At 70.7% G+C, this 114,026-nt stretch carries 106 protein-coding genes, 2 tRNA genes and 1 pseudogene (1 of these 109 running past the window's edge); 39 read left to right on the top strand and 70 right to left on the bottom strand.

Annotated features, from left to right (window positions below):
- Positions 1–927: the 3' portion of an acetyl-CoA C-acetyltransferase gene (locus BLR04_RS04150; protein ID WP_090759766.1), read on the top strand. It extends 291 nt beyond the left edge of the window; 927 of the gene's 1,218 nt are visible here — the last part of the coding sequence; its start codon lies off the left edge, out of view; it ends in the stop codon at positions 925–927.
- Between the two features lie 37 nt (positions 928–964).
- Here the strand turns inward: BLR04_RS04150 and BLR04_RS04145 are convergent, their stop codons facing one another.
- The 19 genes from BLR04_RS04145 to BLR04_RS04055 form a co-directional block, all read right to left on the bottom strand.
- Positions 965–1,372, bottom strand: a complete 408-nt coding sequence (locus BLR04_RS04145; RefSeq protein WP_090759764.1) for a PPOX class F420-dependent oxidoreductase — start codon at positions 1,370–1,372, stop codon at positions 965–967.
- Between the two features lie 58 nt (positions 1,373–1,430).
- Complete coding sequence (locus BLR04_RS04140; protein WP_090759762.1) at positions 1,431–1,664, bottom strand: DUF4287 domain-containing protein; 234 nt, start codon at positions 1,662–1,664, stop codon at positions 1,431–1,433.
- Between the two features lie 163 nt (positions 1,665–1,827).
- Positions 1,828–2,622, bottom strand: coding sequence for a Bax inhibitor-1/YccA family protein (locus BLR04_RS04135; RefSeq protein WP_090759760.1), 795 nt, complete (start codon positions 2,620–2,622; stop codon positions 1,828–1,830).
- Positions 2,623–3,165: 543 nt separating this feature from the next.
- Positions 3,166–3,238 (bottom strand) — tRNA-Leu (locus BLR04_RS04130).
- Positions 3,239–3,287: 49 nt separating this feature from the next.
- Positions 3,288–3,803 carry a peptide deformylase gene (locus BLR04_RS04125; RefSeq protein ID WP_090759758.1) on the bottom strand — a complete coding sequence of 172 codons (516 nt, stop codon included), beginning with the start codon at positions 3,801–3,803 and terminating at the stop codon, positions 3,288–3,290.
- On the bottom strand, positions 3,800–4,318 hold the full coding sequence (locus BLR04_RS04120) for a glycine cleavage system transcriptional repressor (RefSeq protein WP_090759756.1): 519 nt from the start codon (positions 4,316–4,318) through the stop codon (positions 3,800–3,802). Before BLR04_RS04120 ends, BLR04_RS04125 begins: the two co-directional genes overlap by 4 nt.
- A gap of 71 nt (positions 4,319–4,389) precedes the next feature.
- Positions 4,390–5,706: an NAD(P)/FAD-dependent oxidoreductase gene (locus BLR04_RS04115; protein WP_090759754.1), complete on the bottom strand. Its 1,317-nt coding sequence runs from the start codon at positions 5,704–5,706 to the stop codon at positions 4,390–4,392.
- 95 nt (positions 5,707–5,801) lie between these two features.
- Positions 5,802–6,596, bottom strand: coding sequence for a uracil-DNA glycosylase (locus BLR04_RS04110; protein ID WP_090760705.1), 795 nt, complete (start codon positions 6,594–6,596; stop codon positions 5,802–5,804).
- Positions 6,597–6,622: 26 nt separating this feature from the next.
- Positions 6,623–7,546 (bottom strand): HAAS signaling domain-containing protein, encoded by a 924-nt coding sequence (locus BLR04_RS04105; RefSeq protein ID WP_090759752.1) that lies wholly within the window; start codon positions 7,544–7,546, stop codon positions 6,623–6,625.
- Positions 7,543–7,866, bottom strand: coding sequence for a PadR family transcriptional regulator (locus BLR04_RS04100; protein WP_090759750.1), 324 nt, complete (start codon positions 7,864–7,866; stop codon positions 7,543–7,545). Before BLR04_RS04100 ends, BLR04_RS04105 begins: the two co-directional genes overlap by 4 nt.
- Before the next feature lie 119 nt (positions 7,867–7,985).
- Entirely contained in the window at positions 7,986–9,053 is a 1,068-nt protein-coding gene (locus BLR04_RS04095) for a hypothetical protein (RefSeq protein ID WP_090759748.1), read from the bottom strand.
- Between the two features lie 227 nt (positions 9,054–9,280).
- Positions 9,281–10,228, bottom strand: a complete 948-nt coding sequence (locus tag BLR04_RS04090) for a Ppx/GppA phosphatase family protein (protein ID WP_090759746.1) — start codon at positions 10,226–10,228, stop codon at positions 9,281–9,283.
- Complete coding sequence (locus tag BLR04_RS04085; RefSeq protein WP_090759744.1) at positions 10,219–10,707, bottom strand: DUF501 domain-containing protein; 489 nt, start codon at positions 10,705–10,707, stop codon at positions 10,219–10,221. The genes BLR04_RS04090 and BLR04_RS04085 overlap by 10 nt, the downstream gene beginning before the upstream one ends.
- Positions 10,697–11,116, bottom strand: a complete 420-nt coding sequence (locus BLR04_RS04080; RefSeq protein ID WP_090759742.1) for an FtsB family cell division protein — start codon at positions 11,114–11,116, stop codon at positions 10,697–10,699. Before BLR04_RS04080 ends, BLR04_RS04085 begins: the two co-directional genes overlap by 11 nt.
- A 187-nt stretch (positions 11,117–11,303) precedes the next feature.
- Positions 11,304–12,581: a phosphopyruvate hydratase gene (gene eno, locus BLR04_RS04075; protein WP_090759740.1), complete on the bottom strand. Its 1,278-nt coding sequence runs from the start codon at positions 12,579–12,581 to the stop codon at positions 11,304–11,306.
- A 110-nt stretch (positions 12,582–12,691) separates the two neighbouring features.
- Complete coding sequence (locus BLR04_RS04070; protein ID WP_090759737.1) at positions 12,692–13,639, bottom strand: nucleoside triphosphate pyrophosphohydrolase; 948 nt, start codon at positions 13,637–13,639, stop codon at positions 12,692–12,694.
- A 3-nt stretch (positions 13,640–13,642) separates the two neighbouring features.
- The gene (locus tag BLR04_RS04065) at positions 13,643–14,236 is read right to left on the bottom strand and encodes a SurA N-terminal domain-containing protein (protein ID WP_176902926.1); all 594 of its coding nucleotides are present in this window, start codon (positions 14,234–14,236) and stop codon (positions 13,643–13,645) included.
- 29 nt (positions 14,237–14,265) lie between these two features.
- Entirely contained in the window at positions 14,266–17,754 is a 3,489-nt protein-coding gene (gene mfd, locus BLR04_RS04060; protein WP_090760700.1) for a transcription-repair coupling factor, read from the bottom strand.
- A gap of 123 nt (positions 17,755–17,877) precedes the next feature.
- A complete protein-coding gene (locus BLR04_RS04055) occupies positions 17,878–18,258 on the bottom strand; it encodes a cupin domain-containing protein (protein WP_090759735.1) in 381 nt (126 codons plus the stop codon).
- Between the two features lie 200 nt (positions 18,259–18,458).
- Here BLR04_RS04055 and BLR04_RS04050 point away from each other — a divergent pair, with 200 nt between their 5' ends.
- From BLR04_RS04050 to BLR04_RS04040, 3 genes are all read left to right on the top strand, one after another.
- On the top strand, positions 18,459–19,175 hold the full coding sequence (locus BLR04_RS04050; protein ID WP_090759733.1) for a methyltransferase domain-containing protein: 717 nt from the start codon (positions 18,459–18,461) through the stop codon (positions 19,173–19,175).
- A gap of 70 nt (positions 19,176–19,245) precedes the next feature.
- Positions 19,246–20,466 carry an adenylyl-sulfate kinase gene (gene cysC, locus BLR04_RS04045; RefSeq protein WP_090759731.1) on the top strand — a complete coding sequence of 407 codons (1,221 nt, stop codon included), beginning with the start codon at positions 19,246–19,248 and terminating at the stop codon, positions 20,464–20,466.
- On the top strand, positions 20,454–21,356 hold the full coding sequence (locus BLR04_RS04040; protein ID WP_090759729.1) for a sulfite exporter TauE/SafE family protein: 903 nt from the start codon (positions 20,454–20,456) through the stop codon (positions 21,354–21,356). The genes cysC and BLR04_RS04040 overlap by 13 nt, the downstream gene beginning before the upstream one ends.
- A 6-nt stretch (positions 21,357–21,362) precedes the next feature.
- On the opposite strand, the gene BLR04_RS04035 is transcribed toward BLR04_RS04040, so the two are convergent.
- On the bottom strand, positions 21,363–22,400 hold the full coding sequence (locus BLR04_RS04035) for a glycoside hydrolase family 26 protein (RefSeq protein WP_090759728.1): 1,038 nt from the start codon (positions 22,398–22,400) through the stop codon (positions 21,363–21,365).
- 358 nt (positions 22,401–22,758) lie between these two features.
- On the opposite strand from BLR04_RS04035, the gene BLR04_RS04030 reads away from it, so the two are divergent.
- The 6 genes from BLR04_RS04030 to BLR04_RS04005 are packed head-to-tail and all read left to right on the top strand — an operon-like array spanning position 22,759 to position 29,427.
- On the top strand, positions 22,759–24,057 hold the full coding sequence (locus tag BLR04_RS04030; protein ID WP_090759726.1) for a Wzz/FepE/Etk N-terminal domain-containing protein: 1,299 nt from the start codon (positions 22,759–22,761) through the stop codon (positions 24,055–24,057).
- Positions 24,054–25,319, top strand: coding sequence for a hypothetical protein (locus tag BLR04_RS04025; protein ID WP_090759724.1), 1,266 nt, complete (start codon positions 24,054–24,056; stop codon positions 25,317–25,319). The genes BLR04_RS04030 and BLR04_RS04025 overlap by 4 nt, the downstream gene beginning before the upstream one ends.
- Complete coding sequence (locus BLR04_RS04020) at positions 25,316–26,212, top strand: signal recognition particle subunit SRP19/SEC65 family protein (RefSeq protein WP_090759722.1); 897 nt, start codon at positions 25,316–25,318, stop codon at positions 26,210–26,212. Before BLR04_RS04025 ends, BLR04_RS04020 begins: the two co-directional genes overlap by 4 nt.
- Positions 26,209–27,075: a sulfotransferase family protein gene (locus BLR04_RS04015; protein ID WP_245740015.1), complete on the top strand. Its 867-nt coding sequence runs from the start codon at positions 26,209–26,211 to the stop codon at positions 27,073–27,075. Before BLR04_RS04020 ends, BLR04_RS04015 begins: the two co-directional genes overlap by 4 nt.
- The gene (locus tag BLR04_RS04010; RefSeq protein WP_090760696.1) at positions 27,072–28,439 is read left to right on the top strand and encodes a lipopolysaccharide biosynthesis protein; all 1,368 of its coding nucleotides are present in this window, start codon (positions 27,072–27,074) and stop codon (positions 28,437–28,439) included. Before BLR04_RS04015 ends, BLR04_RS04010 begins: the two co-directional genes overlap by 4 nt.
- A 37-nt stretch (positions 28,440–28,476) precedes the next feature.
- The gene (locus tag BLR04_RS04005; RefSeq protein ID WP_245740014.1) at positions 28,477–29,427 is read left to right on the top strand and encodes a sulfotransferase; all 951 of its coding nucleotides are present in this window, start codon (positions 28,477–28,479) and stop codon (positions 29,425–29,427) included.
- 549 nt (positions 29,428–29,976) lie between these two features.
- On the opposite strand, the gene BLR04_RS04000 is transcribed toward BLR04_RS04005, so the two are convergent.
- The 12 genes from BLR04_RS04000 to BLR04_RS03945 all read right to left on the bottom strand — a co-directional run bounded on the left by BLR04_RS04000 (position 29,977) and on the right by BLR04_RS03945 (position 41,647).
- Positions 29,977–30,648: a WecB/TagA/CpsF family glycosyltransferase gene (locus tag BLR04_RS04000; RefSeq protein WP_245740013.1), complete on the bottom strand. Its 672-nt coding sequence runs from the start codon at positions 30,646–30,648 to the stop codon at positions 29,977–29,979.
- A gap of 356 nt (positions 30,649–31,004) precedes the next feature.
- Positions 31,005–32,087 carry a glycosyltransferase family 2 protein gene (locus BLR04_RS03995; RefSeq protein WP_245740012.1) on the bottom strand — a complete coding sequence of 361 codons (1,083 nt, stop codon included), beginning with the start codon at positions 32,085–32,087 and terminating at the stop codon, positions 31,005–31,007.
- Positions 32,084–32,953, bottom strand: coding sequence for a sulfotransferase (locus tag BLR04_RS03990; RefSeq protein WP_090760690.1), 870 nt, complete (start codon positions 32,951–32,953; stop codon positions 32,084–32,086). The genes BLR04_RS03995 and BLR04_RS03990 overlap by 4 nt, the downstream gene beginning before the upstream one ends.
- 118 nt (positions 32,954–33,071) lie before the next feature.
- Positions 33,072–34,334 (bottom strand): sulfate adenylyltransferase subunit CysN, encoded by a 1,263-nt coding sequence (gene cysN, locus BLR04_RS03985; RefSeq protein ID WP_090759717.1) that lies wholly within the window; start codon positions 34,332–34,334, stop codon positions 33,072–33,074.
- Positions 34,334–35,248, bottom strand: coding sequence for a sulfate adenylyltransferase subunit CysD (gene cysD / locus BLR04_RS03980; protein ID WP_090759715.1), 915 nt, complete (start codon positions 35,246–35,248; stop codon positions 34,334–34,336). Before cysD ends, cysN begins: the two co-directional genes overlap by 1 nt.
- A 20-nt stretch (positions 35,249–35,268) precedes the next feature.
- Positions 35,269–36,033 carry a 3'(2'),5'-bisphosphate nucleotidase CysQ gene (locus BLR04_RS03975; RefSeq protein ID WP_176902925.1) on the bottom strand — a complete coding sequence of 255 codons (765 nt, stop codon included), beginning with the start codon at positions 36,031–36,033 and terminating at the stop codon, positions 35,269–35,271.
- On the bottom strand, positions 36,033–37,472 hold the full coding sequence (locus BLR04_RS03970) for a sugar transferase (RefSeq protein ID WP_090759711.1): 1,440 nt from the start codon (positions 37,470–37,472) through the stop codon (positions 36,033–36,035). The genes BLR04_RS03975 and BLR04_RS03970 overlap by 1 nt, the downstream gene beginning before the upstream one ends.
- A 121-nt stretch (positions 37,473–37,593) precedes the next feature.
- Positions 37,594–38,178 (bottom strand): aminoacyl-tRNA hydrolase, encoded by a 585-nt coding sequence (gene pth / locus BLR04_RS03965; RefSeq protein WP_090759708.1) that lies wholly within the window; start codon positions 38,176–38,178, stop codon positions 37,594–37,596.
- Between the two features lie 66 nt (positions 38,179–38,244).
- The gene (locus BLR04_RS03960; protein WP_090759706.1) at positions 38,245–38,856 is read right to left on the bottom strand and encodes a 50S ribosomal protein L25/general stress protein Ctc; all 612 of its coding nucleotides are present in this window, start codon (positions 38,854–38,856) and stop codon (positions 38,245–38,247) included.
- 131 nt (positions 38,857–38,987) lie between these two features.
- Entirely contained in the window at positions 38,988–39,965 is a 978-nt protein-coding gene (locus tag BLR04_RS03955; RefSeq protein ID WP_090759704.1) for a ribose-phosphate diphosphokinase, read from the bottom strand.
- Positions 39,962–41,410: a bifunctional UDP-N-acetylglucosamine diphosphorylase/glucosamine-1-phosphate N-acetyltransferase GlmU gene (glmU, locus tag BLR04_RS03950; RefSeq protein WP_090759701.1), complete on the bottom strand. Its 1,449-nt coding sequence runs from the start codon at positions 41,408–41,410 to the stop codon at positions 39,962–39,964. Before glmU ends, BLR04_RS03955 begins: the two co-directional genes overlap by 4 nt.
- Positions 41,411–41,575: 165 nt before the next feature.
- Positions 41,576–41,647: transfer RNA gene (locus BLR04_RS03945), tRNA-Gln, on the bottom strand.
- Between the two features lie 288 nt (positions 41,648–41,935).
- Here BLR04_RS03945 and BLR04_RS03940 point away from each other — a divergent pair.
- The 4 genes from BLR04_RS03940 (at position 41,936) to BLR04_RS03925 (ending at position 46,842) form a co-directional block, all read left to right on the top strand.
- Positions 41,936–42,874: an acyl-CoA desaturase gene (locus BLR04_RS03940; protein WP_090759699.1), complete on the top strand. Its 939-nt coding sequence runs from the start codon at positions 41,936–41,938 to the stop codon at positions 42,872–42,874.
- Positions 42,875–42,923: 49 nt separating this feature from the next.
- The gene (locus tag BLR04_RS03935; protein WP_090760688.1) at positions 42,924–43,826 is read left to right on the top strand and encodes a TetR/AcrR family transcriptional regulator; all 903 of its coding nucleotides are present in this window, start codon (positions 42,924–42,926) and stop codon (positions 43,824–43,826) included.
- A gap of 120 nt (positions 43,827–43,946) precedes the next feature.
- Positions 43,947–46,007: an RNA degradosome polyphosphate kinase gene (locus BLR04_RS03930; protein ID WP_090759697.1), complete on the top strand. Its 2,061-nt coding sequence runs from the start codon at positions 43,947–43,949 to the stop codon at positions 46,005–46,007.
- Positions 45,997–46,842 carry an NUDIX hydrolase gene (locus BLR04_RS03925; RefSeq protein WP_090759695.1) on the top strand — a complete coding sequence of 282 codons (846 nt, stop codon included), beginning with the start codon at positions 45,997–45,999 and terminating at the stop codon, positions 46,840–46,842. The genes BLR04_RS03930 and BLR04_RS03925 overlap by 11 nt, the downstream gene beginning before the upstream one ends.
- Position 46,843: 1 nt before the next feature.
- Here BLR04_RS03925 and BLR04_RS03920 read toward each other — a convergent pair whose 3' ends face one another.
- From BLR04_RS03920 to BLR04_RS03910, 3 genes are read right to left on the bottom strand one after another with little or no spacing between them, the layout of a single operon-like run.
- Complete coding sequence (locus BLR04_RS03920; protein ID WP_090759693.1) at positions 46,844–48,322, bottom strand: CYTH and CHAD domain-containing protein; 1,479 nt, start codon at positions 48,320–48,322, stop codon at positions 46,844–46,846.
- A gap of 53 nt (positions 48,323–48,375) precedes the next feature.
- Entirely contained in the window at positions 48,376–48,726 is a 351-nt protein-coding gene (locus BLR04_RS03915) for a VOC family protein (RefSeq protein WP_090759690.1), read from the bottom strand.
- Positions 48,723–49,493, bottom strand: coding sequence for a trans-aconitate 2-methyltransferase (locus BLR04_RS03910; RefSeq protein WP_176902924.1), 771 nt, complete (start codon positions 49,491–49,493; stop codon positions 48,723–48,725). Before BLR04_RS03910 ends, BLR04_RS03915 begins: the two co-directional genes overlap by 4 nt.
- Positions 49,494–49,550: 57 nt before the next feature.
- Between BLR04_RS03910 and BLR04_RS03905 the strand changes: the two genes are divergently transcribed.
- Complete coding sequence (locus BLR04_RS03905) at positions 49,551–50,057, top strand: MarR family winged helix-turn-helix transcriptional regulator (protein WP_090760684.1); 507 nt, start codon at positions 49,551–49,553, stop codon at positions 50,055–50,057.
- Between the two features lie 90 nt (positions 50,058–50,147).
- Here BLR04_RS03905 and BLR04_RS03900 read toward each other — a convergent pair whose 3' ends face one another.
- The 4 genes from BLR04_RS03900 to rsmA form a co-directional block, all read right to left on the bottom strand.
- Positions 50,148–51,959 carry an ABC-F family ATP-binding cassette domain-containing protein gene (locus BLR04_RS03900; protein WP_090760682.1) on the bottom strand — a complete coding sequence of 604 codons (1,812 nt, stop codon included), beginning with the start codon at positions 51,957–51,959 and terminating at the stop codon, positions 50,148–50,150.
- A 121-nt stretch (positions 51,960–52,080) separates the two neighbouring features.
- Positions 52,081–52,983 (bottom strand): 4-(cytidine 5'-diphospho)-2-C-methyl-D-erythritol kinase, encoded by a 903-nt coding sequence (locus BLR04_RS03895; RefSeq protein WP_090759688.1) that lies wholly within the window; start codon positions 52,981–52,983, stop codon positions 52,081–52,083.
- A 373-nt stretch (positions 52,984–53,356) separates the two neighbouring features.
- The gene (locus BLR04_RS03890) at positions 53,357–54,343 is read right to left on the bottom strand and encodes a C40 family peptidase (RefSeq protein ID WP_176902922.1); all 987 of its coding nucleotides are present in this window, start codon (positions 54,341–54,343) and stop codon (positions 53,357–53,359) included.
- An 897-nt stretch (positions 54,344–55,240) separates the two neighbouring features.
- On the bottom strand, positions 55,241–56,101 hold the full coding sequence (rsmA, locus tag BLR04_RS03885) for a 16S rRNA (adenine(1518)-N(6)/adenine(1519)-N(6))-dimethyltransferase RsmA (RefSeq protein WP_090759685.1): 861 nt from the start codon (positions 56,099–56,101) through the stop codon (positions 55,241–55,243).
- Between the two features lie 46 nt (positions 56,102–56,147).
- On the opposite strand from rsmA, the gene BLR04_RS41215 reads away from it, so the two are divergent.
- Both BLR04_RS41215 and BLR04_RS03875 read left to right on the top strand, forming a co-directional pair.
- Entirely contained in the window at positions 56,148–58,364 is a 2,217-nt protein-coding gene (locus tag BLR04_RS41215) for a serine/threonine-protein kinase (RefSeq protein ID WP_425413424.1), read from the top strand.
- Complete coding sequence (locus tag BLR04_RS03875) at positions 58,361–59,557, top strand: FG-GAP repeat protein (RefSeq protein WP_143021953.1); 1,197 nt, start codon at positions 58,361–58,363, stop codon at positions 59,555–59,557. The genes BLR04_RS41215 and BLR04_RS03875 overlap by 4 nt, the downstream gene beginning before the upstream one ends.
- Before the next feature lie 50 nt (positions 59,558–59,607).
- Here BLR04_RS03875 and BLR04_RS03870 read toward each other — a convergent pair whose 3' ends face one another.
- Positions 59,608–60,564: a resuscitation-promoting factor gene (locus tag BLR04_RS03870; protein ID WP_143021952.1), complete on the bottom strand. Its 957-nt coding sequence runs from the start codon at positions 60,562–60,564 to the stop codon at positions 59,608–59,610.
- A gap of 85 nt (positions 60,565–60,649) precedes the next feature.
- A complete protein-coding gene (locus BLR04_RS03865; protein ID WP_245740011.1) occupies positions 60,650–61,504 on the bottom strand; it encodes a TatD family hydrolase in 855 nt (284 codons plus the stop codon).
- Between the two features lie 124 nt (positions 61,505–61,628).
- Between BLR04_RS03865 and BLR04_RS03860 the strand changes: the two genes are divergently transcribed.
- Positions 61,629–62,999, top strand: a complete 1,371-nt coding sequence (locus BLR04_RS03860; protein ID WP_090759675.1) for an alpha/beta fold hydrolase — start codon at positions 61,629–61,631, stop codon at positions 62,997–62,999.
- Between the two features lie 12 nt (positions 63,000–63,011).
- Here the strand turns inward: BLR04_RS03860 and metG are convergent, their stop codons facing one another.
- A complete protein-coding gene (gene metG, locus BLR04_RS03855; RefSeq protein WP_090759673.1) occupies positions 63,012–64,793 on the bottom strand; it encodes a methionine--tRNA ligase in 1,782 nt (593 codons plus the stop codon).
- A 172-nt stretch (positions 64,794–64,965) separates the two neighbouring features.
- Positions 64,966–66,186 (bottom strand): glycosyltransferase family 2 protein, encoded by a 1,221-nt coding sequence (locus BLR04_RS03850; RefSeq protein WP_176902921.1) that lies wholly within the window; start codon positions 66,184–66,186, stop codon positions 64,966–64,968.
- A gap of 159 nt (positions 66,187–66,345) precedes the next feature.
- On the opposite strand from BLR04_RS03850, the gene BLR04_RS03845 reads away from it, so the two are divergent.
- The gene (locus tag BLR04_RS03845; RefSeq protein ID WP_245740010.1) at positions 66,346–67,833 is read left to right on the top strand and encodes a hypothetical protein; all 1,488 of its coding nucleotides are present in this window, start codon (positions 66,346–66,348) and stop codon (positions 67,831–67,833) included.
- Here the strand turns inward: BLR04_RS03845 and BLR04_RS03840 are convergent.
- Together BLR04_RS03840 and rsmI are read right to left on the bottom strand one after the other, a co-directional pair.
- Entirely contained in the window at positions 67,769–69,313 is a 1,545-nt protein-coding gene (locus BLR04_RS03840) for a dolichyl-phosphate-mannose--protein mannosyltransferase (protein WP_090759671.1), read from the bottom strand. The two genes, BLR04_RS03845 and BLR04_RS03840, sit on opposite strands and share 65 nt — an antisense overlap.
- A gap of 52 nt (positions 69,314–69,365) precedes the next feature.
- A complete protein-coding gene (rsmI, locus tag BLR04_RS03835; RefSeq protein ID WP_245740009.1) occupies positions 69,366–70,214 on the bottom strand; it encodes a 16S rRNA (cytidine(1402)-2'-O)-methyltransferase in 849 nt (282 codons plus the stop codon).
- Positions 70,215–70,292: 78 nt separating this feature from the next.
- On the opposite strand from rsmI, the gene BLR04_RS03830 reads away from it, so the two are divergent.
- Both BLR04_RS03830 and BLR04_RS03825 read left to right on the top strand, forming a co-directional pair.
- Positions 70,293–71,927, top strand: coding sequence for a dolichyl-phosphate-mannose--protein mannosyltransferase (locus tag BLR04_RS03830; RefSeq protein ID WP_090759667.1), 1,635 nt, complete (start codon positions 70,293–70,295; stop codon positions 71,925–71,927).
- A gap of 113 nt (positions 71,928–72,040) precedes the next feature.
- Positions 72,041–73,240 carry a hypothetical protein gene (locus tag BLR04_RS03825; RefSeq protein ID WP_176902919.1) on the top strand — a complete coding sequence of 400 codons (1,200 nt, stop codon included), beginning with the start codon at positions 72,041–72,043 and terminating at the stop codon, positions 73,238–73,240.
- A 6-nt stretch (positions 73,241–73,246) separates the two neighbouring features.
- Here the strand turns inward: BLR04_RS03825 and BLR04_RS03820 are convergent, their stop codons facing one another.
- Positions 73,247–73,645 carry a MerR family transcriptional regulator gene (locus tag BLR04_RS03820; RefSeq protein WP_090759665.1) on the bottom strand — a complete coding sequence of 133 codons (399 nt, stop codon included), beginning with the start codon at positions 73,643–73,645 and terminating at the stop codon, positions 73,247–73,249.
- A gap of 142 nt (positions 73,646–73,787) precedes the next feature.
- Here BLR04_RS03820 and BLR04_RS03815 point away from each other — a divergent pair, with 142 nt between their 5' ends.
- The gene (locus BLR04_RS03815; RefSeq protein WP_090759663.1) at positions 73,788–74,720 is read left to right on the top strand and encodes a DUF5996 family protein; all 933 of its coding nucleotides are present in this window, start codon (positions 73,788–73,790) and stop codon (positions 74,718–74,720) included.
- Positions 74,721–74,965: 245 nt separating this feature from the next.
- Complete coding sequence (locus BLR04_RS03810; RefSeq protein ID WP_090759661.1) at positions 74,966–75,748, top strand: alpha/beta fold hydrolase; 783 nt, start codon at positions 74,966–74,968, stop codon at positions 75,746–75,748.
- A gap of 86 nt (positions 75,749–75,834) precedes the next feature.
- Here BLR04_RS03810 and BLR04_RS03805 read toward each other — a convergent pair whose 3' ends face one another.
- Both BLR04_RS03805 and BLR04_RS03800 read right to left on the bottom strand, forming a co-directional pair.
- Positions 75,835–76,485 (bottom strand): haloacid dehalogenase type II, encoded by a 651-nt coding sequence (locus tag BLR04_RS03805; protein ID WP_090759660.1) that lies wholly within the window; start codon positions 76,483–76,485, stop codon positions 75,835–75,837.
- A gap of 11 nt (positions 76,486–76,496) precedes the next feature.
- On the bottom strand, positions 76,497–77,072 hold the full coding sequence (locus tag BLR04_RS03800; protein ID WP_218128713.1) for a TetR/AcrR family transcriptional regulator: 576 nt from the start codon (positions 77,070–77,072) through the stop codon (positions 76,497–76,499).
- Between the two features lie 358 nt (positions 77,073–77,430).
- Here BLR04_RS03800 and BLR04_RS03795 point away from each other — a divergent pair, with 358 nt between their 5' ends.
- Together BLR04_RS03795 and BLR04_RS03790 are read left to right on the top strand one after the other, a co-directional pair.
- Positions 77,431–78,576, top strand: a complete 1,146-nt coding sequence (locus BLR04_RS03795) for a Cmx/CmrA family chloramphenicol efflux MFS transporter (RefSeq protein ID WP_090759656.1) — start codon at positions 77,431–77,433, stop codon at positions 78,574–78,576.
- A gap of 43 nt (positions 78,577–78,619) precedes the next feature.
- Entirely contained in the window at positions 78,620–79,246 is a 627-nt protein-coding gene (locus BLR04_RS03790; RefSeq protein ID WP_090759654.1) for a LysE family transporter, read from the top strand.
- A gap of 9 nt (positions 79,247–79,255) precedes the next feature.
- Here BLR04_RS03790 and pip read toward each other — a convergent pair whose 3' ends face one another.
- Together pip and BLR04_RS03780 are read right to left on the bottom strand one after the other, a co-directional pair.
- Positions 79,256–80,203, bottom strand: coding sequence for a prolyl aminopeptidase (pip, locus tag BLR04_RS03785; RefSeq protein WP_090759652.1), 948 nt, complete (start codon positions 80,201–80,203; stop codon positions 79,256–79,258).
- A 61-nt stretch (positions 80,204–80,264) separates the two neighbouring features.
- Complete coding sequence (locus BLR04_RS03780) at positions 80,265–80,750, bottom strand: neutral zinc metallopeptidase (RefSeq protein WP_090759650.1); 486 nt, start codon at positions 80,748–80,750, stop codon at positions 80,265–80,267.
- A 370-nt stretch (positions 80,751–81,120) separates the two neighbouring features.
- Here BLR04_RS03780 and BLR04_RS03775 point away from each other — a divergent pair, with 370 nt between their 5' ends.
- Positions 81,121–81,579 (top strand): hypothetical protein, encoded by a 459-nt coding sequence (locus BLR04_RS03775; RefSeq protein WP_143021951.1) that lies wholly within the window; start codon positions 81,121–81,123, stop codon positions 81,577–81,579.
- Here BLR04_RS03775 and BLR04_RS03770 read toward each other — a convergent pair.
- Positions 81,564–82,811, bottom strand: coding sequence for an MFS transporter (locus BLR04_RS03770; protein ID WP_245740008.1), 1,248 nt, complete (start codon positions 82,809–82,811; stop codon positions 81,564–81,566). The genes BLR04_RS03775 and BLR04_RS03770 overlap by 16 nt on opposite strands.
- Positions 82,812–82,902: 91 nt before the next feature.
- Here BLR04_RS03770 and BLR04_RS03765 point away from each other — a divergent pair, with 91 nt between their 5' ends.
- Entirely contained in the window at positions 82,903–83,382 is a 480-nt protein-coding gene (locus BLR04_RS03765) for a GNAT family N-acetyltransferase (protein ID WP_245740007.1), read from the top strand.
- Here the strand turns inward: BLR04_RS03765 and BLR04_RS39515 are convergent.
- The gene (locus tag BLR04_RS39515) at positions 83,369–83,770 is read right to left on the bottom strand and encodes a hypothetical protein (RefSeq protein ID WP_143021950.1); all 402 of its coding nucleotides are present in this window, start codon (positions 83,768–83,770) and stop codon (positions 83,369–83,371) included. The two genes, BLR04_RS03765 and BLR04_RS39515, sit on opposite strands and share 14 nt — an antisense overlap.
- Before the next feature lie 262 nt (positions 83,771–84,032).
- Between BLR04_RS39515 and BLR04_RS03755 the strand changes: the two genes are divergently transcribed.
- Positions 84,033–84,461 (top strand): Fur family transcriptional regulator, encoded by a 429-nt coding sequence (locus BLR04_RS03755; protein ID WP_090759642.1) that lies wholly within the window; start codon positions 84,033–84,035, stop codon positions 84,459–84,461.
- 51 nt (positions 84,462–84,512) lie between these two features.
- On the opposite strand, the gene katG is transcribed toward BLR04_RS03755, so the two are convergent.
- The 3 genes from katG to BLR04_RS03740 form a co-directional block, all read right to left on the bottom strand.
- Positions 84,513–86,744: a catalase/peroxidase HPI gene (gene katG, locus BLR04_RS03750; RefSeq protein WP_090759640.1), complete on the bottom strand. Its 2,232-nt coding sequence runs from the start codon at positions 86,742–86,744 to the stop codon at positions 84,513–84,515.
- 37 nt (positions 86,745–86,781) lie between these two features.
- Positions 86,782–87,186, bottom strand: coding sequence for a Fur family transcriptional regulator (locus tag BLR04_RS03745; protein WP_281191314.1), 405 nt, complete (start codon positions 87,184–87,186; stop codon positions 86,782–86,784).
- 159 nt (positions 87,187–87,345) lie between these two features.
- Positions 87,346–87,996 carry a hydrolase gene (locus BLR04_RS03740; protein ID WP_090759636.1) on the bottom strand — a complete coding sequence of 217 codons (651 nt, stop codon included), beginning with the start codon at positions 87,994–87,996 and terminating at the stop codon, positions 87,346–87,348.
- Between the two features lie 110 nt (positions 87,997–88,106).
- On the opposite strand from BLR04_RS03740, the gene BLR04_RS03735 reads away from it, so the two are divergent.
- Positions 88,107–88,454 carry a winged helix-turn-helix transcriptional regulator gene (locus tag BLR04_RS03735; protein ID WP_218128712.1) on the top strand — a complete coding sequence of 116 codons (348 nt, stop codon included), beginning with the start codon at positions 88,107–88,109 and terminating at the stop codon, positions 88,452–88,454.
- A gap of 7 nt (positions 88,455–88,461) precedes the next feature.
- Here the strand turns inward: BLR04_RS03735 and BLR04_RS03730 are convergent, their stop codons facing one another.
- Together BLR04_RS03730 and BLR04_RS03725 are read right to left on the bottom strand one after the other, a co-directional pair.
- Complete coding sequence (locus BLR04_RS03730) at positions 88,462–88,980, bottom strand: DinB family protein (RefSeq protein WP_090759634.1); 519 nt, start codon at positions 88,978–88,980, stop codon at positions 88,462–88,464.
- Complete coding sequence (locus BLR04_RS03725; protein WP_090759632.1) at positions 88,977–89,729, bottom strand: TioE family transcriptional regulator; 753 nt, start codon at positions 89,727–89,729, stop codon at positions 88,977–88,979. The genes BLR04_RS03730 and BLR04_RS03725 overlap by 4 nt, the downstream gene beginning before the upstream one ends.
- Before the next feature lie 58 nt (positions 89,730–89,787).
- On the opposite strand from BLR04_RS03725, the gene BLR04_RS03720 reads away from it, so the two are divergent.
- Together BLR04_RS03720 and BLR04_RS03715 are read left to right on the top strand one after the other, a co-directional pair.
- Positions 89,788–90,948 (top strand): erythromycin esterase family protein, encoded by a 1,161-nt coding sequence (locus BLR04_RS03720; protein WP_090759630.1) that lies wholly within the window; start codon positions 89,788–89,790, stop codon positions 90,946–90,948.
- Positions 90,949–91,045: 97 nt separating this feature from the next.
- Entirely contained in the window at positions 91,046–93,142 is a 2,097-nt protein-coding gene (locus BLR04_RS03715; RefSeq protein ID WP_090759628.1) for a hypothetical protein, read from the top strand.
- Between the two features lie 8 nt (positions 93,143–93,150).
- Here BLR04_RS03715 and BLR04_RS03710 read toward each other — a convergent pair whose 3' ends face one another.
- Complete coding sequence (locus BLR04_RS03710; protein WP_090759626.1) at positions 93,151–93,648, bottom strand: hypothetical protein; 498 nt, start codon at positions 93,646–93,648, stop codon at positions 93,151–93,153.
- Between the two features lie 47 nt (positions 93,649–93,695).
- Here BLR04_RS03710 and BLR04_RS03705 point away from each other — a divergent pair, with 47 nt between their 5' ends.
- Positions 93,696–93,980 (top strand): hypothetical protein, encoded by a 285-nt coding sequence (locus tag BLR04_RS03705; RefSeq protein WP_143021949.1) that lies wholly within the window; start codon positions 93,696–93,698, stop codon positions 93,978–93,980.
- 148 nt (positions 93,981–94,128) lie between these two features.
- A complete protein-coding gene (locus BLR04_RS03700; protein WP_090759622.1) occupies positions 94,129–94,695 on the top strand; it encodes a hypothetical protein in 567 nt (188 codons plus the stop codon).
- Positions 94,696–94,713: 18 nt separating this feature from the next.
- Here BLR04_RS03700 and BLR04_RS03695 read toward each other — a convergent pair whose 3' ends face one another.
- On the bottom strand, positions 94,714–95,838 hold the full coding sequence (locus tag BLR04_RS03695) for a serine/threonine-protein kinase (protein ID WP_090759620.1): 1,125 nt from the start codon (positions 95,836–95,838) through the stop codon (positions 94,714–94,716).
- Positions 95,839–96,087: 249 nt separating this feature from the next.
- Between BLR04_RS03695 and BLR04_RS03690 the strand changes: the two are divergent.
- Together BLR04_RS03690 and tnpB are read left to right on the top strand one after the other, a co-directional pair.
- Positions 96,088–96,682 (top strand): annotated as a pseudogene (locus BLR04_RS03690) (IS607 family transposase).
- A complete protein-coding gene (gene tnpB / locus BLR04_RS41210; protein WP_218128711.1) occupies positions 96,679–98,724 on the top strand; it encodes an IS607 family element RNA-guided endonuclease TnpB in 2,046 nt (681 codons plus the stop codon). The pseudogene BLR04_RS03690 and the gene tnpB overlap by 4 nt, the downstream one beginning before the upstream one ends.
- A gap of 1 nt (position 98,725) precedes the next feature.
- Here tnpB and BLR04_RS03675 read toward each other — a convergent pair whose 3' ends face one another.
- The 5 genes from BLR04_RS03675 to BLR04_RS03655 form a co-directional block, all read right to left on the bottom strand.
- On the bottom strand, positions 98,726–100,750 hold the full coding sequence (locus tag BLR04_RS03675; RefSeq protein WP_090759617.1) for a SpoIIE family protein phosphatase: 2,025 nt from the start codon (positions 100,748–100,750) through the stop codon (positions 98,726–98,728).
- A gap of 139 nt (positions 100,751–100,889) precedes the next feature.
- Positions 100,890–101,516: a response regulator gene (locus BLR04_RS03670; protein WP_090759613.1), complete on the bottom strand. Its 627-nt coding sequence runs from the start codon at positions 101,514–101,516 to the stop codon at positions 100,890–100,892.
- Entirely contained in the window at positions 101,513–102,784 is a 1,272-nt protein-coding gene (locus BLR04_RS03665; protein WP_143021948.1) for an NYN domain-containing protein, read from the bottom strand. The genes BLR04_RS03670 and BLR04_RS03665 overlap by 4 nt, the downstream gene beginning before the upstream one ends.
- A gap of 58 nt (positions 102,785–102,842) precedes the next feature.
- Positions 102,843–104,378, bottom strand: a complete 1,536-nt coding sequence (locus tag BLR04_RS03660) for a hypothetical protein (protein ID WP_090759608.1) — start codon at positions 104,376–104,378, stop codon at positions 102,843–102,845.
- Positions 104,375–104,725: a hypothetical protein gene (locus tag BLR04_RS03655; RefSeq protein WP_090759606.1), complete on the bottom strand. Its 351-nt coding sequence runs from the start codon at positions 104,723–104,725 to the stop codon at positions 104,375–104,377. The genes BLR04_RS03660 and BLR04_RS03655 overlap by 4 nt, the downstream gene beginning before the upstream one ends.
- Positions 104,726–104,851: 126 nt before the next feature.
- On the opposite strand from BLR04_RS03655, the gene BLR04_RS03650 reads away from it, so the two are divergent.
- Positions 104,852–105,574 (top strand): TetR/AcrR family transcriptional regulator, encoded by a 723-nt coding sequence (locus BLR04_RS03650; RefSeq protein WP_090759604.1) that lies wholly within the window; start codon positions 104,852–104,854, stop codon positions 105,572–105,574.
- On the opposite strand, the gene BLR04_RS03645 is transcribed toward BLR04_RS03650, so the two are convergent.
- Complete coding sequence (locus tag BLR04_RS03645; RefSeq protein ID WP_090759601.1) at positions 105,534–107,069, bottom strand: FAD-dependent monooxygenase; 1,536 nt, start codon at positions 107,067–107,069, stop codon at positions 105,534–105,536. The two genes, BLR04_RS03650 and BLR04_RS03645, sit on opposite strands and share 41 nt — an antisense overlap.
- Positions 107,070–107,132: 63 nt before the next feature.
- Positions 107,133–107,729 carry an acyl-CoA-like ligand-binding transcription factor gene (locus BLR04_RS03640; RefSeq protein ID WP_176902916.1) on the bottom strand — a complete coding sequence of 199 codons (597 nt, stop codon included), beginning with the start codon at positions 107,727–107,729 and terminating at the stop codon, positions 107,133–107,135.
- Between the two features lie 205 nt (positions 107,730–107,934).
- Between BLR04_RS03640 and BLR04_RS03635 the strand changes: the two genes are divergently transcribed.
- Positions 107,935–109,407: a multicopper oxidase family protein gene (locus BLR04_RS03635; protein WP_090759599.1), complete on the top strand. Its 1,473-nt coding sequence runs from the start codon at positions 107,935–107,937 to the stop codon at positions 109,405–109,407.
- Between the two features lie 4 nt (positions 109,408–109,411).
- Here BLR04_RS03635 and BLR04_RS03630 read toward each other — a convergent pair whose 3' ends face one another.
- Positions 109,412–109,819, bottom strand: a complete 408-nt coding sequence (locus BLR04_RS03630) for a VOC family protein (protein WP_090759596.1) — start codon at positions 109,817–109,819, stop codon at positions 109,412–109,414.
- A 25-nt stretch (positions 109,820–109,844) separates the two neighbouring features.
- Positions 109,845–110,246, bottom strand: coding sequence for a hypothetical protein (locus BLR04_RS03625; protein WP_143021947.1), 402 nt, complete (start codon positions 110,244–110,246; stop codon positions 109,845–109,847).
- Between the two features lie 59 nt (positions 110,247–110,305).
- Between BLR04_RS03625 and BLR04_RS03620 the strand changes: the two genes are divergently transcribed.
- A complete protein-coding gene (locus BLR04_RS03620) occupies positions 110,306–110,878 on the top strand; it encodes an SUKH-4 family immunity protein (RefSeq protein ID WP_090759592.1) in 573 nt (190 codons plus the stop codon).
- 24 nt (positions 110,879–110,902) lie between these two features.
- Here BLR04_RS03620 and BLR04_RS03615 read toward each other — a convergent pair whose 3' ends face one another.
- Both BLR04_RS03615 and BLR04_RS03610 read right to left on the bottom strand, forming a co-directional pair.
- Positions 110,903–111,688, bottom strand: a complete 786-nt coding sequence (locus tag BLR04_RS03615) for an alpha/beta fold hydrolase (protein ID WP_281191313.1) — start codon at positions 111,686–111,688, stop codon at positions 110,903–110,905.
- Between the two features lie 263 nt (positions 111,689–111,951).
- The gene (locus BLR04_RS03610) at positions 111,952–112,581 is read right to left on the bottom strand and encodes a TetR/AcrR family transcriptional regulator (RefSeq protein ID WP_245740006.1); all 630 of its coding nucleotides are present in this window, start codon (positions 112,579–112,581) and stop codon (positions 111,952–111,954) included.
- 94 nt (positions 112,582–112,675) lie between these two features.
- On the opposite strand from BLR04_RS03610, the gene BLR04_RS03605 reads away from it, so the two are divergent.
- Positions 112,676–113,695 (top strand): glycoside hydrolase family 113 protein, encoded by a 1,020-nt coding sequence (locus BLR04_RS03605; protein WP_090759586.1) that lies wholly within the window; start codon positions 112,676–112,678, stop codon positions 113,693–113,695.
- The last annotated feature ends 331 nt before the right edge of the window (positions 113,696–114,026 follow it).

The raw sequence follows: 114,026 nt of genomic DNA, 5'->3' as shown, positions 1-114,026 counted from the left end.
CGGATGGCCTTCCACGCCATCAAGGCGGGAGAGGGCGACGTGTTCGTCTCAGCGGGCGTCGAGACCGTCTCCCGGTTCACCAAGGGCAACTCCGACTCGCTGCCCGACACGCACAACCCGGCCTTCCTCGGCGCGCTCGCCCGTACGAAGGAGTTCGCCCAGGGCGGCAAGACCTGGCAGGACCCGCGTGAGGGCGACGAGATCCCCGACGTCTACATCGCCATGGGCCAGACCGCCGAGAACGTCGCCCAGATCAGGGGCATCTCCCGCCAGGAGCAGGACGAGTTCGGCGTACGCTCGCAGAACCTCGCCGAGAAGGCACTGGCCAACGGGTTCTGGGAGAAGGACATCACGCCGGTGACCCTGCCCGACGGCACCGTGGCCGGCAAGGACGACGGCCCGCGGCCCGGCACGACGTACGAGAAGGTCGCCGGCCTGCAGCCGGTCTTCCGTCCCGACGGCACGGTCACGGCAGGCAACTGCTGCCCGCTGAACGACGGCGCCGCCGCGGTCGTCGTGATGAGCGACGTCAAGGCCGCCGAGCTCGGCATCACGCCGCTCGCCCGGATCGTCTCCACCGGGGTCTCCGGCCTGTCGCCAGAGATCATGGGGCTCGGGCCGATCGAGGCGTCGAAGCAGGCGCTCTCCAGGGCCGGCATGGCAATCGACGACGTCGACCTGGTCGAGATCAACGAGGCGTTCGCGGCGCAGGTCATCCCGTCGTACCGGGAGCTCGGGATCGAGCTCGACCGGCTCAACGTCAACGGCGGGGCCATCGCGATCGGGCACCCGTTCGGCATGACCGGCGCCCGGATCACCTCGACGCTGATCAACAGCCTGCAGCACCACGACAAGACCATCGGCCTGGAGACGATGTGCGTCGGCGGCGGCCAGGGCATGGCCATGCTGCTGGAGCGCCTCAGCTGAGCCGTCGGGGCCCGGGCACGGCCCGGGCCCCGCGCGGTCAGCCGCTCTGGTCGGGGCCGGCGTGGGTCGGCGTGATGTACATGATCACGCGGCGCTCCCTGACCATGGCGGCGCGGTAGTCGTCCCAGTCGGGGTGCTCACCCGCCATGTTCCGGTAGTACGTGACCAGCGGCTCCATCGCGTCCGGCAGGGAGACGATCTCCGCGGTGCCGTCGACCTGGATCCAATCGCCGTAGAAGCCGTCGGTGAAGACGCACAGCGAGACGTTCGGGTCGCGGCGGGCGTTGCGCACCTTCATCGCCGTCTCGCGGGAGCTGATGACCAGCCGGTCGCCCTCGACCCCGGCGCCGACGGGTGACATCTGCGGACGGCCGTCGCGACGCCTGGTGAGCAGGACCGCGCGGTGGTTGGCGCGGAGGAAGTCAAGTGCCTTGTCGAGATCCATGCCCACATGATGACGCGCCCGCGCTGGAGACGCGGGCGCGGCTTGCGGGTGGACGGGCTTAGATGAAGCCCATCCGGTTGCGACGACGCCGTTCGTGCTCGTGGACGATCGCGGCGGCGTAGCCGTGGGACAGCCCATGTTCGTCGGCGAGCCAGTTGGCCCGCTCGTCGCAGCGTAGGAAGGACGGGCCGTTGTCGATGGCTTGGAACCACTCTGGGAGTTCGCGTCCCGTTATGGTGGGGACCCTTGCGATGAGCTTCGTCTGCGTCTCCGGTGAGTGGTTCAAGGACATGGGCACCTCCGCGGTTAACGCTTCTTTGCTTGACACTGCAACACGGATGTGCGGATGACAACCCCTCGAGCGACATCATTTTGTGACCGTCGGTAGATCTTCGATCGCACAGCGAAAAGGGCCCCGCCGGATCGGCGAGGCCCTTCCCGTGTCTCGGACGCGGTCAGTCGCTGCTGAAGTAGCTGATGAAGCGCAGCACCTCGAGGTAGATCCAGACGAGGCTGAGCGTCAGGCCGAACGCGCACTGCCAGGCGAACTTCTCAGGAGCGCCCTGCCGGATGCCCTGCTCGATCGAGTCGAAGTCGAGCAGCAGGAAGAAGCAGCCGAGCAGGATCATCGCGATGCTGAAGATCCAGCCGAGCGGCGAGTCGGTGCGCAGGCCGAGGCCCTCGCCGCCGTTGAAGAAGCCGACGAGCAGGTTGACGAGCACCAGGCCCAGGGCCGCGATGCTGGCGGCGACGACGTACTTCACCATCTTGGACGTGACGCGGACGATGCGTAGCGCGTAGACGGTGAGCATCGCGCCGAAGGCGAAGGCCGTGCCGAGCACCGCCTGCATCACGATGCCGCTGATCAGGCCCTCGAACAGCGAGCTGATGGTGCCGAGGAACACGCCCTGGAACAGGGCGTAGCCGAGGATGAGCACCGGGTTCGTGCTGCCGCTGAACGAGACGATCAGGCCCAGGATCAGCGACACGATCATCGCGCCGATGGCGGCCCCCGGGGGGACCTTGAAGATCCAGGACGCCGCGGCGGCCGCGACGAGCGTCCCGAGGGTGAGGAACCCTCGGACCACGACGTCGTCGAGCGTCATGGTCCGGTACGCCGGCCGGGACGGTGCTGCGTACGACGGCGCGTCGTACATGTTCTGCAACTGGTCGGGGGACGGGGTGGGGCCGGCCCAGCCTGTCGCGGCTTGCTTCCGCGACCTGCTGAATACGGGGTTCTTGCTCTCCATCGCTGCCTCCTGCGCCGCCAGGCCACCTGGGCCGCCGGCACCTTGGTCAACTGTGACGCTCTAGCTGTTGATCGGACTTCGGCTGGGGACACAACGAACATGCCCGCCGCGGAGTTCCCATGGTCATCACGGAACGGAGAAATCTTCGTCACGGCAGCCTCTCGGGGCGCGCGGACCGGACGGGGGTCGCGGCGGGGGCCGGACCTGTCGCGTGCCGAGATGTCGCCACGAGTTTCGCCGGCGATAATCCGCCGTCGGATGTAGTCAACCATTCACGGAAAGAAAAACTTCCGGACCCTCCGAGAGATGGCAGAAAACCCGCGTCGTGTCAATATCGAAAGGAACACGATAAACCTTCAGCCGGGCAACTCTTCAGGCCCGCGGGCAGCCCCGCGCCGGCCCGCTCAGCCCCTTGCAGCACGGGGCTCGGAGCCGGCTGAGGCCGTGCCGCTTCATGACGACCCGGCACCGGCCACGTGGGCCGGATGCGCGGTCGCGGTAAACCTCGAGGTCAGAGACCTCTAAGGCGAAACTGCACAGCAGTGCCCCCGGCGGGACTCGAACCCGCACGTCAACCCTTTTAAGGGGTTTGCCTCTGCCATTGGGCTACGGGGGCGCCGCAATCATACGAAACAGACCATGCTTCCGAGGAGCACAACTTTGCATCAAGCGTCACAACTGTGGAGAGACCGGTGAAGTGAGAGCACTCCGGGCACCCTGTCCAAGAACAGGAGCCCGTCGAGGTGGTCCAGTTGGTGCTGAATGCAGCGCGCTTCGAAGGCATCGGCTTCGATGGTGACGGCCTCGCCGGTTCCTGGCAAATGCCCACGTACGGTGATGCGCGCCGCGCGGGGGACGTCCGCGGTGAGCCCCGGGATCGAGGCGCACCCCTCGCGCCACTCGCCCCACCGCGCCGTCCCTGAGAGCCGTGGATTGGCCAGGACGAGCTCTCCGGCCCTCGAACGGGCCTCGGGGTGGCGTCCGGCGTCGACGGCGATGAGGCGCCAGCTCAGGCCGATCTGAGGGGCGGCCAGCCCCGCCGTGGCCGGCTCGCCGCGCAGGGTCGCCAGGAGGTCGGCCGCGGCGGCCACGACCTCTGGCGCGGTCGGATCGACGGGTTCGGCCACCGCGGACAGCAGGGGGTGCGGCGCGCCGATCACGTCGCGCGGTGTGCCCCTCACAGCAGCTCCGGCTCGACGGGGCGGAAGGTGATCTGCGAGTCGAGGCTCTCGCCGACCGCCGCGAGCCTGCGCGTGAGCGTCGCGACGTCCACTTCCTTGGGCAGCTCCACGTCGGCGATCAGCACGTAGAGGCGGCCGGTGAGCCGGGTGCTCATGCCGGTGATGTTGCCGCCGTCGGCGGCGAGCACGGCGCTGACGGCGGAGACGATGCCGGGCCGGTCGGGCCCGTGCACGGTGAGGACGTAGCCGAGGCCGGTGCCCGCGCCGGCGGCGCAGAAGTGGCGGCGGGCCTCGATGGCGGAGGCGGTGATCACGAGATCGGGCGCGCCCAGACGTTTCCCCAGCTCGTCGGGATCGAGGTCGCCCGACACGAGCAGCATCATCGCGATGTGCCCGCCGAGCAGGGTCATGGTCGAGTCCTGGATGTTCGCCCCGCATTCGGCCAGCGACCCGGTGACCGCGGCGATCACGCCCGGCCGGTCGACCCCGAGCACGGTCACCGCTGACAGCCCCACCCCGGTTCCCCTTCCCTCACGACCAAGGGGGGCCGAGACCCCCGGCGGGCGACCGCCGGGCCAGCAGCGGGCTAGCGGCGGTTCGTCGCCACGGCGGCCCTGAAGCCCTCGCGCGGGTGCTCCATCTCACCCAGCGAGATGGTCTCGCGCTTGAAGAAGAGGGCCAGAGTCCAGTCGACGACGACGCGTACCTTGCGGTTCAGCGTCGGCACCCGCGACAGATGGTAGGTGCGGTGCATCAGCCACGCAGGCAATCCGCGAAGCTTGACGCCGTAGACGTTGGCGACGCCCTGGTGCAGCCCGAGACCGGCGACCGATCCGACGTACTTGTGGCGGTATTGCACCAGTTCCTGCCCGCGCAGGTACCGGATGATGTTGTCGGCCAGCGCCTTGGCCTGACGTACGGCGTGCTGGGCGTTCGGGGCGCAGTACTGGCCCGGGTTGGTCACGTCGGGCACGCCTGCGGCGTCGCCGGCGGTGAACGCGTCGCGCGTGCCCGCCACGGTGAGCAGGGCCGTCGCCTTGATCCGGCCGCGCTCGTCGAGCGGCAGGTCGCTGTCGTTGACGACGGGGCTCGGCTTGACGCCCGCCGTCCACACGAGGGTGTCGGCGTGGAACTCCGTGCCGTCCGACAGCTTCACGTGGCCGCCCGAGCAGGAGTCGAGGCGGGTCTCCAGCCGGACGTCGATGCCGCGCTCGCGCAGCTGCTCCAGGGTCCACCTGCCCATCTCGGGCCCGACCTCGGGGAGCACCCGGTTGCTGGCCTCCACCAGCACCCAGCGGATGTCGGCGGGCCTGATGTTGCGGTAGTAGCGGGTCGAGTGCTTGGCCATGTCCTCCAGCTCGGCCAGCGCCTCGACGCCCGCGAACCCGGCGCCGACCACGACGAAGGTCAGCGCCCTGCGCCTGACCTCGGGGTCGTCGGTCGACTCGGCCACGTCGAGCAGGTGCAGCACGCGGTTGCGCAGGGCGATGGCCTCGCCCACGGTCTTGAAGCCGATGCCGATGTCGGTGAGACCCGGGATGGGCAGCGTACGGGAGATCGAGCCGGCCGCCATCACGATGAGGTCGTAGGAGATCTTCCTGGCGCCGCCCTCCGACGGCTGGAACGTGACCTCGCGGGCGGCGTGGTCGACCTTGGTCACCGTCCCGTTGAGGATGTTCACCTTCGGCAGGATGCGCCGCAGCGGCGCCACCATGTGCCGGGGTGAGAGGTTACCCGCGGCCGCCTCCGGCAAGAAGGGCTGGTAGGTCATGTAGGACTGGGGGTCGATGATGGTGATGTGGACGTCCCCGTCGCGCAGCTCGCGGCGCAGTCTGCGCTGCAGCCGCATCGCCGTGTACAGGCCGACGTATCCTCCGCCGACGATCAAGAGGTGCTTGTTCATCCTGAGGCCCCATCCCTCGTGGAGTGCTTGTGAAAGCATTCACAAGCTTACGTCAAGGCCGTTCGACGAATCCAACGACGGGATGGTGGGACGCGTCACACAGCCAGTGACCTGGCCTTGGTGAAGACGTCGTCCAGCATCTGGGCGGTGACCCGGCCGGTGAAGGTGTTCTGCTGGCTCGGGTGGTAGCAGCCGAGGAGCGTCACCGGCGCGCCCGCGCGGCGCAGCTCGACCTCGGCCCCGTGGCCGAACGGCGGGCGGCCCGGCGGCAGCTCGTAGCCGGCCTCCTTCAGCACGGGCCACACCGCCTGCCAGGCATAGCCGCCGAGCGCCACGATCACCCGTACGCCGTCGCCCACGAGGTCGAGCTCTCGCGCCAGCCACGGCCGGCACGCGGCCTTCTCGGCCGGCGTCGGCTTGTTCGCGGGCGGCGCGCAGCGCACGGGCGCCATCACGCGCACGCCGAGGAGCTTCAGCCCGTCGCCCGCGTGGGTGCTGGTCGGCTGGGAGGCGAGGCCGCAGCGGTGGAGGGAGGCGAACAGCCAGTCGCCGCTGCGGTCGCCGGTGAAGATGCGCCCGGTCCTGTTGCCCCCGTGAGCGGCCGGGGCCAGCCCGACCACCAGGATCCGCGGCTGCTCGTCGCCCCAGCCGGGAACGGGACGGCCCCAGTACGTCTCGTTCGCGAACGCGCGCCGCTTCACCCGGGCGACCTCCTCGCGCCACTCGACCAGGCGAGGGCAGGCACGGCAGACGGACTGCCTGGCCGTGAGCTCCCCGAGCGCGTCGCTGCCGGAGGCGAGCCTGCGCACGTCCTCGGGGTCGTGAGCGACCGGGGTGTCAGGGGTCGCCGGGTCGTCGGGCCAGCCGGTGCCCGGGGGTACGAAGCTCATGACATCGATGGTGCCGCATCCGCCCGCTACCGGGTGGACGAGGGCGCCGGGGTGGCCGTCGCGGTGGGCGTCGCGGACGTCGTCGGCTCGGCCGTCGGTGTCGGGCACGTCGGCGGAGTGGGCGTGCTCGTCCGCGCCTCGTAGGAGGAGCGCCGATCGACCAGCGGCAACGGGTAGCGGTTGAGCACCGGCTCCCCGCACGAGCGGTCGACCGTGAAGCCGTACTGCTCCGGGCGGGTGATGAGCGGGTTGCCGTCCTGGTCGTACAGGTAGACGCCGGTCAGCGGGGTGCCGTCCTTGGCGTAAGGCCTGATGTTGTAGACGCCGTCGCCCGAGGTGTTGCGCATCCAGACCTCGGGACGGGCGGTGGCGACCTGCGTGCGGCCGGACACCGAATCGGCCGCCTCGACCTGCGCCAGGAGGGTCACCACCGCCAGCCCGTTGGCGACGAGGGCGGCCGTCGCCGTCACCCGGCCCCTGCTCCGCCCGCCCACCCGCCCGCCCGCGGTGCGCCTGCCGAACCACACCGAGACGAGGACGAGGGCCGCGACCACCACCCAGCCGGCGACGTCGCCTGGGACGAGCCCGCCGTCGCCGGCCACCACCAGCAGCAGCGTCGCCAGCAGGTAGCCGCGCAGCACCCACCACCCGGGCCGGAGCTCCGGCAGGAAGCCCGCAAGGGCACGGTAGGGCGCCTGAGCCATCAAGCGGGCGTGCGCCCCCGCGAGCCGCCCCCTCAGGCTCGTGCGTCCCCGTCGCGGGCGCTCCCCGTACGCGGCGGCCAGCTCCTCCGCGTACGCCTGCGGCGGCCCGAGCCGCTCCTCGATCGGCTGGTCCGACTCCGCGGCGATCTCGGCGAGGTGGTCGTCGAGGTCCTCCAGCAGCTCCTCCCGGTCGGGATGGTCCGCCAGGGCGTCGCGTACGGCACGTGCGTACTGGTCGGGGGTCATTCTGTCTCCTTGAGCAGGGATGCCATGGTGGCCGAGAAGGCGGCCCAGGTCGTGGCCGAGGAGGCGTACATGCTGCGGCCGACATCGTTGAGCCCGTAGTACTTGCGATGCGGCCCCTCGTCGGAGGCCACCACGTAGGAGGTCAGCGCACCCGCCTTGTACAGGCGGCGGAGCGTGCCGTAGACGGAGGCGTCGCCGACCTCCTCGAGACCGGCCTCCCTCAACCTGCGCACCACGTCGTAGCCGTAGCCGTCGCGCTCCTTGAGCACGGCCAGCACGGCGAGATCCAGCACACCCTTGAGCAGCTGACTACCGTCCACGCGAAGCACACTACTGCGCTAAGCGCAGTAGTGCAATCAAAAGAGAACCGGGTGCGGCCAGAAGGCCACACCCGGTCCTGCCCGAGCTCACATGCTCAAGCGATCAACTGTCGCGATGGTCAGCCGATGACGTGCGAGCCGATCGTCTTCGACGTGTCGGGCACCTCGCTCTGGGTCGTCACACCGCAGGGGGCGTAACGCTCGCTCGCGGTGTCACTGCCGTGCGCGGTCGTCACCGACAGCGTCACGACACCGCCCTTGACGGCGTTGCCCGTCACCTTGGTGGAGAACCCCGGGATGCTGACCGTGCTACGACCACGGGGAGCGTACGTCTGGCCGCTGGACACCTGGGTGCCGTTCACGTACCAGGTGTAGCCGACGCGGCCGGGGCCGCTCGTCCGGGCCGAGCCGGTGGAGCGAACGGTGCAGTCACTGCCGCTCGTCACCGAGATCGAGGCGTCCACGTCGGTGGAGGGAGCCTCGTAGCTCTTGCACGAGACCTTGTAGCCGGCCCGGTTGGAGTACGTGCCGTTCGAGCCCAGGACCTGCAGCTGCGCCCAGCCACGCTCGCTGTGACGCGGCGTGAAGGCGAAGCCCACCTTGCGGGAGTCGCGGACCTTCACCGTGCCGTAGTCGGCCACGTGGCCGTTGAGCAGCCAGCGGTACCGCACCAGCGCCGGACGGTTCGTCTGGATGAGGCCGACGAAGCCGATCTTGGTGCTGGGGGTGCAGTAGCCGGTGTACGAGCTCGGGGTCGCCCAGGCGCGGGCCTTGACGTTCACGTCGAGGTGCGTACGGGGCTTCACGGGCGTCTTGCAGTCGACCGAGAAGCTGCCCTTCTTCGAGGTGAACTTCACCGGGGCGAGGACCTGGATGGCCTCCCAGCCCTTGACGTCGTCCTTGAAGGTGATGGCCTGCTTGACCTTCACCGACTTGACGCCCTTGCCCGTGAGCTTGACCGTCTGGACCTTGCTCTTGGACCCGTCACCGTGCAGCCAGCGGTAGGCCAGCACGGTCTTGCCCTTGACCGGCACCTTGATGGTCGACGAGAAGTTGACCGTGGCCGGGCAGCTGCCTTCGAAGTCCGCGGGCGCGGCCGCCGGCGTGGAGGCCGTGACCTTGGGCGCCTTGCCGGTCGCCGCGCTGGCGGGACCGGCTACGAGGCCTGCGGACAGGGTTGCGAGCACTGCGGCCGACGCGCTGAAAGCGGCGGCCCTACGTACTAACGCAGCGGAAACCATGTGAGAGTGCTCCATTCCGTGGGGGAAGAGACGCGCTCGGGAACGGTCGCCACGCCGGCGCCTTCTGCGCACAGCGATATGACAAAGCCCCCGTAATGCATCTTCACCTAATCACATTAATGGTTACCCGCTCAACACGGATCCTCAGAGGAGGTTTGTCCGGATATTTCCTATTATCGAGTTATAGACCACGCGATTCCGTCAAGAATGTCGTGTTCACTCACGACGACCTGCGAAAATCCGAACCGGCGGACGATGCGGTCGAGGATCAGCGAGCCGACGCCGATCACGTCCACTCTCCCCGGGTGCATCACCGGCACCTCGGCCCGCTCACCGTGCGTCATCGCCAGCAGCCGCCGGGTCACCTCGTGCACCTGCTCCGCCGAGACGCGCGAGTGGTGGATCCGCGCCGAGTCGTACTCCGGCAGGTCGAGCGCGATGCCCGCGACCGTCGTGACCGAACCCGCGAGGCCCACCAGCGTGTGCGCCTTCCGTACCGGAACCGCCGCCTCGACGCGGTCGAGCGCGGCCTCGATGTCGGCCACCACCGCCTCCAGGGCGACCGCCGACGGCGGGTCGCCCGCGTCGCGCAGATGCCGCTCGGTCAGACGGACGCAGCCGATGTCGACCGACAGCGCCGCCTCGGCGTGCTCGGCGCCGACCACGAACTCCGTCGACCCGCCGCCGATGTCCACCACCAGGAACGGCGGCAGCGGACCCTCCGGCCGCTCGGTCTCCGGCGACAGCCGCAGCAGGCCCTTCGTCGCCCCCGTGAACGACAGCTCGGCCTCTTCCGACCCGGACACCACCTCCGGCTCGACCCCGAAGATGCCGCGCACCCCCGCGACGAACTCGTCGCGGTTGGCCGCGTCACGGGTCGCGCTCGTGGCCACCACCCGCGTCGCCACCGCGCCGTGCCGCTCGATGAGCTCCTGGTAGGAGCGCATCGCCGCGAACGTACGCTCCAGCGCGTCGGAAGCCAGCCTGCCGGTGCGGTCGACGCCCTCACCCAGCCGGACGATCTCCATCCGCCGCTCGACGTCGACGATCTCGTTGTCGCGTACGTCGGCGACCAGCAACCGTACGGAATTGGTGCCGCAGTCGATGGCGGCTACGCGCATGGTCCGTCACTCCACCACTCGGGGAGGGCGTCGAGCGCCTCCCTGCCGATCGGGTTGGCGCCGGGCACCGCCAGCTCGTGCGCGACGAGCGCGTGCAGGCACTTGACCCGCTCCGGCATGCCCCCCGTGCTCTGCATGTCGCGCGGCAGCGGCGCCACGCCCGACTCCTCGGCGGCCTTGTCGCGCCGGGCGACGTAGTCGTCATGAGCCGCGCGGTACGCGGCCGCGAGGTCGGGGTCGGTGGCCAGCCGCGCCTGCATCTCGCGCATCAGCCCCGAACCCTCCAGCGTGCCGATGGCCGAGGCCGCCTTCGGGCACGTCAGGTAGAACAGCGTCGGGAAGGGCGAGCCGTCAGGCAGCCGCGGCGCGGTCTCCACCACGTCGGGGTTGCCGCACGGGCAGCGGTGGGCCACGCCGCGCAACCCCCTCGGCGGGCGGCCGAGCTGCCGCTGCACGATCTCGGCGTCTTTACTGTCCAACGGTTTCCTTCCCGGTGACCGCCCTGCGCCCGGTGCCCCTGTCGGCGGCCTCCACCGAGTCCCAGAGCGTCTGATACCACGGCGGCGCCGCCGCCTGCTGCTTCTCGGCCGCGTGCTGCTGCGTGCGGTCGGACTCCATCACCACGTAACACTTCTCGCCAGGACCGCAGAAGTGCAGCCGTTCCTTGGCCGTCTTCTTGATCCAGTTGGGGTCGTCGCTCTGCCGGTCGCGGGCCAGCAGCGCCTGCCGCTCGGCCTCCACCCTGGCTTTCTCCGCCCGCAACTCCGCGATGCTCCGGCGCAGGCTGATGTATTCACGCACCGGATAGGCGAGGCTCATCGCGATCGCGCAGACCACGACGGCCAGAATGGCGGCCCGGCCGGTGAGCTGCGGCTTCTTGGTCGTCATCGGCCCTCACCGCTCCCCTCGCACCGCGAGACAGCGTTCACCCGGCCTCGCTCCGCGAGGCCGGCTCGGTCGCTCCTGAATGCCGTCACCTTCCCCCGCTCCGGTCGCTTCGCTCCCTACGCTCCTCCAGGTGACGGCAGCTCCCTCGCACGGGGCGCCGTCACCATGGAGTGGGACGTAGTCGAAACTAGCGCTGGAAGCGCGGGAACGCGGCGCGACCCGCGTAACGGGCGGCGTCGTCCAGAAGCTCCTCGATGCGCAGCAACTGGTTGTACTTCGCCACCCGGTCGGAACGGGCCGGGGCGCCGGTCTTGATCTGGCCGCAGTTGACCGCCACCGCGAGGTCGGCGATCGTCGTGTCCTCGGTCTCGCCGGAACGGTGGCTCATCATGCACCGGTAGCCGCTGCGGTGGGCCAGGTCGACGGCGTCGAGCGTCTCGGTCAGCGTGCCGATCTGGTTGACCTTGACCAGCAGCGCGTTGGCCGCGCCGTCCTTGATGCCGCGCTCCAGCCGCTCGGGGTTGGTGACGAACAGGTCGTCGCCGACGAGCTGCACCTTGGCGCCGAGCGAGGCGGTGATGGCCTTCCAGCCCTCCCAGTCCTCCTCGTCGAGCGGGTCCTCGATGGAGACCAGCGGGTAGTTGGCGACCAGGTCCTCGTAGAACGCGATGAGCTCCTGCGCCGACAGGCCCTTGCCGTCGATGGTGTAGACGCCGTCCTTGTGGAACTCGGAGGCGGCGACGTCGAGCGCGAGCGCGATGTCCTCGCCCGGCACGTAGCCGGCCCGCTCGATGGCGACGAGGATGAGGTCGAGCGCGTCGCGGTTGGACGGCAGGTTGGGCGCGAAGCCGCCCTCGTCGCCCAGGCCCGTGGCGTAGCCCTTCTCCTTGAGCACGCTCTTGAGCGCGTGGTAGACCTCGGTGCCCATGCGCACGGCCTCGCGGAACGTCTCCGCCCCGATCGGCGCGATCATGAACTCCTGGATGTCGACGTTGGTGTCGGCGTGGGCGCCGCCGTTGAGGATGTTCATCATCGGCACGGGCAGCACGTGGGCGTTAGGCCCGCCGAGGTAGCGGAACAGCGGCAGGTCGGCGCTGTCGGCGGCGGCCTTGGCCACGGCCAGCGAGACGCCCAGAATGGCGTTGGCGCCGAGCTTCGACTTGTTGGGCGTGCCGTCGAGGTCGATCATGGTCTGGTCGATGATCCGCTGGTCCTCGGCCTCGATGCCGTTGATCTCGTCGAAGATCTCGTCGGTGACGGCGAGGACGGCGTTCTCCACGCCCTTGCCGCCGTAACGCTTGCCGCCGTCACGCAGCTCGACGGCCTCGAACTGGCCGGTGGACGCGCCGCTCGGCACGGCCGCCCGGCCACTGCTGCCGTCGTCGAGCACGACCTCGACCTCGACCGTGGGATTGCCCCGGGAGTCGAGGATCTCGCGGGCGTATACGACCTCGATGGTAGCCACGGGATGAGCTCCTAAATCCGAACAGGCAAATATGCCTACAGAGCCTATCGGTAGCCGTCGCCCGATCTGCGAGCGAGTGACAGCACAGGTCAGGCGGCGTCCCCGCGCCCTTACTCGGCCGACGACTCCCACGCCCGTACGCGGTCCCGGTACGCCCGCGCCGCGGCCCGCAGCTCCGCCTCGGCGTCGAGCCCGCCCTCGGCGGCCCGGCGTACGAGGTCGAACAGCTCGCGCGCGACGCCCTGGCCCACCGCGGTCGCCAGCGACTCGGGCGCCCCGGCCCGTTCGGCCCTGCGCAGCAGCTGGGCCGCCAGCGACAGCGCCGGCTGCCCCATCGGCACGCCCTCCAGCACCGACTCGTCGCGGCCCTTGGCCGCCCGCTCGGCCGCCTTGATGGCGTCCCAGTTGTCGCTGACCTCGTCGGCGCTCTCGGCCCGTACGGAGCCGAACACGTGAGGGTGGCGGCGGACGAGCTTGTCGACGATGCCGGCAGCCACGTCGTCGATGTCGAAGTCGTCGGCCACCCGCGCGTGGAAGACCACCTGGAGCAGCAGGTCGCCGAGCTCCTCGCGGAGCGCCGCCCGGTCGCCGCCCTCGATCGTCTCCAGCACCTCGTACGCCTCTTCGAGCAGGTACGGGACCAGCGACTCGTGCGTCTGCTTACGGTCCCAAGGGCACTCGGTGCGCAGCCGGTCCATCACGGTGACGAGGTCGAGCAGCCGCGCGCCCTGCGGGTCGTACGAACCGGGCACGACCTCGATCAACGGCGGCTCGTCGAGCGCGAGCGCGGCGTGCCCCACCGCCCGCATGAACGCCTCGTCGTCGGCCTCGGACTCGGAGGCCAGCCACACGACGGTCTCGGTGACCGCGAGCCCGGCCAGCGCGGGCGGGTCGGGCTCGACCACCTCGACCGAAATGCCGGCGTCGGCCAGGTACGGCAGCTGGCGATGCGCGGCTGAGGCGGTGCGGACCGGCCCGGAGCGCAGGGCCTGCCACGCCTGGTGGCTCAGCAGCCCCGGCGCGACCCTGGGCGAGGTGGTGACGACGATCAGCGGCACCGGTCAGCCCTGCGTCGCTGCCTGCGCGGTGAGCTTGCCGAAGCGGCCGGCGTCGACGAAGATCCCCGGGTTCTCCTGCGAGCGCTGGGGGTTCTGGACGCCGTACCGGGGGTTGATGACCGGCTTGACGGAGTTGAACTCCTGGGCGAGGCGCTGCGACCCCGCCTCGCCGCCGAACTGCTGCTGCAGCTTGGTCAGGCCGGCGATCGCTCGGCCGTAGGCGCGGGCGTCGTCGGGCGCGACGCCCTGGGAGAGCAGGTTGATCTCGGGAGACTGGAACTGCCCCGGGTCCTTGAGCGCGGCGTCGATCTCGCCCTCGGTCACCTGGACGTGGTTGCGCTCCAGGATCTGGTCGGAAACGGCCACGTTGACCAGGCGCTGCAGCACGATCTGGGTCGCCGGGATGCCGAGCTGCGACTCGTCCAGGTTGGCCTTCTTCAGCGCCGCGAGGTAGTCCTGCGTGTCCTTGTTCAGCTCACTCGTGGAGATGCGCTGGCTCCCGACCACGGCCGCGGCTCCGGCGTGCGTGGGCGAGGAGCAGGCGGTCAGTGCCATGGCCGCCGTGGCGACGGCCGCAGCCACTCGAATCGACTTCACGTATGTCCCTTTCCGACCGAAACCCGCCGCTAGCTTACCCGGGCAGGTTCGAGAAACATGGCCTCGACCAGGTCGCCGCACCATTTGAGCAGGTCGAGATCGCGTAGAGGCTGGCCACCCAGGGGCTTCGTCTTGGGCACCGGCACCAGCAGCGTCTCGGCCGCCTGCTTGTATACCGCCTTCTTGTACAGCCGGTCGAGTCTGACCTGCTGCGACTCCTTGAGCCTCGCCGGGCCGAACTTGATGTTCTGTCCCTGCAGCGTGACGTCGGTGAGCCCGGCCGTGCGCGCCTTGATGCGGAACCGCGCGACCTCCAGCAGGTTGTCGACCTCGACCGGCGGCCTGCCGTAGCGGTCGGTCAGCTCGTCGCGCACCTCGCCGATGTCGGCCGGCGTGAGAATGGCCGCGATCCGCTTGTACGCCTCCAGCCGCAGCCGCTCCGAGGTGACGTAGTCGTGCGGGATGTGCGCGTTGATGGGCAGCTCCACCTTGACGTCGGCCTGCTCCTCCGGCGCCTCCTGGCCGGACAGCTTGGCCCGCTGCTCCTGCACGGCCTCGGCCATCAGCCGGACGTACAGGTCGAAGCCGACACCCGCGATGAAGCCGGACTGCTCGGCGCCGAGGACGTTGCCCGCGCCACGGATCTCGAGGTCCTTCATGGCGACGTACATGCCGGCGCCCATCTCGGTGTGCTGCGAGATGGTGGCCAGCCGCTCGTGCGCGGTCTCGGTGAGCGGCTTCTCCGGCGGGTACAGGAAGTACGCGTACCCGCGCTCCCTGCCTCGCCCGACCCGGCCGCGCAGCTGGTGGAGCTGCGACAGGCCGTAGTTGTCCGCGCGGTCGACGATCAGCGTGTTGGCGTTGGGCACGTCGAGCCCCGACTCGACGATCGTGGTGGAGACGAGCAGGTCGTACTCGCGCTCCCAGAAGCCCACCATGATCTTCTCGAGCTGGTGCTCGTTCATCTGCCCGTGGGCCACCGCGATGCGCGCCTCGGGCACCAGCTCGTGCAGCCGCGCGGCGACCCGGTTGATCGAGGCCACCCGGTTGTGCACGAAGAAGATCTGCCCGTCGCGCATCAGCTCGCGCCGGATCGCCGCCGCGATCTGCTTCTCGTCGTACGGCCCCACGAACGTCAGGATCGGGTGGCGCTCCTCCGGCGGCGTCAGGATCGTGGACATCTCGCGGATGCCCGTGAGGCCCATCTCCAGCGTGCGCGGGATCGGCGTGGCCGACATGGCCAGCACGTCGACCTGTGTGCGCAGGTGCTTCATGGCCTCCTTGTGCTCGACGCCGAACCGCTGCTCCTCGTCGACGATGATCAGCCCGAGGTCCTTGAACCTGACCTCGGGGCTGAGCAGCCGGTGGGTGCCGATCACCACGTCGACGGCGCCCGTACGCAGCCCGTCGAGGGTGCCCTTGACCTCGCCGTCGGTCTGGAAACGCGAGACCGGCCTGATCTCGATCGGGAAGCTGGAGAACCGCTCGGCGAACGTGGACAGGTGCTGCTGCACCAGCAGCGTCGTCGGCACGAGCAGCGCCACCTGCTTGCCGTCCTGGACCGCCTTGAACGCCGCCCGCACCGCGATCTCGGTCTTGCCGTAACCGACGTCACCGCAGATCAGGCGGTCCATCGGGACGCTGCGCTCCATGTCGCGCTTGACCTCGTCGATGGCCTCCAGCTGGTCGGGCGTCTCGGCGTACGGGAAGGCGTCCTCCATCTCGCGCTGCCACGGCGTGTCCGCCCCGAACGCGTGGCCGGGCGAGGCCATGCGGGCGGAGTAGAGCCGGATGAGCTCGCCGGCGATCTCCTTGACCGCCTTCTTGGCCCGCGACTTGGCCTTGGCCCAGTCGGCGCCGCCCATGCGGTTGAGCGTGGGCGCCTCGCCGCCGACGTACCTGGTCACCTCGTCGAGCTGGTCGGTGGGCACGTAGAGGCGGTCGCCCTTGGCGTACTCGATGACGAGGTACTCGCGGGTGGCGCCCTGCACCGTGCGCTGCACCATCTCGACGTAGCGGCCGACTCCGTGCTGCTCGTGCACCACGTGGTCGCCGACCTTGAGCTGCAGCGGGTCGACCATGTTGCGGCGGCGCGAGGGCAGGCGGCGCATGTCCTTGGTGGACGCCTTCTGCCCGACGAGGTCGAGGTGGGTGAGGACGGCGAGCCCAGGGGTGATGAAGCCGTGCTCGATGAGGCCCGTCGTGATGTGCACGACCTTCGGCTCCGGCGCCTTGTCGAGTGAGGTCTGCAGGCGGGCGGGCACGTCGACGCCCTTGAGCACCTCGACCATGCGCTCGGCCGGGCCGTGGCCCTCGCTGAGCAGCACGACCGCCTTCTCCTCTGCCAGCCAGGTCTTGATGTCGGCCAGCGCCCGCGCCGTGTCGCCGCGGTAGGCCTCGGAGTCGCCCGCGTCGAGCTCCACCCCGCCGCCGAACGGCGCCATCGTCCACCAGGGCTGCCCGAGCGCGTCGGCGTGGTCGCGGATCTCCTCCAGCGTGCGGAACGCCGCCGCCCCGAGGTCGATCGGGGCCTCGCCGCCGGCCGCGGCGTTGATCCAGGAGGCCTCCAGGAACTCCTGCGAGGTGCGTACGAGCTCCTCCGCGCGGCCCCTGATGCGCTCGGGGTCGCACACGAACACGGCCGACCTGGCGGGCAGGTGGTCGATCAGCAGGTCCATCTCGCCGGCCAGCACGGGCGCGAACGCCTCCATGCCCTCGACAGGGATGCCCTCGGCCAGCTGGTCGAGCACCTCGGCCAGCGCCGGGTACTGCTCGGCGAGCTCCCGCGCCCGGCCGCGCACCTCCTCGGTGAGCAGCAGCTCGCGGCACGGCGGCGCGAACAGGCCGTCCTCTGCCGCCTCCAGCGAGCGCTGGTCGGCCACCTTGAACCAGCGGATCTCCTCGACCGTGTCGCCCCAGAACTCCAGCCGCAGCGGGTGCTCCTCGGTGGGCGGGAACACGTCGAGCAGCCCGCCGCGCACGGCCACCTCGCCACGCTTCTCCACCATGTCGACCCGGTGGTAGCCGTTGTCGACCAGCTTCTTGACCACCTCGTCGAGGTCGGCCTCGTCACCGGCGCGCAGCCTGATGGGCTCGAGGTCGCCGAGGCCCTTGACGATCGGCTGCAGCAGCGCCCGCACAGGCGTCACGATCACGCTGAGCGGGCCCGCGGCCGTATCGCCCTTGACCGGGTGCGCGAGGCGCCGCAGCACCGCCAGCCGCTGCCCCACCGTGTCGCTGCGCGGCGAGAGCCGCTCGTGCGGCAGCGTCTCCCAGGCCGGGAACACCGCGACGGAACTGGGCTCGAGCAGGCTGCTCAGCGCGGCGGCCAGATCTTCCGCCTCGCGCGCCGTCGAGGTCACCGCGAGCACGGTGCGCTGGTCGTGCGCGGCCAGCGCGGCCACACCGAACGGCCGCAGCGCGGACGGCGCGACGAGCGCGACGTCACCGCCCTCTTCGAGAGCGGCGGTCAGCTTCGGGTCGGCGCGAACAAGGTCAAGTAGCCCGGAAAGACTCATCAGATACGCCCACAGCCCCACGACGGCAACACGACTACCCCCGGCCGGGTCAGGTCGCGGGGGTCTGGTCCCAGCGTACTCGCCGCCCGGTGCCCCTTGACGGCCGTGCGGACCCGCCTTTCCTCAGGACTGAACGTCGGGGTCGGGGACGCGGTATCCGGGTACGGAGGGCCAGCGCACGGTGAGGACGGTCGACCAGTCCTCGGCCCGCCACGAGTGGTCGACGCCCTTGCCCCACACCACGTAGTCGCCCGGCTCGGACAGGAGCACGTCGCGTCCGGGCAGCTGGACCCGGAACCTGCCGTTGATCAGGACGAGCAACGCGGTGCGCTCCTCACCCCTGACCCACTGCGCGCGCTCGTCGCCCGGCGGGTGGACGCCCCACTTGATCTCGACGTCCTCGCTGTGCCGGGGGTCTCCCGGCGGCTTGAAGTGACCGAGCAGCCATCCCCGGTCGAGCGCCGCGTCCACCCCGGCGTTCCCCACATACACCTCATCACTCACGCCCGCGACGCTACAGACCCGGTGAGAGCGAACGCGCCCGGGGCGGCGAAGGTCCTCTTCGGGGGTGGAAAGAGGGCGGCGGAGGGCCTTTGTGAGGTGGGGGGTGGGCGGCCGCTGTCGCCTCTCGGTCTGGCTGTGCGAGGAGCGGTGTACCGGGTAAATGCCTTACCGACAGAACGCGACTGATTACTGTAGGTGACATGTACGAGGTATCGCTCGCCCAGAGGGGCGACATTTTCGCTCAGCGGCTCCGCGAGCACTGCGCCGGCCGGCCGATGAGGCGGCTGGAGGTGCTGGTCGCCGGGTGCGCCCACGACGAACCACTCCACGTCGACCACGTCGAGACCAGGGCCACGGGCGTCGACGAGGACCATCCCGAGATCAGGAAGGTGGTGGAGGAGCGGGCCGACCTCCTCACCTGGTCGCTCGGCGACCTGCGCGACGTGTCCCTCCCGCCCAGGTCGTTCGACGTCGTCCAGGTGCTGTTCCTGCTGGAGCGCGTCCGCCACGCCGAGCTGGTGCTCGACCGGCTGCTGCAGTCCCTGCGCCCCGGCGGCCTGCTGCTGCTGCGCGTACGCGACCGCAGGTCGGCCTACGGCCTGCTCGACCGGCTGACGCCGCCGTTCCTGCGCCGCGCGCTCTGGCGGGCGCTCGTGCCGCAGCCGGCGCCGGGCCCGCTGCCCACCGTCTACGGGCCGCTCGCCTCCAGCGACGGGCTGCACGCGTTCTGCCTCAGCCGCGGTCTCATGATCATCGATGATGAGCGCACTTCGAGCGGCCCGGCTCGCGCGCGTACGATCGGAGCGGCGGCCGTGGCGACGGTGGCCAGGCTGACCAACGGCCGCTACCCCGCCACGCACGACGAGATCACGATGGTGGTCAGGAAACCGCAGCATCACTTCGCCCGGCTCATCTAGTGAAACACTGGATTCACCGGGTAAGCTCCTTTCCTACCTACTTAATCGGAATAGTTGGGATGCAGGAATCGTGGAGTGGACCCCCGAGCAGCACGAACTGGCCGACCTCGAGTTGCTGCTCTCCGGCGCCTTCGAGCCGCTGACCGGGTTCCTCGGCCACGACGACCTCCACGCGGTGCACGAACGCGGCACGCTCGCCGACGGCACCCCGTGGCCGGCTCCCGTCGCCCTGCACCTGCCGTCCGACCTCGACGTCGCGCCGGGCGACGAGGTCACCCTGCTCGACCCCGAGGGCCTGCCGCTGGCCACCCTCACCGTGACCGCCCGCGAGCCCGACGGGCTCGTCTCCGGGCCGGTCCAGGCCCTCGGCACGCCCGAGCACGGGCCGTTCGCCCGCCTGCGGCGTACCCCCGCCGAGGTCAAGGAGGAGCTCGGCGGACGGCCGGCGCTGGCGGTCACCATGCGCGGGCCGCTCGACGACCTGACCGAGGTGGTCGCCACCGCGAAGGAGCTCGACGCGGTCGTCCTGCTGCTCCCCCTCGCGTACGGCGAGGCAGGCCCCGCGGTCGTCCGCGCCGCGCTGCGTGCCAAGGAGCAGCTGCCCGAGGGCACCCTCGTCGTCCCCGTGCCGCTGGCGCCGCGCGACGAGCCCGAGATCGACCTGGAGCTGCGCGAGCACGTCGCCACCACCTACGGAGCCACCGAGCACCTGGCCGGCCCCGACCCCGTGCGCATCCCCGGGCCTCCGCACCGCCGCGGCCTCGTCGTCTTCTTCACCGGCCTGTCGGGGTCGGGCAAGTCGACGATCGCCCGCGGCCTGCGCGACGCGCTGCTGGAGCTCGGCACCCGTACGGTGACCTACCTCGACGGCGACGTGGTGCGCCACCTGCTGTCCAAGGGCCTGACCTTCTCCAAGGCCGACCGCGACCTGAACATCCGCCGCATCGGCTTCGTCGCCGCCGAGGCGGCCCGGCACGGTGGCCTGGCCGTCTGCGCGCCGATCGCCCCCTACGCGGCCACCCGCGCGGAGGTGCGCGAGATGGTCGAGTCCCTCGGCGGCGACTTCCTGCTGGTGCACGTCGCCACGCCGCTGGAGGAGTGCGAGCGGCGCGACCGCAAGGGCCTGTACGCCAAGGCGCGGGCCGGACTCATCCCCGAGTTCACCGGCATCTCCGACCCGTACGAGGAACCCGACGACGCCGACCTGGTGATCGACACCACGCACATCTCGATCGAGGCGGCCGTCTCCCGGGTGCTCGACACGCTGCGGTCGGGAGGATGGGTTCGGTGATCGACCTGCCGTTGATCGCCGGCTCGTTCGTCGTCGCCGTCGTGGTGGGGCTGACGGGCATGGGCGGCGGGGCGTTGATGACCCCGATGATGATGCTGTTCTTCAACGTGCCGCCGCTGGCCGCCGTCTCCAGCGACCTGGTCGCCTCGGCGGTGATGAAGCCGGTCGGCAGCGTCGTCCACCTGCGCCGCGGCACGGTCAACCTGCACCTGGTCGGCTGGCTGGCCGCGGGGTCGGTGCCGACGGCCTTCTGCGGGGTGTTCCTGGCCCGCGCGTTCGCGGTCACCGACGCGGTGAAGTACGCCCTCGGCGTGGCCCTGCTGCTGGCGGTCGCCGGCATGGCGCTCAAGAGCTGGTTCGCCGGACGGGGCGGCACGTCGAGCGCGCACGAGATCGTCGTGCGCCCGATTCCTACCGTACTGGTCGGTATGGTCGGTGGGCTGGTGGTCGGTGTGTCCTCCGTCGGCTCGGGTTCGCTCATCATCGTGGCCCTGCTCGTGCTGTATCCGACGCTCAAGGCCAACCAGCTCGTCGGCACCGACCTGGTGCAGGCGGTGCCGCTCGTCGCCGCCGCCGCGCTCGGCCACGTGCTGTTCGGCGACTTCCAGCTCGACCTGACCGTCTCGCTGCTGATCGGCTCGATCCCGGGCGTCTACCTCGGCGCGCGGATCTCCTCGCGCGCCCCCGGCGGCCTCATCAGGGCCATGCTGGCGGTCGTCCTGCTCGCCTCGGCACTGAAGCTGCTCGACGCCGGCGACGTCGTCACCGTCTGCGCGCTCGTCGCGGCCGTCGTGGTCATCGTCGCGGGTGCGCTGCTGCGGCGGCGCGCGGCCGCCCGCCGCGCGGTCGCCGACCCGGCGCCCCAGGTGCCGGCCCGGGCGCGGCCGTAGCCGCCGTCAGGGGCTCGGGACGGGAGTCGCGCGGAAGTACGGGTCGCGGGCCAGCTCGCCGAACGAGCGGTCGGCGCCCGGGTCGGAGTCGAACGTCGTGTCGCCCCTGGGCGCGTGCGGCGAGTCGAAGTAGAGCAGCGCCTTGATCTGCGGATACCGCTGCACCTGCCGGCTCACGGACTCGTAGAACCGGCGCTTGAACGAGCGGTCGTGGGGCCGTTCGAACACCCCCCACTCGGCCACCATGACGGGCTTGCCGGGGAACCGCGCCTGCGTCCACCGATAGAAGCCGGGCCACTGCGGGAACTCCGCGCGGGTCTTGTTCACGAGCCCGTCGAAGTCGCGCACCCGGTCGTCGGCGTACGGGTCCATCGCCACCCAGTCGACCACGTCGTCGCCGGGGTAGAGCTCCTCGAACCAGCGCTCCGACGACCAGTTGGGCACCCCCATGTACGTCATGACCATGACCGCGTTGCGCACTCCCCCGGCGCGCAGCCGCTGCACGACGTGCCGGTACATGGCCGCGTAGTCGGCGGCCTGCATGCCCGAGCCCGGCGCGGTGCGCACGTCGTCCTCGGGCTCGTGGTGCACGGTGAGGAAGAACCGCTCGGGGAAGTGCCGCCGCAGGTGGGCGGCCAGCCGGTCGATCCGGCGGTCGATCCGACCGCGCGCGATCTCGGCCCACGTGTGCTCGAGCGACGGCTTCCAGTTGACCATGAGCAGCCGCGGCCTGGCGGGGTCGCGGGCCAGCCTGGTCTCCGCCCTGGTGGGGAACAGCTCGCCGCCCCGGTGGTAGACGTGCACCACGTCGGCGCCCGACCCCATGCGCGCCTCGGCGCCGGCCAGCGCCTGCTCGACCGGGGCACCGGTGAAGACCTCGGGCGCGATGCCCCACCACGCGCCGCACGACGGGATCAGCTTCGCGGTGGCCGTGCAGGCGGGCGAGCGCACCGCCGGCTGCATCGGACGACTGCCGGACGCGGGAGGACCGCTCGCGTTCCCCGTGCCCTCCGCGCCGGAGCAGGCGGACAGCCCTGCCACCATGGCGACGACGACGCACGTGAGCGCGGTATGCGATTTTCCATGAGATTTACCGCGGAATGGCAAAGTCATCGAACCCCCTTGGTGAACCGACCCCCCGCCTGTCACATCTGAACCTTGCCACGCCGTTCTTGGAACGTCAGCCAGTGTGCGAGTCTGCCCAGCTCAAAGATGGCGGCGAGCCAGCCCACCATTTCCGGATATTTCGATTTATGGGGTGCCTTTTTTCTGGCCGTACCGGAGAAAATCTTGCGTATTCCACCTGGGTGCTGACCGTCCGTCCTATAGTGAGCGCGCGCCTGGACCGTGACGCGGTGTCATCGATCCGCGACGATCCGCACACACCCCGGGAGACCGTCTCATGAGCTCCGGCACCGACCTGGACGAGCACCTCGCGCTGCTGCGCAGGCGCTGGACGCTGCTCGTGGGCTGCGTCGTGATCGGCGCCGCCGCCTCGCTGGCACTGCACTGGCTCATCCCGTCCGCCTACACGGCGACCACGCAGGTGCTCGTCATGCCCGTGGGCGTGCCCGAGCAGCTCAACCAGGTCACCAACCGCCAGCGCGAGGCGCTCAACCTCGACACCGAGGCGCAGGTCGCCCAGTCGGCGGTCGTCGCGGCGCGGGCCGCCCGGGTGCTCGGCGGCCAGGAGCCCGAGCCGGTCGAGGTCACCGTCCCGCCCAACTCGGCGGTGCTGCTGATCTCCGTCACGACCGCCGACCCCGAGAGCGCCGCCGCCCAGTCGCGGGCGTACGCCGATGCGTACCTCGACCACCGCCGCGCGGGCGCCCTCGGCGCGCTGACCGCGCAGCAGCAGGCCGTGCTGGCCAAGCTCAAGCAGGTCAACGCGGCGACCGACGCCGTCGTCCGGCAGCTCGCGAAGCTGACCACCGGCTCCCCTGAGCACACCATCGCCCGGCAGCGGCAGAGCGTGCTCAACCGCCAGGCCGCCAGCCTGTCGCTCAAGTACGACGCCCTGCGCACGATCGCGGTCACGCCGGGCACGATCCTCAGCCGCGCCACACGTCCCGACGCGCCCAGCTCCCCCAGCCTGCCGCTCCTCCTCGGCACCGGGCTGATGGCCGGTCTGCTGGCCGGCTCCGCCGCCGCGTACGCCCGCGACCGGCTCGACACGCGCCTGCGCGCGGCGGCCGACGTCGAGCGGCTGACCGGCCTGCCCCTCCTCGGCGACCTGTCCGGCCCGAACGCCGCCGACCGGCTCGCCGACCTGGCCGGCGAGGTCGTGTCCGCCTGCCAGGGCAGGCGGCTGCTCGTCAGGAGGCTGCCTCCCGGCCTGCGCTCGGCCCGTTCGGCCGAGCCGCTGCACGTCGGCCTGCCGCTGGTCGTGCTCGACGGCTCGGGCGCGAGCGACCTCGCGAGCGCCGAGGCCGCCCTGCTCGTCGTGGGCCTGCACAAGACCACGTCGAAGGACGTCGCCGCCGCCGTACACCGGCTGGCCCGGCACGACGTGCCGGTCGTCGGCCTCGTGACGGCGGCCGAAGCGGTGCCGGCGTTCGTGTCACTGCTCGCCCCGTACCCCCAGCCCACGCTCGGCAGGCTCGCCTCCCCCGGTGAGTTCGACCTGCTGAACGGCCCGCCGCCGGAGACCACGGCGTTCCACGCCTACCAGCAGCCGCATCGGCCGGGCGCACCGACGTGAGCAGAGCCGCGTGGCCCGTCGCGGCGTTTCTGGTCGGCTACCCGGTCTGGTGGGCTCTCGGGTTCGGCGGACTGTCGGTGATCGTGCTGGCCGTGCCGATGGCGGTGCTGCTGTGGCGGCGCCGGCCCATCAAGGTGCCGCGCGGCTTCGGGCTGTGGGCGCTGCTGCTGGCCGGCTACCTCGTGAGCGCGCTCATGCTGGCCGAGTCGCCGCCCGGCACGTACGGCGAGCTGGGGCCCGGCCGGGTCGTCGGCTACCTCATGCGGCTCGCGCTCTACACGTCCGTGCTGGTCATGACGCTCTACCTGGGCAACCTGACCGAGCGCGAGCTGCCGCAGCTGCGCCTGGTCCGCATGCTCGGCGTGCTGTTCGTGACCACGGTCGCCGGGGGGCTGCTCGGGGTGTTCCTGCCCGGCTTCTCCTACACCTCGCCGGTCGAGCTGCTGCTGCCCGAGGAGATCGCCGAGAACGCGTTCGTCCGCAACCTCATCCACCCGACGGCCGCGCAGACGCAGATGGTGCTCGGGTACGCGGCGCCCAGGCCCGAGGCGCCGTACGAGTGGGCCAACGCCTGGGGCAGCAACGCCTCGGTCCTGCTGGTCTGGTTCGTGGTCGGCTGGTGGGTGTACGGCCGGGCGCGGCACAAGGCGTTCGCGGCGGCGGTGCTGGCCCTGGCGGCGATCCCGATCGTGTACTCGCTCAACCGGGGCCTGTGGATCGGCCTCGGCCTCTCGGTGCTCTACCTCGTCGTCCGCGTGGGTGGCCGCACCCGCGTCGTGACGTGCGGCCTCGTGGCCACGGCGGCGCTGGCGTTCGTGCTCAGCCCGCTGGCGCCGCTGGTCGCGCAGCGGCTCGACCGGCCGCACTCCAACGACATCCGCGCCTTCACCGTGAGCGCGACCCTCACGGCGGCCACCCACTCGCCGGTGATCGGCTACGGCAACACCCGCAACGCCACGGGCAGCCACCGCTCGATCACCACGGGGAAGAGCGCGTGGTGCCCGACCTGCGGACACCCGCCCCTGGGCGGCGACGGCCAGATCTGGCTGCTGATCATCACCCAGGGGTTCACCGGCGCGCTGCTGTACGCGGCGTTCTTCCTCGGCGCGATCCGCCGCCACCGGCGCGACCGCAGCCCGATCGGGCTGGCCGGGGTGCTCGTGATGGGCCTCGTGCTGCTCTACATGTTCGTCTACGACGGCCTCGTCACTCCGCTCACCCTCTACATGATCTCGTTCGCCCTGCTGTGGAGAAACTCATGACCGACGCCGCCGCCCGTCTCGGCTATCTCGCGGAGACCGTGGGGCTGCTGTACCCGGAGACCGGACCGTCCCGGGCGTACACCGTCCTGCCGCTGCCCGCCGTGCCCCGGCGGCTCGCGCCGCGCCGATGGTGGCACGTGGGCGGGCGGTTCATGGTGTCCGACGAGGGGTCGATCGCGACGTACCTGAGTGAGGTCTTCGAGCGGCCGGTCGAGACGGTCCTGCACATCCGTCCGGCGCGGCGGGCCAACCGCAAGCCCGTCCTGGAGGCGCGTTCGGAAGGGCGGCGGCTGGCGTTCGTGAAGATCGGCGACACGCCGCGCGTCCGCGAGCTGCTCGCCACGGAGGCGGCGGCGCTGCGGCGGCTGGCCGGGCTGTCGCTCGACGTGGTCGCCACGCCGTCGGTGCTGCACCACGGCGAGTGGCGGGGGCTGTCGGTGCTGGTCCTGTCGCCGTTGCCGGTGTGCCGCCGCCGCGTGCCGCGCCCGCTGCTGCTGGACGCGATCCGCGAGATCGCCGCGACCGGCGGTGACCGTCCGGCCTGGCACGGCGACTTCGCGCCGTGGAACATGTGCCCCTCCCCCGACGGCCGGGTGCTGGTGTGGGACTGGGAACGCTACGAGACCGGCGTCCCGTACGGGTTCGACGCCGTCCACCACTTCTTCCAGCGGGCGCTGCGCCGGATGCGCCCGCCGAGCGCGGCGCGGGCGTGCCTGGCCCAGTCCGTACGGGTGCTCGCGCCCCTGGGGCTGTCCTCGGCCGCCGCCCGGCACACGGCACTGCGGTACCTCATCGCGCTGGCCGACCGGCACGCCGCCGACGGACACCATCCGCTCGGCCCGCCGGAGTCCTGGCTCAACCCGATCGTCGACCCCGAGGAGTTGCTGACGTGAGGACAGACATCAAGCAGCTGAAGCGCCCGGTCCTGTCCGTCTCGCGATCCACGGGACGCTTCACCGCCGGCTCCCGCATGCTGCCCTCCTTCCTGATCGTGGGGGCGCAGCGCTGCGGCACCACCTCGCTCTACCGCGCGCTCGCCCAGCACCCACTGCTGCGCAAGCCGGTGCTGCACAAGGGCGTCCACTACTTCGACGTCGCCTACGACCGGGGGCTGCGCTGGTACCGCGCGCACTTCCCCTTGCAGGTGGGCGCGGCGCTGCTCGCCCGCCGGTACGGCGGGCCCGCGCAGGCGTACGAGTCGTCGCCCTACTACCTGTTCCACCCGCTGGCCGGCGAGCGCATCGCCGCGACACTGCCCGACGTGAAGCTCATCGTCCTCGTCCGCGACCCCGTCGAGCGGGCCTGCTCCGCGCACGCCCACGAGCTGGCCCGGGGTTTCGAGACGGAGTCGCATCTGGAGACCGCGCTCGAACTCGAGGAGCAGCGCCTGGCCGGGGCCGACGAACTCCTGCGCGCGCTCCCCTACGGGCAGCACCACTCCCACCGCCACCACGCCTACCGGGCCAGGGGCCGCTACGCCGACCAGCTCGACCGGCTGTCGGCGCTGTTCGGCCGCGACCGGATCCTCGTGCTCGACAGCCACCGCTTCTTCACCGCTCCCGAGCCGGTCTACGACCGGGTGCTGGAGTTCCTGGGCGTGCCGCATCTGGGCCACCCGGTGTTCGAGCGGCACAACGGGCGGCCCGCGCCGCGTCCGGTGCCGCGCGACCTGGAGCGGTCGCTGCGCGAGCACTTCGAGCCGTACGACGCCCGGCTGACGTCGTGGCTGGGTGAGGAGCCGTCGTGGCGGCGATGAGCCCGGTCGGGCGGCGCGAGGCCGCCGGCGTGGCGGGGGCGGTGTGCAGCGCGCTCGCGCAGTTCGCGCTGGTGGTGGTCGTGACGCGGGCGTTCACGGCGGCGGAGGCGGGGGCGTTCTTCACGGCGACCGCGCTGGTGCTCATGGTGGCGGGCGTCGCGAAGCTGGACGCGGGCAACGGGCTGGTCTACTTCGTGGCGCGGGCTCGGACGTACGACTATTTGGGCATTTCTGGATATGTCAGGGCGGCGCTGGTGCCGTGCCTGGTGATCTCCGCTGCTGCCGCCGCCGTGCTGTACCCGCGGCTCGGGCCCGTCGTGCTGGTCCTGCCCGTCATGGTGGCCGGCGACGTGCTGCTCGCCGTCACTCGCGGGTTCGGGTCCATGCGGCCCACCGTGCTGCTCGACGGGCTGCTCGTGCCCTGCTGCCAGCTCGTCCTCGTGGCGGGCACGGCCTTTGTGAACACGGCCCTGGCGAACACGGCTCTCGCGGGCCCGGCTTCGGCTGGCACGGCTTCTGCTGGCCCGGCTTCGGCTGGCACGGCTTCGGCTGGCACGGCTTTTGCGAGCACGGCTTTTGCGGGCACGGCGGCGTGGCTGCCGGTGGCGTGGGGGCTGCCGTACGTGCCGCTGCTCGTGCTGGCCGTGGTGGCGCTGCGCGGGCGGGTGCCGCGGACGCCGTACCTGCCCGGCACCGCCCGTGACCTGTGGCGGCACACCGCGCCGCGGTCGGTGGCGGGCGCGGTGCAGGCGGTGTTCCAGCGGGTTGACGTCGTGATCGTCGCCGTGCTCGCGGGCCCCGTGCAGGCGGCCGTGTACACGGCCGCCACCCGGTTCAAGGTGGTCGGCCAGCTCGCCAACCAGGGGCTCGCGCAGGCCGTCCAGCCGCGGCTCGTACGGGCCGTGGCCGACGGCGACCACGATCGCGCCGACCGGCTGTACCAGGCGGCCACGGTGTGGCTCGTCGTGCTCACCTGGCCGGTGTGGCTGGCGTACGCGGCGCTGGCCCCGTGGGTGCTGCGACTGTTCGGCCCCACGTACGGCTCGGCGGTGCCCATCGCGCTCGTCCTGTCGGGCACGATGATGGTGGCGACCGCCTGCGGGATGGTCGACGTCGTCCTCACCGCTGCCGGACACACCTCGACCAGCCTGTTCAACCTGCTGGCCGCGGTCGCCTGCACCGTCGCCCTCGACCTGGCGCTGGTCCCCGCCCATGGGGCGTTCGGGGCGGTGGCGGGCTGGTCGGGCGGCGTTCTCGTGAAGAACCTGCTCCCGCTGTGGCAACTGCACCGCCGCTACGGCCTCCACCCCTTCGGCCGCCACACCCTGTCCGCACTACGCGTACGCCACTGGGCGGCGGCATGAACAGTCCGTCCGCACAGCGAGACGAGCAGGGGGCGGCATGAACGGCCCTGCCCCGCAGCGGGACGAGCCGGGCGGCCGCGTGCACGGGCCCCCGGTCCTGGTGACGGGGCTGCCGCGGAGCGGGACGAGCTGGGTCGGCAGGATGCTCGCCGCCGGGGGCGAGCTGGTCTACGTCAACGAGCCGCTCAACCCGCAGCACCCGCCCGGCCGCTGCCCCGGCGTGCTGAACGCCCAGGTGACCCACCGATTCCAGTACATCTGCGACGACAACGCCGCCGACTGGCTGCCCGCCTTCCGCGACACGGTCGCCCTGCGCTACCGGTGGCTCGCCGAGCTGCGGGCCAACCGGTCGCCGTACGACCTGGCGCGCCTCGTCCGCTACGGCACCGCTTTCACGTACGGGCGGCTGACCGGGCGGCGAGCGCTGCTGGACGATCCGTTCGCGGTGCTGAGCGCGGGCTGGTTCGCCCGCGCGTTGGGGTGCCGGGTGATCGCGCTCGTCCGCGACCCGGTGACGTTCGTGGCGAGCTGGCAGCGTCTGGGGTGGACCGTGTACTTCCACGAGCTCCTGGAGCAGCCGCTGCTCGTCCGCGACCACCCGGAGGTGCTGGAGTTACGGGCACTCGTCGGCTCCCAGGACCGCATCGCCAAGGCTGCCGCGCTGTGGCGGGTGACCCGCACGATCCTCGACCGCACACCCGGCATCCTCGTCGCGCCGTACGAGTCCCTGGCCGCCGACCCCCTGCCCGCCTTCCGCCGCCTGTACGACTACGCCGGCCTCACCTGGACCCGTACCGCCGAACACCGCATCACCCAAGCCTGCCTGCACCCGGACACCGCTCCAGTGCCACGCCCCTTCACCTGGACAGGCGCATCCCGCACCGCCTACCGCCCCATGAACTCCGCTCACTCCCTCACCACCCCCACAACCCTCACTCCCACCGAAATCACCCACATCCAAGCCCTCACCACAAACCCACCTCCATAAGACCTTTGATGGCCTCTCCAACCGCTGACCCAAGACAGGCGGTCCCGCACGGCCTGCGCGACCGTGACAAGCCCGCCCGCACAAGAGCCCGCAGCGCGTCCGCCGCGCACCGAACGGAGGGGCGGCAACACGGCCCCGATCCCCACCCCATGCCGGCGACGCCACACCGTCAGCTCCGTCGGTGAATTTTTCCGGCGGCTCAGCGCCCGTGACGGGCGGGGAACGGGCCGCGCGAGGGGGGCCTTCCAGGACTTCGAGTGGCTGCAGAGGAGGAGCCCGGTCGCCGGAGCCCCTCCGGCGACCGAGCCCACGACGAGCGGATGCCCGCCGCGATGAGAGCCCTTCAGCGCCTCGCGCGAACTGGGGAAAAGCTCCGACGCGCAATATGGCAAGCCCAAATCCCCACACCACACCAGCGATGCCACGCCCTGCAAGCCCTCTTGTCGGTGGACCCTCTCAACGGGTGAGCGCCCAGACGCGCAGGAACACCCGGGTGAGCGACCCTCAGCACTTCCGGGCGGGCAGTGGGGTGCAGGCAGTGAGCGGCCCTCAGCACTCCAGGCGGGCAGTGGGGTGCAGGCGGGTGAGGAGGGAGGTGGTGAGGAGGTGGGTGGCGAAGGGCAGGTCGTTGACCAAGTAGCGGCGGGCGAGGCGGCCTGGTTCGCAGGCGAGGCGGAACGCCCATTCCAGGCCCGTCCGCTGCATGCAGCGCGGCGCTCTGGGCACCGTCCCCGCCGCGAAGGAGAGGGCGGCTCCGCATCCCAGGAACCACGCGTCAGGCAGGTCCGCGCGCAGCTCGGCGGCGAGCCGGTCCTGGCGCGGGAAGCCGAGCCCGACGAACACGATCCGTGGACGCGCCGCGGCAACGTCGCGGCGTACCCGGGCCCGGCCCTCGGCGGTGGTGTCGAACCCGTACGGGGGCGAGTGGACGCCGCACACCCGCAGTGACGGGAACCGGGCGGTGAGCGCGCCTGCCGCGCCCGCCGCGACCCCTGGCGGCCCACCGAGCAGGTACACGGGCCATCCCCGGCGAGCGGCGACCCCACTCAGCGACCACAGGAGGTCGGCGCCCGTGACCCGCCCCGGCACAGGCGTACCGAGCAGCCGGGCCGCCCACACCAGCGGCATCCCGTCGGCGACGACGATCTCGGCCGAGCACACGAGCTCCCTGAGCGCGGCATCACGGCGGACGGCGCGGCAGATGTCTACGTTGGGCGTCACGATGCGCCCACCCCGCCCCGACTCCAACGCCCCCTCCACCCACCGAACGACCTCCTCCTCGGCAACGGCGTCGACACGCACACCACCAACCCGCACCCGCCGCCCAGAAGCCCCCGCCAGTCCGGCCGTCCCCGAAAGCGACGCTGGAAAAGCGGATCCCGGAAGCGACGCCGGCACAGCCGACCCCGAAGGCGACGCCGGGATGACGGGGCCCGAAGACGCTGCCTGCACAGCAGATCGGGGATGCTCTGCCGCACCGGGCCGGGGAGACGCCGCCAGAACAGCGGGCTCCGGCTGCGGCATCGGGGCTTGAGGGGCGTCGGTGGCCGGTGGGAGTGGGTCGGTGTGGGGGTGGGTCAAATGCCGTGTCCTCGGCTGTGGAGGGCGGACAGGACGGTGGGCGCGGAGACCAAGCCGGCCGCGACCGCCAGCGCGATGGGTGCGCGTGGCTCGCCGAGCCGGGCGGCGAACGTCCGGCCGGCCCAGCGGGCGGCCTCGCGTCGGCGCCCGAGCGCGGCGTGGGCGAAGGCCAGCTGACCGTAGACCCGCGCCGCGCCGCGCGGGTCCACAGCCAGTTCGGGATGCCGGGCGAGCATCCACTCCAGCCCGGCGATGCGGTCGGCCCAGCGGGCCGCGTAGTGGGACCCGGCCCAGCGCACGCGGACGAGCGGCCGGTCGACGTGGACGATGGGGGCGCGTTTGGCGGCGCGCAGGGCGAGGTCCCAGTCTTCGTTCTGCCCGCCGGGCGCGCTCTCGTCGACCCACAACGCCCCACGCTCGAACAGGAACGTCGAGGAGTGGACCATCACCATGCGCGATCGCACCAGGTCATCGGCGGTCACCAGGGACGCTCCCGCGAGTCGGGGCACCCGGCACCGTCCGTGCTCGACCTCGATGCCGCAGCTGGCGAACTCGCCGCCGCCCGCGCGCAGCGCCCGCACCTGGGCGGCCAGCTTGCCGGGCAGCCACACGTCGTCGTCGTCGCAGAAGGCCACCAGGTCGGTGTCGCAGGCGGCGATGCCGGTGTTGCGGGCCCCTGGCAGCCCCGGGCTCAGCGTGTTGCCGAGCACGCGCACGCGACTCTCACCCCGGAGCCTGCCCGCGACCTGATCCGCCACGAAGGCCGCGCACACCCGCCCGTCCGAAGACAGCGACGCGTCCCCCACCACGGGGGCCGGATGCTGCCCATCCGAAGACAGCGACGCGTCCCCCACCACAGAAGCCGGACGCACCCGCCCATCCAGAGACAACGGGGCGTCGGCCGCCATGGAGGGCGCGGGCGCCTGCCCGTGCGAAGGCAGCGGCGCGTCGGCTACCACGACCAGGGACAGCTCGCCCGGGTAGTCGTGCTCCAGCACCGCCGTGACGGCCTCCCGCAGCGACTCCGGTCGGTCTCCACGTGTCGGGACGATCACCCCGACCGACGGCCACCCGCTCACGCCGCCTGCCCGGCGTAGCCGTAGCGGGCGCGGAGCGGCCAGGTGAGGACGTCGACCAGCCGGCGTGCGGTCCGTGGCTCCGCCCGCCACGCGTCGTCGCGCCGCAGCTCGACCCGCCCCACGTGGAAGCGCATCGGGTTGCCGGAGGCGGTGTGGGACGGCCCGAGCCAGGCGCTGCGCCCCTCGACGAAGGAGAGGTCGGGCTCGCCCAGCTCCAGCTCGCGGGCCAGCGCCTCGAGGGTGGACCCGGGCCGGGCGACGAGATCTTCGTACCGGACCCTGGTCACGCGCGCCCCGCGCCCGGGCAGCAGCTCGAGCGCGGCGTTCTGCGCCCACCAGTGCAGGGCGGTGCGCGCCGGACCCCAGCGCGTCATGGGCCGCCCGTCCTCGGGCCGCGGGACGAGTTTGCTCCAGGAATGGGCGACCGCGCGCGGGTCTCTGACCACGTGCACGACGCGGACGTCGACCCCGCCCGCGGCCACCAGGCAGCACGCCAGCGAGGCGTGCTTGCTGGAGTCGACGACGACCGGGGCGCCGACCGCCGCGTAGAGCGCGCGGTAGGCCGCGGCGTACTCGGCCAGGTCGGGGTGGTGGATGCGGGCGATCCGGCGTGTGCGGTCGATCTGGCGGCGCAGGGTCAGGACGCGTTCGGCGTGGCCGCGCGTCCAGCCCCCGAAGGCCCGCTCTCCCACCTGCCGCCAGAACGGGCAGGCGGGAAAGGGACGGCCGCACCCGCAGAGCTCCGCGGCGAGGACGCCGCGCTCCCACAGGTGCACGACCTCGCCGAGCGCCACCACCCCGGGAATCTCACCGAGCAGCCTCTCGAGCAGGGTGGTGCCGCTGCGGCCGAGGCCGCCCAAATAGATCACCCGAACGGGTGAGCGCTCAGTCACCGGACAGGGCCCATCGCGTCGCCTTACACGGAACGCGACGAACCTAGCACCCAGAGTAATCGAGCGGTCAGCGCAATCTAAAAGATCTACCTCAGTTGGCGTCGAGGATCATGCCGGCGCCGACCGTGGTGTTGGTGGCCTCGTCGATGAGGATGAAGCCGCCGGTGAGCCGGTTGCGGGCGTAGTCGTCGACGAACAGCGGCTGCGTGACGCGCAGCGACACCCGGCCGATCTCGTTGAGCGACAGCGACGTCGCCTCTTCGTCGCGGTGCAGCGTGTTGACGTCGAGCCGGTAGTGCAGGTCGCGCACCAGCGCCCGCGCCGTACGGGTGGTGTGCTTGATCATCAACTTGGTACGCGGCGTCAGCGCGCGGGCGTCGGCCATCCAGCAGACCATCGCCTCGAGCTCCTGAGCGACGTGCGGCTGGTTGTTCGGGCGAGCGATCATGTCGCCGCGCGAGATGTCGATGTCGTCCTCGAAACGCAGCGTCACCGACATCGGCGAGAACGCCTCTTCCACCGGCCCGTCGTAGGTGTCGATCGAGGAGATGCGGGTCGTCAGGCCGGAGGGCAGGTGCACGACCTCGTCGCCGGGCTTGAGCACGCCGCCCGCCACCTGGCCCGCGTAGCCGCGGTAGTCGTGGAAGGCGTGGTCGGTGGCCCGCTGCGGACGGATGACGTACTGCACAGGGAAGCGCACGTCGGTCAGGTTGCGGTCGGAGGCGATGTGCACGTTCTCGAGGTGGTGCAGCAGCGAGGTGCCGAGGTACCAGGGCATGTTCTCGGAGCGCGAGACCACGTTGTCGCCGTTGAGCGCGGAGATCGGGATGAAGGTGAGGTCGCCGACGTTCAGCTTGGAGGCGAACGCGGTGAACTCGTCCTTGATCTCCGCGAAGCGCTCTTCTGAGTAGTCGACGAGGTCCATCTTGTTGACGGCCAGCACGAGGTGGGGCACCCGCAGCAGCGAGGTCAGGAACGCGTGCCGCCGCGACTGCTCCAGCACGCCCTTGCGCGCGTCGATGAGGATGATCGCGAGGTCGGCCGTGGAGGCGCCGGTCACCATGTTGCGGGTGTACTGGATGTGCCCGGGCGTGTCGGCGATGATGAACTTCCGCCGCGGCGTCGCGAAGTAGCGGTAGGCGACGTCGATCGTGATGCCCTGCTCGCGCTCGGCCCGCAGGCCGTCGGTCAGCAGCGACAGGTCCGTGTACTCGGTGCCGCGGTCACGCGAGGTGCGCTCGACGGCTTCGAGCTGGTCCTCGAAGATCGCCTTGGAGTCGTAGAGCAACCGTCCGATGAGGGTGGACTTGCCGTCGTCGACGCTTCCCGCGGTGGCAAAGCGAAGAATGTCCATTAGAAGTAGCCCTCTCGCTTCCGGTCCTCCATGGCGGCCTCGGACGCGCGGTCGTCGGCCCTGGTGGCCCCGCGCTCGGTGATCCGGGTCGCCGCGATCTCCTCGATGATCTCCTCGACCGTGGCGGCCGCGGACTGCACGGCTCCGGTGCAGGTCATGTCACCCACCGTGCGGTAGCGCACGACGGCCTCGAACAGCGGCTCGTCGTCGCCGCGCTGCACCACGTCGGCGTCGGGCAGCAGCATGCCGTCGCGCTCGAACACCTTGCGGGTGTGGGCGAAGTAGATCGAGGGGATCTCGATGCCCTCGCGCCGGATGTAGTCCCAGATGTCGAGCTCGGTCCAGTTGGACAGCGGGAAGACGCGGATGTGCTCGCCCTTGCGGATGCGCGCGTTGTAGAGGTTCCACAGCTCGGGACGCTGGTTCTTCGGGTCCCACTGGCCGAACTCGTCGCGGAAGGAGAACACCCGCTCCTTCGCCCTGGCCTTCTCCTCGTCGCGCCGGGCGCCGCCGAACACCGCGTCGAACTCGTGCTCCTCGATCGCGTCGAGCAGCGTCGTGGTCTGCAGCCGGTTGCGCGAGGCGCGCCGCCCGGTCTCCTCGACGACCCTGCCCTGGTCGATGGAGTCCTGGACGCTGGCCACGACCAGCCGCGCACCGAGCTCGGCCGTTCGCCGGTCGCGGAAGTCGATGACCTCGTCGAAGTTGTGACCGGTGTCGACGTGCATCAGCGGGAACGGGATCGGTGCGGGCCAGAACGCCTTTTCCGCGATGCGGAGCATGACGATCGAGTCCTTGCCCCCGGAGAAGAGCAAACACGGGCGCTCGAACTCGGCGGCCACCTCGCGCATGATGTGGATGGCCTCGGCTTCGAGCACGTCGAGCTGCGACGTCGTGTAGTCGCGCTGGAGCATGAGAGCTTCCTCCGGAGCGGTCAGCGGTGCAGGTCCCGGATGCCGGCGAGCAGGGATGTCGCTAGCTCCGGTAGGGAAATCAGGATATCCGGTAGTGATGGATCCGCCTGGTTGTAGACGAGCTCGGCCCCGTCGATCCGGCTGGCGTGGGCCCCGGCGGCCTGGGCGACGGCGACCGGCGCGGCGGAGTCCCACTCGTACTGGCCGCCGGCGTGGACGTACGCCTCCACCTCACCGGTGAGGACAGCCGCGATCTTCGCCCCGGCGGACCCCATCGGGACGAGGTCGGCGCCGACGAGGTGGGCCAGCGGCTGCAGGAACTCGGCCGGCCGGGTGCGGCTCACCGCGATGCGGAAGCGCCCCTTGTCGTAGGCGGGCAGCTTGGGCGGCTCGGCGGTGGTCAGCGTGCGGCCCTGCGCGGGCAGCGCGACGGCTCCCGCGGTGAGCTCGCCCTTCTCCCACAGCGCCACGTGGACGGCCCAGTCGGACCTGCCCTCCTCGGAGAACTCGCGGGTGCCGTCGAGCGGGTCGACGATCCAGACCCGCTCGGCGCCCAGCCGCCGCGGGTCGAGCCGCTCGTCACGCGTGGCCTCTTCCGACAGCACGCTGTCGGACGGGCGCAGCCGCGCCAGCGACTCCATGAGGAGGACGTGGGCCCCACGGTCGCCCTCGGCCCGCAGCGCCTTGGGGTCGTCGAACCCCACGCGCTCGCGGATCCGCAGCAACAGCTCGCCGGCCTCGGTCGCAAGGTCGGCGGCGAGCGCGTGATCGTCGCGAATCGTCATCAATATGCTCCTTGCCCGCGGGCGACGGCCGACCAAGTCTTCCACAGGATCTGAAGGTCAAGTGTCAAGGACCAGTTCTCCACGTATCGCAGGTCCAGACGTACGGATTCCTCCCACGATAGGTCAGATCTGCCACTGACCTGCCACAGGCCGGTCAACCCCGGACGTACGAGCAGGCGTCTGCGCACGTCGTCGCCGTAGCGGGCCACTTCCTCCGGAAGCGGCGGGCGTGGGCCGACGAGCGACATGTGGCCGAGCACGACGTTGAGGAGCTGTGGCAGTTCGTCGAGGGAGTGGCGGCGCATGTACGTGCCGAGCGGCGTGACCCGCGGATCGTTACGGATCTTGAACAGCACGCCCTCGCGGTCGCTCACCAGCGTGATCTTCTGTTCCTCGGACCCGCGGCGCATCGTACGGAACTTCAGGATCGTGAAGAGCCGGCCGTCCTTGCCCACCCGGGTCTGCCGGAAGAGCGCCGGCCCTGGGCTCGTCGCGCGTACGGCGATCGTCAGGCCCACGAGCAGCGGCGACAGCAGCACGAGCAGAGCGGCGGCCACCAGGCGGTCGAAGACGTTCTTCACGAGCTGGCGGACGCCGGTCAGCTCGGGGTGCTCGACGTGGAGCAGGGGCAGCCCAGCCACCGGCCTGATCATGATGCGCGGCCCGGCGACGTCCATCAGCGCGGGGGCGACCACGAGCTCGGTACGGGTGCGTTCGAGCCGCCAGGCCAGCCGGCGCAGCGCCCGGCCGTCCATCTCGGGGCAGGCGAGCACGGCCACGGTGTCGGCGGCGTGCTGGTCGACCGCGATCGGCACGTCGCTGAGGTCGCCGGCCACCGGCACACCGTCGATCTCGTCACCGGCGCGCCCGCCGGGCAGACAGGCGGCCACGACCTGCATGCCGTGGTGGCTCTCCCTGCGGAAGAGACCGACGATCTCGGCGATGGCGGCGGCGTGACCGGCGGCGACCACCCGGCGCGTGCACGCACCCGCGGCGCGGCGCCGGTACAGCGAGCGACGGAGGGCGTAGCGGGACACGAGCGTGAGGACGGTGACGAGCGGCAGGGCCAGCACGACGTAGCCGCGCGCCACGTCGATCTTGGTCACGTAGGAGCCGATGGCGGTGGCGGCGGTGAGCGCCATGCCCGCCTGCACGACCCGGCGGAACTCCTCGGAACCGGCGCCCAGCATGCGGGCCTCGTAGGCGCGGGCGAGCGCCACCGCGCAGCACCACACGACCGGCAGCGCCGCGCTGACGAGCAGATAGGGAAGCACGTAGGGGGTGAGGTCGCCGAACCTCAGCAGGAACGCGGCGGCGGCCCCGAGCCCGGCCGCGCACAGGTCGGCGAGGACGGCGCCCAGGCGATGGAGACGGACCCACGACGGCGTGACCGGGCTGACCCGCCATGAGACGACGGGGCTCGGCCTCATCACGGTCATGAGTCGTTCATCGCGGGCTCCACCGCGCACACGCGCCTCCGGGTGACCATTCCTGAGCGGACAGTCACAGGATCGTAGCGGCGCGTACTGACAAGAACCGGGGAACGGTTCATTGCGGGGATCAGCGTGGAGGGCCAGAAATGTGCAGATCAGCCCGATGGAAGTCGTTCTGGGTGGCCTCGAGGCCACGGGTCATCAGCGACTCGACGACGTCGGCGGCGCGGTCGACGAGGAAGGGCAGATCTTTGCGTTCGGCCGTGGCGAAGTCGCGCAGCACGAAGGTGGCGGGGTCCATGCGGCCGGGCGGACGCCCGATGCCGAAGCGGACGCGCAGGTAGTCGCGGGTGCCGAAGACCTTCGTGATCGACCTGAGGCCGTTGTGCCCGTTGTCGCCGCCGCCCAGCTTGGCGCGCAGGGCGCCGTACGGCACGTCGAGCTCGTCGTGGACGACGATCACCCGCTCGGGCCCGATCTTGTAGAAGTCGCAGAGCGCCTTGACCGGCCCGCCGGACAGGTTCATGTACGTCAGGGGCTTGGCCAGCACGGCCGCCCGCGTCTCGCAGACCTCGGCCCGGCTCTTGTGGGCCTTGAACCGCCCGCCGGCCCGGGCGGCGAGCTCGTCGAGCACCATGAAACCCGCGTTGTGGCGGTTGCCCGCGTACTCGGGCCCGGGGTTGCCCAGCCCGGCGATCAGCCAGCGGTCCATCAGCTCCCCTTGTGACGGCGTGACGGGGCGGCCGCCGTGCGGCCACCCCGTCAGCGGGAAAACGTGTTACTCGGCGGCGGGCGCCTCGGCGGCGGCCTCGCCCTCGGCGGCCTCGCCCTCGGCGGCCTCGGCGGCGGCCTCGACCGGCTTGCCGATGACGTGGAGGACCACGGTCTCGGGGTCGGCGGTCAGGGTGGCGCCCTGCGGCAGCTTGAGCTGGCCGGCGGTGATCGCGGTGCCGACCTCGAGGCCCTCGACGTCGATCTCGATGCCGGTCGGGATGTGCGTGGCCTCGGCCTCGATGCCGACCGCGACGAGCTGCTGGTCGAGCAGGCCGTCGGAGTGGACGTCGCCGACCGTGGTGACCGGGATCTCGACGGTGACCTTCTCGCCGCGCTTGACCAGGAGCAGGTCGACGTGCTCGACGAAGCCCTTGATCGGGTCGCGCTGGACGCCCTTGGGCAGCGCGAGCTCGTCGACGCCCTCGCCCTTGAGGTGGATCAGCACGTTGGCGGTGCGCAGCGCGAGCAGCACCTCGTGGCCGGGCAGGGTGAGGTGCTTGGGCTCGATGCCGTGCCCGTAGAGAACGGCGGGCACCTTGTCGGCGCGGCGGATCTTGCGAGCGGCGCCCTTGCCGAACGTGGTGCGGGGTTCGGCGGCGATACGGACTTCAGACACGACATCTCCTAGGGATGCATCGATCGAGTGGTTGAGGCGCTCACCCTCACCCGCCCTAGCGGAAGGCGTTACGAGCGCAACCCTGCAAGCCTACCGTGCGACCCGGCGAGCTCGGAGCGCACGGCAGGTGCTCAGGTGTCGCCCTCGAACAGGCTCGTGACCGAGCCGTCCTGGAAGATCTCGGTGATGGCGCGGGCGATGAGCGGCGCGATCGACAGGACGGTCAGCTTGTCGAACCGGCTCTCCTGCGCCAGCGGCAGCGTGTTGGTGACGATGACCTCGGAGATGCGGGAGTTCTTCAGCCGGTCGACCGCCGGGTCGGAGAAGACCGCGTGGGTCGCCGCGACGATCACGTTGGTCGCACCCTGCTCGTAGAGGGCGTCGGCGGCCTTGCAGATGGTGCCCGCGGTGTCGATCATGTCGTCGATCAGCACGCACGTGCGGCCCTTGACCGTACCGACGACCTCGTTGACCTTGACGGTGTTGGCCACGTCGAGGTCGCGCCGCTTGTGGATGAACGCGAGCGGCGTGCCGAGGATGTCGGACCAGCGCTCCGACAGGCGCACGCGGCCGGTGTCGGGTGACACGACCGTGGTGTTGGCCAGGTCGAGCTTGCCCCGCAGGTAGCTCTCGAGGACGGGCATGGCGAACAGGTGGTCGACCGGCCCGTCGAAGAAGCCCTGGATCTGCGAGGTGTGCAGGTCGATCGACATGAGCCGGTCGGCGCCCGCGGTCTTGAACAGGTCGGCCATCAGGCGCGCGGTGATGGGCTCACGGCCGCGGCCCTTCTTGTCCTGGCGGGCGTAGCCGAAGAACGGCATCACGACGGTGATGCGCTTGGCGGAGGCCCGCTTCAGCGCGTCGACCATGATGAGCTGTTCCATGATCCACTTGTTGATGGGACCCGTGTGGCTCTGGATCACGAAGGCGTCGCAGCCGCGCACGGACTCCAGGTAGCGGGCGTAGATCTCGCCGTTGGCGAAGTCGATGAGCTTGGTGGGGGTGAGGGAGACGCCGACGTGCTCGGCGACCTCCTCGGCCAGTTCCGGATATGCGCGGCCCGAGAAGAGCATGAGGTTCTTCTCGCCCGGCTGCTTGATGCTGGTCACTGGTTCTTCTCCTGCTCTTGCCCGGCCAGCGCCCGCTCCGCGGCGGCTGCCGACTTCGTGCCCGCGCGCCTGCGCAAGACCCATTTTTCGATGTTGCGCTGCCGCGCCCGCGCCACGCCCATCGCGCCCGGGGGCACCTGGTCGGTGATCACGGACCCCGCCGCCGTGTAGGCGCCGGGATTCACCGTCACCGGGGCGACGAGCATGGTGTCGCAGCCGACGAACGCGCCGTCGCCCACGGTCGTGTGGTGTTTCTCTACCCCGTCGTAGTTGACGAAGACAGTGGAGGCGCCGATGTTGGCGTCGTCGCCGATGGTCGCGTCGCCGACGTACGACAGGTGGGGCACCTTGGAGCGCTCGCCGAGCGTGGCCTTCTTCATCTCGACGAAGGTGCCGGCCTTGGCCCGGCCGCCCAGCACGGTGCCGGGCCGCAGGTAGGCGTACGGGCCGACGCTCGCCTGCGGGCCGATCCTGGCGCTGTCGCAGACGGCGTTGCGCACGACCGCGCCCTCGCCCACGAAGGTGTCGGTGAGCGTGGTGGCGGGGCCGACCTCGGCGCCCGACTCGATCACGGTGTCGCCGTGGAGCTGGGTGCCGGGGTGGATGACCGCGTCGGGCGCTATGCGCACCCCGACGTCGGCCCATGTGCTGTCGGGGTCGATGACGGTGACGCCGGCGCGCATGTGACGCTCGAGCAGGCGGCGGTTGAGCACCTTGCGGGCGGCGGCGAGCTGCACGCGGTCGTTGACGCCCTCGACCTCGGCGAAGTCGGCGGCCACGAAGGCGCCGACGCGGTGGCCGTCGCCGCGCAGGATGGCGAGGACGTCGGTGAGGTACTCCTCGCCCTGGGCGTTGTCGGTCGAGACGCGCTTGACGGCGTCGGCGAGCATGAGCCCGTCGAAGGCGTAGATGCCGGAGTTCATCTCCTTGACGGCGCGCTGCGCGGCGTCGGCGTCCTTCTCCTCGACGATGGCGAGCACCGCGCCGGCCTCGTCGCGGATGATGCGGCCGTAGCCGGTCGGGTCGGGCACCTCGGCGGTCAGGACGGTGACCGCGTTGCCCTCGGCGGCGTGCTGCTCGAGCAGCAGCGCCATGGTCTCGGTGCGCAGCAGGGGGACGTCGCCGTACGTCACGAGGACGGTGCCGGAGATCGCGCCGACCTCTTCCAGCACGGTGCGGACGGCGTGCCCGGTGCCGCGCTGCTCGTGCTGGACGACGGCGCGGGCGTCGGGGCTGGTGGCGGCGAGGTGGCCGGTGACCTGCTCACGCGCGTGGCCGACGACGACGATGAGCTGCTCGGGGTTGAGGTCGCGGGCCGCCGCGAGCATGTGGTCGACGAGGGCGCGTCCACAGAGCTCGTGCAGGACCTTGGGGGTTTGACTCTTCATACGGGTGCCCTCGCCGGCGGCGAGGACGATCACGGCTGCCGGGCGCGGCACACTCACGGACGAGGCTCCCTGTGACGGAACGGATCAGGGTGGCGCGACGGCGCGATCACGCTGGGCCACGGGTGGTGGCCAAGCGTGGACGGCCACTTCGCGTCCACCCTCCCGACATCGTGAGGATACCTGTCCCGCTCCCGCGCGCATCAGCCGGGGAGCGTGTCAAAGCTCCCGGAAGAGGACTCGAACCCCTACAAAGTGGACCAAAACCACTTGTCCTGCCGATTAGACGATCCGGGACAGATCGGACAGGCGGCGTCCGACAGTCCCTACGATACCGACCTCGCGACCGGATGCGCGCCGGTAATTACGCCTAACCTCCGCCCCGCGGGGAACCAGAGGGCTACAGACCCCCAAACCCCATAACAGGCCTGAAGTCTCCGTACAAGACGCAGAACCCTCCCAACCTTGGACGACGCGCCGTCACCTTTCTCCCCTTCACAACTTAGGTCTTCCTAACTTACGCTGGCGTAGGTTACGGTGGCGTAGCCAGGACATAAGCTCCATATCCGCAGTTGGAGGTTGCCCATGACCGTTATCGCCGAGCGCCCCTCACCGACTCCGAAGCCCGAGTTCGAACCCGAGCCGAAGTCGAGGGCGGAGCTCATCACGTTCGGCGTGGTCGTCGGTCTTCCCCTGGTCGCGATCGCGGCCGCGGTGCCGCTCGCCTGGGGCTGGGGCCTCGGCTGGACGGACATCGTCATCGCCTTCGTCTTCTATGTCGTCACGGGCCTCGGCGTCACGGTCGGCCTGCACCGTTACTTCACGCACGGCTCGTTCAAGGCCAAGCGTCCCCTCAAGATCGCCCTCGGCATCGCCGGCAGCCTGTCGCTGGAGATGTCCGTGCTCGACTGGGTCGCCACCCACCGCAAGCACCACAAGTTCTCCGACAAGGAGGGCGACCCGCACTCCCCGTGGCGCTTCGGCCCCGGCTTCATGAACATGGCCAAGGGCCTGCTGTACGCCCACATGGGCTGGCTGTTCGAGAGCGAGCGCACCAACCGCGAGAAGTACGCGCCCGACCTGTGCAAGGACCAGGACGTGGTCAAGCTGCACAAGTGGTTCAGCGCGCTCGCGCTCACCTCGATCCTGCTGCCGGGCGTCCTCGGCGCGCTGATCACCTGGTCGTGGCAGGGCGGCCTCACCGCGCTCTTCTGGGGCTCCCTCGTCCGCATCGGGCTGCTGCACCACGTCACCTGGTCGATCAACTCGATCTGCCACGTCTTCGGCGAGGAGTCCTTCCAGGTCCGCGACAAGTCGCGCAACGTGTGGTGGCTGGCCATCCCGTCCTTCGGCGAGTCCTGGCACAACCTGCACCACTCCGACCCGACCTGCGCCCGCCACGGCGTGCTGAAGGGCCAGATCGACCTGAGTGCCGGACTGATCCGCATCTTCGAGAAGCTCGGATGGGTGTACGACGTCCGCTGGCCGACGCAGGAGCGTCTGGCGGCGAAGCGCATTGCCTGACCTCGACCTAGATCGGCCGGTGAACGGCTCCGCAAGCGGGGCCGTCATGATGGGAACCGTGACCGAATCCCGTTCTCGCAGGCGCATGTCCGGTAGCGAGCGAAGAGAGCAGCTGGTCCGCATCAGCCGCACACTCTTCGCGGAGAAGGGGTTCGACGGGACCTCTGTCGAGGAGATCGCGGCTACCGCCCAGGTGTCGAAGCCCGTGGTGTACGAGCACTTCGGCGGCAAGGAGGGCATCTACGCCGTCGTCGTCGACCGCGAGATGCAGAAGCTGCTCGGCATGATCACCGAGGCCCTCGCCGCCGCGCACTCGCTCATCAAGCTGGAGCGGGCCGCCCTCGCCCTGCTCCAGTACATCGAGGAGTGCAGCGAGGGCTTCCGCATCCTCGTCCGCGACTCGCACGTGGCCTCGGGCACCGGCACGTTCGCGAGCCTGATCAGCGAGATCGCCAGCCAGGTCGAGGACGTGCTGGCCGACGAGTTCGTCGCCCGCGGCTACGACCCCAAGCTGGCGCCGATGTACGCCCAGATGCTCGTCGGCATGGTCGCACTGACCGGGCAATGGTGGCTCGACGTGCGCAAACCGGGCCGCGAGGAGGTCGCCGCCCACCTGGTGAACCTGGCCTGGAACGGCCTGACCGGGCTCAACCCCACCCCGTCGATCACCGCCGCGACCCGCGCCCTGGCGCCCGCGGCCAAGAGCCGCGCGGCGGCCGAGAAGCTGCGCGAGTTCGAGAAGGCCCGCGAGAAGGAGCTGAGGGAGGCCGAGAAGGCCCGCCAGCGCGAGCTCAAGGAGGCCGAGAAGGCGCGCGTACGCGAATTGAAAGAGCGCGAGCGGCTGCTGAAGGAGGCGGAGAAGGCCCGCGAGCGCGAGGAGAAGATCCGCCAGCGCGAGGCCCGCCTGGCCGAACGCGCGGCCCGCCTGGAACACAGCGACCAGCCCGACTGACCTCGAACGACGTGATATCCCCGGTTCGGCCATGACTTTGACAGGGCTGACCCGGTACGGGGGCAGCCGTTTGCGATCACGTTAACGTTCTGTTCAAGTAAAAGGGGCAATATACGAAATATGTCCGCAGAACCGTTCCAGCAAGCCGGCGATCTTCCACTTCCACAGGAGCGGTTCCTCAACCGTGAGGAAAGCTGGCTGCAGTTCAACCAGCGGGTGCTCGAACTCGCCGAGGACGCGTCGGTCCCGCTGCTGGAGCGTGTACGGTTCCTCGCCATCTTCGCCAGCAACCTCGACGAGTTCTTCCGCGTCCGGGTGGCCGGGCTCAAGCGCCGCATGGCGACCGGCCTGCTGCTGCGCACCAAGAGTGGACTGAAGCCCAGCGAAGAGCTGGTCAGGATCGCGACCGTGGCCGACGACCTGGCCCGACGGCACGCCGCCGTCTTCCACGACAAGATCCGCCCGCAGCTCAGGGACGAGGGCATCGAAGTCGTCCGCTGGGAGGACCTCGGCCGCGAGGAGCGCACCGAGCTGCGCAAACTCTTCAGGGAACGGATCAGACCGGTGCTCACGCCGCTGGCCGTCGACCCCGCCCACCCCTTCCCGTACATCTCCGGGCTGAGCCTGAACCTCGCGGTGCTCGTCCGTAACCCGGCGACCGACCACACGGTGTTCGCCCGGGTCAAGGTGCCGTCCCAGCTGCCCAGGTTCGTGGCGGCGTCGCAGAACCGGTTCGTCCCGATGGAGGACGTCATCGCGGCGCACCTCGGACAGCTGTTCAAGGGCATGGAGATCGTCCAGCACCACGTCTTCCGCGTCACGCGGAACGAGGACCTCGACGTCGACGAGGACGTCACCGAGAACCTCATGCAGGCCCTGGAGAAGGAGCTGCTCAAGCGGCGGTTCGGCCCGCCCGTGCGCCTGGAGGTCGAGGACACCATCACGCCCGAGGTGCTGGCCCCGCTGGTGGAGGAGCTGGAGCTGGCGCCGCACGAGATCTACCGGCTGCCCGGCCCGCTCGACCTCACCGGCCTGCACGCCATCGCCGACCTCGACCGGGGGGAGCTGAGTTACCGGCCTTTCGTACCCGCTGAGGTGATCAACGCCGAGGACGACATCTTCTCGGTGCTGCGGGAGCGCGACGTGCTGCTGCACCACCCGTACGACTCCTTCAGCACCAGCGTGCAGCGCTTCATCGAGGACGCCGCCGCCGATCCCAGGGTCCTCGCGATCAAGCAGACCCTCTACCGCACCAGCGGCGACTCCCCCATCGTCAACGCCCTCATCGACGCGGCAGAGGCGGGCAAGCAGGTCGTCGTGGTCGTCGAGATCAAGGCCCGTTTCGACGAGCACGCCAACATCTCGTGGGCACGCAAGCTGGAGCGGGCCGGCTGTCACGTCGTCTACGGCGTGGTGGGCCTGAAGACCCACTGCAAGCTCGCCCTCGTCGTCCGCCAGGAACCCTCCGGCGAGCTGCGCCGCTACTGCCACATCGGCACCGGCAACTACAACCCCAAGACCGCCCGCCAGTACGAGGACTTCGGCCTGCTCACCTCCGACCCGCTGGTCGGCGAGGACGTGACCGACCTGTTCATCCACCTGACCGGTTACTCCCAGCACTCCGCCTACCGGCGGCTGCTCGTGGCGCCGCACTCCATGCGCAGCGGGCTGCTCGCCAGGATCGAGCGGGAGATCGCCCACCACGAGGCCGGCCGCCCGGCCCGGATCAGGATCAAGACGAACTCCCTGGTGGACGAGCCCGTCATCGACGCCCTCTACCGGGCCTCGCGGGCGGGCGTCCCGGTCGACCTGTGGGTACGCGGCGTCTGCACCCTGCGTCCAGGAATCCCCGACCTGTCGGAGAACATCCGCGTACGTTCCGTCCTGGGGCGCTTCCTGGAGCACTCCCGCGTGTACGAGTTCGGCCTCGGACGCAGGCCCGAGATCTGGATCGGCAGCGCCGACCTGATGCGCCGCAACCTGGACCGCCGCGTCGAGTCGCTGGTCAAGGTCACCTCGCAGCAGCACAAGACGTACCTCGTCGACCTGATGGACCTCGTCATGGCCGAGTCCACGAACACCTGGTGGCTCAACTCCGACGGCTCCTGGACCCACCACCCGGGCGAGGACCTCCAGAGCCGCCTCATCAGCGCCCGCCGCTGGAGGACAGTTGACGACTGACCGGCTGCGCGCCGCCGGAGCCGTGGTCTGGCGGGGCGACGAGAGCAACCCCGAGGTGGCCGTCGTCCACCGTCCCCGCTACGACGACTGGACGTTCCCCAAGGGCAAGCTCAAGTCGGGTGAGCACGTCATCGCGGCCGCGCTGCGCGAGGTGCACGAGGAGACCGGCCTGACCGTCCGGCTCGGCCGGGTCCTGCCGCCCGTCCACTATCCCTTCGGCGGGCGGCTCAAGCGCGTCGACTACTGGACGGCGCGGGTGCTCGCCGACGACGGGTTCGAGCCCGGCGACGAGGTGGACGAGGTGCGCTGGCTGCCCGCGCGCGAGGCCCGGCACCTGCTGACGTACGAGTGGGACGTCGGCCTGCTGCGCGCGCTGTGGGCCGCGCCGCTGGACACCGTGCCCCTCGTCCTCGTCCGGCACGCCACAGCCGGGTCGCGCGCCGAGTGGCAGGGCGACGACGCACTGCGGCCGATCGACGCCGAGGGCGCCGCCCAGGCGGCCGTCCTGGCCACCGCGCTGCCCGCGTACCGGCCGGAACTGCTCCTGAGCTCGCCCAGCGCGCGGTGCGTCCAGACGCTGGAGCCGTACGCGGCGGCGGCCGGGCTCGGCATCGCGACCGAGGCGCTGCTCAGCGAGGAGGAGCAGGACGCGCAGAAGACTCCGGCCCTGGTCGGCGACATCATGGTCCCGGCGGCGGTGTGCAGCCACGGCAAGGTGCTGCCCGCGCTCATCGAGGCGCTCAGCGGCCAGCAGGGGCAGCTGCGCAAGGGCGCCTTCGCCGTCCTGCAGCGCAGAGGACGCTTCGTGGTGAGCTCAGAGCGCTACACGACCTGACTCAGAAGACCTTCCGCGCCGCTTTCATGGTCTTCTTCCACACCCGCGGGAACTCGGCGTACGCCCGGTCGGCGGCGTTGCGCTCGATGCCCACGAGCAGGCCGTAGGTGAAGGTGTCCTCGCCCGCCCGGCGGGCCGGCTCCGCCTCCTTGAGCAGGGTCTCCTGGGCGACCACCCCGTCCTGGTGGGCGCCGAGGATCTCCTGGACGCGCTCGGCCAGCTTGGCGAGCCGCTTCATCCGGCCGCCGAGGATGGGCCGGAGCGCCTCCGCCGTGTAGCGGGCGCGTTTGGCCGCCTTGCGCACGTCGTGCATGGCGATCTCGCGGTGCCGGAGGTCGTCGACGGCCATGGCGATGTCGTACTTTTTGGTGACCCGGCGCCAGTTGGCCTCGGCGACGTCGCGGAGCTTGTCGCGGGCCGGTTCGCGAGCCGCCTTGCCCAGCTGCGGGGTGGCGACGAGCGCGTCGAGCGCGTCGAGCAGGCGGTAGTACCGCTCGCCGCTGAGCGCCTCGTTGATCCGTCCGTACGCCTGCCGCTCGCGTTCGAGCAGGTCGTGGCCGAGCCGGTTCCGCACGGGGCCGACGACCAGCTCGGGCGGGAGGTCCCGCAGCTCACCGGCGAACCTGGCCCTGATCACCTCGAGGTCGCGGGCCTCGCCGAGCACCGTGGCGATCCAGCGCAGCTCGTCCTGGACGTGGTCGGTGTTCGTCACCACCGACCTGAACGCCTTGAGCGTGCCGCGCAGCCGCCGCGAGGCGACGCGCATCTGGTGCACCGCGTCCTCCTCGGCGCGGCGGACGCGGGGGTCCTGCGAGAGCAAGGCCTGCACCTGGCCTGCCAGGTAGGCGATGACGACCTCTCCGGCCGATCCCGGCACGGTGGCGGCCACGGGCGGCGGAGCCGGTTCGAGCAGCCTGGCGAGCTTGCTCGCGGCCGGGGACGGGGTGGCACCCGCCTTCCTCAGCCGCTTGCCGACCTTGGCCAGCAGCTCACGGGTGCCGCCCTCGAGGAGTTCTGCCTCGACCTCCCGCCATCGGACGATCACGGTGTCATCGCCGTACTTGGTGCCCTTGACGCGGTCGTCGGCGATCTCGACCAGGCGGTCGTCGCCGTCGCGCAGGACGGTGACGCTCCTGCGGGTGGTGAGATCGGCGACCACGCGCAGCTCGGCGCCGCGGGTGTAGGCGCGTACCAGGTCGGCGAGTTCCTGGGGCACCACCTTGGTACTGCGGGTGAGGGGGTGGGTGATCTCCTGGCGGGCGTCCTTGCCCATGGGCAGCTTCACATGCCAGCCAGGGTCGGTGCCGCCCCTCCTGCGCCTCAGCGTGATACCGCGGGCGGCCAGTCGCAGGTCGGCGGTGTCGTAGTAGAGCGCGACGAGCTCATAGCTCTTCGGTCCTTCGACGGTGGCCAGCCGGCTCAGATCCGGGATCGTGTAGTCCGGAGGAACGTCGAACTTCTCCTCGATCTCGATTCCCACTACACCCTCGCAAGTGTCCGTTTTATGACCATAATGCCACTTTGCGGTAAACGTCACGCGGCTTGGATGAGTTCGATTCTGTTGCCCACCGGGTCGGACACGTAAATCCGGCGATATCCAGGAAACTTTCCGTCGATCACGGAGCCGGGAATGCGCGCGGCGTACGCGTCGAGATCGGTCACCAGGAAGGCCGGATGCGCCTTTCTGGCCGGCCGGAACTCGTCCTCTATGCCGATGTGGATCTCCACGCTGTCGTTCCTGAACCACACCCCGCCACGCGCGGCCAGTTCGGGCGGTTTGGGCACCTCGCTCAGCCCGAGGACGCCCGAGTAGAACTCCCGCAACAGCGGCTCGCTGCCCGCCGGCGCGGCGAGCTGGACGTGGTGCAGCGCCATGACCGTCATTTCTGCACCACCACGAAGATCCGCCGGAACGGGAAGGGCGTCCCGTAACTCCGCGACGGGTACGCCTCGGCGAGCAGCTCGCGCAGGTCGGACTCGAAGCGCCGCCGCTCGTCCGGCTGCAGCCGGTCGAAGATCGGGCGCAGCGCGGTGCCGGACACCCACCTGAGCACGGGGTCGTCCCCCTGCAACACGTGCATGTACGTCGTCTCCCAGACGTCCACGTGCGAACTGCCCGGGGCGAGCAGGTCGGCGTACTCCATCGGGTCGCCGACGGGGTCCGTCCTTACGACGCCGCTCAGCTTGTCGGACCACGTACGCGACGCGCACAGCTCGCGGATCGCCACGTGGCTGGGGGCCTGGAAGTTGCCCGGCACCTGGAAGGCCAGCCAGCCGCCCGGGGCGAGCCCCTCCATCCAGTGCTCCAGCACGTCGCGGTGCTCGGGCACCCACTGCAGCACCGCGTTGGAGACCACCACGTCCATCGGCCGGTCAGGACGCCAGGTCGTCACATCGGCGACGCTGAAGCTGACCTGCGTGTCAAGGGCCCGCGCCTTGCCGATCATGGCGGGCGACGCGTCGAAACCTTCGATGGTCGCCTTCGGCCAGCGACGGGACAGCGCGGCGGTGAGCTCGCCGGAACCGCAGCCCGCGTCCACGACGTACTCTGGTTCGATTGCCCCCACCCTGGAGACCAGGTCCATGAACGGACGCGCCCGCTCGTCGGCATAGGTGGCGTACGTCCGAGGGTCCCAAATATCTCTTGACATGAAGATAATTGGTATCGAGATATGTATCTCGATGTCAAGACAGTAGACTCTGGTGTCATGACGGAGGATGCAAAGGACGAGGTAGACCGTCTCGTCGCGGCCTGGCAGGCAGAGCGCCCCGACCTCGACGTCGAGCCGCTCCACGTGCTCTCCCGAGTGTCACGGCTGGCCAAGCATCTTGACCGGGCACGGCGGGCGTCGTTCGCCGAGCACGGTCTTGAGCCGTGGGAGTTCGACGTCCTCACGGCGTTGCGGCGAGCCGGCCGGCCGTACGAGCTGAGTCCGGGGGCGCTGCTGCGCGCCACGCTGGTGACCTCCGGCACCATGACCAACCGCATCGACCGCCTGGTTCAGGCCGGGTTGGTACGCCGCCGTCCCGACCCGGATGACCGGCGCGGGGTCCTGGTGTCGCTCACGGATGCGGGCCTGGTCCGGGTCGACTCGGCCTTCACCGGCCTGCTGCGCTGGGAACAGGACCTCATGTCCAGCCTCACCCCCCACGACCAACAGACGTTGGCCGCCCTCCTGCGCACCCTCCTGGCCCCCTTCGACACCTTCGACTGACCCACCAGCACGAACGCGCCGAAGCCAACCCCATCACGCCCAAACCCCTGGCGGAAGGCCGTTGAGGTTGGCCTCGGCCGGAGGAGGCCGTTACTCGCCGAGGCGGTCGGCGACCTCCAGCCACTCGGACTCGACGGTGTCCTTCTGCGTCAGGACCTCGCGCAGCCGGGCATCGAGCGTGCCGAGCTCGGCGTAGTCGCCGGCGGCCTCCGCCATGGCGGCGTGGAGCTTGGACTCCTGCTGGCCCAGCTTGTCGAGCTGGCGTTCGAGACGGTTGAGCTCCTTGCGCAGCTCGCGCTCCTCCTTGGCCGACAGCCCCACGGCCGCGGGCGCGGCCGAGGCCGTCTCAGCGGCCCCGGACTGCGCGGACGCGGACTGCGACGCGACCCGAGCGGTCACCGCCGTACCGGCCGCACGACGTTCGAGGTATTCGTCGACCCCGCCGGGCAGCAGCGACAGCTCGCCGTCGCCGAGCAGCGCCACGCAACGGTCGGTCACCCGCTCCAGGAAGTAGCGGTCGTGACTGACCAGCACCAGCGTTCCTGGCCAGCCGTCCAGCAGGTCTTCGAGCTCGTTGAGCGTCTCGATGTCGAGGTCGTTGGTGGGCTCGTCGAGGAGCAGGACGTTGGGGTCGTCCATCAACAGCCGCAGCAGCTGCAGCCGCCGCCGCTCGCCACCCGACAGGTCGCCGATGACCTTCCACTGCGCGTCGCCCCGGAAGCCGAGACGTTCGAGCAGCTGCGACGCCGTCCACTCCCGCTTGCCGAGCTGGAGGTACTTGCGGATCTCCTCGACCGACTCCAGCACCCGCCGGGTCGGGTCGAGCTCGTCCAGCTCCTGCGACAGGTGAGCGAGGCGCACGGTCCTGCCCTGCACCACGCGTCCGGAGTCGGGCTGGACCGTGCCCGCCAGCAGCCGCAGCACCGACGACTTGCCGGACCCGTTCACGCCCACCAGGCCGACCCGGTCGCCCGGACCGAACTGCCACGTGACGTCGTCGAGCACCAGCGGCCCCGCGCCGGGACCACCCGCGTGCATGGTGACGTCGTCGAGGTCGTAGACGGTCTTGCCGAGCCGGGCCGCGGCGAAGCGCATCAGCTCGACGGTCTCACGGGCCGGGGGCTCGTTCGCGATCAAGGCCTGAGCGGCCTCGATGCGGAACTTCGGCTTGGACGTACGCGCGGGCGGGCCACGCCGCAGCCACGCGATCTCTTTACGCATGAGGTTCTGGCGGCGTTCCTCGGCGGCCTGGGCGATGCGCGCCCGCTCGGCCTTCGCCAGGACGTACGCGGCGTATCCGCCTTCGTACCGCTCGACCCTGCCGTCGACGACCTCCCACGTACGGGTGGAGACGGCGTCCAGGAACCACCGGTCGTGCGTCACGACGACGAGCGCGCTCTTGCGCCCGGCCAGGTGTGCGGCGAGCCACGCGATCGCCTCGATGTCGAGGTGGTTGGTGGGCTCGTCCAGCATGATCAGGTCGTGGTCGTCGATCAGCAGCTTCGCCAGCGCCGTACGCCGGCGCTCGCCGCCGGACAGGTCGCCCGCCTTGGCGTCGAGATCGAGATCGCCGATCAGGTTGGCCAGGATCTCGCGCACCCCCTGATCACCGGCCCACTCGTGCTCGGCCCTGCCACCGAGGACGATCTCACGCACGGGAGCGCCTGGATCGAGGGTGTCGCGCTGGGACAGGAACCCGATGCGCAGGCCCCGCGTGTGAGTGACCCGCCCGCTGTCGGGACGTACCTCAGCGGCCAGGACCGACAGCAGCGTCGTCTTGCCACCACCGTTGCGCCCGACCACACCGATACGCTCACCCGCCTCCACACCGAGGGAGACGTCGGCGAGGAGCGGCTTGGGCCCGTAGGCGTGGGAGACCGACTCAAGATTGACCAGATTCATCGTCATCCCAGGGTATCGGCTCCGCACCCACCTCCCACCCGCCAACCGATCCCCGCCCGGCAGCCGCAGGTGACCGCGAAACGGGTAGCGGCGGGCTGGGTCGGCGCCGGTGGGTGGCCTGTCAGACGAGGATGGCGCCCTGAACGGGGCCGTGGGCGGCTACTGCTGTGCGGGCGGCGCCCGTGGCGGTCAGGCTGCCGGCCAGGTCGCGGGCGTGGGTGGCGTCGATGGCGAGGAAGGCGCAGGTCGGGCCCGAGCCGGAGACGATCGCTCCCAAGGCGCCGTGCTGACGGCCCGCGTCGAGGGTGGCGGCCAGGTCGGGACGGAGGTTGAGCGCGGCCACCTGCAGGTCGTTGCTCAGGTGGGACCCGAGCGCGTACACGTCTCCGGTGCCCAGTGCCTCCATCAGCGAGTCGTTCAGCTTCGGCCAGGACACCTCGACGCCGGACTCTTCCCTCAGGCGGTCACACTCGGCGTAGACATTCGCCGTGGAAAGCCCGCCGTCGGCCGGCGCGAACACCCAGTGGAAGGTGCCGCCGGTGGGCAGCTCGCACAGCTGCTCGCCGCGTCCGGTGCCGACCGCCGTACCGCCCATCAGGGAGAACGGGACGTCGCTGCCGAGGTCGCCCGCTATCTCCATGAGGTCTTCGAGCGGCAGCCCGAGACCCCACAGCTCGTTGCAGGCCACGAGAGCGCCGGCGGCGTCGGCGCTGCCGCCTGCCATGCCGCCCGCCACCGGGATGGCCTTCTTGATGACCAGGTCGGCGCCGTAGGTGCGGCCCGCGTGCTTGGCGAGCGCCTGAGCGGCCCGGATCGCGAGGTTGCTGCCGTCGGTAGGCACCTGGTCGGACCAGTCGCCGGTCACCTGGACGGTGATCGACTCGGACTCCTTCGCCACCACCTCGTCGAAGATCGACACGGCGTGGAAGACATTGACCAGGTCGTGGTAACCGTCTTCCCGGAGCGGGCCGACAGAAAGCTGCACGTTGACCTTCGCGGGCACACGTACGGTCACCGAACTCATCGAACTTCTGTCACTCTCATCACTCGCCGGGCCAAGGACACTCGATGTTAGCGGGGCACGCCGCCCTGACATGCGGTTCTCGGAATATGACCCGCACGACTGTGGCCCTCCCGAAGCACGGAGTCAAGTCGACGCACCCTGCCTGGTTTCCCTTTCGTCACGATAAGTGAAGCCGGGCGCGGCCACCGCTCGGAGGCCGTGCGCTCAATCGCTGCGCCAGGCGGGTCGTCGCTTCGGGACCACGTTGATCCCTGGGTCTGGGACGCCTGCCCGACGTGCGACGCCCGCCCCTCCGTGACGGCTTTCTGCGGCGGTCGAACGCGTCCATGGACGCCGTTCACGGTGTGCCCGGCCCCGCGGCGATCGCTGGTGGTCAGGCCGGGCGTACGACGCCGCGGAACGATGAGCGGAAGTAGCCGGGTTCGAGGAAGTCGGCCTTGCGCACCACGTCGCCTGTCTTCGGGGCATGGACCATGAGGTTTCCCCGTACGAACAGGCCGACGTGGGTCGGGTCGCCGGTGCCGCCGCCGAAGAACAGGAGGTCGCCAGGACGGCGGTCGGCGAGGGGCACTCTGCGGCCCTGGCGGAACTGGGTGCCCGTGTAGTGGCCCAGCTTCACCCCCGCCCTGGACCAGGCGTGGAGGGTGAGACCGCTGCAGTCGAAACCCCGTGTGGTGGCTCCTCTGCCGATGCCGAGCGTGGGGCCTGTTGCGGATCCGCCGCCCCACGAGAACGCGACGCCCAGGTGGCGGAGGGCGGCCGCGACGGCGATCTTTCCCTTGGTGCGGCTGGTGCCCCGTTCGCGGGGTCGCACCGTGCCGGGGCTCTTTCGGCGGGGTCGGCCGTCGACCTCGCGTCGGCCCTGCTCCAGCACCGACCCGGCGACACGTCTGCCGTCGTCGAGCACCGACCCGGCGACACGTCTGCCTTCGTCCAGCGCAGTCCCGGCGGCGCGCCCGCTCTCATCAAGCACCCTCCCAGCAGCGCGCCCGCTCTCGTCGAGGGCCTTTCCGGCAGCGCGTCGCCCCTCATCGAGGGCCCTTCTGGCGGTGCGTCGCCCCTCGTCGAGGGTTGTCCCGCCGGTGCGCCCGCCTTCGTCGAGCGCAGTGCCGGCGGCACGCTTGCCCTCGCTGAGCACCGTCCCGACAGCGCGCCCGCTCTCGTCGAGCGCCGTCCCGGCGGTGCGTGTCGCCTCGTTCAGGAGGGTTTCGGCGGGGTGCTTTCCCTGGTCGGGAGGGGTTGCGGCGTCTTGCGTCTGCTCGGAGGGGGTGGGTTGTCGTTCGTACGGCCGGCCGGCGAGTGGGATGTGCGTGCCGGGAGGTTGGGGGATGCGGGTCTCGGCGAGAGCGTTCTCCGCCATGACCAGGGTGCCTGCTAGGTGCTCTCTTCGGAGCGGGCCGGCCGTGGGGGGCTCACCGTGGGGTTGCTGGGCTTGGGGTGGGCGGGGTTGCCAGGCGATCGGGGTTGACGGTGGGCCGTCCGTCCCTGCGGCGGTCGCCTGTTTCTCGGGGGCAGGCGTCGTCGTGGCGGCCGGTTTCCGGTGGACGCGGGCGGCTTCTGACATGTGATGGGCCGAGGCGGAGGATGTGGCCACGACTGCCAGGAAACCTGTGCAGAATCCGGCGCTGCCGGCGATGAGGCACTTGAGCCACGTGGGCCAGGCGTCAGTCGTCATGATCTGTCTCCCTGAGCTTGCTTGGGTTCGGGAGGCCCAGGATCGGCCGACGCGGCAACCCGACTAGGAGCCGAATGCGGTTCTGTGGATGAAGTGGATGAGGCTGGTCAGGGCTGTGGACAACCGTCCTGGTCCGTCGTGCCGGGACGTGTCAATGCGTCTCCGCCCTGCCTGATGCGAGCTCGACACCGCCGCCCGGGATGTCGGCACGCTCAAGCCGTCGCACAGGCGTGCCCCCGCAACGCACGAACCCCGCCGAACTGTGTGGTGGGGGCCAGTCGGTGGCGTGGCCGGTCAGGAGCGGTCACCGACCGGCCCATTCAGAAGCGGGGTCAGGTGAGGGGCGGGGGTCCGGTCGTGAGCGGGCCCACTCAGAAGCGGGGTCAGGTGAGGGGCGGGGTCCGGTCGTGAGCGGACCCCCGCAGAAGCGGGGTCAGGTGAGGGGCGGGGGTCCGGTCGTGAGCGGGCCCACTCAGAAGCGGGGTCAGGTGAGGGGCGGGGTCCGGTCGTGAGCGGGCCCGCTCAGGGGTCAGCCCACTCAGGGGTGAACTCACTCAAGGGTGAGCTCACTCCAAGGGCAGGTCAGGGGTGGGATTCGGCTATGCGGGCGAAAGCGTGGATGTCCAGTTGTTCGCCTCGGGCGGACGGGTCCACGCCGGCCGCTCTCAAGGCCGTCTCCGCGTTGGCCGCGCTTCCGGCCCACGAGGCCAGGGCGGCGCGCAGCGTCTTGCGGCGTTGGGCGAAGGCCGCGTCCACGACCGCGAAGACCTCCTCGCGCGTGGCCGTCGTGGCCGGCGGGTCGCGCCGGACCAGGGAGACGAGCCCGGAGTCGACGTTGGGCACGGGCCAGAACACCGTACGGCCCACCGGACCCGCCCGGCGCACGTCGGCGTACCAGGCGGCCTTGACCGACGGCACGCCGTACACCTTGGAACCTGGACCGGCGGCGAGGCGGTCGGCCACCTCGGCCTGCACCATCACCAGCCCCTTGCGCAGCGACGGCAGCGCCTCGAGCAGGTGGAGCACCACAGGGACGGCCACGTTGTACGGGAGGTTGGCCACCAGGGCGGTGGGAGCGTGTCCGAGCAGGTCAGGTGGCGTGATCCTCATGGCGTCGGCGTTGATGACCGTCAGGGTGTCGCCGACGCCGTGCTCCGCCGCGGTGAGGGGCAGCTGCTCGGCCAGCACCTGGTCGATCTCGACGGCGACGACGGCGGCGGCGGACGGCAGCAGCGCCAGGGTGAGCGAGCCGAGGCCAGGACCCACCTCGATCACCACGTCATCGGGTGACAGATCGGCCACGCGGACGATGCGCCGGACGGTACCTGCGTCGATGACGAAGTTCTGTCCGAGCCTTTTTGTCGGACGAAGTTCGAGCTTGTTCGCCAAAATACGTATTTCCGCAGGGCCGAGTAGCCTCATCATCCAACCAGTCTCCCGCATCGGGGAACGTGCGATGGCGGTTGGGGAGACCTAGGGAGAGGATGTCGTGGAACAGGAAGGGTCGTCCCTCATGGAGCCAACGGGCGCCGCGCCGCTCCGCCCGACGGACCTGCGGGAGATCGGGCCGTACCGGCTGCTGGGGAGACTCGGCGAAGGCGGTATGGGCACGGTGTTCCTGGCGCGGGCCCCGTCGAAGCGTTTCGTCGCGCTCAAGGTGGTGAAGGCGGAGTTCGCCAACCAGGAGGGCTTCGCCGCCAGGTTCCACGCGGAGGTCGAGAACGCGCGCCGTGTGGCATCGTTCTGCACGGCTCAGGTGCTGGACAACGGCAACACCGGCGACGGCCGGCCGTTCATGGTGACGGAGTACATCGCGGGCACGCCGCTGTCGGACCAGATCAACCGATACGGCGCGCTCGACCAGGGCGCGCTGCACGGCGTGGCGCTCGGCGTCGCGGCGGCACTGGCGGCCATCCACGTGGCTGGGCTCGTCCACCGCGACCTGAAGCCGGCGAACGTGATCCTGTCCCTGTCGGGGCCGCGGGTGATCGACTTCGGCATCTCCAGGGCGCTCGACCAGGAGACCGGGTTCACGATGTCCGGGGAGCTGATCGGCAGCCCCGGTTGGTGGGCTCCCGAACAGGTACGCGGCGAGGCCATCAGCCCGGCGGTGGACATCTTCTCCTGGGGCTGCCTCGTGGCGTACGCGGGCAACGGGCGGCACCCGTACGGGCGGGGCGACGCCATCACGCTGGCCACCCGCGTGCTCAACGACCCGCCGGACCTCGGGACGCTGCCCGCGCCGCTCGACGAGCTCGTACGCCGGGCCACCTCACAGAACGTCGCCGAGCGCCCCACCGCGCAGGACCTGCTCATCGCCCTGGTCGGCGGGAGCGCCCCGGTGCGGGCCGACGATCCGCCCACCCTGGTGGCGACCGAGATGCTGAGCGGCTGGCAGCCGCCGCGCAACGTGGTGGACGAACCCGACATCACGGCCACGTTCTCGACGCCTCCCCCGAGTGACGCGACCGGGAAGGGCCAGAGCCGGCCGCCTGCCGCGTTCGGGGCCCAGTTCGGTGGTACGCCCGGGGAGCCGATCTCGCTCGAGGATCGGGCGCGGCTGGAGGAGGCGGCGGCCAGGGAGGAACTGGCGCGCTGGGAGGTTCCGCAGGGGGACGCGTCCGCACGCGATCGGCGTGAGGACGGGCGCGGCCGTCGCCTGTTCCGTTCGGGCGGCAAGAAGGGCCGCAAGGCCGACCAGGAGCAGCCCCGCGACGACGCACCCCAGCCCCAGCCGTCCCCCGGCCCGGGAGCCACCGTTCCACCTGGCTCCCCACAGACGGGCCAGGTCGTGCGGGGTCTGCCGCAGACCGGTCCGACGCCGCTCGGTGCCTCACAGACGGATCCGGGCCGGCAGGAGCTCTCGCAGACGAGCCCGGTACGCCCCCGCCCCTCCCAGCCCGGCCGCGCGCAAACGGGACCTGTCGCCCAACCAGGCGGCCCGCAGACCGGACCCGCGCGAACGGGACCCTCCAGGCCTGGACCGGCCGCCCCGCAAGGCAGCCCGCAGACCGGACCCATGCGGGCCGGCTCGGCGCAGACTGGTCCCGCGCAAGGCGGGCCGGTGCAGGGCTTCGCGGAAGGGGCGTCCGCGCAGGCGGGTGCGGCAAGGACGGACGGAGGGACGGCGGGAGCGGCTCCGCAGCAGGCGGTATCTCCTGTCGCGGGTGACGAGCCGGAAGCGCTCCCCCGTACGCGTACGTCAGGGACGCGGTGGCTCATGGCCGCCGCGGCAGCCGTGCTGGCCGTCGTCGTGGCGGGCGCGGTGCTGATCGCCAACTCCGGGGGCGACACCACGACGCCCGCCGCCTCGCAGGCCGGCACCGGTACGGCGGCCACCGACGTGGGCCGCAGGTTCGCGCTGGGCGGCGAGTTCGACGACCCCGTCGCGATCATCACTGCCGCGCCGCAGTGCGGTCTGCGGCAGTACGAGGGCACGTCGACCACCAAGGGGCAGCTCTGCGTGATCCCGTGGTCGATGGTCAACCCGGGCGGCGAGTCCCGCACGCTGACCCAGCCCACGGTCTCCATGCTCGACGACCGGGGTGCCGAGCACGACGCGGAGCCCGTCGTCCTGCCTCCGGCGATCCAGCCCGGCGGCAGGGTGGACAGCGTGTTCGTGTTCGACCTGCCGCTGTACCGCAAGCCCGTCAGCATGACGGCGAGCATGCTCGAGAACGGCCAGCAGATCGAGGTGAAGCTGTGACGACCCGCTCCGTTCTCGTCGCGCTCTTATTAGCCGTGGCCCCACCGGCGGTGGCGATGCCCGCCCACGCGCAGAACTGCGCCGGCACCTCCGACTTCGACGGCGACGGCGTGGACGACGTGGCCGTCGGCGACCCGTTCGCCGACGGCTCGAAGGGCGCGGTACACCTGTTGTCCGGCGACAAGGTCGTCCCGGTCGCCGTACCGGGGGCGGCGCCCGGCGACGGCTTCGGCTGGTCGTTACGCATGGCGCAGGTCGACGGCGACGGCTGCGCCGACCTGGTGATCGGCGCCCCGTACACGGACGTGGACGGCGAGCAGGACGCCGGGGCGGTGTACGTGGTCTACGGCGGTGGAACTGCGCCTCCTGAGCGCCTGACCGCGCCCGAGCCGCAGCGGTTCGCGGGCTTCGGCTGGTCGGTGGCCTCCCGCGGCGATCTGGTGGCCGTCGGGGCGCCGTACGAGGACGAGGCCGGACTCGCCGACACGGGCGCGCTCTACGTACGCAAGGGCGACGGCGACCTGCGCCGCATCAGCCAGGAGTCCTCAGACGTGCGCGGCAACGGCGAGGTCGGCGACCAGTTCGGCTGGTCGATGGCCTTCGGACGCGACAACGAGCTCCTCGTCGGCGTCCCCTACGAGAACGACGACGGTGCCGGACGCCAGGTCGAGGCGGGCCGGATCAACTCCGGGTCCGTGGTCTTCATCGACGACGTGCTGGCGCCGGAGATCACGTCGACCAAGCTGGACTCCCCCGCGGACACCTCCGGCGACCGGTACGGGTACGCGGTCGCCTACGCCGAGGGGCACGGGTACGCGGTCGGCTCGCCGGGCGCCGGGTCGGTGCAGCTGCTGGACACCGCTCGCAAACCGGTCAGGACCGTCGAGCAGGCGGGCGGGCAGGCGTTCGGGTTCTCGCTGGCCGCCGCGCCGGACGGCCGGCTCGCGATCGGCGCGCCTTACGGCGGCGGGGTGCGGATCGTCTCCTGGAAGGACACCTCCGAGGACCGGCGCCTGGCGGACGCCGACGGGCTGTTCGGCTGGTCGCTGGCCTTCAGCGGCAACAAACTCTTCATCGGTCGCCCGGACGCCGCACCGTACGGCCAGGTCGCGGTAGCAGGCCGCAACGCCGAGACTTTCCGCCCCTTCACCTCGAAGACGGGCATCGACTTCGGCACCACCACAACCAGCTGACCACCCGACCAAGGAACGGCACGAGAAGGGCTGAGCCACGCGAACGGGGGTCAGCGGCGGAGGGCTTGGCGGGGGGCGGGGGTGGGCTGGTAGGGGGTGATGCCGAACAAAAGGGGGCCGCAGGTCGGCCACTGGCCCTTCCAGCGGCCCTTGACGTGCTGGTAGAGCAGTTGCGCCCGGTACGTCTGCTCGTCCGCCGGCCAGGTGCTCGGCAGCCCGATCCCGCCCACCACCCGCCACATGGGCAGGCTGAACTGGTACAGCCCGTAGTAGGGCCCTTCGGGGTTGTACGCGAGCGAATCACCCGCCGACTCGCACTCGGCCAGCGCCTCCCAGTCGAGGTTCGCGACCTCCGGCGGGATGGGGACGTCGCGCGGCGGGGTGACCGTGATGACCGTCCCGTCCTCGGGGAAGCTGCCGAGCGGCGGGTTCACCTGCGACCCGCGGCTCAGGGAGATGTGCTCCTTCCTGAGCACCTCGCGCACGGTCCTCGCCGTGGTCCGCGCGGACACGCGCCTGGTGCCCGTCACGACGTGGACGGTGCGCCGCGTGTCGACGGTCAGCTCCATGCCTTCGAGCGGAACCGCGTCGTGCGGCGGGGCCGAGAGCCGCCCGCCGGCGGGGGTGACGTCCAGTTCGGCGAGTGCCTCGCCGACGCTGGTGGCGGTGACGAGGTGCCTGCTGGTACGCCCGTCCAGGGTCAGCGTGATGGGACGGGCTCGGAGCACCTCGATGGTGGCGCCGTCGGAGACCTTCTCGTGGGTGGCGGGCCGTACGACGTCGGCGAGGCCCACCGGCACGCCGGCGCCGTCGAGCACCTCCCCCACGGTGCCGGCGATGCCGCGGAACGGCCGCCGCTCGCCGTCGGCGACCACGACGACGTCCTTGACGAGGGCCGAGGTCGCCACGAGCCCGCCCAGCGCGACCATGCTCGCCACGCACAGGGCGGGCGTCCACGGGGAACGCCACGGGATCGGCGGACGGGGCGCACGTCTCTTGCCTCGCACGAGCCACCTCCGTTACGGGGCCAGGATCGGCCCGAACGCTAGTGGCGGCGCGGCGCGCCCCACGCGCCGCTTCACGAAAGCTTGGTCACCACTCGCCGAAGACCGTGACTCCGTTGGCGCTGATCGCCTCGCACAGGTCGTCGGGATGGACGCCCTTGACCTCGGCGAGGCAGCGCAGCGTCAGCGGGATCAGGTAGGGGGCGTTGGGCTTGCCGCGGTGGGGCACGGGCGGCAGGTAGGGGGCGTCGGTCTCGACCAGCATGAGCTCGGGCGGCGCGACGGCGGCCGCCTCGCGCAGGTAGCCGGCGTTCTTGTACGTCACCGGCCCGGAGAACGACATGAAATATCCGGCCTCAACGCACTTTTTCGCCATTTCGGCGTCGCCGGAGTAGCTGTGGATCACCACCTTGTCCGGCGCCCCCTCCGCGGCCAGCACCCGCAGCACGTCGTCGTGGGCCTCGCGGTCGTGGATGACCAGCGCCTTGCCGGTGCGCTTGGCGATCTCGATGTGGGCGCGGAAGCTCGCGTGCTGATCGTCCTTGCTCGCCCAGTCGCGGTAGTAGTCGAGCCCCGTCTCGCCCACGGCCCGCACCTCGGGCCGTCCGGCGAGCGCCTCGATCTCGGCGAGCACCTCGGGGGTGGAGGCGTGCGCCTCGTTCGGGTGGATGGCCACACCCGCGTAGACGCCCTCCTGGTCGGCCGCCACGTCGGCGTTCCAGCGGGAGGACGGCAGGTCGTAGCCGATCGTGACCAGCCGCGTCACCCCGACCGCCCGCGCGTCGTCGAGGATGCTCCGCACGGTGGCCGCGGCGGCCTGAGCTGCCTGCGCCACCGGGTCGCCCGACGACGCCTGCCGGTTGCCGACCATGATGTCGAGGTGGCAGTGGCTGTCGAAGACGGGGGCGGACAGCGGCTCTGGCGCGACGGGAAGCTTGCTCACGGCATCCAAGTTAGCCTGCCGCCGAACCCGCTCAGCCGGTGAGGAGCCGCTGGGAGCGGGCTCCCAGCGCGGAATCGTCCCGCCGCACGACGACATTCCCGCCGCCCGCGGCGACGCTGGTCGTATGAGACGGACAACGGCGGTACTCGCCGCCCTGCTCGTGACCATGACCCTGCCGACCCCCGCCCATGCCGCGCCCATGAACTGGCAGCCCTGCGGCGACGAGGGCCTGCTCTGCGCCTCGCTGCCCGTCCCCGTGGGCGAGCTGCGGCTGGCCCGGCTGCCGGCCCTCGACGAGCGCCGCGGAACCGTCCTGTACGCGCCCGGAGGTCCGGGCAAGGACGGCATCCAGCAGCTCCGCGACGCCACCGCCACGCTGGCCCCGCTGCGCCGGCACTTCGACGTCGTGGCCTTCGACACCCGCTACGCCCTGGCCATGCGGAACCTGCCCGACGCCTGCTCCGACACCCCGCCCCTGCTGGTCGAGCCGCGCGACCGCGCGGAGTACGAGCGCCAGGCGGCCCGGCAGCGAGAGGCGTTCGAGCGGTGCGCCGCCGCCGACCGTACTGGCCTGTTCTCCGGGTCGGACTCGGGGTCGGTGGCCGCGGACATGGACGCGGTGCGCGCCGCGTTGGGCGAGCGCCGGATCAACGTGACCGCCGAGTCGTACGGGGGCATCACCGCCACCGCCTACGCCCGCCGGTTCCCGCACCGTGTACGCGCGATGCACGTGGACGGCACGGTGGACCACACGACGAAGGACGTCTTCTCCTCGCGGTCGGCGGAGCACATGCTCGGCAGGTTCGCCGCCTGGTGCGCGGACGACCCGTCGTGCGCGCTGCACGGTCAGGACGTCCGCCGGGTCTGGCACGACCTCGTCCGGCGGGCGGACCGCGAGCCCGTGCAGGTCTCCTCCCCGCGCTTCGGCACGGGCCGGCTGACCGGCATGCATCTGCAGTTCCTCGGTTCGGCCATGGTCTTCGCCGACACCCAGTGGGGGCCGTTCGCGGACGCGGTGGCGCGGGCCGCGCGCGGTGACTTCGCCGTCCTCGGCGAGCAGGCGCTCGGCACCTCGTACGCCTGGGCGCAGCCGCGCAACCTCACATCGTGGTGCGGCGACGGCCTCGGCTTCACCTCGTACGAGGAATACGCCGCGCTGAGAAGAACCCTCGACAGGGAGCTGCCGGCCTTCGGCAGGGGTGGTCTGTGGGCCGGGCTCATGTGCTCGGGCTGGCCGCTGCGCCCCGCGAACCCACCGGGCCCGCTCCCCGTGAAGAAGCTGCCCCCGCTGCTCGGCACGGGCACGTGGACGGACCACGAGGGCACCGAACGGCTGGTGCGGCAGGTGCCCGGCTCGGCCACCGTCAGGTACGACGGCCCCGGCCACGTCCTGTACGTCAGCGGCCTGAGCGACTGCGTGGCCGGCCACGTGGTGCGCTACTTCGAGAAAAGGGAAGTGCCCCCGCCGGGCACGGTGTGCCGGCCCGGCGGGTGACGGGAACCGAGGTCACTGGCCCAGCCGGGCGAGCTCCTCGTCGACGACCTTCGGGTCGAGCTTCTTGAACAGCGGCACGGGCGGCGCGAGCGGCGTGCCAGGCCGGATCGGCCGGTGCTCCCAGCGCGCCGCGCCGTCGTAGTCGCCGCTGATCACCGGGTAGGGCGAGCCGCCCTCCTCATCGACCTCGCGGATCTCCGGCATGCCGGCCCACACGCCCTCGCCGCCCAGCATCGCGTACACCTTGTTGGACGAGCTCGGCAGGAACGGCGTCAGCATCGTCTTGACGTCGTCGACGACCTGGAGGGCGACGTGCAGGATCGACTTCTGCCGCTCGGGGTCGTCCTTGAGCTTCCACGGCTCCTGCTCGGCGAGGTACTTGTTGGCCTCGCGCACGACGTCGAACGCCTCGGTGATCGCGTTCTTGAACCGCGACCTGCCGAGCTCGGCGCCCACCGGGCCGAACGTGTTGCGCGACCGCTCGAGCAGCGCCCGGTCGGCGTCGGTGAGCTCGCCGGGCTCGGGCACGACGCCGAAGTTCTTCGCCGCCATCGAGATCGACCGGTTGACCAGGTTGCCCCAGGCCGCGACCAGCTCGCCGTTGTTGCGGTTGACGAACTCCTGCCAGGTGAAGTCGGTGTCCTGGTTCTCTGGCCCGGCCACCGCGATGTAGTAGCGCAGCGCGTCGGCGTCGTAGCGGGCCAGGAAGTCGCGGACGTAGATGACGACCTGGCGGGAGGAGGAGAACTTCTTGCCCTCCATCGTCAGGAACTCGCTGGAGACCACCTCGGACGGTACCTGCAGCTTGCCGAGGGAGCCGGGCGTGCCGTTGCGGGCGCCCTCGCCGTTGTAGCCGAACAGCATCGCCGGCCAGATCTCGGCGTGGAAGACGATGTTGTCCTTGCCCATGAAGTAGTAGCCGCGGGCGTCGGGGTTCTGCCACCACTGACGCCAGGCGTCGGGGTCGCCCGAGCGCTTCGCCCACTCGACGGAGGCCGACAGGTAGCCGATGACCGCGTCGAACCAGACGTAGAGGCGCTTGTTGGGCTGGTCGCGCCAGCCGTCGAGCGGGATGGGCACGCCCCAGTCGAGGTCGCGGCTGATCGCCCGCGGCTGCAGGTCGCCGAGCAGGTTGAGGGCGAACTTCAGCACGTTGGGCCGCCACTCGCCCTGCTTGGACTGCAGGTAGGAGCCGAGCACCCCGGCGAAGGCGGGCAGGTCGAGCATGAAGTGCTCGGTCTCGACGAACGTCGGCGTCTCGCCGTTGATGCGGCTCTTCGGGTTGATGAGCTCGATCGGGTCGAGCTGGTTGCCGCAGTTGTCGCACTGGTCGCCGCGCGCGCCGTCGTAGCCGCAGATGGGGCAGGTGCCCTCGATGTAGCGGTCGGGCAGCGTACGGCCGGTGGACGGCGAGATCGCGCCCATCGTGGTCTTCGGGAAGATGTAGCCGTTGGCGTGCAGGCCCTTGAAGATCTCCTGCGTGATGGCGTAGTGGTTCTTCGTGGTCGTCCTGGTGAACAGGTCGTACGACAGACCGAGCCCGGTCAGGTCTTCGGCGATGACGCGGTTGTAGCGGTCGGCCAGTTCCTTGGCCGTCACGCCTTCCTTGTCGGCCTGCACCTGGATGGGCGTGCCGTGCTCGTCGGTGCCGGACACCATCAGCACCTTGTTGCCCGCCATCCGCTGGTAACGGCTGAAAACGTCGGACGGCACGCCGAACCCGGAGACGTGCCCGATGTGGCGGGGGCCGTTAGCGTACGGCCACGCGACGGCGGTCAAGATGTGCTGGGACATGCCCCTAAGCCTACGGGGATCGCGTGGACGCGTCGTACCGAATCCCCCCTTGTGGCCGGGCGGGTCGCAACGGAAAGGCGGCGCGCGCAGGTGCGCGGCGCCGCCTGGTCAGGATGGTCAGGCCGGTCAGGCCGGTCAGGCCGGGTGGTCCGGTTCTGGGTCGGGTTCCTGGTCAGCTTTTGGTCTGCTCCAGTTGGACCGCCTCGGCCGCCTCCTCGGCCGCCTTGGCGGCGACGTCGACGGAGCTCTCGCGGGTGCGGCGGATGCCGAGGATGCTGACGAACAGCGAGGCAAAGATCGTCTGGAAGCTCACGATGAGCGCCGTGGCCGAGGGCACGACGATGCGCAGCGACTCGCGCGGGTCGAGCTCGCCGAAGCTGCGGACCTGCCAGTGGGCCAGCGACATGACGAGGCCCACGAGCCCCGCCACGGCCAGCAGGCCGCCGACGACGAGCCCCTTCTCGAGGGTGACGATGTCGATGATCCGGCGGATGCGCGGCGACTCGGGCAGGAAGCCCTCCTCGGCCGCGTACACCTTCGTGAACAGCGCGAACAGCGCCGCCTGGAAGCCGATCACCACGAGCGCGGACGTGCCGACCAGTGTGTCGACGTCGAACGCCAGCTCGCCGATCTTGACGGGGCCGAACGTCAGGGCGGTGCCGGCGACGAGGCCGATGACCATCATCAGCACGCCGGGGTAGAAGAACAGCCACTTGGGGCTGTAGAGCAGCAGGAAACGCAGGTGGCGCCAGCCGTCACGCCACGAGCGCAGGTGCGGCGGCCGGGAGCGGCCGTCGGGCGACAGCGTCGTCGGCACCTCGCGCACGTCGAGCCCGGCGAGCGTCGAGCGCACCACCATCTCGGACGCGAACTCCATGCCGCCGGTCTGCAGCTGAAGCCGCAGGATCGCGTCGCGGCGGAAGCCGCGCAGGCCGCAGTGGAAGTCGCCGATCGCAGAAGGGAAGAACAGCCGGCCGGCGAACGACAGGACCGGGTTGCCCAGGTAGCGGTGGAGCGGGGGCATGGCGCCCGGCGCGATGCCGCCCTTGAAGCGGTTGCCCATCACGAGGTCGGCGCCGTCGCGCAACTCGTCGACGAACGGCTTCAGCGCGGTGAAGTCGTAGGAGTCGTCGGCGTCGCCCATGATGACGTACTTGCCGCGCGCGGCCCGGATGCCGCCCATGAGGGCGTTGCCGTAGCCCTTCTCGTCCACGTGGACCACACGGGCGCCGGCGTCGCGGGCCAGCTGCTGCGAGCCGTCCGTGCTCCCGTTGTCGGCGATCAGCACCTCACCCTCGATGCCGTGCTCCTCCATGCACGCCAGTGCCTTGCGTACACAGACTTCCACGGTCTCCGCCTCGTTGAGGCAGGGCATGACCACCGTCAGTTCCACGTGTCTACCCTTCAGTTAAGGCTGTTCCAGGACACCATGATGCCCCCCACGCGACCATGGTCGGGCACGGAGCAGGAAACGACTGGCATTCTTTACAGCATGGTGAGCGTCGCGGAGATTACCCCTCTGGACCCCTCCGCCCCTGGCTGGACGGCTCGTTTGCTGGCTTTTCTGCGCAGGCATCGGGTGTTCGCCGCGGCCTTTGCCGTCGGCGCCGTGCTGCGGTTGATCACCATGCTCGGCTACGGCCCGGCCATGTGGTTCAACGACTCCTACGAGTACGTCTCCGTGGCGCTGCACCCGCGTCCGCACCCCATCAGGCCCGACGGCTACAGCTTCTGGCTGATGCTGCTCAAGCCGTTCCACAGCTTCACCCTGGTGGTGTTCACCCAGCACCTGATGGGCCTCGCGACGGCGGCGCTGATCTACGCGCTGCTGCGCATCAGGTTCCGGCTGCCCATGTGGGGGGCCACGCTGGCGGCCGCCCCTGTGCTGTTCGACGCGTACCAGATCCAGCTCGAACAGCTGGTGATGTCCGACACGCAGTTCATGCTGCTCGTGGTGGGCGTCATCACGCTCGTGCTGTGGAAACGGCGGCTGTCGTGGAAGGCGGGCGCGGTCGTCGGCCTGCTGCTGGCGCTCACGTGGCTGACGCGCTCGATCGGCCTGCCGATCCTGGCGCTCGTCGTGCTCTACCTGCTGGTCAAGCGGGCGGGCTGGCGGGCGATCACGGCGGTCGTGACGGCGTGCGCGATCCCGGTGATGGCCTACATGGGCTGGTTCGCCTCCGCGTACGGCAAGTTCGCCATGACCAACAGCGACGGCCTGATCCTGTACATGCGGACGGCCATCTTCGCCGACTGCAACAAGATGGACATCGACACCTACAAAGAGGTCGAGCTCCTTCTGCTGTGCATCAACGACCCCGTCGAGCAGCGCAAGGACTACGCGCAGTGGTACCTGTGGGGTCAGGGCAACGGCGACGGCACCGGCACGGGCGAGGTGCTGCACCGGTGGGGCACCAACAAGAAGTGGAGCGAGATCACCAACGACGCGGCCAGCGCGTTCGCCACGCGGGCGATCCTGTCGCAGCCGGGCGACTACCTGAACGTCGTGGTGCGCGACTTCCTGCGCTCGTTCCACTGGTCGAGGCCGCGGTTCCCGGACGAGTCGACGTACAACATGTACCAGTTCAAGCCCTACGTCGAGATCGACGAGAACGGGCAGCCGAAACGGCTGCCCAAGTGGGCCTCCTACGCGGGCGGCCGCACCGACACCGACGCCTTCGCCTACGAGCAGGGTCCGCCGGAGACCCGCGTCGTGCACCCGTGGGCCGACATCATGAGCGGCTATCAGAAGATCTTCTACCTGCGCGGCATCATGCTCGGCGGCATCCTGCTGATCGGCCTGTACGGCGTCGTGGTGCGCTGGCGGAAGGTCGGCGGCCCGGTGGTGCTGCCCTGGCTGGGCGCGGTCGGGCTGCTGCTGGCCCCGGCGGCGACGGCGGAGTTCGACTACCGCTACGTGCTGCCCGCCGTGCCGCTGGCCTGCATCGCGGCGGCGATCACGCTGCGCCGCGGCGTCACTTGGGGGCGGCGGTCACCCAGGAGCCGAAGAGCATCCGCGCCCACCACTCCGCGTACGTGATCGTCTCTGCCGTCAGCACAGGAAGCAGCCAGCCGAGGTTCACCAGCACCACCAGCGTGAACGACCCGACGACGGCCGCGCCGAGCGCGCGCCGGTTGGGCGAGGCGTCCGCCCCGCCGAGCACGAGCCCGGCGCACAGCGTGACGGCCAGCACCATGAACGGCACCACCGGCATCATGTAGAACAGGTACATCGTGCGGTTGTCGGCGATGGCGTAGTAGAACCACGGCAGCCAGCCGGCCCCGAACGCCAGCAGCACCGCCCCGGCGCGCCAGTCGCGCCTGGCCACGTACCACGTGATCAGGGCGATGAGGGCGAGGGCGGCGCCGTACCAGAGGGCGGGGGTGCCGACGCCGTGCACGGCCTGAGAGCACTTGTCGGCCCCGCAGGCCGACGGCGGCAGGTCAGGGGGGTAGTAGAACGAGACCGGCCGTAACAGCACCGGCCACTCCCACGGCTCCGACATGTACGAGTGGTACTGGTCGAGCCCGCTGTGGTAGCCGAGCACGTCGAGCTGGTAGCGCACCCACGACCGCATCGACTCCCATACGAAGTGCGCCGGCGTCGACGACGTCGCCCGCTCCCAGTCGCGCCCCCACCCGGCGTCGGTGGCGAACCAGCCGGTCCACGACAGCAGGTACGTCACCGCGGGCACCACCGCGAGCGCCCCGACCGCGCCTGGCAGGTCGTACGCCCGCGTCCCCCGGTACGGCTGCCGCAGCCCGAGCGCCCGCCGGGCCCCGGCGTCCCACACGAGGCTCAGCACGGCGAACGCGATCAGGAAGAAGACGCCCGACCACTTGACCGCGCAGGCGGCCCCCAGGCACAGGCCGGCGGCCAGCCGCCACGGCCGGAACCCGAGCCGCGGCCCCGCCGGAGTGACAGGCGCGTTCGCGTACCACGAGGTCAGGCGTTCGCGCGCCCAGTCGCGGTCGGCCACCAGGCAGGCGAAGCCGGCCAGCACCCAGAACATGAGGAAGATGTCGAGCAGCGCCGTACGCGACAGCACGAGGTGCAGGCCGTCGAGCGAGAGCAGCAGCCCGGCCAGGCAGCCGAGCAGCGTCGAGCGGGTCATCCGGCGCGCCACCCGCGCCATGACCAGGATCGACAGCGTGCCGACCAGCGCCGCGGCGAAGCGCCAGCCGAACGGGTTCATCCCGAACAGCCACTCCCCCGCGGCGATCATCCACTTGCCGAGCGGCGGGTGGGCCACGAAGGAGGCGCAGTCGGTCGGCACGACGCAGTGCTTGAAGACGTCGAGGTTGCCCGCGAGGATCCGCTGGTCGGCGACGGGGTCCTCGACCGTGCCCAGCGTGGTGCGCTCGACGCCGTGGAGGAGCAGCGAGTACGCGTCCTTCATGTAGTACGTCTCGTCGAACACCACGGCCCTGGGCTCGCCCAGCCGGACGAACCGCAGCACACCGCCGAAGAGCGCGACGAGCAGCGAAGCCGCCCAGCCCACGAGCGGCGAGCCAGGCATGGGTGGAACCAACCGCCGCGCCGAGTCCCCCCAATTCCTCACGAAGCGCACCCTACGGGGTAGGTGATCTCCTGTGAACCAGGTCATACAGCTCGCGTTTGGGCATTCCCGCGCCCTTCGCCACGTCGGCGATCGCGAGCTTGCGCTGCTCGCCGTCGGCGACCCGGCGCTCGACCTCGGCGACGAGCGCCTCAGGGTCGTGCTCGACCTCGCCAGGCACGTGTCCGGCGACCACGACGGTGATCTCGCCCTTGACGCCCTCGGCCGCCCACGCGGCCAGCTCGCCGAGCCCGCCGCGGCGGACCTCCTCGTACGTCTTCGTCAGCTCGCGGCAGACGGCGGCCGGCCGGTCGGCGCCGAACGCCTCGGCCATGGCGCTCAGGGAGTCGGCCAGCCGGTGCGGCGCCTCGAAGAAGACCATCGTCCGCTCCTCCTGCGCGAGGGCGGCCAGGCGGCGCGCCCGGTCGCCCGCCTTGCGCGGCGGGAAGCCCTCGAAGCAGAACCGGTCGCCGGCCAGGCCGGACACGGCCAGCGCGGTGGTGACGGCGCTCGGGCCGGGCAGCGCGGTGACCGTGACGCCCGCCTCGACCGCGAGGTGCGTCAGGCGGTAGCCGGGGTCGGAGACGCCCGGCATGCCGGCGTCGGTGATCACGACGACCGTGCGGCCCTCCTGGAGGGTCTTGAGCAGCTCCTGTGCGCGGGCCGCCTCGTTCTGGTCGTAGTAGGAGACGATCCGGCCGGTGATCTCGACGTCGAGATCGGACGCGAGCCGGCGCAGGCGGCGGGTGTCCTCGGCGGCGACGACGTCGGCCCGCGCGAGGAGCTCGCGAAGGCGCGGCGACACGTCGCCCGGTTGACCTATGGGGGCTCCTGCCAGCACCAACTTGCCGTTCCCAGTCACCGGACCATTGTGGCAGGGCATCCCAAATGCGCTGTGTTTCTTGGGTAACCACCACTCTGGGGCCCGTACGATGGCCGGGTGGCGGTGACCGATTCCTCGTACCAGGCGCACGAGAGTCCGGACGACGGCGAGAGTCGTCGGGCGGCGGGGTCGGTACGCCTGCGCATGGTGCCGCCCATGCGCGGCAGCGTGCTGTGGGGATGGATCGGGCCGCTGCTCGTCACCCTTTTCGGCGGAATTTTGCGGTTCGTCCAGCTCGGCCATCCGAAAGCCGTGGTGTTCGACGAGACGTACTACATGAAGGACGCCTACTCGCTCATCAACTGGGGTGTCGAGCGGGTCACCATCAAGGACGCCGACAAGGCGATCCTCGCCGGCAACACCGACATCTGGCAGACCTGCACGCCCGAGACGGCCGAGAAGTGCGCCGCCTACGTCGTCCACCCGCCGCTCGGCAAGTGGATGATCGGCATCGGCGAGTGGATGTTCGGGCTCAACCCGTTCGGCTGGCGCTTCGCCGCCGCGGTGATCGGCACGCTGTCGATCCTCGTGCTCGCCAGGGTCGCCCGCCGGATGACCCGCTCGACGCTGCTCGGCTGCTTCGCGGGCCTGCTGCTGGCACTCGACGGCCTGCACTACGTGCTCTCCCGTACGGCGCTGCTCGACATTTTCCTCATGTTCTGGGTGCTGGCCGCGTTCGCCTGCCTCGTCGTCGACCGCGACCAGGCGCGCGAGAAGCTCGTGCGGTGGTACGAGGACTTCCCCGCCTCGCCCCAGGGGCCGTCACTCGGCATCCGCTGGTGGCGCATCGGCGGCGGCGTGTGCCTGGCCCTCGCGATGTCGGTGAAGTGGTCGGGGCTGTTCTTCGCGGTCGGTTTCGCGGTCATGTCGCTGATGTGGGACTTCGGCGCCCGCCGCGCCGTGGGGCTGCGCCAGCCGTACGTGGGGGCGATCAACAAGGACGTGCCGCAGGGGCTCGTGGCGCTCGCGGCGGTGCCGTTCGTCACCTACATGGCCACCTGGATCGGCTGGTTCGCCACTGCCGGCGGCTACGGGCGCAACTGGGACCGCGCGACCTCGGCGGGCAACCCGCTGTTCTTCCTGCTCGACTCGATGCGGTCGTGGGTGCAGTACCAGTGGCAGGTCTTCACCTTCCACAGCGGGCTGGAGAGCTCCCACCCGTACATGTCCGAGCCGTGGCAGTGGCCGCTGCTGCTGCGCCCGGTGGCGTTCTTCTACGAGAACAAGCAGGACGCCTGCGGCGCCCGCGACTGTTCCGAGGCCGTGCTCGGGGTGGGCACGCCGGTGATCTGGTTCGGCGCGGTGGCCGCGCTGGTGGCGCTGGTGGTGTGGTACTTCTCCTCGCGCGACTGGCGGGCGGGCGCCGTGCTGCTGGCGTACGCGGTGGGATGGCTGCCGTGGTTCTACTTCGCCATCGCCGACAACCGGACGATGTTCCTGTTCTACGCGATCCCGATGGTGCCGTTCATGGTGCTGGCCATCACGCTGTGCGCCGGGCTGCTGATCGGGCCTGCGACGGCGACGCCCACGGGCGCCGTGCCGATGCGGCGGACGATCGGGGCCGCGGCCGTCGGGGCGTTCGCCCTGCTCGCGTTGATCAACTTCTGGTGGTTGCATCCGGTGCTGTCGGGCGAGCTCATCCCGTACACCGAGTGGAGGGCCCGCATGCTCTTCGAGAAGCACTGGATCTGAGACCCTTGTAGTCCACCCATTAACCGCTTCCCGGGGTAGTCGCAGTGCAAGACCCAATACGCACCCGATTCGGTCATCGTCAGGCCCGGGGTCGATACGGCAAACTTCGAGGCATGAGTGCACCGGATGTCACCGCCCTGCTCGCCGAGTTGGAGCGTTCTCACCCGGACATGGCCGACGAGGCCAGGACCGCCGTCGAGTGGCTGACGGGCGGCGATCCTCTGGAGACGGTGACCCAGCTCGATGTCTGCGAGTTCCTCTGGTACACGCTGCCGATCAAGGTGGGGCCGCTCGAACCGGGCGGCGACCACGAACGTCTGGCGCGGTCGCTCGGGCGGCTGTTCCAGCTCGGCGGCATGGAGCGGTACGCCGCTCTCTGCGAATCCCCCACGACGATGCAGATCCTGGCCACGTACGCGACCGAGGGCGAGGAGGCCGGCACCAGCGCCTACCAGCAGGCGCTGGAGGCCACCGGGGTGCTCCCGCCTGATGTGCCGGAGCTCCAGTGGAGCATGATCATGGGCCCGGAGGAGCTCGGCGCCCACCTCGCCTGCTCCGCCGCGCTCGAACTCGCCATCGTGGCCGGCGAGACGATCGACCGCGCCACGCTGACCCGCCGCTGGCTCACCGAGCCGCGCGCCGAGCTGGGCGGCGACAGCTGGCTCAACCGGGTGCACGGCGAACGGCTCAACCGCTGGGTGCTCGGGCGCGGCCCGGCGCGGCGGGAGCTGGCGCAGCCGTTCGAGGTGCGGCTGCACGCGCCCGTCCGGCCGCAGCCGCTGCCCGCGCTGCACCGGCTGCTGTCCGTGGCCGCCTCCGGAGAGACGCTGCCGCTGCGGCTGGCTCCCTCGCCCGAGGCGCTGCGGCTGCGTGACCTCGCCGAGCGCGAGCTCGGCGCGATCCGCCGCGACGGCGCCCGGCTGTCCATCACCGACCACGGCATGCGGCTGCTGCGTTCGAAAGAGGCCATGTGGTCGGCGGTCACCCAGTTGCTGCTGACCAAGGGCGAGCACGAGTTCGAGGTGACGGCCAGGGAGGCCGCGCTGATGCTGCTCGCCGACGGCACGCTGATGTCGCCGGCCCAGCTGCGCGAGCGGGTGTCCGAGGTGGTGGGCGGCGAGGGCTGGCACCCGGCGACGGGGCTGGCCGACGTGTCGCAGCCGGTGGACGATTTGGTCGGTCAGCTGACGGCCCTCGGGCTGGCGTTCGGCGACGAGCTGGCGGTGCGGATGGACCGGCCTGGCCAGCTCGCGGCGCTGGCGGCGCTGCGGGCCCACGCCCTGCGTCCGCGCACGTACGTCAGCAGCGGCTGAACGACCTCAACCGAGGGGCACGCGGCGTACGGCGCGCTTGAACTCGGGACACTCGACCAGCGGGTCGTGTTCGCAGACGGCTGCGTGGCGCAGGCTGTCACGCAGCCGGGTGAGCTGGGCGATCCGCTCCGAGACCTCGCGCTCCTTGGCGACCAGGCGCTCACGCAGCGCCGTGTCGGACGGCCTGGCCTGGAGGAACTCGGCGATCTCGGCAAGGGTGAACCCGGCGTCGCGGGCGCAGGTGATCAGCGCGAGGCGTTCCAGCGTCTCGGGCCGGTAGGCGCGGCGCAGCCCGTTGCGGCCCTCGGCCAGGATGAGGCCCTTGCGCTCGTAGAAGCGCAGCGCGGACGCGGCCAGCCCGCTGCGCCTGGCCACCTCGCCGATGTCGATCAGCGTGTCGTCCACTGGACTCCCCTACTTGAACTGCACTTCAAGTTGAAGTGTATCCGCCCCTTGAACGGTCGCCCGCCCGCGACCCCGAGGAATTGAGTGAATACGGTGGGTAGTAACGATTGCGGTGAATTGTTCCTTGCGGGAGGGAGCCGTCATGGAGCTGTTCCCGGCCATGCCGCTCGCGGAGTGGACCGAAACGAAGGAGACCTTTCACAGATTCACGCAGATCGTCGGAAAGATCCGCCTGGCCGTCAGCAACCGGCGTAACCACTGGTGGCAGGTGCCGTTCCACCTGACAGGAAGGGGGCTCACCACCCGGCCCATGGGCGGGCTGGGCGAGCAACCGCTGTTCTGCATCGACTTCGACCTCGTACGCCACCGCCTCGTCGTCGACGTGTCCGACGGGCGCAGCGCGGACTTCAGCCTCATCGGCCGGTCGGTCGCCTCGTTCCACGACCGGCTCTTCGAGACCCTTGCCGGGCTGGACATCCGGCCCGAGATCTGGCCCGTGCCGTTCGACCTGGACGACGACACGCCGTTCGCCGAGGACACCCTGCACGCGCGGTACGACCCGCAGCTGATCAACCGGTACTGGCGGGTGCTGTCGCAGGTGGTGCAGCTCCTCGACCGGTTCGCCGCCGACTACTCCGGCAAGACCAGCCCCGTGCACCACTTCTGGCACACCTTCGACGTGGCCGTCACCCGCTTCACCGGGCGCGTGGCGAGGGTCACGCCGGAGACCGACCCGGTGACGCGGGAGGCCTACAGCCGGGAGGTGATCAGTTCGGGGTTCTGGTTCGGCGACAGGGAACGGCCCTGGCCGGCGTTCTACTCCTACACCGCGCCAGAACCCCCTGGCCTGGAACGCGAGCCGCTGCGGCCCGCCCAGGCCGAGTGGATCCCCGCCAGGGGCAGCCACCTCGCCGTGCTGCGTTATGACGACGTCCGGAGCATGGACGACCCGGTGGGCGGCGTGCTGGAGTTCCTGGACAGCGCCTACCGCGCCGGGGCACGGCTGACCGGGCTGGACACCGACGCGTTCGCCTCGCCCGGCGGCGTCACGGACCCCTACTACGGGAAGGTGTGACACACGAGGGCGCCCGCTCTCCCAGGAGAGCGGGCGCCCCACGTATGCGTACCGGTGTGCAGGTCGCCTCTCGGCGAAAGGCTCAACGCGGCTCCAGCCGAACGGTAGTCCGCGAAGGCGATAGATGAGGCCCGGGGACACTGGACACACCGGCCACGATGTATCCAACCACATCCGGGGCGGGCGCATTCCCGTCCGAGGGGGCCGGTTCTGGCGGCCGCGCGCGATAGGGCACCATCGAAGGCGTGCTCTTCGCAACGACCCCCGACGGCGTGAAGCTCTCCTACCAGCTCCGTGGCGACGGCGCCCCCCTCGTGCTGCTGCAGGGGCAGGCCAACGACCACCACTGGTGGGACTCGGTCCGTGCCGACTTCGCGGCGGCGTACCGGACCATCACCTTCGACTACCGCGGCGCCGGCGACAGCGACAAGCCCGATGAGCCGTACACGACGCGCGGGTTCGCCGCCGACGTAGTCGCGGTGCTCGACGAGCTCGGCGTGCGGCAGGCCCACGTGTACGGAACGTCGATGGGCGGCCGGGTCGCCCAGTGGCTGGCGGCCGACCACCCGGAGCGGGTCGGCGCCCTCGTGCTCGGATGCAGCTCACCGGGCGGCGCCCACGGCCTCGAACGCAGCAACGAGGTACGCCTCTCGCTGGCCCAGCCCGACCGCGCGGCCGCCGAGCGGGCGCTGCTGGAGCTCATGTACACCCCGGCCTGGCTGGCCACCCATCCTGGGCCGCATCACACGGTCGGCGACCCGCGCATGCCCGCCTACGCCCGCCGTCGTCACCTGAAGGCGAGCGCGGGCCACGACAGCTGGGACGCGCTGCCCGCCATCACCGCCCCCACGCTCGTCCTGCACGGCACCGACGACGTCTTCAACCCCGCCGCGAACGCCCCGCTGCTGGCCGGGCGCATCCCCACGGCGGAGCTGCGGATGATCGAGGGGGCGCGGCACGCGTACTTCGAGGAGTTCCGCGAGGTGGCGAGCCCTGTGGTGCTGGACTTCCTGGCCGCGTACGGCTGATCAGCGGTTGCGCATCCGTACGCCGGCCACGCTCATGAGGCCGGCGAGCGGGCGCCTGACCTCGGCGATCACCCCGCGCGACCGTCCTAGCGCCAGCGGCCCGCCAGCTCGCGCAGGTCGAGCGCCGTCACCCGCGGGGCGCTCGCCGTCTCCGGGTACGGCACGCCGCGCCGGTCGAGATATGCGCCCACGAGCCCGGCCCGCTCGGCGCCGTCGATGTCCCACGGGTGCACGGCGACCAGGGCCGCCTCCCCCGGACGCACCCCGGCGCGCCCGACGGCGTAGTCGTAGGCGGCCCTGGCGGGCTTCCACACTCCAGGGCCGGACACGTCGAGCGTCTCCTCGACCAGGTCGAGCAGGCCCGCGCGGCCCAGGATGCCCCGCGTCATGGCGGCGGCGCCGTTCGTCATCGTGAACAGGCGGATGCCCGCCGCGCGCAGCGCCCGCATGCCGTCGGGCACGTCGGGGTGCAGCTTCACCTCGGTGAACGCGCCCAGGACGTGGTCGATCTGCTTGTCCTCCAGGCCCATGCCCCTGAGGAGGTCCTTGCCGATGTGCGCGAACTCGGCGAAGCCGCCGGCCGCGGCGAGGGCGATGCCGTCGCGCAGGATGCCGGCGAACCACAGGTCCATGTCCCTGCCGGGCAGGCCGACCTCCTCGAACGTCGTGCGCAGGGGCGTCATGTCGGTGAGCGTCTCGTTCACATCGAAGATCACCACTTGTGGCTTGGTGTCCATCGTCGTCTCCTCTAGGTTCGCGTGGGACGTAGGGCGTCGAGGGCGGCGGCTACCCCCTTGTGCAGGCTCTCCGGATCGGCCCCCGCGCGTGAACGGACGTTCACGCCGTAGGCGAGCAGCGCGAGCGACTCGGCGACCGCGTCGAGATCGAGGCCCGGACGGAGCTGGTCGCCCGCCGCCTCCAGGGCCTCCCGCATGGCGGCGCGGAGCCGCCCGTGATGGTGGTCGAGCAGCCCGCGCACCTGCGGGTCGCCGGGCCCGGCGTGGGCGTTGGCGGCCATGCAGCCCCAGCGGGCGTACTCGCCGGTGCACCTGGCCTCGATCAGCGTGTCGAAGAACGCGGCGACGGCGGGCAGGCCGCGCCCGTCGCTCGCCAGGGTCTCGAACATCGGCTCGGACCGACGCTCGACATAGCGCCGCAGGGCCTGGACGTAGAGGTCCTGCTTGCCGCCGTAGGTGGCGTACAGGCTGGACCGGCTCAGGCCCGTGACGGCGATGACCTCGGCGATGCCTGTCGTGGCGGCGCCACGCTGCCAGAAGAGGCGTTCCACCTGCTCCAGCACGGCCTCGGGATCGAAGTGCTTCACGTCCGGCAACGCTGCCCCCTCAACTTGGACTGCTCGTTCCAGGATAGACGACTCGTTGGACGTGGCTCGCGGGGGGTTGCTAGGTTGCCGGGTATGTCCAGCCCTGAGGCGTCAAGACGCTAGCCACCGGTCGTCCGGTGGCTAGCCCGCGTCAACGCCTCCCCCTTGGGACGGGCGTCGCCGCGGCCTGCGGCTGATTCCCTTTCACGCCCCCTTGTCAGCGGCTCCGCACTGCGGCCGCTCGGGCTTTCACGCCCCTTGCCGGCTTCGCACTGCGGTCGCTCGGGCTTCGCGTACGCCGCGCCATCCGGACCATCGGCTCTTCGTGCCGTCTTCCTACGCCTCACGCGGAGTCTTCATGCCTTTCGCTGTCTATCTGCTCGGACTGGCGGTTTTCGCCCAAGGGACGTCCGAGTTCATGCTGTCCGGGCTCATGCCCGCCATCGCCCGCGATCTGGGCGTCTCCATACCCGCCGCCGGGCTGCTGACCTCGGCGTTCGCCGCCGGGATGGTGGTGGGCGCGCCGTTGCTGCCGGTGCTCGGTCTGCGTCTGTCGCGGCGGGCCGCCCTGCTGGCCTTCCTGGCCGCGTTCCTGCTCGCCCACGTGGTCGGAGCGGCCACGTCCAGCTACGGCGTGCTGCTCGCCACCAGGGTCGTCGCCGCCCTGGCCAACGCCGGGTTCCTCGCGGTGGCCCTGGTCACCGCCGTCGACCTCGCGCCCGTGGACGCCAAGGCCCGCGCCACCTCCGTCCTGCTCGGGGGCGTGACCGTCGCCTGCGTGGCGGGCGTGCCCGGGGGCGCGCTGCTCGGCGAGGTGTGGGGGTGGCGGTCGGCGTTCTGGGCGGTGGCGGTCGCGCTGGTCCCCGCCGTCGTCGCGGTGCTGACATCGGTGCCGGCTTCGGCGCCGTCCGCCGCGGGGCCGGGCCTCAGGGGGGAGGTGCGGGCGTTGCGGAGGCCCAGGCTGCTCGTGCTGCTCCTGCTCGGGGCGCTGGTGAACGGCGCCACGTTCTGCACGTTCACCTACCTCGCCCCGCTGCTCACCGGGGTCGCAGGGCTCGGGGCCGAGTGGATGCCCGCCCTGCTGGCCCTGTTCGGGCTGGGGTCGTTCGCCGGGGTGACCGTCAGCGGCCGGTTCGGTGACAGGCGTCCCGTACGGCTCCTCGCCGCCGGCGGGATCGCGCTGGTCGCGGGCTGGGCCGCCTTCGCGGCGACCGCGCAGGCACCCGCGTGGGCGGTGGTGCTGGTGTTCGTCCAGGGGGCGCTGTCGTTCGGCGTCGGGTCCACGCTGGTCTCCCAGGTCCTGTACGCCGCCACCGGCGCGCCCACCTTGGCGGGAGGCTTCGCGACGGCGGCCCTCAACGTGGGCGCCACCGCCGGACCCTGGCTGGGCGGGCTGTCGATCGCGTCCTTCGGTTTCCGGTCGGTCCCGTGGGTGAGCGCCGCCCTGGTGACCTGCGCCCTGGCCGTGGCGGGCACCACGTACCTGATCACCGCCCGCCGCTGACCCGAGGTGGACGGCCGTAGGCGTGGGCGGCAGAGTGGGGGCCATGGCGGAGGTCTTCGTGCTGGCCCTGTGGATCGGACTGCTGTTCAACGCGACGCCTGGCGCGGTGTTCAGCGAGTCGCTGCGCAGGGGCGTACGCGGAGGATTTCGGCCGGCGTTCGCGGTGCAGGTCGGCTCGCTGGCGGGTGACGCCGCGTGGGCGCTGCTCGGGCTCGCGGGCGTCGGGGCCGTCTTCACCGTTCCGGCGCTCCGCGTCCCGCTGACCGTCGCCGGGTGCCTGCTGCTGGCCTGGCTCGGCGTGACCGCGCTGCGCGACGCCGTCTTCCCCCGTACCGGCCCGTCCTTCCAGGACGAGCGTGCCCATCCGGGACGGGGCGCGATCACCGTCGGGGCCGCCATGTCGCTCGGGAACCCGTGGAACGTCGTCTACTGGTCGGGCGCGGCGGGGGCGGTCAGCGCCGTGCTCGGCGACGACGCGGGCCCGGCGAGCCTGGCCGTCTTCTTCGCCGGGTTCATGACCTCGTCGCTCGCCTGGTGTTTCGTCGCGGCAGGGCTCATCGCCGTCCTCCGTCGAGCCCTGCCGCCTCCCGCCGTACGAGTACTGGAGGCGGCCTGCGGCCTCGCACTGTTGGCGTTCGCCGCCCTCCTGGCGTCCCGGCTCGCCACGTGAGCACCCGGTTCAGTCGGCGAACCGGGCGCGGGCCTCGATGAGTGCCTTTCTGAACGTGTCGCTGCCGGTGTGGCCGGAGTCGTCGATGACCACCAGTTCGGCGTCCGGCCAGGCCTGAGACAGTTCCCAGGCGGTGCGGAGCGGGCTGCCCATGTCCTGGCGGCCGTGGATCAGCACGCCGGGTATGCCGGCGAGCCTGTCGGCGTTGCGCAGGAGCACGTCCTCCTCCAGCCAGGCGGCGTGGGAGAAGTAGTGGGCGCAGATCCGGGTCATTGCCATCACGGCGTCGCCCGGCCGGTCGCTGTAGGCGTTCGGCGTGCCGTTCGCCTCCAGCGAGATGACCGCGTCCTCCCAGGTGACCCAGTCGACGGCGGCCTTCTCACGCACCTTCGGGTCGGGGTCGGACAGCAGCCGCGCGTACGCCGCCACGAGGTCGCCGTCGCGGTCGGCCTCGGGCACGCCGCGCCGGAACCGGTCCCACGCCTCGGGGAAGAACCGCCCGACGCCCCGGTAGAGCCAGTCGATCTCGGAACGCCGGGTCATCGTCACGCTCGGGATGACGATCTCCGACACCCGCTCGGGATGCGTCTCGGCGTAGGCCAGGATGAGCGTCGAACCCCACGAGCCGCCGTACATCAGCCACTTGTCGATGCCGAGGTGCTCGCGCAGCAGTTCCATGTCGGCGATCAGGTGGTGGGTGGTGTTGGCGCTCAGGTCGGTGGCCGGGTCGGCGGCGTGCGGGCGGCTGCGGCCGCAGTTGCGCTGGTCGAACAGGACGATACGGAACCGTTCCGGATCGAAGGCGCGGCGCGCGCCGGTCGTGCACCCCGACCCGGGGCCTCCGTGGACGACCACCACGGGCTTGCCGCCGGGACTGCCGCAGACCTCCCAGTAGACGAGGTTGCCGTCACCGACGTCGAGCATGCCGTGGTCGTACGGCTCGATGGGGGGTTTCACGGAGGGGGCTCCTCTCAAGCGCGAAATGTAACAGCGCTTCAATATACGAGCCCCCGCGCGTTCAGGCGACCTTGGCGGACGAGGCGCTCCAGGTGTCGCACGAGCCCGGGTCACCGGCGGCGAAGCCGCGCTTCAGCCAGTAGCGGACCGTGGCGCCCTTGCCGTACGTCGTCGCGTCCTCGTTGTCAGCGAGCATGCCGACGACGCGGTCCCAGTCCTTCATGGTGCGGCCCTTCAGCGGCCACACGCTCCGGACGAAGGCTGCGCCCAGGCATTCGCTCTGCAGGCTCCTGCGGCGTATCTGCTCGTTCAGCTCGGCCTTCCTGCCGTACGGCAGTTCCTGGTACGCGTCCTCGATGCCGACGAGATTCTGGACGTGATAGGCGTACATCGAGGCGGCCGTGTCGAACAGCCACAGGTCGTCGGCGTCCTTGAGCCAGGTCCGCCCGAGCTGGAGGACGATGCTGCCGTTGTCGGCGCAGTACCAGGCCTGCGAGTCTTCCCTGGTCACGTCGAAGTCGCAGTACTTCTTCGGGATCCGGTTCATGTGCCGCACCTTGACCTGCTTGAACGGCAGTCCGGCGGCGGTCAGGTGCCGGCGCCAGGTGGTGTTCAGACAGGCGACGACACCGTCGAAGTACGCCCGGGCGCTCTTGCGGTCGTTACGCTTGACCGACTTCTCCGTACATTTAGTAGATTTAAGCGACCCTGTAGCATAAAGCGTGTTCTCGGTAAGCTTAGGGTCTTTGACGGGATATGTCGTTATTTCAGCGGCAGCGACGCCACTTAAGGACACCACAAGCACGGCAACTGAGCTGCCAATCAGGATCGTTCTCACAGAACGCGACAATAAGGGCCCACCGGTTTCACCAGCAATCCACTTCCCCAACCGTGACTCCCACGAAAGGATGCTGGACATGACCAACCCACATCCCGCGCTCGCGCGGCTTGTGCCGCTCGTCGGACGGTGGAGCGTGCGGCCGCTCGTCGACGGGCTCGGTGCGAGCTGGACGGAGTTCTCCTGGCAGGACGACGGGCTGTTCCTGCGTCAGCGCTCCGACGCCGACCCCCTCCCGCCCACCGCGCCGCAGGTCTGGCGCGACAACCTGCCGTTCCCCGTCACCTCCGTGATCGGCCTCGACGACAGCGCGGAGGAGTTCACGATGCTGTACGCCGACGCGCGCGGCGTCCACCGCGTCTACCGGATGACCCTCGCCGACGGCGAGTGGCGGATGTGGCGTCACGCGCCCGGCTTCAACCAGCGCTTCCACGGCACGTTCGGCCCCGGCGGCGACACGATCGACGCGCGCTGGGAGTTCTCCGAGGACGGCCGTACGTGGCGCCTCGACTTCGGCCTCGCCTACACCAGGGCCTGAGCCTCGCCCGTGAAGCGCCGCAGGTCGCCGTTCAGGCCTGCGGCCACCCCCGTGAGCAGCAGCGCACCACCGATGACGGCGACGGACGCCGTCCCGCCCAGCACCCCCGCCGCCACGCCCCCGAGCACCGGCCCGAGAGGCGCGAGCCCGAACCCCGCCGTGCTCATCACGGCGTCCACCCTGCCGAGCATCGCCTCCGGGGTCATCCGCGTGATGACCACGTTGATCACCACGTTGAACGCGGGCGTACCGAGGCTGAACAGGATCAGCGGCGCCATCGGCCACCACGAGCCGAACGGCAGCGCCATCGCCATGATCGATACGCCGAAGACCGTCGAGAAGACCACGGTGAGCCGGCCCGGCGGCAACAGCTTGCCGACGCGCTCGGAGAGCAGGGCCCCTGCCAGCCCGCCGATGCCGGTCGCGGCCATCACCGCGCCCGTGTTGAACGTCGTGCCCCCGCGCTCGCCGACGAGCACGATCAGCGGCAGCAGGTACGCGCTGCCGAGCAGGTTGAGCATCATGACGACCATCACGACCGCCCGCAGCCCCCGCTGCCGCCACAGCCACCCGACCGCCTCCAGCACCTCCCTGACCATGCCGGTCCTGGCGGCCGGCAGCTGCTCGGCGTCCGGTTGCTGCCCGGCCGGGCGGCGGGGCACCTTCGCGGCCACGGCGCAGATCATCGCCACGAGGTACGTCAGCGCGTCCGCGACGAAGGGCACCGCGCGGCCGAATCCGTAGAGGAGCGCGCCGAGCGGCGGCCCGGCCAGCCTGGCCGCGTGGTTGCGCGCTTCCTCCTGGGCGTACGCGCTGGGCAGCTGCTCGAGGGGCACGACGCCGCGGATGGCCGTCGTGCGCGCCGGGCCGACGAACGCCCAGCACACCCCCTCGACCACCCCCGCCGCGATCAGGTGCCAGATCGCCACCTGGTCGGTCAGGATCAGCGCGCCGAGCACGGCCACGGCGAGCGTCTGGCCGCTGTGGGCGGCTATGAGCGTGCGGCGGCGGTCCCACCGGTCCACCAGGACCCCGGCCGGCAGCTGCGCGACGATGGAGGCCACGATCCGGGCGCCGGCCACGACGCCCGCCCAGCCGGGCGAGCCGGTCAGGGCCAGCACCAGCAGCGGCATCGCGAGCCGGGTCAGTTCGGAGCCGACCTGCGAGACCGCGCCGCCGATCCAGAGCAGTTGGAAGGCGGCGTTCCTGCGCAGCGGCACGACGGTGTCCACGTGTTTCTCCCCCGGACGGATCGACCTCGCCCGGAGGCGCGAAGCGGTTAATGTACTGCAGATCACCGACTTTCAGCGCTACCTTTTCTCGGTGGACGCCATCGAGACCCCGCTGCTCACCCTCGTGCCGCTCGATCCGGAGCACGCCGACGAGATGGCGGCGGCGCTGTCCGACCCGGCCCTGCACACGTACATCGGCGGGGCCCCGCTCACGGCGTCCGAGCTGCGGCAGCGCTACGAACGGCTGGTCGCCGGGCCGCCCGGGTGGCGGAACTGGGTGATCCGGCTGCGCGCGGACGACCGGCTGGTCGGGTACGTGCAGGCCACGGTCGAAGGGCGTACCGCCGAGGTGGCCTGGGTGGTCGGCACGCCCTGGCAGGGCCGCGGCCTGGCCGTCGCCGCCGCGAAGGCCCTGGTCGATCGGCTCCTCGATGAGGGGATCGAGACCGTCGTCGCGCACATCCACCCCGACCACGCCGCCTCGGCCGCCGTCGCGAGCGCGGCCGGGCTGAGCCCGACCGACCGGTGGCACGACGGCGAGATCCGCTGGGAGCGCGTCAACGGAGCCTGAGAACGCGCGCCGCCGCCCAGGCGGCGACCGGGTACGCGATCAGGCCGCCGCAGAAGGTGAGCGCGAGTTGTACGTCGATCCGCGACACCCCAGCCACCCACCACGTCACGAGAAGCACGGGCACGGCCAGCAGCGCGACCAGCCATGCCGGACGCACCCCCACGGCCCGCAGCAACGGCCAGGCCAGGACGATCGCGACCCAGCGCCCGATGTCCCAGATGTCCACAAGCTGCTGGAAGACGCCCAGACATCCGAAAGGGCCGCAGTGCCGGGAATCAGCGGGGAGCAACGACACCACGACCATCACGGCCACGACGCAGCTCGACAGGACAAGGCCCACCACACCGGCGACGACCAGCCGTTTACCGCCTGCTGACGGAGGGGTCATCCCCGCATGCTGTCACAAGGATCGCCACCCCTCCAGATCATGAGGGGGCCCGGTTCGCCGGTGCCTCCGAGCCGCGTCCCGCCCTCACCCGCAGCCCAAGCCCCCGCGGCGGATGCGCGCTTCCCGCCCTCACCCCAGCCCATGCCCCCGCGGCGGATGCGCGTTCCCGCCCTCACCCCAGCCCAAACCCCCGCGGCGGGTGCGCGACTAGACTGGATGATTCATCCTTTTGAAAGGTTCGCCCGCGACGAAGGCAGGGTGCATGACCGGGTCCCACAGCCTCACCACCGCCGACGAGCTGCGCGGTGCCGGTCTGCGGGTGACGGCCGCCCGCGTCGCCCTCCTCGACACCGTCCGCGACGGTGCCCACCTCGACGCCGAGACGATCGCCACCGGCGTACGCGACCGCGTCGGCCACGTCTCGCTCCAGGCCGTGTACGAGGCCCTCAACGCGCTCACCGCCGCCGGGCTCGTCCGCCGGATCGAACCCGCCGGCAGCCCCGCCCGCTACGAGCGGCGGGTCGGCGACAACCACCACCACCTGGTGTGCCGCAGGTGCGGCGCGGTCAAGGACGTCGACTGCGCCGTCGGGCAGCCGGGCTGCCTGCACCCGGCCGACGACGGCGGCTACCTGGTCGACGAGGCAGACGTCACGTTCTGGGGGCTGTGCCCCGACTGCCGCCCGCAATGACGAACGTCCAGGCCCGCCGGCGAGCGGCGGACCTGGACGTCAGTGCAACGGTCAGACGAGGTCGTAGCGGTCGAGCTCCATGACCTTGACCCACGCCGCGACGAAGTCGCTGACGAACTTCTCCTTCGCGTCGTCGCTCGCGTAGACCTCCGCGAGGGCGCGCAGCTCGGAGTTCGAGCCGAACACCAGGTCGGCCCGGGTGCCGGTCCACTTGACCGCGCCCGTGACGGAGTCGCGGCCCTCGAAGGTGTTCTGGTCCTCGGACGTCGACGACCACGCGGTGCCCAGGTCGAGCAGGTTGACGAAGAAGTCGTTCGTCAGCGTGCCGGGCTTGTCGGTGAGGACGCCGTGCGCGGACTGCTTGTGGTTCGCGCCGAGAACGCGCAGGCCACCCACGAGGGCGGTCATCTCAGGAGCGCTCAGCGTGAGCAGGTTGGCCCGGTCGACCAGCAGGAACTCGGCCGGCAGGCGGTGGCCCTTGCCGAGGTAGTTGCGGAAGCCGTCGGCCGTCGGCTCGAGCGCCGCGAAGGACTCGACGTCGGTCTCGTCCAGCGTGGCGTCCACGCGACCCGGCGTGAACGGCACCTGCACCTCGAAGCCGGCCTCCTTGGCGGCCTGCTCGACGGCCGCGCCGCCCGCGAGGACGATCAGGTCGGCGATCGAGACCTGCTTGCCGCCGGTCTGGGCGCCGTTGAAGCTCTTCTGGATCTCCTCGAGGGCGCTCAGCACGATCGCGAGCTGGTCGGGGTCGTTGACCTCCCACCCGCTCTGCGGCTGCAGGCGGATGCGGCCGCCGTTGGCGCCGCCGCGCTTGTCGCTGCCGCGGAACGTCGAGGCCGACGCCCACGCGGTGGACACCAGCTGCGACACCGTCAGCCCCGAGGCCAGGATCTGAGCCTTGAGGGCGGCGACGTCGTCGGCGTCGATGAGCTCGTACGTCCGCTCGGGCAGCGGGTCCTGCCACAGCAGCACCTCGGACGGGACCTCCGGGCCGAGGTAGCGCACGAGCGGGCCCATGTCGCGGTGGGTCAGCTTGTACCACGCGCGGGCGAAGGCGTCGGCGAACTCCTCGGGGTTGTCCTTGTAGCGCCGCGAGATCTGGTCGTAGACCGGGTCGGCGCGCAGCGCGAGGTCGGCCGTCAGCATCGTCGGCGCGTGGCGCTTCGACGGGTCGTGCGCGTCGGGCACGGTGCCGGCGCCGGCGCCGTCCTTCGGCCGCCACTGGAAGGCGCCCGCGGGGCTCTTGAAGAGCTCCCACTCGTAGGCGTACAGGTTCTCGAAGAAGCCGTTGCTCCACTGCGTCGGCGTGGAGGTCCAGATGCCCTCCAGGCCGCTGGTGATCGCGTCGCCGCCCTTTCCGGTGCCGAAGCTGTTGCTCCAGCCGAGGCCCTGCGCCTCGATCGGGGCGGCCTCGGGGTCGGGGCCGACGTGGTCGGGCGAGCCCGCGCCGTGCGTCTTGCCGAACGTGTGACCGCCCGCGATCAGAGCGACGGTCTCCTCGTCGTTCATCGCCATCCGGCGGAACGTCTCGCGGATGTCGCGCGCCGAGGCCAGCGGGTCGGGCGTGCCGTTCGGGCCTTCCGGGTTGACGTAGATGAGGCCCATCTGCACCGCGGCGAGCGGGTTCTCCAGCTCGCGGTCGCCGGTGTAGCGGTCGTCGCCGAGCCAGGTGGTCTCCGGGCCCCAGTAGACGTCCTCGTCCGGCTCCCACACGTCGGCACGACCGCCGGCGTAGCCGAAGGTCTTGAAGCCCATCGACTCCAGGGCCACGTTGCCGGCGAGGATCATGAGGTCGGCCCAGGAGATCTTCTGGCCGTACTTCTTCTTGACCGGCCACAGCAGGCGGCGGGCCTTGTCGAGGTTGCCGTTGTCCGGCCAGCTGTTGAGCGGGGCGAACCGCTGCATGCCGGCGCCCGCGCCACCGCGCCCGTCACTGATCCGGTACGTGCCGGCGCTGTGCCAGGCCATCCGGATGATGAACGGACCGTAGTGGCCGAAGTCGGCGGGCCACCAGTCCTGGGAGGTGGTCAGCACCTCGAGGAGGTCCTGCTTGACGGCAGGCAGGTCGAGAGACTTGAACGCCTCGGCGTAGTCGAAGTCGTCGCCGAGCGGGTTGGCCACCGCCGGGTTCTTCGCGAGGATCTTCAGGTTGAGTCGTTCCGGCCACCACTGACGGTTGCCGCCCCCCTGAGTCGGGTGCAGCGCGCGCCCGTGCGCGACCGGGCAACCGCCCTCCCCATCCGTCTTGGGGTCCGTGACGATTGCCTCATGGTTCTCGGACATGGAATCCTTCCGTACCGTTTTCAAGGGTTCTCGCAGCTCAGGCACTGCGGGTGGTGGAACAGTCAGGGCACAGACCCCAGTAGACGACCTCGGCCTCGTCGATCGTGAAGCCGTTGTCGTCGGCGGCGGTCAGGCAGGGCGCGTGGCCTACCGCGCAGTCGACGTCGGCCACCACACCGCACGACCTGCACACGACGTGGTGGTGGTTGTCGCCGACACGCGACTCGTAGCGGGCGACGGAACCGGACGGCTGGATGCGCCGCACCAGCCCGGCGGCCGTCAGCGCGTGCAACGAGTCGTACACGGCCTGGTGCGACACCTCAGGAAGCTCCCGGCGCACCTCACGGATGATCGACTCGGTGTCGGCGTGCGGCAGCGCGTGGACGGCGCTGAGAACCGCCACCCGAGGCTTCGTCACTCGTAAGGTGGCGCCACGCAACATCTGCTGGAAGTCCGAGGTCGTGGCCACGGCCTCAGACTGTCCCATTATCTGGAATCAGTCAAGATAGAACCCCTGAGTCACGGCCCTGTTCGACCAGGGCGTAACGCGCGTGGTCCCCGGCCGGAAGGTGAGGCCGGGGACCACGGTCGGCGGGGGCGATCAGCTCTTGACGAAGCCCGCGCGCACGTAGTTGACGCCCTGCCCCCAGGCGCCCAGGTGCTCGGCGACGAGGTCGTTGACGGCGTCGTACGTCTCCGAGCGGGCCCAGTCGCGCTGCAGCTCCGACAGCACGCTCGCGGTGCTGACCGGCACGATGCCCTTCTGGGTCATCCGGAGGATCCCGGCGTCGTGGGCCGCGGTGCTCGATCCCGCCGAGGCGTCGACGACGGCGAAGACCTCGTAACCGGCCTCGGTCGCAGACAGCGCGGGGAAGGTCAGGCAGACCTCCGTCCACAGACCGGCCATCAGCAGGCGACGCCGGCCGGTCGCCTCGACCGCGGCCCGGAAGGTTCCGTCCTGCCAGGCGTTGATGTGGGAGCGGTCGATGACCTCGACGTCCGGGAACACCCGCGTGATCTCGGGGATCAGCGGGCCACTGAAGGTGTCGGCCGCGATCGAGGTGAGCACGGTCGGAAGATTGAACACTTTGGCCATCTTGGCCAGCGCCTCCACGTTGTTCACCAGGCTCTGGGGGTCGGCGCTGCGCGCCCCGAAGATCATCTGGGGCTGGTGGTCGATGAGGAGGAGCGCGGTGTCCTCCTTGGCGAACAGGCTGCTGATGGCGCTGTCGGGCAAGTCGTGCGATGTCATGGGACACCCTCTCATGGTTAGCGACTTTCCAATGGAAAGCGACTGGCGACGAGAAAGTAGCGCAACCATCGCACCATGTGCAAGCCGCTATCCATTGGTAAGCTGGCTGGGTGTCCACGTACGAGCCTGATTTCTGCCCCCGCTACCACCTGACCGTCGAGATGATCGGACGCCGGTGGGCCGGCGTGATCCTGCGCGAGCTGCTCCGGGGAGCCACCCGCTTCCGTCAGATCAGCGACGCCATCCCGGACATCACCGACAAGCTGCTGTCCGAACGGCTCAAGCGCTTCGAGAGCGAGGGCATCGTCGAGCGCATCGTGCTCCCGACCACCCCCGTGACCATCGAGTACCGGCTCACGGACAAGGGCCGCGCCCTGGAGACCGTCGTACGCGAGATCTCCGCCTGGGCCGAAACCTGGCTCCCCACCGAGGACAACGAGAAACAGCCCGCCACCTGACCACCGGTCAGATGCCGACGCTTCCGTCGATGCGTTCGCGCAGGATGTCGGCGTGACCGTTGTGGCGGGCGTACTCGCCGTTCATGTGCACGTACGCCCAGCGCAGGCACATCGAGCCCCAACGCGGGCTGACGAAGACGGCGTCGAGCGACATGCCCGCCGTGGCCTGCCGGGCGGCCTCCTGCTCGGCGACGAGGGCGGCCAGGTCGTCCGCCGCCCGCGCGGCGTCGACGCCGTCGAAGGCGGCGTCCGGGTCGTCTGTCCGGCTGTGGAGAGGGGGCACCGACTGACCGGCGAAACGGCGGCGGAACCAGGTCCGTTCGACGTCGGTGAGGTGGCGTACGAGCCCGAGCAGCGACAGTTCGGACGGCGCCAGCGGCCGTGCGGCCAGTTGCGCCGCGGTGAGCCCCGCGCATTTGTGCAGCAGTGTGCTGCGATGCCAGTCGAGGAACCCTTCCAGCATGCCGCGCTCGTCCGCGACGAACGGCTCGTCCACACGTGCGACGGAAGGCGCGGTCCACGTCATGAGTCCAGGATGCCGCCACTGCCCGGTGCGCCGGTGGGCGTTTGCATGAGGTACGTCTCCAAGGCGGCTGCGCCGGAGAGCAGGGCGCGGCTGCGGGTGGACAGGCGGGCGTGCCAGTCGCGCAGGGTGGCCTCCAGGGGTTCGAGGCCGCCGGCGGCGCGCACCTGCGCCAGCACCGGGGCGATCTGTTCCAGCAGGTAGCCGCCCCTTCTGAGCTGGTGGGCCAGCCGGGCGTCCCGGACGGCGGCCTCGTCGTAGACGCGGTACCCGGTACGCGGGTCGCGCTGCGGGCGTACCAGTCCGGCGCGTTCCCACTTGCGCAGCGTCGCGGGACGGATGCCGAGCCGGCGCGCGAGCGGCCCGATGAACAGGCCGTCGAGCCCGGACACCGCGGCGGGCTCCGGCACCGCGGTGAGGTCGCGGAGGGCGTCCTCCACGGCCCGCAGCGTACGGCGGTCGTCGAGGAGCTGGGCGTGGCTCTCGTCGATGACGCGGAACGCCTCCTCGTACGCGCCCTCGTTCACCGCCCGCATGATCGCCGTCGCCGCGCGGTGGCCGTGGCCGGGCACCAGCGCGAGGAACGCGCCAAGAGCGCGCGCGTGCAGCGGCGTGTAGGTGCGGTAGCCGTGGGGCGTGCGGGCGGCGGGCGGGAGGATGCCGGCCTCCTCGTAGTTCCTGACCGCCTGCGTCGACAGACCGTGCTCACGCGCCAGATCGATCGGCCTGAGCCGTTGAGGCTTTCCACCCACTGAACCCGCCACCACCGCGAGAAAGTTTCCACAGAGAGTTCAACGATACCGTTGAAGCATGACCAGCGCCCACGACGTCATGACCCTGCTCCCCGCGAGGCCTCGGCTGCTCGCGCTGGGCGAGCCCACCCACGGCGAGGACGCCCTGCTCCATCTGCGCAACGAGCTCTTCCGCCGGCTCGTCGAGCAGGAGGGCTTCCTGACGATCGCGATCGAGAGCGACTGCCTGCTCGGCCTGGCCGTCGACGACTACGTCACCCACGGCACGGGCACCCTCGACGAGGTCATGGAGCACGGCTTCAGCCACGGGTTCGGCGCGTCGGCGGCCAATCGCGAGCTGGTCCGCTGGATGCGCGCGTACAACGAGGGGCGGCCCTCAGCCGAACGCGTGCGGTTCGCCGGGTGCGACGGCCCGTTCGAGATGACCGGCCCCGCGAGCCCCCGGCGAGTGGTCACCGCGCTGCACGCCTACCTGGCCGCCCGGCTGGACACGGACCTGCTCCCCTGCTCCGCGCAGACGCTCGACCGCCTGCTCGGCCGCGACGACGCGTGGACGGATCCGGCCGCGACCATGGACCCGTCCCGGTCCATAGGGCGGTCGGCGGAGGCCGGCGAGCTGCGGCTGATCGCCGGCGATCTCGCGGCGCTGCTGGAGGCGCAGACGCCGTACCTGATCGCGGCCTCCTCACGGGACGACTGGGACCGCGCGCGCCTGCACGCGCGCACCGCGACCGGCCTGCTGCTCTACCACTTCTGGATGGCCGACACCTCGCCGGGACGGATGCCCCGGCTGATGGGGCAACGCGACGCGATGATGGCCGCCAACCTCCTCGCCGCCGTCGAGCGCGGCCCGGCGCTGGTCCACGCCCACAACCGGCACCTGCAGCGGGACAAGAGCGCGATCCAGCTGGGCGAGCTGCCGCTGGAGTGGTGGAGCGCGGGCGCGATCGCGAGCGCCCACCTGGGCGACGCGTACGCCTTCCTGGCCACGGCGCTCGGCACGATCCGGCACCAGGGCGTGGACGTCCCGTCCCCGGACACCGTCGAAGGTCTCCTGTACGAGAATGCGGAGGACTCCTGCGTGGTCGACGCCCGCCTGCTTGATACCGCGCGACTCGTCCCACGTGTGTCCCCCTGGTACGGCTACCTGCCGCTCGACCCCGCCACCCTGGCCGAGAACGACGCCGTCGTCTTCGTCAAGGACGTCCCGCGAACCTGACCATGCCGTTCGCGTGCGATCGGCTGGATGGACGCGCCGGCCTGTGCGACCGTCGTAGGGCCACGGCTGCCGGAACCGGCCGGAGGAGGAGCGACTCGTGTCCACGCCGCCGTTCCACCCTGACCTGCACGGCATCGATCCCGGCCGGATGGACGCCTTCATCGCCGCCATGATCCGCGCCCACGCGACGATCGGCGGGCAGGCCGAGCTCATCCGCCTGGAGCTGACCCGCGTCGACGTCCCCACCGCGGCACTGGCCCCGCTCAAGGAGATCGAGGACTGGGTCGGCGCGCAGGTGCCGCGACTGCGCCTGCGCAACGAACTGATCCGCGAGCAGGTGCCCGACTGGAAGCCCGGCTGGCTCGTCGGTCTCGTCCGGTACGACGAGTCCGCGGCGCCGTTCGCCTCCCCTGCAGAAGCCCGGCGCGCCGGAGCCGCGCTGAGCGAGAGCTTCCGTCAGTACGCGAGGGAGACCTCCGGCACGGTCATCACCGACGAGCTCAAGCGACGCCACCGCGACCTGCTTGCCCGACTGCTCGAACACCGGGACGACGCAGACTTCGCCGCCGCGTTCTTCGCGGGGCTCGGCACGGCGGGCACCCTCGCGCTGCCCCGGCAGATCAGGGAGTTCTACGAGCACGGCCGCACCCTGCCGGTGAGCGCGACGGCGAACTCCGCCCAGACCACGCTCGACGAACTGAGCCGGATGTTCGGCACCGCCGCCGCGGCTGCGTCCCGGGTGCCGGGCATGGCCACCGTGATGGACGACCTCGAGCGGGACCGTACCGACAGCGACGCACTGTCGTGGCTGGTCAGCAAGGGGCGCTTCCCCACCGAGTGGCTCGCCACGGTGACCAGGAAGAACGTGGTCAACCCCATGCTGAACGGCTCGCTGACACCTGAGACCGTCGCGCTCGGCACGACCGCGCGCTACCTCGACGCGCTCAGCGCCGACCCGGCCGCCGCCCGCCTGGCCGTCGGCGACGGCCGGACGCCTGACTCGCCCTGGCCCGTCCAACTTCCCCGGCCGACGACGGCGTCCGTGCTGACCGCGATGGACCTTTACCTCGCGCGCGTGCAGCGGCGCGGCGACCCTGGGGTCTTCCTGCGCACCCAGGAGAGTTTCGCGCGCATGCTGGCGTCCGCGTCCGGCGTCCACGACGAGAAGGACGGCGCGCACAGCAAGGAGGCGGCCCGGTTCGCCTTCGCCGTGATCACCGCCGCGCCGCACTTCACGCTGACCCATGCGATGCGGCTGCGCCTCGCGGAGGTGGGCGGCTCGTACGCGACCGAGGTGGCCGCGAGCGCGCAGTCGCTGGACCCCGATTCCGGCAGACCGAGCAGGTTCGGCGCGTTCGACGACGGGCTCGTCGGGACGCGGCCCGCGTTCCGGCTGTCCCTGACGGACGGCTACCGCTTCCTGCAGACCTTCGCCGACACCGACGCGCACATGGAGCCGTTCGACCGCGGCATGGCGGCGCTCGCCCAGCGGCTCTTCGCCGACGCCGTACGCGTCGACAAGGACCGCCTGGCCCGGCCATCGGAAGGACGCCAGCCGGAAACGGCGGTGGAGCAGGTGTTCTCGCGGCTGGGCATGGTGTCGGGCATGCAGTCGGCGGCCATGAAAGTCGTCCGCGGCACCGAGGATCTACGCGCCAGGGCCGCGTTCGACGCCTTCGAACAACTCCTCGACAAGGGCATGGACAGCGCGATGCTCTTCCTCCCCTCAGCGGGCGGGACTCCTGCGGCGGTGGCCTGGATGGCGCTCAGCTGGGGGATCAAGGACGGACTCGGGGCCGCGCTGGAACCCGGGGCCAGGTTGCCGTCCGTCAACGAGAAGGAGTTGACGCAGTCTCGAGCGGTGCTGCACCAGATAGCGTCCGGACTGCTCGCCAGGGGATACACATCAGGAGACCCGCCCGTGTCGTTCCGGCCTCCGAAGGATCCGCTGATCGTGGACGAACAGGGCAGGCTCCGGCCCTTCGCCGAGATCGACGCGGATCCGCGCAGGACGGAGGCGTTTCTGCAGTGGCTCAAGGACAACGGCAGCGTCGACGGCAACGCGGACCGCCGCACGTTGGGGAAGATGATCGCCACGTCGGGCCTGAAGTTCTCCGGCGGCCACGACCAGACGGAGAAGGTCCTCGCCGCGCGGGACCCGGCACTCAAGCGCGTTCTCACCGGGAGCGACTGATGGGCCCGTCAGCCGCGAGCAGGAACGCAGTCCGTCTCACCCACCACGGTGACCTCGTACTCGGACGGCACGTCGACCGTGATGGTCGTGCGGGAGGGCGGGAGCTTGAAAACCGTCTTGCGTGCGGTGGTGGCGGCGGCCATGTCGACCTTGTAGCCCCAGGTGGAGGTGAGTCTCCCGGTCATCTCCAGCACAAGGCCTTCGCCTCCGCCTTCGAACGTCGACCTGGCGCCGTACGTCCGCTTGGTGCCGCCGTCGGCGCAGGGCAGGTCCTTGCCGCCCGGGTCAGTGACCTCGACGTCCCGCAGCCCGCTTCGGCTCATGAGCTGGGTGATGTGCGCTTCGAGCGTCTTGCCCGCCTGCGCCGCGGTGGGCCCGGTGTCCGTCCCGGACCCGGTGCACGCCGTCACGAGGACGAGAGCCGACACGGCCAGCGCACCGAGGCGTACGGACGTCATGGAACCGCCTCCGATCAGGGTCGGGCTCTCGTCGCTCTCATACTGCAACCGAGCAGCCTGTCGTGGAGGGATATCGCGGAGATGGGTACACCCGAATGACGGAACCTCTCGTGGACAACCCGCGCCACCAGGAGCTGCGACAGGCGCTCGCCCGCGTCCGGCAGCTGGCGACGCAGCTCGAGACGGCCCTGGACGAGCCGTACCGGCAGTTCTCCGGATCGGCGGTGTGGGTCGGTCCGGCCGCGCGACGATTCGGCGAGGAGCTCGCCCGCCACCGTCAGCGCCTCGCAGCCCAGGCGGCCAGGGTGGTCGGCGAGTTGGAGGAGGAGCTCGGACGCACGCCGACGCAGATCTCGGCGTCAGCCGCCCGGGAACGGTGAACACGGCCCCGAAATCGCCACACGACGACAGGGCCTCGCCGCGCCGGTGCCCACGCAGCACCGTTCTCGACGGCGTCATGATCGGGGGTGGCGGCGTGGCGGTGGGGTCCGTCATGATCGGGAAGGTGCCTCTTCGAGGGGAATCGCGATGTCCGCCCGTTCGATCGTGCTGCTGGTCGCCTCGCTCTGCCTGGGCGTGCCCGCCGTTCTCGCGCTCGACTTCGGGGACTCCGACCTGGTGCTCCTGCGGGAGCACCTGAATCACCCGTTCGCGTTCGGGCTGCTCGCCTGCACGCTGACGGTACTGGCCGCGCTCGGGCTGCGGTGGGCGTGGCTGCGTACGACGGTCATCATCCTCGCGGGGCTGGGCGGGTGCGTCACGCTGCTCGGCGGGCTGGTCGTCACCGCGTTCACCGCCGCGAAGGAGGTCGGGTACGTCGAGGGGCCTGGCCCGTACAGCATCCGGCTGCGGGAGTCGACAGGTGGCCTCGGGCCCGACCAGGTGACGTGGCTCAGCGTCCGCAAGGACGACGGGTTCCTCAGCAAGGAGTGGCATCTCGGCTGCTTCGACGACGATGACCCGTCCGACGCCTTCGACGCGGTCACCTGGACGGGACCTGCCTCGGTGGAGGTACGCGTGACCGACGGCCGTACGTTCCCCGTCACGCTGGACGCCTCGGGCAGGCCCAGGACCACCGCCGAGCTCAACTGCTGAGCCGTGCCGGTCGCCTGGTCATCTGGGTGCGCTCGCCTGTTCACCGCAGCCGGTCGGGAGGTGGACCGAGCACTCCGAGACGGCCGCCGGCGCCTTGTGGTCGTCGGCGTCGGCCGGGGACCCGAGCCCTGAGGCGAGGAGCAGCGTACCGGCGGTCAACGCCAGGGCCACGCCACTGACCAGGGCCGCGAGGCCGTGACGCCGGCGCGGCCGGGGGATGCTGGGCATCGTGTGGGCGGGCACCCCCGCGTGCCGGCCCGCCGCACGGGTGCGGCGGTGGCGGCGGGCGGACGTCTCGGGGCGACGGCTGCGCCTCGGCCGGTAGGCGGCCGGGACGCCGGGGCCGCTGCCGATGAGCTCGCACAGGGCGTCCACGGCCGACGGGCGAGCCGCCGGGTCCTTCGCCAGGCAGGCCGCCAGCAGCCGCCGGAGCGGCTGCGGCACGCCGGAGAGGTCGGGCTCGTTGTGGAAGATGGCGTTGAGTGTGGCCGGCACGGTGCTCTCGGCGAACGCCGGCCGCCCGGTCGCCGCGAAGACCATGGTGCCCGCCCAGGAGAACATGTCGGAGGCGGGGGTGAGCGGCTTGTCGTCGAACTGCTCAGGCGACATGTACGCCGGCGTGCCCATGGGCTCGACGCTGTTCGCGGCGGTGTTCGCCGCGAGGGCGATGCCGAAGTCGATCACCACAGGGCCTTCAGGGCCCATGATCACGTTCGCCGGCTTGAAGTCGCGGTGCACGATCCCGGCGGCGTGGATCGAGGCCAGCGCGGTCAGCGTGGTGACCGCGAGCCGCTCCAGCCCGCCGCCGGTCCGCGGCCCGTCGTCCCTGACCAGCGCGTCCAGCGACGGCCCCGGCACGTACTCGCTGACGATGTACGGGCGTTCCCCGGCGAACCCGGTGTCGAGCACCCGGGCGGTGGAGAAGGCGGCCACCCGCTCGGCGATCTCCGCCTCGCACCAGAACCCGTTCCTGACGTGGGAGTCGGCCGCGACGCACGAGTGCAGCACCTTGATGGCGACCCGCCCGCCGCCGGACGACTCACCGAGGAAGACGTCGCCCTGGCCACCCGAGCCGAGCCGTCCCACCACGTGGTAGCCGTCGATCTCCGTCAGCTCTTCGGCAGGCGTCTGCAGGACTGTCACAGTGACTCACTTCTCATGGTCGCGCTGTGTCACACCGGTGTCCGTAGGGGACGTGGGGGCGCGTCTCGCAGACATCATGTTCGGCGGTCAAGGAAACTCCTCCTGAACGGGAGGAAACCTCGTTGACATGCACGTACTTATGTTGACGGGTATCAATATATACATGTTGATGGCCGTCAACTTCCAGGGGGTGACATCTGTTGCGTGATTCATCAGTGACTACCAGTCACTCTCAGCTATCTTGAACCCGTGACGTTACCTGCGTGGGCGGCGCGTCATGGCGTGCACTACAAGACCGCATGGACATGGGCGAAACAGGGCCGTATGCCGGTCCCGGTACGCCAGACGCTGTCCGGTACGTGGCTGGTCGATGAGCTCGCCCCGGAGGCGTCCGGCCGGGTCGTGGCGTACTGCCGGGTCTCGTCGGCGGACCAAAGAGCAGATCTTGACCGCCAGGGTGGCCCGCGTGGTCCAGGGAGCCACCGGGCTCGGCCTGCCGGTCGCTGAGGTCGTGACCGAGGTCGGTTCGGGGCTGACCGGCCGGCGCGGCAAGCTGCACCGGCTGCTGTCCGATCCGTCCGCGGCGGTGATCGTGGTCGAGCACCGTGACCGGCTGGCCCGGTTCGGTGTCGAGCAGCTCGAAGCGGTCCTGTCCCAGTCCGGGCGGCGTCTGGTCGTCCTCGACCTCTCCGAGACCACCGACACCTCCGAGACCACTGACGATCTGGTGCGCGACATCACCGAGGTGCTCACCTCGATGTGCGCCCGCCTGTACGGGCGGCGGGCGGCCGAAACCAGGGCCGCCCGCGCGGTGGCCGTGGCGACCGGCGAGGCCGGCGAGTGAAGCGGTTCGAGCCGCGGCCCGGGTTCGTGGTGCAGGCCTACCGCTTCGCTCTGGATCCGAATGCCGCGCAGGAGGCGGCGCTGCGCTCGCACTGCGGCGCCGCCCGCGCCGCCTACAACTGGGCTGTCGCGTGGGTGACCGCCTCGTGGTGGCAGCGCGCGGCCGAGCAGAGCTACGGCGTTTGCGAGGCCGGGCTGACACCGTGGCGGCCGTGGTCGCTGCCCGCGCTGCGTAAGGCGTTCAACCAGGTCAAGCACACCGATCCCCGGTTCGCCGGCTGGTGGACGGACAACTCCAAAGAGGCCTACAACACCGGCCTGGCCAACGCGGCCGCGGCGTTCGACAGCTACCGCGCGTCCAAGCAGGGCAAGCGGCGGGGCAAGCGGGTCGGGATGCCGCGCTTCAAGGCCAAGCGGAAAGCTCGAATGGCGTGCCGGTTCACGACCGGCACCATCCGCGTCGACGCCGACGGCCGGCACGTCACCCTGCCGCGTCTGGGCACCATACGGGTGCATGAGCGCACTGACGGGCTGCGCGACCGCATCGCGGCCGGCACCGCGCGGATCCTGTCAGCGACCGTCCGGCACGAGCGCGGCCGCTGGCACGTCTCGTTCCAGGTCGAGGTGGCGCGGGAGATCACCCGCGCGGCCCGCCCCGACGTCGCCGTCGGCGTCGACCTCGGCGTGAAGGCCCTGGCCGTGATGGCCGACACCACAGGCCGGATACGCACCGTCCCCAACCCCCAGCATCACGAACGGGCGCGCAAGCGGTTGCGCCGCGCCTCCCGCATCGTTTCTCGCCGCCAGGGCCCCGACCGGCGTACCGGACAGGCGCCGTCACGACGCTGGGAGAAGGCCAACGCCGCCCGCAACACACTGCATCACCGGGTGACGAACCTGCGCGCCGACGCCCTGCACAAGCTCACCACGACCATCACCCGCGAGTACGGCACGGTGGTCGTCGAGAATCTGAACGTCGCCGGCATGCTCACCAACCGGCGTCTGGCCCGGCGGATCGCCGATGCCGGGTTCGGCGAGATCCGCCGCCGGCTCGCCTACAAGACGGCGTGGGCCGGTGGCACGCTGGTCGTCGCCGACCGCTGGTATCCGTCCTCCAAGACCTGTTCGGGCTGCGGCGCGGTGAAAGCCAAACTGCCGCTGCACGCCCGAACGCCACCGCACCGCCCTTCCCGCCACGAGTGCGGGGCGGGCAGGTGGCGCAACCCCGCCGCGGCAGCGGCGGGAGGAAGCGAGAGACCGTCGTCAGGACACCGACGCGCAACTCGCGCCATGGTGACACCGTCACGGACCTTCTGGGCAGAAATGCCCGGAATGCTGAGAGCTATTAAGCCTCTGAGCAACGGTAGGTTGATCGTCATGAGCCACCCGAAGGCGCGGGCCGGCCGCCCTCCGGCGTCGCAGTGTCCGGCCCCTCCCGAGCTGATCCTGGCGGCCGCACTGCGGATGTTCGCCGACAAGGGCTACGAGGGCGCGTCGGTGGCCGCGCTCAACCGGAAGCTGGGCGTCAGCCACAACCTCGTCCACCAGCGCTTCGGCTCCAAGGAGATGCTGTGGTACGCCACGGTCGACTGGGCCTTCGGCGACCTGGCCGCCCGCCTGCTGCCCGAGCTCGACGACGTCGAGGGCGGTCCGCTCGAGCAGATGCGCCGGATCATCCGCCGTTTCGTCATCGTCCACGCCGAACGACCCGAGGTCCTGCGCCTCATCACCGTCGAAGGCATCGCCGACAGCCCCCGCCTCGACCACCTGTACGAGCACCACGTGGCGCCGCTGCTCGCCGCCCTGACCGCGCCGCTGCAGCGGTTGATCGACGAAGGGGTCATCGCCCCGATCCCCGTCCGTACGCTGCACTTCCTCGTCGCGCACGGCGCGGCCGCGCCCTTCAGCATGCCCGCGCTGGCCCGCCGCATCGGCCCGGGCGACCCGGCGTCGGCGGAGGCGGTGGCCGAGCACGCCGACGTGGTGGCCGACCTGATCCTGTCCGGCCTGCGGTCCCGTACCGAGGCCGCGCACCGCGCCTGAGTCAGTCCTGGCGGGCCGCGCGTGCGGCGAGCAGGGCGATGTCGTCCTGGCCCGCCATCGGCATCTGCAACAGCTTGTCGCAGAGGGCCTCCAGGGGCTCGCGGGCCAGGCAGGTGGCGGCGCGGCGGAGCCGTTCCAGCCCCACGTCCAGATGCTCCCCCGGCACCTTCACCAGGCCGTCGGTGTAGAACAGCAGCATGCTGCGCGGGGGAAGCGGCTCGACGGAGCTGGTCCTCGGCCGGTCGTAGGCCACACCCAGCATGGGGTCGACGGCGCCGGTGAGGAAGCGCGCCTCACCCTCGTAGGTGATGAGCAGGGGCGGCGGGTGGCCGGCCACCGAGTAGCACAGCACGCGGCTCCCGGCGCCGCCCTCCAGACGGCCGAGGACGCAGGTCGCCGTGTGCTCGCCGTTCAGCAGCTCAGTGGCGACGTTCAGGCGGCGCAGGATGTCGCCGGGGGGCTCCCTGCGGTCCATCGCCAGCCCTCTCAGCATGTTGCGCAGCTGGCTCATCGTCACCGCCGCCGACAGATGGTGCCCGGCCACGTCGCCGACGGACAGGATCGTGGAACCGTCCGGTGTGACGAACATGTCGTACCAGTCGCCGCCGATCTCCGAGGCGCTCGTGCTGGCCCGGTACCGTCCGACGATCTCCAGCCCCGGCACCTGCGGCGGGTCGGGGAGCAGGTAGGTCTGCAGCGCCAGGGCCACGCGCTGGGTCTGCTGGAAGCGCACGGCGTTGTTGAGGTGGGTGTGCGCGTGGTCGAGCATCCGGCCGAGCAGCTCGACGTCGGCCGCGGTGAGCCGTTCACGGTCGCCGACGACCACGGCGTGCACCACTGCCGCAACCGTGCCGTCCACGATCACCGGCACCAGCGCGAGACTGTTGGCCTGCTCGGCGATCGCCCACTGCTCGCCTCCCGGCGGGACGCTGCCCGGCGGCGGCTGTCCCTTGGGGAAGATCCGCAGGATCGGCTGACGGGTCCTGATCACCTCGACGAAATCGCACTCCTCCCCGATCAGCTGCGAGCCCGTCGACGGCGGACTGCCCATCCGCGCGAAGCTGATGAGGCGCTCACTGACGAACGGCGGCGAGATCGACCCGTTCTCGAACTGCGGAAGCAGGAAGATGGCGCACCCGTCTGCCAGGGCGGGCACGATGACGTCGACCAGCGTGCGCAGCACGTCGTCCAGGTTCCCGAGGTGGGCGGTGGCGGTGGCGGCCCGCTCGAGCAGCTTCCTGCGGCGTTCCTCCTGCCACTCCTGCTCGATGTCGGTCAGCGCGCCCACCCACTCGACCACCTCGCCGTCCTCGATCACGGGCACGGCGCGCGTGTGGACGTGCCGGTAGGCGCCGTCGGGTCTTCGCACCCGGTAGACGTACTCCCACAAGCCCCTCCGGTCGACCGTGTCCAGCCAATGGCTGATGACGGCCTGCCGGTCATCGGGGTGCATGGCGTCCTGCCAGCCGGCGCCGCGGTACTCCTCCCACGCCTGCCCGGTGAGCCGCTCCCATCCCGGGCACGGCTCGAACACCTCTCCCTTGGCATCGGTCACCCAGAGCGCCTGCTTCTCCAGTTGGACCAAGCTCAGGTAAAGCTGCAGGAAGCGGTGCCGTTCGTCGGCGACGGAGCTGCCCCACCAGCCGGACTCCGCCTGACGGTCGGCCTCCGCCACGATGACCATCACGCCGTGCTCGCCGCCGTCCAGCGGGATCCTCGACATGCTGACCGAGGCGTACCGCTTCTGGCCGATCACCGGACTTACGCGGTAGTCGAGCGGGACCTCGTCCAGGCTGATGTCCTCTCCCGTCGACCTGACCCGGTCGAGGAGCGTGACATGAGTGACGTCACGGAACATCTCCCTGGCAGGCACCCCGTGCGGGCGGGCACCGACGATGCACCGGCACGAGTCGTTCATGTAGACCAGCCGATGACCGGACCCGCTGAACACGGCCACGCCCACCGGGGCAGAGTCGAAGACGCCCAGCGACAAGTCGCTGACTCTTCGCGCGTCCTCACCCGTCATGGGCGCCTCCCAAGGTGCACGAATCCCAGGCGCGGTGTGGCCAGATTACCTAGACAAACGTCACATATAGCCATGAATACGACAGATAAACGCATGCAAATCAGTACAACGACAGATCCATGCATGGACGACCCCCCCATCAGGTCACCTGGCCGCTGCTCCACGCCCAGGCCGCGATGCCCACCCGGTTGGCCGCGCCCACCTTGCGCTGGATGTGTGCGATGTGCGTCTTGACGGTGCCCGGACTGATCGTGAGCTCGGCGGCGATGTCGGCGTTCGTGAGCCCGCGGGCCACCAGGCGGGCGACCTCCCGCTCCCGCGCCGTGAGCGGGTCCTCCAGCGGCGGCGAGGGCCGCCGGGTCAGGCCGCGCAGCAGCCGTACCGTCACCTGGGGGCTGATCAGCGTGTCGCCCGCCATCGCCGCGCGGACCGCCTCCACCAGCAGGGCGGGGCCCGAGCGTTTGAGCAGGAAGCCGCACGCGCCGTCGCGCAGCGCGGTGTGGACGTACTCGTCGAGGTCGAAGGTGGTCACGACGATCACGCGGGTCTCGGCGGCGAGCCGCCTGGTGACCTCCAGCCCGTCCAGGCCCGGCATCCGTACGTCGGCGAGCAACACATCGGGGCGCAGATGACGGGCCAGCTCGACCGCCCGCGTCCCGTCGGCGGCCGTGCCGATCACCGTCATGTCCGGTTGCGCGTCGAGGATCCGCCGGAACCCGACCCGCACGTCCTCCTGATCGTCGGCGACGATGATCCGCGTGGTCATGCCGCTCCCGTCCTCCGCGTAGGGGCCGTCACAACGGGACCTCCACCTTGACCTGCCAGCCGCGCCCGTGCGGGCCCGCCGCCAGCGCGCCACCGCGCGCCGCCAGCAGGTCGGCCAGGCCGGCCAGCCCGTACCCGCCGGGCCTCGCGCTGGGCGACGTGCCGCCGCCGTCGTCCGCCACCCGCACGCACAGGACATCCTCCGCCGTACGGATCTCGACCTCCACGGTGGTGGCGCGCGGGGCATGCCAGGTAGTACGCCAGGGTTGCGGCGGCCAGCGCGACCCCCCACAGTGGCCAGAGCAGTGACGGCGCCCAGATCGCCCACATGTCCCAGTCGCCGAGCGCCCCGTTCGCCACGTGCAGCCGCCAGTAGGCGAGCCCGCCCGAGAACACGATCACCGACACGAACGACGCCGGGACGACAGCCAGCATCGGCGGCACCGGCCTGCCGGCCCTGAACCAGACCCAGCGAGGAAAGACCTCGCCCCAGCGCTGGACGAGCCCGAGCGTGAGGACCGCACCCGCGAGCCCCATGAGGCTGAGGAACAGGCCGCCCCAGCGCAGCCCTGACCGGTCGAGCCACTGCCAGAACTCCTCGGTGATCCCCAACGGGACGCCCGCGGCCCACGCGAAGCGGCTGGCCTCGTACAGCGCGGGGACGGCAGCCGCGACCGCCACCGCCCACACCCCCCAGCGGCGCGCCCCCTCAGCCGTCGCCCAACGCGCCGGATCGCCCTCGCCACGCCCGCACCGAACGCACACACCCGCCGTACGCCGCTGGTACGCCAGGGCGGCCAGCGCCCACAGCAGCCCGCCCACCAGGACGACGAACAGGTTGACCCGTGGCCACGACACCAGGTCCGACATCGGCTGCCCGCCCGGCACCCCGGTGAAGGCGAACACCACCAGCACCGGCGCGTACGCCACCAGCATCAGCACCCGGTTGTCGGTGACCACCACGGTCAGCGTGACCGCCGCGATCCAGGCGAACCCCAGCAGCACGGCCCGCCCCCGCCGCACCCCGCGCGCGATCGCCGCCCCCGCGAGCGACCCCAGCACGCCGAGCACGGCGATCAACGGCGCCGCACCCTCCCCGGTGGCTTCCCCGAGCACCGACAGACCGGGCTCCCAGTCGGGATCGCCCCGACCGAAGGGAAACCCTCCACCACCGAGCGCCCAGAACAGCCCGAGCACCCCGTACCCCAACGACCAACCGGCCGCCGCATATCCGACCCAACTGGGCCACCGCGCCATGAGTTCTCTCATGGCTCAAGCCTCGAACGTGCCCGGCCGCCCGCCTATCCGCCGAACGGCAGATCTTCCGTCAGCCCTGCAGCCGTTGCCTGATGACCGCGAGCGCCTGATCGGCCTGCGAGTACAGCCGGAAGTACTCGTCGTGCTGTTCGTCCATCAGTGTGGTCACCACGCTGAAACGGTCACCGGGCACGATGAGGACGAACTCTTCCTCAAGAGGCACTTCCAGCGTCCGGTCCTGATCGTCACCGACGACCGTGTATTCGGGCGGGTTTCCTGCCTTCTGTTCCCTGCGGCTGGACCGTACGGAGATGGACACGATGTCCTTGTAACGGAATTCGCAGGTCTTCTCCACAGCTCCCCGCCTGCCCGTGACGAAGTCCACCGTTCCCTGGTACGCCCCGACCTTCTGCTGCGTCATCACCAGCACGAAGACGCTGAACCTGTCGGGGTAGTGGGGACCGCCCGGTTCGCGACGACGTAGCCGGCTGTTGCGTACGGGCCCGGTGACCACCAGGGGCGCCTGTTCCCTGCCGGTCTCGTCGACCAGCTGGCCGGCGACCAGCCCCAGCCGGTCCAGCGCCCTCGCCCGCGCCGCCTCCAGATCCGCCCGGAACCACTGCTCCAGCTGGTCGGCGGAGGGCCGCCACCGCCGGTATCGAGCGAGCCTGCGCTTGTACGCGGCGGTCCTCCGGGCGTTCTCGCGTTGGATCTCCTCGTACGACTCGGCGTTCCTGCGCTGGATCTCCGTGTGTTCCTGGGCGTTACGGCGTTCGATCTCCTCGTTCGTACGGGCGATTCGTCGGTGATTGTTCCGCATGGACACCAGCTTGGAGACGAGCCAGACAGCGCCCACGAGGATCAGGAAGGAGAGAAAGCCCGACGACAGCCACCACACGAGAGCACCGGCCGCTGCCGTTGTCCCGATCGCCGGCCCGTTCGGCGGAGACCCGGAAATCGGCTCGAGTTGCTGCGGCAGGAACTCCTCAGGCGTGAACTGCCGCGACGCGGGCCTGCGGGGCGCCTTGCCGAAGAAGGTCTTCATGTGCTTCTCGCGCTTGGCCTCGGGCTCTGCGGGCTCCGGGTCGTCGAGCGCCGCGTCGGACTCGTCGGCGAGGTACGCGTTCAGCATCCGCCACGTCGGACAGTCGCACGGGGGGATCAGCTCACAGATCAGCCGCGCCGCCTGGAGGTCCACTTCGAGCGCCTGGTCCTGCACCCGCGGCAGATCCGGGTGAGGGGCACGTCGCTGGGCGTGGCAGAGGTCCTCCTCCATGAGGCACCAGAGCGCGGCGGCGGACGGCGGCGCCGACTCCGAACGCAGGGCGGCGTCGAGCACGCGGAGTATCTCGGCCACCCGCGCCGGCGTGTGGTCGCGGGGAAGCTGCCGGCCGAGCAGCACGAGGACGTACTCCACCAGGGTCTCCGGCGAGGGGGCGGCGGCCTCCGCGAGATATTCGCGGTAGTACCGTTCGGCGTTGCCGTACTCGCCGTTGGTGAACGCGGTGTGCGCCTTCTCCAGGTTGTCCGCCGACCCGTGGACGATCCAGTTGTACTCGTTGTAGTGCTGGTCACCGTGGATGTGGCCGACGTTGTCGACTCTCACAGCACCATTCCTGATATCACGGTGACCGCGGCGCCGATCTTCGTGATGTCGTCGGCGGCTCCGCCCGCGTTCTGGAGGAGTTCGAGCGCTTTCCTACCGGCGTTCGCGAGTCGCCCGCTGAACCGGTTGGTGGTGCGCGCCTCCGTGATCTCGGCACGCAGCTCGTCGGCCACCTCCTGTCCCTGCGTCGCGGACACGGCGCCCTGCGCGACGAGCCGCTCGAGCCGGCCGATCGCCTGTTCCAGCCGGTACAGGGCTTCGTGCCCGTTCTGCTGGATCACCGGCGCCCGATACTCCTGGAAGGTCTGAGTGCCATGGATCGTGCTCTTGTTGTAGTTCACTTCCATGCGAGGCCTCCTGAGGCAGCAGTCGCGCGGCTAAGTACCGTAATGAAGTAAAGGCCATTAACTCCGAGAAGCCGCTTAAGCGCAAGTGGAATGGCTGGATCGGCAAAGTTGAGTCGAGGAGACCGAATGAGCGAGACCACGTCACGGCGTGAGGTGCTGCGCGAGCAGCTCGTACGCGACGCCAAGGCCGCGGCCCGCGAGCTCATACTGACCGAGGGGCTCGCGGGCCTGACCCTTGCCGCCGTCGCTCGTCGACTGGGTGTGACCTCTCCCGCCCTCTACCGCTATTTCGACGGCAGGAACGGCTTGGTGCAGGCCGTCTATGACGAGCTGGCCGGTGAGCTCACCGACGCGTTGCGCGAGGCCGTGGAACGTCAGGACCCCGATGACATCAGCGCCCAGCTGCACGCCGCCACCCGTGCCGTGATGACCTGGTCGGTCGCCAACCGCGTGGCGTTCGACATGCTCATGGGCTCCTCGTTCCGGACGGCCGCGTCGGAGGCCGACGTGGCCGACGTGATCCCGGTGAGGCTCGGAGCGCTGTTCGCCAAGCTCTTCACCCGCCTCTACAACGAGATCGGGCTCAAGCACCCCGCGGACGAGGAGATCCCCCCGGCGCTACGTCGCCAGCTGGAGGTCTATCGGCTGACGCTGAACCCCGACCTCCCCCTCGGGGTCATCTACCTCATGATCACCTGCTGGCGGCAGATCTACGGCCTGGTCAGCATGGCCGTCCACCAGCACATGTCCTTCGCCTTCTGCAACCACGACCTGCTGTTCGACGACATGATCGACCAGCTCCTCGCCCTCATCGGCCTCCGGCGCAGCCCTCGGCTGCGCATCGACTAGCGTCCAGCCAGCGTCGGATCGCCGCCCGGAGCGACGCTCGGGACTCGGCATCCGGCTCCGGGACGTCGGTGGCCCAGGCCACGTAGCCGTCGGGGCGCAGCAGCAGCGCCGTGCACGGCGTCGTGGAGCCGGGCAGTCCCGCGGTCGCGGGGTGTCCCCAGTCGCCGCCGGTGAAGTCGATCAGGTGCGGACGGCCGTCCCTGGTCAGCTCGGCGAGCCGGACGCCGTCCGCGAGGTCGAGGTCGGGCGCCCACCGGCCGGCCAGCGGATGGTCGACGCCCACGTCGTAGCGGATGTCGGCGCCCGACATCAGGTCGGCGATCCGGCCGACGTTGCGCGGGTCGCCGAGGAGTTCGGTGAACAATGCGCGCAGGCCGGTGACCTCGCTGCCCGGACCGATCAGCGCGGACTGCGCACGCGAGGACATCACCACCCGCTCGGCCGCCGGACGCCGCTCGGACTCGTACGTGTCGAGGAGGCCGTCAGGGGCGAGGCCCCGCACGTCGGCCGCGAGCTTCCAGCCGAGGTTGACCGCGTCCTGCAGGCCGAGGTTGAGCCCGGGCCCGCCGATCGCCGAGTGCACGTGGGCGGCGTCGCCGACCAGCAGCACCCGGCCGTCCATGAAACGCCCGGCCAGGCGGGTGTTGCCGCCGGTGAGCTTGCGCATCATGTGCGGCCCCTGGCCGTCGGGCGGGCCGAAGGCGATGTCGGCGCCGAGCACCCGGCGGACGCTGGCCCGCAGTTCGGCGAGCGTGAGCGGCCCCTCGGGGTCCTGTCCGCTCCACTCCATGGTGGAGATCAGCGGTGTGCCGGTGCCGGGGAGGGGCGCGTACACGAACACCCCGCGTTCGGTCCGGTGGTGCAGGAACGGCGGGATGGTTCCGTACCCGGGGATGTCGAGCCGGCCGGTGGCCGGATCGACGAGCTCGGCCGGCACGACGGCGTGCGCGGTGCGCGAGATCGTCAGGTCGGTCGTCACGCCGGGGAAGGCGATCCCGGCCAGTTTCCGTACGACGCTGTGCCCGCCGTCGGCGCCGACCAGGTAGCGCGTCTCGATCGTGTACGGCCCGGCCGGCCCGCTGACCTGGACGGTCACGCCATCCGCGTCCTGGGTGAACCCGGTGAGCTCATGGCCGCGCCGGATCTCGGCGTGGAGCTCGACGGCCCGTTCCTCCAGCATCTGCTCGATCCGGAGCTGCGGGACAGGAAGCAGGTGGAGGGGGTTGTCGTCCAGGACGCCCAGGTCGAGCGGCAACCCGCCGAAGACGAATCCGGGAGCGGGCTCGGGCGGGCCCTGGGTTCCGGTGAGCCGCTCGTACAGGCCTCGCCGGTCGAACATCCGTACCACCTGGCCGACCAGGCCGTTGGCGCGGTTCTCCCGGGTACGCTCCGGCAACCGCTCCAGGACCAGGGCGCGGACTCCGGCCAGACCGAGCTCACAGGCCAGCATCAGCCCGTTGGGCCCGGCTCCCGCTATGACGACGTCGGTGATCATGGCACTCCTTCAGGGCATGACGGATCGACCGACGGCAGGCCGGTGGATCGTCGAGGGGAAAGGTCAGGGCGTGGGCAGGCCGGCGGCGACCTGGCTGAAGGCGTCGCGCAGCAGCTCCTCGAACGGCGCCGGCGCGTCGCCGTGGAGCCACAGATGGATGACGGCGAGGATGGCGGTGCCGACCGCGCCGGCGACCAGATGGGGGTACAGGTCACGGTCGACGTCGGTGCCGGTGCGCTCGGCGACCGCCGCGGCCAGCGCGTCGACCGCGGCCGCGTGGGCCTTGAGGAACTCGCCCCGGTGCTCCGGATGCCCGCTCATCAGCTTGACCCCGGCGATCCAGCGCTCGTCGGCCGGACGTTCTTGCATGCCGAGCGCGAACCTGGCGAACACGGCATTGGTGATCGCCTCCCAGAGGGGTTCGTCGTCGGGCCGCGACCTCAGCTCGTCGGCGATCTGCACCGCCCGGTCGAGGTGTCTGGCCGCGATCGCCTCACCCTTGCTGGAGAAGTAGTTGTTGAACGTGCGGTGCGAGACGCCCGCCTCGGCGGCGATGTCCTCGACCTTGACGTTGTCGAAACCGCGCTCGACGGTCAGCTTGATCGCCGCCCAGCTCAGCGCGATCCGGGTCTCTTCTTTCTTACGCTCCCTCAGCCCCACACGACCACTCTACCTAAAAGTGCGAGCCTCGCAAAGATGCGGGCTACGCAAACTTGCGATCCACGCAAGTTTGCGACCGGGGGGCATCACCTGCGCCGATTACCCACAGTCGTAATGTGGGGCGAAAAGCTTTATGAAGCGGGCAGAAGCCCACCACCGAACTGCCGCTGCCGAGGCGACAAGGAGTGCCCAAGGGAGTTAGGTCATGTCGTTCGCTCGTCGCGAGGTGCTCAAAATGGGTGCCGCGGCCCTGCTGGCAGGAGGCGCGACCAGGGCGCTTCCCGCCGCCGCGACCACCACCGGGTTCGCAGGGTCCCGCAAGGCGGATCACACCCTGCGCATCGGAACCGGGCTCGTGGAGCTCGCGCCCGACACGATCATCTCCACCACGACCTACAACGGCCGGTTTCCCGGGCCGCTCATCCGGTTCACCGAGGGCCGCCCGGTCGTGGTCGACGTCCACAACGACACGGACACCCCCGAGCAACTGCACTGGCACGGCCAGATCGTCCCCGTCAGCGTCGACGGGTCGGCGGAGGAAGGCACCCCGTACATCCCGGCACACGGCATGCGCCGCCTGTCGTTCACCCCCGGACCTGCGGGTTTCCGCTTCTACCACACCCACGTGGTGCCGATGGGCGACCTGTCCAAGGGTCAGTACGGCGGCCAGGTCGGGCCCGTCTACATCGAGCCCAAGGACAACCCCGGCGCGTACGACCAGGAGGTCTTCCTGGTGCTGAAGGAGTTCCAGCCCGCCTTCAGCAGCAGCGGGGACATGGCGTCGGACTTCCTGGCCGGCTCCCCGGTGCCGGAACTGCGACGGAAGGGCGAGAGCGCGATGGCCGACTCCCTGCGGCGCGGCATGCCGCACGGCTACGAGGTCGGCTACAGCGCCTTCAGCATCAACGGCCGCAAGCTGGGCCACGGTGAACCGATCAAGGTCAAGGCCGGGCAGCGTGTGCTGTTCCACGTCCTCAACGGCAGCGCCACCGAGATCCGCAGCCTCGCCCTCCCCGGCCACTCCTTCCGGGTCGTCGCGCTGGACGGCAACCCGGTGTCACGCCAGGCCGAGGTGCCGGTGCTGTGGATCGGCACCGCAGAACGGGTGTCCGCGGTGGTGGAGATGAACCGTCCCGGCGTGTGGGTGCTCGGGGATCTGTCCGACGACGACCGCAACGCCGGCATGGGGACGGTGGTGCAGTACACCGGCCACCGCGGCACCCCGCGATGGGCCGCCCCTCCCAAGTTCACCTGGGACTACCGCACCTTCGCCCAGCCCGGCCCGCCGACCGTCCGGCCGGACCACGTCGTCGACATGCTGATAGAGAAGCGCAACGCCGCCGCCGACGGTTTCAACGTCTGGACCCTGAACGGCAAGGCGTTCGACATGCACACCGGCGGGCCCGTCGTGCGGGTCGAGCGCGGCGGGCGCTACCGGTTGCGCTTCCACAACGCGACCGACGACGTCCACCCGCTCCACCTGCACCGCGCCACCTTCGACGTCACCCACATCGCCGGCACTCCCGTCCATGGCCTGCTCAAGGACGTGGTGATGCTCGGCGGCTACCAGAGCCTGGCCCTCGACTTCACCGCCGACCAGCCGGGGCTGTCGCTGTTCCACTGCCACCAGCAGATCCACATGGACTACGGATTCATGTTCCTGCTGCGCTGCGCGTGACGCGTCATCGCTTGGGCCAGGTCGGGCCCTCGTCCGTCCAGATGACGCCCTTGTTGCGGCACAGGCAGAAGGGGTGGCCGATCGGGTCGGTGTAGATCCGCCAGCCGTAGCCCTCGGGGCCGATGTTGTCCTGCCGCAACGTGGCGCCGAGTGCGAGGAGGCGGCGCTGCTCGGACTCGATGTCGTCCACTTCGAAGTCGAGGTGGAACTGCTTGGGGTGCTCGGTGTCGGGCCACTGCGGAGCGCGGTAGTCGTCCACCCGGATGAATGCCAGTTCGATGTCGCCGAACTTGATGCCGGCCCAGAAATCATCGCTGCCGTCCTTGATCGGCCGGCCCGTCACCTCGGAGTAGAAGGACGCCAGCTTCATCGTGTCCGGGCAGTCAATGATGAAATCGGTGAGTCGTAGCATTCCGCGATCCTGCCACAACCAGCCCTCAGGAGGCAGGCCCGCTGAACCAGCGCCCAGCCGACGGCAGAAGCAGCAGGATGATGACGGCCCAGGTGAGGATGTGCTGACCGACCATCGCCTGCCAGGTCACCGTGGAGAAGAGCGCCAGGTCGAGAACGGTGGCCCCGATCACCAGCAGGTGCGCGGCGATGATCGCCCACCGCACGTACACGCGGCGGCTCGACCATCGACCCAGCAACCACCCGAAAAGAGCGGTGCTTCCTGCGGCGTGAATCAGCGCGGGAAGGATGCCCCAGTCAAAGGCGAAAAAGAATCCAGCCATCGTGACCGCCAACCCGACCAGGCCGAGAACCACTTCGAGCGTGATGATGAACTGCGCCGCTTTGAGGGTGCCCGGCATCGGGGGTGCCTTGGCGGTATTCGTCACAGCCCCATTCTGGGACAGAACTGAGAATTTCTGCACGGGTCGCGCGAGGATGTCGATCCATGAGCCCCTTGATCGACCGGACCATGATGGAGACCGTTTTTCCCGCCGATGAACTGGTCACCCTCGATGACCACGCACTCGCCGCGATGGCGCACGAGCCGACCAAAACCTTCCTGCGGGAGATCGGCCTGCCCGACCGGTACGGCTGGTTCGAGGCGGACCAGCGCCTGCTCGACGGCGACCTGCGGATCGGCGGCGACGCATGGCGGACGGTCGCCCTGAAGTATCCGAGTTGCCCGTTCGACATGTCGGCCTGGCTGTCCCTGGGAGGCATCGCCCTGGACGACGTCGTCGTGGACACGGTCACGGGGGTGGTGTACTGCGTCCCGGAGGACGGTTCTCCACATCTGCTCAACACGAGCATCGACACGCTGGCGTACTTCCTCCACGCGCTGGAGGAGGAACGGCCCGAGTACGACCCCGAGGCCGCCACCGACGAAGGCGTCGACCCCGAAGGCGCCGCACGAAGACTCCTGTCCCGAATGCGCCGAGCCGACACCGCCGCCGTGCAACACCCCGAGTCGACCTGGTTCTCGGTCCTCAGGCATGTGCGCAACCTCCTGCAGACCTGACAACGTGCGGCCGCGCGAAGACAGTCACAGACGAATCAGGTCGGCGACCTCCTCGGGCAGGCCGGGTGATGTCATGACATGGCCCATCCCTGGTACGACGTGCAGTTCCGCGCCCGGGATCGCGGCGGCCAGGGCCTCGCCGTGAGCGAGCGGATGGAGCGGATCCTGGTCGCCGTGCACGATCGAGGTCGGCGCGGTGATCGACGACAGCGGGGCGTGCAGGTCAGGGGCGTCCATCCACACGGCCCTGCGATGGTTGGCCGCGGCCGCCGGGTCGGTGGCCCGCGACAGCGCCAGCTCCAGCATCGCCCGGGCGGCCGGCTCGTCGAACGGCCGAACAGGACCGTTGAAGACCCGGAACAAGGCCACGTCGGACTCCACTCCCGGCGGCAGCTCGGCGGCCACATGCTCGAGGAACGCCGGCGTCGGCGGCGGCAGATCATCAGGATCGGCCGGCTCCCCGGCCTGCGCCCGTGCCCACGCCGGACGCGGATCGTGCCCCATCGGCGAGCTGGACATCACGGTCAACGACCGGACCCGGTCCGGCGCGTGCACGCCCAGCCATTGCGCGATCGTGCCGCCCAGGGAGGTGCCGGCCACATGAGCGGAGCCGAGTCCATGACCGTCCAGCACGGCCAGGCAGTCGCGAGCCATGTCCGCGATCGTGTACGGATGGGCGTCGAAGTCGACAACGCTGGACCGACCGGTGTCCCGATGATCGAACCGGATCACCTGCACCCCGCGCTCGACGAGCCGACCGACCAGCGCATCAGGGCAACTGACCCCCTGAGCAGCCGACCCCATGACCATCAGAACAGCAGGAAGCCCGGGATCTCCGACCCGCTCCGTCCAGATCTGCAACGACCCTGAGCGCACAAATCGCTCACATCCATCCATGAGGGCACGGTAGCCGCCACCAGCCGCCGAACGCCGACATTTATCGCCAGTGCCGGAGTCCCTACGCTGAAACCGTCCGTTCATCGCGATCGCCCAGGTGCCGGCAGGCCGTGTGGTCTTCACGCACAACTGCGGCGACCTGGAGGACACGCTGCGGTTCCAGGGCACCTTCCGAGTCACTGTTGCGCTCGTTGTTCGGCCGCGTCGAGTGCGGGTGCGAGGGGTGAGAGGGCGGCGCGGAGCAGGTCGGGCAGCGAGCCGGACAACACGACGAGCCCGCTGGTCGCGGCGGACGGCTGTACCCATGCGTGGAGTGCGACCCGAATCGCGGCGGCCACGCTCGCCGCGAGCACACGGGGGGTGTGCGCATCGGTGTCGCCGAGCCGTCGGGCGATCACGTCGGCGAGAGGGTGCTCGACCGCTCCGGCAGTCTCGACGAACGCCTCGCGCAGCGCGGGGCGGGCGGTGATGAGCAGCAACGCGTCGCGATGGCTCTCCCCCGGGTCGGTGTACTGCTCCACGATCGCCTCGACCACGGCTTCGGCGAGACCGACGTCGGGCCGGGCAGCCACAGCCGCCGCGACTCGCGCTTCTCGCTCGGCGGTGACGGCGGCGACGATCGCCTGTTCGCGGCTGGAGAAGTAGTTGTTGTAGGTCCGCGGCGAGACCCCGGCGGCCTCCGCGATGTCGTCGACGCGTACGTTCTCCAGCCCGCGCTCCAGGGCCAGGCGCAGGGCCGCCTCGCGCAACGCCTCCCTGGTGGCCTGCTTCTTCTGCTCGCGCAGCCCCGTCCGTCGTGTCGTCACCGTCCCAGCATGCCAGACAAATGCGTACGCGCAAACTTGCGTACCCGCAACTTTTGTTTTAGCGTTCGGGCCCTCCGACAGGAAGGACACACCCATGCGTGGCAAAGGCATCGCGTACGACACCGGCTTCGTACAGAACGGCGAGATCTCCCGTGAGCGCTTCGATCTCGACCTGGTCAGGCGGGAGCTGGCCATCATCCGTGACGACCTGCACTGCAACGCCGTCCAGATCGTCGGCGGCGATCCGGAACGGCTGGAACTGGCCGCCCGCTGCGCCGCCGAACTCGGGCTGGAGGTCTGGTTCTCGCCCTATCCGCTGCAACTGACGACCACCGAGATGTCGGCGCTGTTCGCCGACTGCGCGGAGCGGGCGGAGCGCGTCCGTCAGACGGGTGCCGACGTCGTGTTCGTCACCGGTGTCGAGTTGAGCATCATGAACCGGGGGTTCATGCCCGGCGACACCATGGAGGAGCGGCTCGGACTGCTGCTGGGCCGTCCCGACGGCCGGGCCGAGCGGCTCGCCGAGACGAGTGCCCGCCTCGACGACTTCCTCCGCGAAGCCGTCACAGCGGTACGCGAGCGTTTTCAAGGGAAGCTCACCTACGCCTGCATACCGTTCGAGCGCGTCGACTGGACGATGTTCGACATCATGTCGGTCGAACTCATCCGGTCCGCCGAGGTCGCCGACCAGTTCCAGGAAGGCGTGCGCAACCTGGTCGCCCAGGGAATGCCGGTCGCGATCACCGGTTTCGGCACGGCGACCTGGCGGGGCGCCGGCGACGTCGCACCGCGCAGCATGGAGATCGTCGAGCACGACGAGACCGGTCGCCCGGTCGGGCTGAACGGGCACTACGTCCGCGACGAGGCCGGCCAGGCCGCCTACCTGAGCGAATTGCTGGAGATCTTCGAGACGGAAGGCGTCGACAGCGCCTTCGTGTACCTCTTCGCGCTCGACAGCCACCCGCACCGCCCCGACGACCCCCGCCACGACCTCGACCTGGCCAGCCTCGGCATCGTCAAGGTCCTCGAAGGCCGCAACGGCGACACGTACCCGGACATGCCCTGGGAACCCAAGACCGCCTTCACCACCCTGGCCGACTGCTACCGCGACTGACAGTGATGATGTAGATGAGCGTCTCCCGCCAGGGTCTGACCCAGCGACTGACTGACCTTGGGTCCTCAACGGGATCTGTCGGCCCTGGCCGGGAGGCGCTCATCTGCACTCACCGGACGTGGCGCCCGTGACTTCATAGGAGCCTGGCCAGAGGCCCCATCACTGTCTTGTCCGCGTTGCCCGGCTGGTGCGTGCCGCCCTGCCCCCGGTCAAGACGACAGGACGACGATGACTTCCATTACACCCGAAAACCCGCCGATGCCAGAAGTCGCCGGCGGCGTGGACACTCACCAGGACACCCACACCGCAGCGATGATCGACTCGGTCGGCC

Source organism: Nonomuraea maritima (assembly GCF_900100395.1).
In the GTDB taxonomy this organism is placed as follows: domain Bacteria; phylum Actinomycetota; class Actinomycetes; order Streptosporangiales; family Streptosporangiaceae; genus Nonomuraea; species Nonomuraea maritima.
The sequence above is the reverse complement of the archived record's forward strand: the minus strand, read 5'-3'. Positions and strand labels throughout refer to the sequence as shown.

Coding starts and splice junctions, on each gene's coding strand:
- BLR04_RS04145 (WP_090759764.1), bottom strand. CDS start 1,372: ATGGATCTCGACAAGGCACTTGACTTCCTCCGCGCCAACCACCGCGCG.
- BLR04_RS04140 (WP_090759762.1), bottom strand. CDS start 1,664: ATGTCCTTGAACCACTCACCGGAGACGCAGACGAAGCTCATCGCAAGG.
- BLR04_RS04135 (WP_090759760.1), bottom strand. CDS start 2,622: ATGGAGAGCAAGAACCCCGTATTCAGCAGGTCGCGGAAGCAAGCCGCG.
- BLR04_RS04115 (WP_090759754.1), bottom strand. CDS start 5,706: ATGAACAAGCACCTCTTGATCGTCGGCGGAGGATACGTCGGCCTGTAC.
- BLR04_RS04110 (WP_090760705.1), bottom strand. CDS start 6,596: ATGAGCTTCGTACCCCCGGGCACCGGCTGGCCCGACGACCCGGCGACC.
- BLR04_RS04105 (WP_090759752.1), bottom strand. CDS start 7,546: ATGACCCCCGACCAGTACGCACGTGCCGTACGCGACGCCCTGGCGGAC.
- BLR04_RS04090 (WP_090759746.1), bottom strand. CDS start 10,228: ATGCGCGTAGCCGCCATCGACTGCGGCACCAATTCCGTACGGTTGCTG.
- BLR04_RS04080 (WP_090759742.1), bottom strand. CDS start 11,116: ATGACGACCAAGAAGCCGCAGCTCACCGGCCGGGCCGCCATTCTGGCC.
- mfd (WP_090760700.1), bottom strand. CDS start 17,754: ATGAGTCTTTCCGGGCTACTTGACCTTGTTCGCGCCGACCCGAAGCTG.
- BLR04_RS04050 (WP_090759733.1), top strand. CDS start 18,459: ATGTACGAGGTATCGCTCGCCCAGAGGGGCGACATTTTCGCTCAGCGG.
- BLR04_RS04040 (WP_090759729.1), top strand. CDS start 20,454: ATGGGTTCGGTGATCGACCTGCCGTTGATCGCCGGCTCGTTCGTCGTC.
- BLR04_RS04035 (WP_090759728.1), bottom strand. CDS start 22,400: ATGGTGGCAGGGCTGTCCGCCTGCTCCGGCGCGGAGGGCACGGGGAAC.
- BLR04_RS04030 (WP_090759726.1), top strand. CDS start 22,759: ATGAGCTCCGGCACCGACCTGGACGAGCACCTCGCGCTGCTGCGCAGG.
- BLR04_RS04020 (WP_090759722.1), top strand. CDS start 25,316: ATGACCGACGCCGCCGCCCGTCTCGGCTATCTCGCGGAGACCGTGGGG.
- BLR04_RS04010 (WP_090760696.1), top strand. CDS start 27,072: ATGAGCCCGGTCGGGCGGCGCGAGGCCGCCGGCGTGGCGGGGGCGGTG.
- BLR04_RS04005 (WP_245740014.1), top strand. CDS start 28,477: ATGAACGGCCCTGCCCCGCAGCGGGACGAGCCGGGCGGCCGCGTGCAC.
- cysN (WP_090759717.1), bottom strand. CDS start 34,334: ATGGACATTCTTCGCTTTGCCACCGCGGGAAGCGTCGACGACGGCAAG.
- cysD (WP_090759715.1), bottom strand. CDS start 35,248: ATGCTCCAGCGCGACTACACGACGTCGCAGCTCGACGTGCTCGAAGCC.
- BLR04_RS03975 (WP_176902925.1), bottom strand. CDS start 36,033: ATGACGATTCGCGACGATCACGCGCTCGCCGCCGACCTTGCGACCGAG.
- BLR04_RS03970 (WP_090759711.1), bottom strand. CDS start 37,472: ATGACCGTGATGAGGCCGAGCCCCGTCGTCTCATGGCGGGTCAGCCCG.
- pth (WP_090759708.1), bottom strand. CDS start 38,178: ATGGACCGCTGGCTGATCGCCGGGCTGGGCAACCCCGGGCCCGAGTAC.
- BLR04_RS03940 (WP_090759699.1), top strand. CDS start 41,936: ATGACCGTTATCGCCGAGCGCCCCTCACCGACTCCGAAGCCCGAGTTC.
- BLR04_RS03935 (WP_090760688.1), top strand. CDS start 42,924: ATGGGAACCGTGACCGAATCCCGTTCTCGCAGGCGCATGTCCGGTAGC.
- BLR04_RS03930 (WP_090759697.1), top strand. CDS start 43,947: ATGTCCGCAGAACCGTTCCAGCAAGCCGGCGATCTTCCACTTCCACAG.
- BLR04_RS03915 (WP_090759690.1), bottom strand. CDS start 48,726: ATGACGGTCATGGCGCTGCACCACGTCCAGCTCGCCGCGCCGGCGGGC.
- BLR04_RS03910 (WP_176902924.1), bottom strand. CDS start 49,493: ATGTCAAGAGATATTTGGGACCCTCGGACGTACGCCACCTATGCCGAC.
- BLR04_RS03905 (WP_090760684.1), top strand. CDS start 49,551: ATGACGGAGGATGCAAAGGACGAGGTAGACCGTCTCGTCGCGGCCTGG.
- BLR04_RS03900 (WP_090760682.1), bottom strand. CDS start 51,959: ATGAATCTGGTCAATCTTGAGTCGGTCTCCCACGCCTACGGGCCCAAG.
- BLR04_RS03895 (WP_090759688.1), bottom strand. CDS start 52,983: ATGAGTTCGGTGACCGTACGTGTGCCCGCGAAGGTCAACGTGCAGCTT.
- BLR04_RS03890 (WP_176902922.1), bottom strand. CDS start 54,343: ATGGCGGAGAACGCTCTCGCCGAGACCCGCATCCCCCAACCTCCCGGC.
- rsmA (WP_090759685.1), bottom strand. CDS start 56,101: ATGCGGGAGACTGGTTGGATGATGAGGCTACTCGGCCCTGCGGAAATA.
- BLR04_RS03860 (WP_090759675.1), top strand. CDS start 61,629: ATGAGACGGACAACGGCGGTACTCGCCGCCCTGCTCGTGACCATGACC.
- metG (WP_090759673.1), bottom strand. CDS start 64,793: ATGTCCCAGCACATCTTGACCGCCGTCGCGTGGCCGTACGCTAACGGC.
- BLR04_RS03840 (WP_090759671.1), bottom strand. CDS start 69,313: ATGCCTGGCTCGCCGCTCGTGGGCTGGGCGGCTTCGCTGCTCGTCGCG.
- BLR04_RS03825 (WP_176902919.1), top strand. CDS start 72,041: ATGAGTGCACCGGATGTCACCGCCCTGCTCGCCGAGTTGGAGCGTTCT.
- BLR04_RS03815 (WP_090759663.1), top strand. CDS start 73,788: ATGGAGCTGTTCCCGGCCATGCCGCTCGCGGAGTGGACCGAAACGAAG.
- BLR04_RS03805 (WP_090759660.1), bottom strand. CDS start 76,485: ATGGACACCAAGCCACAAGTGGTGATCTTCGATGTGAACGAGACGCTC.
- BLR04_RS03795 (WP_090759656.1), top strand. CDS start 77,431: ATGCCTTTCGCTGTCTATCTGCTCGGACTGGCGGTTTTCGCCCAAGGG.
- BLR04_RS03790 (WP_090759654.1), top strand. CDS start 78,620: ATGGCGGAGGTCTTCGTGCTGGCCCTGTGGATCGGACTGCTGTTCAAC.
- BLR04_RS03780 (WP_090759650.1), bottom strand. CDS start 80,750: ATGAACCGGATCCCGAAGAAGTACTGCGACTTCGACGTGACCAGGGAA.
- BLR04_RS03775 (WP_143021951.1), top strand. CDS start 81,121: ATGACCAACCCACATCCCGCGCTCGCGCGGCTTGTGCCGCTCGTCGGA.
- BLR04_RS39515 (WP_143021950.1), bottom strand. CDS start 83,770: ATGACCCCTCCGTCAGCAGGCGGTAAACGGCTGGTCGTCGCCGGTGTG.
- BLR04_RS03755 (WP_090759642.1), top strand. CDS start 84,033: ATGACCGGGTCCCACAGCCTCACCACCGCCGACGAGCTGCGCGGTGCC.
- katG (WP_090759640.1), bottom strand. CDS start 86,744: ATGTCCGAGAACCATGAGGCAATCGTCACGGACCCCAAGACGGATGGG.
- BLR04_RS03745 (WP_281191314.1), bottom strand. CDS start 87,186: ATGTTGCGTGGCGCCACCTTACGAGTGACGAAGCCTCGGGTGGCGGTT.
- BLR04_RS03740 (WP_090759636.1), bottom strand. CDS start 87,996: ATGACATCGCACGACTTGCCCGACAGCGCCATCAGCAGCCTGTTCGCC.
- BLR04_RS03730 (WP_090759634.1), bottom strand. CDS start 88,980: ATGACGTGGACCGCGCCTTCCGTCGCACGTGTGGACGAGCCGTTCGTC.
- BLR04_RS03720 (WP_090759630.1), top strand. CDS start 89,788: ATGACCAGCGCCCACGACGTCATGACCCTGCTCCCCGCGAGGCCTCGG.
- BLR04_RS03705 (WP_143021949.1), top strand. CDS start 93,696: ATGACGGAACCTCTCGTGGACAACCCGCGCCACCAGGAGCTGCGACAG.
- BLR04_RS03700 (WP_090759622.1), top strand. CDS start 94,129: ATGTCCGCCCGTTCGATCGTGCTGCTGGTCGCCTCGCTCTGCCTGGGC.
- BLR04_RS03675 (WP_090759617.1), bottom strand. CDS start 100,750: ATGACGGGTGAGGACGCGCGAAGAGTCAGCGACTTGTCGCTGGGCGTC.
- BLR04_RS03670 (WP_090759613.1), bottom strand. CDS start 101,516: ATGACCACGCGGATCATCGTCGCCGACGATCAGGAGGACGTGCGGGTC.
- BLR04_RS03665 (WP_143021948.1), bottom strand. CDS start 102,784: ATGAGAGAACTCATGGCGCGGTGGCCCAGTTGGGTCGGATATGCGGCG.
- BLR04_RS03655 (WP_090759606.1), bottom strand. CDS start 104,725: ATGGAAGTGAACTACAACAAGAGCACGATCCATGGCACTCAGACCTTC.
- BLR04_RS03650 (WP_090759604.1), top strand. CDS start 104,852: ATGAGCGAGACCACGTCACGGCGTGAGGTGCTGCGCGAGCAGCTCGTA.
- BLR04_RS03645 (WP_090759601.1), bottom strand. CDS start 107,069: ATGATCACCGACGTCGTCATAGCGGGAGCCGGGCCCAACGGGCTGATG.
- BLR04_RS03635 (WP_090759599.1), top strand. CDS start 107,935: ATGTCGTTCGCTCGTCGCGAGGTGCTCAAAATGGGTGCCGCGGCCCTG.
- BLR04_RS03630 (WP_090759596.1), bottom strand. CDS start 109,819: ATGCTACGACTCACCGATTTCATCATTGACTGCCCGGACACGATGAAG.
- BLR04_RS03620 (WP_090759592.1), top strand. CDS start 110,306: ATGAGCCCCTTGATCGACCGGACCATGATGGAGACCGTTTTTCCCGCC.
- BLR04_RS03615 (WP_281191313.1), bottom strand. CDS start 111,688: ATGGTCATGGGGTCGGCTGCTCAGGGGGTCAGTTGCCCTGATGCGCTG.
- BLR04_RS03605 (WP_090759586.1), top strand. CDS start 112,676: ATGCGTGGCAAAGGCATCGCGTACGACACCGGCTTCGTACAGAACGGC.